This is a genomic window from Streptomyces xingningensis (genome assembly GCF_054957865.1).
This window is the reverse complement of sequence record NZ_JBDJPF010000010.1, coordinates 1-112,075: the sequence shown is the minus strand read 5'-3', so window position 1 is coordinate 112,075 and position 112,075 is coordinate 1. Positions and strand designations below refer to the sequence as shown.

107 protein-coding genes and 3 pseudogenes (1 of these 110 cut by a window edge) are annotated in these 112,075 nt (G+C 72.1%); 44 read left to right on the top strand and 66 right to left on the bottom strand.

The annotated features are described in order from the left end of the window. On the bottom strand, positions 1 to 1,302 hold the 5' end (the start) of the coding sequence (locus ABCR83_RS08250; protein ID WP_462694185.1) for a DEAD/DEAH box helicase. It extends 1,548 nt beyond the left edge of the window; only the first 1,302 of its 2,850 coding nucleotides appear in the window; its start codon is at positions 1,300 to 1,302; its stop codon lies beyond the left edge, outside the window. A 190-nt stretch (positions 1,303 to 1,492) separates the two neighbouring features. On the opposite strand from ABCR83_RS08250, the gene ABCR83_RS08245 reads away from it, so the two are divergent. After that, positions 1,493 to 1,675, top strand: coding sequence for a hypothetical protein (locus ABCR83_RS08245; RefSeq protein ID WP_462694184.1), 183 nt, complete (start codon positions 1,493 to 1,495; stop codon positions 1,673 to 1,675). Positions 1,676 to 1,693: 18 nt separating this feature from the next. Here ABCR83_RS08245 and ABCR83_RS08240 read toward each other — a convergent pair whose 3' ends face one another. The 4 genes from ABCR83_RS08240 to ABCR83_RS08225 form a co-directional block, all read right to left on the bottom strand. Beyond that, positions 1,694 to 2,725 carry a TolB family protein gene (locus ABCR83_RS08240; RefSeq protein WP_462694183.1) on the bottom strand — a complete coding sequence of 344 codons (1,032 nt, stop codon included), beginning with the start codon at positions 2,723 to 2,725 and terminating at the stop codon, positions 1,694 to 1,696. Further along, entirely contained in the window at positions 2,722 to 4,002 is a 1,281-nt protein-coding gene (locus ABCR83_RS08235; RefSeq protein ID WP_462694182.1) for an MFS transporter, read from the bottom strand. Before ABCR83_RS08235 ends, ABCR83_RS08240 begins: the two co-directional genes overlap by 4 nt. A 2-nt stretch (positions 4,003 to 4,004) precedes the next feature. Beyond that, a complete protein-coding gene (locus tag ABCR83_RS08230; RefSeq protein WP_462694181.1) occupies positions 4,005 to 4,898 on the bottom strand; it encodes an alkaline phosphatase family protein in 894 nt (297 codons plus the stop codon). Positions 4,899 to 5,111: 213 nt separating this feature from the next. Then, a complete protein-coding gene (locus ABCR83_RS08225) occupies positions 5,112 to 5,384 on the bottom strand; it encodes a hypothetical protein (RefSeq protein WP_462694180.1) in 273 nt (90 codons plus the stop codon). Positions 5,385 to 5,651: 267 nt separating this feature from the next. On the opposite strand from ABCR83_RS08225, the gene ABCR83_RS08220 reads away from it, so the two are divergent. Beyond that, positions 5,652 to 6,059, top strand: coding sequence for a roadblock/LC7 domain-containing protein (locus ABCR83_RS08220; RefSeq protein ID WP_462694179.1), 408 nt, complete (start codon positions 5,652 to 5,654; stop codon positions 6,057 to 6,059). Positions 6,060 to 6,088: 29 nt separating this feature from the next. On the opposite strand, the gene ABCR83_RS08215 is transcribed toward ABCR83_RS08220, so the two are convergent. The 4 genes from ABCR83_RS08215 to ABCR83_RS08200 all read right to left on the bottom strand — a co-directional run bounded on the left by ABCR83_RS08215 (position 6,089) and on the right by ABCR83_RS08200 (position 9,972). Continuing rightward, entirely contained in the window at positions 6,089 to 8,602 is a 2,514-nt protein-coding gene (locus ABCR83_RS08215) for a DEAD/DEAH box helicase (RefSeq protein ID WP_462694178.1), read from the bottom strand. A gap of 158 nt (positions 8,603 to 8,760) precedes the next feature. Then, positions 8,761 to 9,192: a type II toxin-antitoxin system VapC family toxin gene (locus ABCR83_RS08210; RefSeq protein ID WP_462694177.1), complete on the bottom strand. Its 432-nt coding sequence runs from the start codon at positions 9,190 to 9,192 to the stop codon at positions 8,761 to 8,763. After that, positions 9,189 to 9,419: a FitA-like ribbon-helix-helix domain-containing protein gene (locus ABCR83_RS08205; protein ID WP_462694176.1), complete on the bottom strand. Its 231-nt coding sequence runs from the start codon at positions 9,417 to 9,419 to the stop codon at positions 9,189 to 9,191. Before ABCR83_RS08205 ends, ABCR83_RS08210 begins: the two co-directional genes overlap by 4 nt. A 109-nt stretch (positions 9,420 to 9,528) precedes the next feature. Next, on the bottom strand, positions 9,529 to 9,972 hold the full coding sequence (locus ABCR83_RS08200; RefSeq protein ID WP_462694175.1) for a MarR family winged helix-turn-helix transcriptional regulator: 444 nt from the start codon (positions 9,970 to 9,972) through the stop codon (positions 9,529 to 9,531). 118 nt (positions 9,973 to 10,090) lie between these two features. Between ABCR83_RS08200 and ABCR83_RS08195 the strand changes: the two genes are divergently transcribed. After that, complete coding sequence (locus ABCR83_RS08195; RefSeq protein ID WP_462694202.1) at positions 10,091 to 11,896, top strand: ABC transporter ATP-binding protein; 1,806 nt, start codon at positions 10,091 to 10,093, stop codon at positions 11,894 to 11,896. Here ABCR83_RS08195 and ABCR83_RS08190 read toward each other — a convergent pair. Genes ABCR83_RS08190 through ABCR83_RS08180 form a run of 3 tightly spaced genes read right to left on the bottom strand, consistent with a single transcriptional unit; the run spans position 11,880 to position 14,757 of the window. Beyond that, positions 11,880 to 12,524 (bottom strand): LutC/YkgG family protein, encoded by a 645-nt coding sequence (locus ABCR83_RS08190; protein WP_462694174.1) that lies wholly within the window; start codon positions 12,522 to 12,524, stop codon positions 11,880 to 11,882. The genes ABCR83_RS08195 and ABCR83_RS08190 overlap by 17 nt on opposite strands. Positions 12,525 to 12,562: 38 nt before the next feature. Then, positions 12,563 to 14,011: a lactate utilization protein B gene (locus ABCR83_RS08185; protein ID WP_462694201.1), complete on the bottom strand. Its 1,449-nt coding sequence runs from the start codon at positions 14,009 to 14,011 to the stop codon at positions 12,563 to 12,565. A 23-nt stretch (positions 14,012 to 14,034) separates the two neighbouring features. Continuing rightward, a complete protein-coding gene (locus tag ABCR83_RS08180; RefSeq protein ID WP_462694173.1) occupies positions 14,035 to 14,757 on the bottom strand; it encodes a (Fe-S)-binding protein in 723 nt (240 codons plus the stop codon). Positions 14,758 to 14,837: 80 nt separating this feature from the next. On the opposite strand from ABCR83_RS08180, the gene ABCR83_RS08175 reads away from it, so the two are divergent. After that, positions 14,838 to 15,041, top strand: a complete 204-nt coding sequence (locus ABCR83_RS08175) for a hypothetical protein (RefSeq protein WP_462694172.1) — start codon at positions 14,838 to 14,840, stop codon at positions 15,039 to 15,041. Next, positions 15,038 to 15,460: a YjbQ family protein gene (locus ABCR83_RS08170; protein WP_462694171.1), complete on the top strand. Its 423-nt coding sequence runs from the start codon at positions 15,038 to 15,040 to the stop codon at positions 15,458 to 15,460. Before ABCR83_RS08175 ends, ABCR83_RS08170 begins: the two co-directional genes overlap by 4 nt. A 49-nt stretch (positions 15,461 to 15,509) precedes the next feature. On the opposite strand, the gene ABCR83_RS08165 is transcribed toward ABCR83_RS08170, so the two are convergent. From ABCR83_RS08165 to ABCR83_RS08135, 7 genes are all read right to left on the bottom strand, one after another. Next, positions 15,510 to 16,436 (bottom strand): D-alanyl-D-alanine carboxypeptidase family protein, encoded by a 927-nt coding sequence (locus ABCR83_RS08165; RefSeq protein WP_462694170.1) that lies wholly within the window; start codon positions 16,434 to 16,436, stop codon positions 15,510 to 15,512. A 167-nt stretch (positions 16,437 to 16,603) separates the two neighbouring features. Further along, positions 16,604 to 17,086 (bottom strand): Lrp/AsnC family transcriptional regulator, encoded by a 483-nt coding sequence (locus ABCR83_RS08160; RefSeq protein ID WP_462694169.1) that lies wholly within the window; start codon positions 17,084 to 17,086, stop codon positions 16,604 to 16,606. A gap of 83 nt (positions 17,087 to 17,169) precedes the next feature. Continuing rightward, positions 17,170 to 17,964 (bottom strand): APH(3') family aminoglycoside O-phosphotransferase, encoded by a 795-nt coding sequence (locus ABCR83_RS08155; RefSeq protein ID WP_462694168.1) that lies wholly within the window; start codon positions 17,962 to 17,964, stop codon positions 17,170 to 17,172. 66 nt (positions 17,965 to 18,030) lie between these two features. Next, the gene (locus ABCR83_RS08150) at positions 18,031 to 19,014 is read right to left on the bottom strand and encodes a DUF6545 domain-containing protein (protein ID WP_462694167.1); all 984 of its coding nucleotides are present in this window, start codon (positions 19,012 to 19,014) and stop codon (positions 18,031 to 18,033) included. 167 nt (positions 19,015 to 19,181) lie between these two features. Then, complete coding sequence (locus ABCR83_RS08145) at positions 19,182 to 19,652, bottom strand: hypothetical protein (protein WP_462694166.1); 471 nt, start codon at positions 19,650 to 19,652, stop codon at positions 19,182 to 19,184. Positions 19,653 to 19,717: 65 nt separating this feature from the next. Continuing rightward, positions 19,718 to 23,545 carry a hypothetical protein gene (locus tag ABCR83_RS08140; RefSeq protein ID WP_462694165.1) on the bottom strand — a complete coding sequence of 1,276 codons (3,828 nt, stop codon included), beginning with the start codon at positions 23,543 to 23,545 and terminating at the stop codon, positions 19,718 to 19,720. 79 nt (positions 23,546 to 23,624) lie between these two features. Then, a complete protein-coding gene (locus tag ABCR83_RS08135; protein ID WP_462694164.1) occupies positions 23,625 to 24,875 on the bottom strand; it encodes an aminotransferase class III-fold pyridoxal phosphate-dependent enzyme in 1,251 nt (416 codons plus the stop codon). A 109-nt stretch (positions 24,876 to 24,984) separates the two neighbouring features. On the opposite strand from ABCR83_RS08135, the gene ABCR83_RS08130 reads away from it, so the two are divergent. Beyond that, positions 24,985 to 26,874 (top strand): hypothetical protein, encoded by a 1,890-nt coding sequence (locus ABCR83_RS08130; protein WP_462694163.1) that lies wholly within the window; start codon positions 24,985 to 24,987, stop codon positions 26,872 to 26,874. Here the strand turns inward: ABCR83_RS08130 and ABCR83_RS08125 are convergent. From ABCR83_RS08125 to ABCR83_RS08070, 12 genes are all read right to left on the bottom strand, one after another. Next, on the bottom strand, positions 26,853 to 27,629 hold the full coding sequence (locus tag ABCR83_RS08125) for a PIG-L deacetylase family protein (RefSeq protein ID WP_462694162.1): 777 nt from the start codon (positions 27,627 to 27,629) through the stop codon (positions 26,853 to 26,855). The two genes, ABCR83_RS08130 and ABCR83_RS08125, sit on opposite strands and share 22 nt — an antisense overlap. A 4-nt stretch (positions 27,630 to 27,633) precedes the next feature. Continuing rightward, positions 27,634 to 28,668 (bottom strand): hypothetical protein, encoded by a 1,035-nt coding sequence (locus ABCR83_RS08120; protein WP_462694161.1) that lies wholly within the window; start codon positions 28,666 to 28,668, stop codon positions 27,634 to 27,636. Beyond that, positions 28,661 to 28,882, bottom strand: coding sequence for a DUF6137 domain-containing protein (locus ABCR83_RS08115; RefSeq protein ID WP_462694160.1), 222 nt, complete (start codon positions 28,880 to 28,882; stop codon positions 28,661 to 28,663). The genes ABCR83_RS08120 and ABCR83_RS08115 overlap by 8 nt, the downstream gene beginning before the upstream one ends. Positions 28,883 to 28,887: 5 nt before the next feature. Beyond that, on the bottom strand, positions 28,888 to 29,577 hold the full coding sequence (locus tag ABCR83_RS08110) for a histidine phosphatase family protein (RefSeq protein ID WP_462694159.1): 690 nt from the start codon (positions 29,575 to 29,577) through the stop codon (positions 28,888 to 28,890). Between the two features lie 5 nt (positions 29,578 to 29,582). Further along, on the bottom strand, positions 29,583 to 30,482 hold the full coding sequence (locus ABCR83_RS08105; RefSeq protein ID WP_462694158.1) for a hypothetical protein: 900 nt from the start codon (positions 30,480 to 30,482) through the stop codon (positions 29,583 to 29,585). 27 nt (positions 30,483 to 30,509) lie between these two features. Next, on the bottom strand, positions 30,510 to 32,126 hold the full coding sequence (locus ABCR83_RS08100) for a GMC oxidoreductase (protein WP_462694157.1): 1,617 nt from the start codon (positions 32,124 to 32,126) through the stop codon (positions 30,510 to 30,512). An 84-nt stretch (positions 32,127 to 32,210) separates the two neighbouring features. Then, on the bottom strand, positions 32,211 to 34,028 hold the full coding sequence (locus tag ABCR83_RS08095) for an ABC transporter ATP-binding protein (RefSeq protein ID WP_462694156.1): 1,818 nt from the start codon (positions 34,026 to 34,028) through the stop codon (positions 32,211 to 32,213). After that, on the bottom strand, positions 34,025 to 35,830 hold the full coding sequence (locus tag ABCR83_RS08090; RefSeq protein ID WP_462694155.1) for an ABC transporter ATP-binding protein: 1,806 nt from the start codon (positions 35,828 to 35,830) through the stop codon (positions 34,025 to 34,027). Before ABCR83_RS08090 ends, ABCR83_RS08095 begins: the two co-directional genes overlap by 4 nt. After that, positions 35,827 to 37,080, bottom strand: a complete 1,254-nt coding sequence (locus ABCR83_RS08085) for a glycosyltransferase family 4 protein (protein ID WP_462694153.1) — start codon at positions 37,078 to 37,080, stop codon at positions 35,827 to 35,829. The genes ABCR83_RS08090 and ABCR83_RS08085 overlap by 4 nt, the downstream gene beginning before the upstream one ends. Positions 37,081 to 37,143: 63 nt before the next feature. After that, a complete protein-coding gene (locus ABCR83_RS08080) occupies positions 37,144 to 38,334 on the bottom strand; it encodes a 2-deoxy-scyllo-inosose synthase (RefSeq protein WP_462694152.1) in 1,191 nt (396 codons plus the stop codon). Between the two features lie 27 nt (positions 38,335 to 38,361). Further along, positions 38,362 to 39,636 (bottom strand): DegT/DnrJ/EryC1/StrS family aminotransferase, encoded by a 1,275-nt coding sequence (locus ABCR83_RS08075; protein WP_462694151.1) that lies wholly within the window; start codon positions 39,634 to 39,636, stop codon positions 38,362 to 38,364. A 53-nt stretch (positions 39,637 to 39,689) separates the two neighbouring features. Beyond that, entirely contained in the window at positions 39,690 to 40,700 is a 1,011-nt protein-coding gene (locus ABCR83_RS08070) for a zinc-dependent alcohol dehydrogenase (RefSeq protein ID WP_462694150.1), read from the bottom strand. Positions 40,701 to 41,089: 389 nt separating this feature from the next. Between ABCR83_RS08070 and ABCR83_RS08065 the strand changes: the two genes are divergently transcribed. Beyond that, a complete protein-coding gene (locus ABCR83_RS08065) occupies positions 41,090 to 42,574 on the top strand; it encodes an FUSC family protein (protein WP_462694149.1) in 1,485 nt (494 codons plus the stop codon). An 80-nt stretch (positions 42,575 to 42,654) separates the two neighbouring features. Then, the gene (locus ABCR83_RS08060) at positions 42,655 to 43,695 is read left to right on the top strand and encodes a lactonase family protein (protein WP_462694148.1); all 1,041 of its coding nucleotides are present in this window, start codon (positions 42,655 to 42,657) and stop codon (positions 43,693 to 43,695) included. 60 nt (positions 43,696 to 43,755) lie between these two features. Here the strand turns inward: ABCR83_RS08060 and ABCR83_RS08055 are convergent, their stop codons facing one another. The 6 genes from ABCR83_RS08055 to ABCR83_RS08030 all read right to left on the bottom strand — a co-directional run bounded on the left by ABCR83_RS08055 (position 43,756) and on the right by ABCR83_RS08030 (position 49,535). Continuing rightward, positions 43,756 to 44,700 (bottom strand): sirohydrochlorin chelatase family protein, encoded by a 945-nt coding sequence (locus ABCR83_RS08055; RefSeq protein WP_462694147.1) that lies wholly within the window; start codon positions 44,698 to 44,700, stop codon positions 43,756 to 43,758. A 107-nt stretch (positions 44,701 to 44,807) separates the two neighbouring features. Next, positions 44,808 to 45,809: an N-acetylglucosamine kinase gene (locus ABCR83_RS08050; protein WP_462694146.1), complete on the bottom strand. Its 1,002-nt coding sequence runs from the start codon at positions 45,807 to 45,809 to the stop codon at positions 44,808 to 44,810. 55 nt (positions 45,810 to 45,864) lie between these two features. After that, positions 45,865 to 46,542, bottom strand: coding sequence for a uracil-DNA glycosylase (locus tag ABCR83_RS08045; protein WP_462694145.1), 678 nt, complete (start codon positions 46,540 to 46,542; stop codon positions 45,865 to 45,867). Between the two features lie 57 nt (positions 46,543 to 46,599). Further along, positions 46,600 to 47,949: an FAD-dependent oxidoreductase gene (locus tag ABCR83_RS08040; RefSeq protein WP_462694144.1), complete on the bottom strand. Its 1,350-nt coding sequence runs from the start codon at positions 47,947 to 47,949 to the stop codon at positions 46,600 to 46,602. A 67-nt stretch (positions 47,950 to 48,016) separates the two neighbouring features. Continuing rightward, on the bottom strand, positions 48,017 to 48,634 hold the full coding sequence (locus ABCR83_RS08035; RefSeq protein ID WP_462694143.1) for a TetR/AcrR family transcriptional regulator: 618 nt from the start codon (positions 48,632 to 48,634) through the stop codon (positions 48,017 to 48,019). A 181-nt stretch (positions 48,635 to 48,815) separates the two neighbouring features. After that, positions 48,816 to 49,535, bottom strand: a complete 720-nt coding sequence (locus ABCR83_RS08030) for a TVP38/TMEM64 family protein (protein ID WP_462694142.1) — start codon at positions 49,533 to 49,535, stop codon at positions 48,816 to 48,818. A 394-nt stretch (positions 49,536 to 49,929) separates the two neighbouring features. Between ABCR83_RS08030 and ABCR83_RS08025 the strand changes: the two genes are divergently transcribed. Then, a complete protein-coding gene (locus tag ABCR83_RS08025; protein WP_462694141.1) occupies positions 49,930 to 51,102 on the top strand; it encodes an elongation factor Tu in 1,173 nt (390 codons plus the stop codon). A gap of 29 nt (positions 51,103 to 51,131) precedes the next feature. Beyond that, positions 51,132 to 51,998 carry a spermidine synthase gene (locus tag ABCR83_RS08020; protein ID WP_462694140.1) on the top strand — a complete coding sequence of 289 codons (867 nt, stop codon included), beginning with the start codon at positions 51,132 to 51,134 and terminating at the stop codon, positions 51,996 to 51,998. 19 nt (positions 51,999 to 52,017) lie between these two features. Here ABCR83_RS08020 and ABCR83_RS08015 read toward each other — a convergent pair whose 3' ends face one another. Continuing rightward, positions 52,018 to 53,049: a hypothetical protein gene (locus ABCR83_RS08015; RefSeq protein ID WP_462694139.1), complete on the bottom strand. Its 1,032-nt coding sequence runs from the start codon at positions 53,047 to 53,049 to the stop codon at positions 52,018 to 52,020. 74 nt (positions 53,050 to 53,123) lie between these two features. Between ABCR83_RS08015 and ABCR83_RS08010 the strand changes: the two genes are divergently transcribed. The 12 genes from ABCR83_RS08010 (at position 53,124) to ABCR83_RS07955 (ending at position 59,850) form a co-directional block, all read left to right on the top strand. Further along, on the top strand, positions 53,124 to 53,576 hold the full coding sequence (locus ABCR83_RS08010; RefSeq protein WP_462694138.1) for a DUF4442 domain-containing protein: 453 nt from the start codon (positions 53,124 to 53,126) through the stop codon (positions 53,574 to 53,576). A gap of 115 nt (positions 53,577 to 53,691) precedes the next feature. Further along, positions 53,692 to 54,363: a DedA family protein gene (locus ABCR83_RS08005; protein WP_462694137.1), complete on the top strand. Its 672-nt coding sequence runs from the start codon at positions 53,692 to 53,694 to the stop codon at positions 54,361 to 54,363. Positions 54,364 to 54,425: 62 nt separating this feature from the next. Beyond that, entirely contained in the window at positions 54,426 to 55,115 is a 690-nt protein-coding gene (locus tag ABCR83_RS08000; protein ID WP_462694136.1) for an acyltransferase, read from the top strand. A 42-nt stretch (positions 55,116 to 55,157) separates the two neighbouring features. Then, positions 55,158 to 55,730, top strand: coding sequence for a helix-turn-helix domain-containing protein (locus tag ABCR83_RS07995; RefSeq protein ID WP_462694135.1), 573 nt, complete (start codon positions 55,158 to 55,160; stop codon positions 55,728 to 55,730). Positions 55,731 to 55,778: 48 nt separating this feature from the next. Then, entirely contained in the window at positions 55,779 to 56,336 is a 558-nt protein-coding gene (locus ABCR83_RS07990; protein ID WP_462694134.1) for a YbaK/EbsC family protein, read from the top strand. A 454-nt stretch (positions 56,337 to 56,790) separates the two neighbouring features. After that, a complete protein-coding gene (locus ABCR83_RS07985) occupies positions 56,791 to 57,255 on the top strand; it encodes an RICIN domain-containing protein (RefSeq protein WP_462694133.1) in 465 nt (154 codons plus the stop codon). Between the two features lie 227 nt (positions 57,256 to 57,482). Continuing rightward, positions 57,483 to 57,746 carry a hypothetical protein gene (locus ABCR83_RS07980; protein ID WP_462694132.1) on the top strand — a complete coding sequence of 88 codons (264 nt, stop codon included), beginning with the start codon at positions 57,483 to 57,485 and terminating at the stop codon, positions 57,744 to 57,746. Continuing rightward, positions 57,730 to 58,236: a DUF6879 family protein gene (locus ABCR83_RS07975; protein ID WP_462694131.1), complete on the top strand. Its 507-nt coding sequence runs from the start codon at positions 57,730 to 57,732 to the stop codon at positions 58,234 to 58,236. Before ABCR83_RS07980 ends, ABCR83_RS07975 begins: the two co-directional genes overlap by 17 nt. A gap of 3 nt (positions 58,237 to 58,239) precedes the next feature. Further along, entirely contained in the window at positions 58,240 to 59,088 is an 849-nt protein-coding gene (locus tag ABCR83_RS07970) for a helix-turn-helix domain-containing protein (RefSeq protein WP_462694130.1), read from the top strand. A gap of 62 nt (positions 59,089 to 59,150) precedes the next feature. Further along, complete coding sequence (locus ABCR83_RS07965) at positions 59,151 to 59,447, top strand: hypothetical protein (protein ID WP_462694129.1); 297 nt, start codon at positions 59,151 to 59,153, stop codon at positions 59,445 to 59,447. A 74-nt stretch (positions 59,448 to 59,521) separates the two neighbouring features. Continuing rightward, positions 59,522 to 59,668: a hypothetical protein gene (locus tag ABCR83_RS07960; protein WP_462694128.1), complete on the top strand. Its 147-nt coding sequence runs from the start codon at positions 59,522 to 59,524 to the stop codon at positions 59,666 to 59,668. Further along, entirely contained in the window at positions 59,665 to 59,850 is a 186-nt protein-coding gene (locus tag ABCR83_RS07955; protein WP_462694127.1) for a hypothetical protein, read from the top strand. Before ABCR83_RS07960 ends, ABCR83_RS07955 begins: the two co-directional genes overlap by 4 nt. Positions 59,851 to 59,946: 96 nt before the next feature. On the opposite strand, the gene ABCR83_RS07950 is transcribed toward ABCR83_RS07955, so the two are convergent. Further along, positions 59,947 to 60,357: a CoA-binding protein gene (locus ABCR83_RS07950; protein ID WP_462694126.1), complete on the bottom strand. Its 411-nt coding sequence runs from the start codon at positions 60,355 to 60,357 to the stop codon at positions 59,947 to 59,949. Positions 60,358 to 60,412: 55 nt separating this feature from the next. Between ABCR83_RS07950 and ABCR83_RS07945 the strand changes: the two genes are divergently transcribed. Together ABCR83_RS07945 and ABCR83_RS07940 are read left to right on the top strand one after the other, a co-directional pair. Then, complete coding sequence (locus tag ABCR83_RS07945) at positions 60,413 to 61,036, top strand: YigZ family protein (protein ID WP_462694125.1); 624 nt, start codon at positions 60,413 to 60,415, stop codon at positions 61,034 to 61,036. A gap of 107 nt (positions 61,037 to 61,143) precedes the next feature. Further along, entirely contained in the window at positions 61,144 to 62,400 is a 1,257-nt protein-coding gene (locus tag ABCR83_RS07940; RefSeq protein ID WP_462694124.1) for a glycosyltransferase 87 family protein, read from the top strand. A gap of 16 nt (positions 62,401 to 62,416) precedes the next feature. Here ABCR83_RS07940 and ABCR83_RS07935 read toward each other — a convergent pair whose 3' ends face one another. Continuing rightward, complete coding sequence (locus ABCR83_RS07935; protein WP_462694123.1) at positions 62,417 to 63,079, bottom strand: response regulator transcription factor; 663 nt, start codon at positions 63,077 to 63,079, stop codon at positions 62,417 to 62,419. Next, entirely contained in the window at positions 63,067 to 64,365 is a 1,299-nt protein-coding gene (locus ABCR83_RS07930; RefSeq protein ID WP_462694122.1) for a sensor histidine kinase, read from the bottom strand. The genes ABCR83_RS07935 and ABCR83_RS07930 overlap by 13 nt, the downstream gene beginning before the upstream one ends. 185 nt (positions 64,366 to 64,550) lie before the next feature. Here ABCR83_RS07930 and ABCR83_RS07925 point away from each other — a divergent pair, with 185 nt between their 5' ends. From ABCR83_RS07925 to ABCR83_RS07900, 6 genes are all read left to right on the top strand, one after another. Continuing rightward, the gene (locus ABCR83_RS07925) at positions 64,551 to 65,297 is read left to right on the top strand and encodes an ABC transporter ATP-binding protein (RefSeq protein ID WP_462694121.1); all 747 of its coding nucleotides are present in this window, start codon (positions 64,551 to 64,553) and stop codon (positions 65,295 to 65,297) included. Next, on the top strand, positions 65,294 to 67,276 hold the full coding sequence (locus ABCR83_RS07920) for an FtsX-like permease family protein (protein ID WP_462694200.1): 1,983 nt from the start codon (positions 65,294 to 65,296) through the stop codon (positions 67,274 to 67,276). The genes ABCR83_RS07925 and ABCR83_RS07920 overlap by 4 nt, the downstream gene beginning before the upstream one ends. Positions 67,277 to 67,414: 138 nt before the next feature. After that, entirely contained in the window at positions 67,415 to 68,329 is a 915-nt protein-coding gene (locus ABCR83_RS07915; RefSeq protein ID WP_462694120.1) for an NmrA family NAD(P)-binding protein, read from the top strand. A gap of 497 nt (positions 68,330 to 68,826) precedes the next feature. Continuing rightward, positions 68,827 to 69,813 (top strand): LLM class flavin-dependent oxidoreductase, encoded by a 987-nt coding sequence (locus ABCR83_RS07910; protein ID WP_462694119.1) that lies wholly within the window; start codon positions 68,827 to 68,829, stop codon positions 69,811 to 69,813. 214 nt (positions 69,814 to 70,027) lie between these two features. Next, a complete protein-coding gene (locus tag ABCR83_RS07905) occupies positions 70,028 to 71,188 on the top strand; it encodes an exonuclease SbcCD subunit D (RefSeq protein WP_462694118.1) in 1,161 nt (386 codons plus the stop codon). Then, on the top strand, positions 71,185 to 74,301 hold the full coding sequence (locus ABCR83_RS07900; protein ID WP_462694117.1) for an AAA family ATPase: 3,117 nt from the start codon (positions 71,185 to 71,187) through the stop codon (positions 74,299 to 74,301). Before ABCR83_RS07905 ends, ABCR83_RS07900 begins: the two co-directional genes overlap by 4 nt. Here the strand turns inward: ABCR83_RS07900 and ABCR83_RS07895 are convergent. The 6 genes and pseudogenes from ABCR83_RS07895 to pdxR all read right to left on the bottom strand — a co-directional run. After that, positions 74,243 to 75,103: pseudogene (locus tag ABCR83_RS07895) on the bottom strand (ATP-grasp domain-containing protein); the annotation flags it as partial. The gene ABCR83_RS07900 and the pseudogene ABCR83_RS07895 overlap by 59 nt on opposite strands. Positions 75,104 to 75,125: 22 nt before the next feature. Beyond that, the gene (locus tag ABCR83_RS07890; RefSeq protein WP_462694116.1) at positions 75,126 to 76,811 is read right to left on the bottom strand and encodes a DUF885 domain-containing protein; all 1,686 of its coding nucleotides are present in this window, start codon (positions 76,809 to 76,811) and stop codon (positions 75,126 to 75,128) included. Positions 76,812 to 76,860: 49 nt separating this feature from the next. After that, positions 76,861 to 78,240 carry an N-acetyltransferase family protein gene (locus ABCR83_RS07885; RefSeq protein WP_462694115.1) on the bottom strand — a complete coding sequence of 460 codons (1,380 nt, stop codon included), beginning with the start codon at positions 78,238 to 78,240 and terminating at the stop codon, positions 76,861 to 76,863. Between the two features lie 78 nt (positions 78,241 to 78,318). After that, positions 78,319 to 79,707, bottom strand: coding sequence for a dihydrolipoyl dehydrogenase family protein (locus ABCR83_RS07880; RefSeq protein ID WP_462694114.1), 1,389 nt, complete (start codon positions 79,705 to 79,707; stop codon positions 78,319 to 78,321). Positions 79,708 to 79,778: 71 nt separating this feature from the next. After that, on the bottom strand, positions 79,779 to 81,182 hold the full coding sequence (locus ABCR83_RS07875; protein WP_462694113.1) for a hypothetical protein: 1,404 nt from the start codon (positions 81,180 to 81,182) through the stop codon (positions 79,779 to 79,781). 39 nt (positions 81,183 to 81,221) lie between these two features. Further along, positions 81,222 to 82,697: a MocR-like pyridoxine biosynthesis transcription factor PdxR gene (gene pdxR, locus ABCR83_RS07870; protein WP_462694112.1), complete on the bottom strand. Its 1,476-nt coding sequence runs from the start codon at positions 82,695 to 82,697 to the stop codon at positions 81,222 to 81,224. Between the two features lie 47 nt (positions 82,698 to 82,744). On the opposite strand from pdxR, the pseudogene ABCR83_RS07865 reads away from it, so the two are divergent. Further along, a pseudogene (locus tag ABCR83_RS07865) lies at positions 82,745 to 83,158 on the top strand (EamA family transporter); the annotation flags it as partial. A gap of 444 nt (positions 83,159 to 83,602) precedes the next feature. Here the strand turns inward: ABCR83_RS07865 and ABCR83_RS07860 are convergent. Beyond that, on the bottom strand, positions 83,603 to 84,472 hold the full coding sequence (locus tag ABCR83_RS07860; protein WP_462694111.1) for an alpha/beta fold hydrolase: 870 nt from the start codon (positions 84,470 to 84,472) through the stop codon (positions 83,603 to 83,605). A 220-nt stretch (positions 84,473 to 84,692) separates the two neighbouring features. Here ABCR83_RS07860 and ABCR83_RS07855 point away from each other — a divergent pair, with 220 nt between their 5' ends. After that, on the top strand, positions 84,693 to 85,475 hold the full coding sequence (locus ABCR83_RS07855) for a GntR family transcriptional regulator (protein ID WP_462694110.1): 783 nt from the start codon (positions 84,693 to 84,695) through the stop codon (positions 85,473 to 85,475). Between the two features lie 13 nt (positions 85,476 to 85,488). Here ABCR83_RS07855 and ABCR83_RS07850 read toward each other — a convergent pair whose 3' ends face one another. The 8 genes and pseudogenes from ABCR83_RS07850 to ABCR83_RS07815 form a co-directional block, all read right to left on the bottom strand. Further along, the gene (locus ABCR83_RS07850) at positions 85,489 to 86,655 is read right to left on the bottom strand and encodes an ROK family protein (protein WP_462694109.1); all 1,167 of its coding nucleotides are present in this window, start codon (positions 86,653 to 86,655) and stop codon (positions 85,489 to 85,491) included. A 166-nt stretch (positions 86,656 to 86,821) separates the two neighbouring features. Continuing rightward, positions 86,822 to 88,255 carry an adenylosuccinate lyase gene (gene purB, locus ABCR83_RS07845; RefSeq protein ID WP_462694108.1) on the bottom strand — a complete coding sequence of 478 codons (1,434 nt, stop codon included), beginning with the start codon at positions 88,253 to 88,255 and terminating at the stop codon, positions 86,822 to 86,824. Positions 88,256 to 88,329: 74 nt separating this feature from the next. Next, entirely contained in the window at positions 88,330 to 89,172 is an 843-nt protein-coding gene (locus ABCR83_RS07840; protein ID WP_462694107.1) for an SGNH/GDSL hydrolase family protein, read from the bottom strand. Positions 89,173 to 89,209: 37 nt separating this feature from the next. Then, positions 89,210 to 90,223: a hemolysin family protein gene (locus ABCR83_RS07835; protein ID WP_462694106.1), complete on the bottom strand. Its 1,014-nt coding sequence runs from the start codon at positions 90,221 to 90,223 to the stop codon at positions 89,210 to 89,212. Next, positions 90,220 to 91,566 carry a hemolysin family protein gene (locus tag ABCR83_RS07830; protein ID WP_462694105.1) on the bottom strand — a complete coding sequence of 449 codons (1,347 nt, stop codon included), beginning with the start codon at positions 91,564 to 91,566 and terminating at the stop codon, positions 90,220 to 90,222. The genes ABCR83_RS07835 and ABCR83_RS07830 overlap by 4 nt, the downstream gene beginning before the upstream one ends. 175 nt (positions 91,567 to 91,741) lie before the next feature. Then, positions 91,742 to 92,150, bottom strand: a pseudogene (locus tag ABCR83_RS07825) (GNAT family N-acetyltransferase). 54 nt (positions 92,151 to 92,204) lie between these two features. After that, the gene (locus ABCR83_RS07820; RefSeq protein ID WP_462694104.1) at positions 92,205 to 93,119 is read right to left on the bottom strand and encodes an LLM class F420-dependent oxidoreductase; all 915 of its coding nucleotides are present in this window, start codon (positions 93,117 to 93,119) and stop codon (positions 92,205 to 92,207) included. A gap of 49 nt (positions 93,120 to 93,168) precedes the next feature. After that, complete coding sequence (locus ABCR83_RS07815; protein ID WP_462694103.1) at positions 93,169 to 93,852, bottom strand: class I SAM-dependent methyltransferase; 684 nt, start codon at positions 93,850 to 93,852, stop codon at positions 93,169 to 93,171. 234 nt (positions 93,853 to 94,086) lie between these two features. On the opposite strand from ABCR83_RS07815, the gene ABCR83_RS07810 reads away from it, so the two are divergent. Continuing rightward, positions 94,087 to 94,437 (top strand): hypothetical protein, encoded by a 351-nt coding sequence (locus tag ABCR83_RS07810; protein ID WP_462694102.1) that lies wholly within the window; start codon positions 94,087 to 94,089, stop codon positions 94,435 to 94,437. 35 nt (positions 94,438 to 94,472) lie between these two features. Here the strand turns inward: ABCR83_RS07810 and bioD are convergent, their stop codons facing one another. Genes bioD through bioB form a run of 3 tightly spaced genes read right to left on the bottom strand, consistent with a single transcriptional unit; the run spans position 94,473 to position 97,688 of the window. Continuing rightward, on the bottom strand, positions 94,473 to 95,192 hold the full coding sequence (bioD, locus tag ABCR83_RS07805; RefSeq protein ID WP_462694101.1) for a dethiobiotin synthase: 720 nt from the start codon (positions 95,190 to 95,192) through the stop codon (positions 94,473 to 94,475). A gap of 41 nt (positions 95,193 to 95,233) precedes the next feature. Next, positions 95,234 to 96,538, bottom strand: a complete 1,305-nt coding sequence (locus tag ABCR83_RS07800) for an adenosylmethionine--8-amino-7-oxononanoate transaminase (RefSeq protein WP_462694100.1) — start codon at positions 96,536 to 96,538, stop codon at positions 95,234 to 95,236. After that, entirely contained in the window at positions 96,531 to 97,688 is a 1,158-nt protein-coding gene (gene bioB, locus ABCR83_RS07795; protein WP_462694099.1) for a biotin synthase BioB, read from the bottom strand. The genes ABCR83_RS07800 and bioB overlap by 8 nt, the downstream gene beginning before the upstream one ends. A gap of 190 nt (positions 97,689 to 97,878) precedes the next feature. Here bioB and ABCR83_RS07790 point away from each other — a divergent pair, with 190 nt between their 5' ends. Continuing rightward, positions 97,879 to 99,033, top strand: a complete 1,155-nt coding sequence (locus ABCR83_RS07790; protein ID WP_462694098.1) for an 8-amino-7-oxononanoate synthase — start codon at positions 97,879 to 97,881, stop codon at positions 99,031 to 99,033. On the opposite strand, the gene ABCR83_RS07785 is transcribed toward ABCR83_RS07790, so the two are convergent. Together ABCR83_RS07785 and ABCR83_RS07780 are read right to left on the bottom strand one after the other, a co-directional pair. After that, positions 98,982 to 99,287, bottom strand: coding sequence for a DUF397 domain-containing protein (locus ABCR83_RS07785; protein ID WP_462694097.1), 306 nt, complete (start codon positions 99,285 to 99,287; stop codon positions 98,982 to 98,984). The genes ABCR83_RS07790 and ABCR83_RS07785 overlap by 52 nt on opposite strands. Before the next feature lie 19 nt (positions 99,288 to 99,306). After that, a complete protein-coding gene (locus ABCR83_RS07780) occupies positions 99,307 to 100,188 on the bottom strand; it encodes a helix-turn-helix domain-containing protein (protein WP_462694096.1) in 882 nt (293 codons plus the stop codon). A 231-nt stretch (positions 100,189 to 100,419) separates the two neighbouring features. On the opposite strand from ABCR83_RS07780, the gene ABCR83_RS07775 reads away from it, so the two are divergent. After that, entirely contained in the window at positions 100,420 to 100,848 is a 429-nt protein-coding gene (locus ABCR83_RS07775; RefSeq protein ID WP_462694095.1) for an ATP-binding protein, read from the top strand. Between the two features lie 158 nt (positions 100,849 to 101,006). Here ABCR83_RS07775 and ABCR83_RS07770 read toward each other — a convergent pair whose 3' ends face one another. From ABCR83_RS07770 to ABCR83_RS07760, 3 genes are all read right to left on the bottom strand, one after another. Beyond that, a complete protein-coding gene (locus ABCR83_RS07770; protein WP_462694094.1) occupies positions 101,007 to 101,480 on the bottom strand; it encodes a C40 family peptidase in 474 nt (157 codons plus the stop codon). A gap of 485 nt (positions 101,481 to 101,965) precedes the next feature. Further along, positions 101,966 to 102,274, bottom strand: a complete 309-nt coding sequence (locus ABCR83_RS07765) for a hypothetical protein (RefSeq protein ID WP_462694093.1) — start codon at positions 102,272 to 102,274, stop codon at positions 101,966 to 101,968. Positions 102,275 to 102,279: 5 nt separating this feature from the next. Beyond that, the gene (locus ABCR83_RS07760) at positions 102,280 to 102,915 is read right to left on the bottom strand and encodes an ATP-dependent Clp protease proteolytic subunit (RefSeq protein ID WP_462694092.1); all 636 of its coding nucleotides are present in this window, start codon (positions 102,913 to 102,915) and stop codon (positions 102,280 to 102,282) included. Positions 102,916 to 102,970: 55 nt separating this feature from the next. Here ABCR83_RS07760 and ABCR83_RS07755 point away from each other — a divergent pair, with 55 nt between their 5' ends. The 8 genes from ABCR83_RS07755 to ABCR83_RS07720 all read left to right on the top strand — a co-directional run bounded on the left by ABCR83_RS07755 (position 102,971) and on the right by ABCR83_RS07720 (position 109,954). Next, positions 102,971 to 103,258, top strand: coding sequence for a type II toxin-antitoxin system Phd/YefM family antitoxin (locus tag ABCR83_RS07755; protein WP_462694091.1), 288 nt, complete (start codon positions 102,971 to 102,973; stop codon positions 103,256 to 103,258). Positions 103,259 to 103,437: 179 nt separating this feature from the next. After that, the gene (locus tag ABCR83_RS07750) at positions 103,438 to 103,740 is read left to right on the top strand and encodes an urease subunit gamma (protein WP_462694090.1); all 303 of its coding nucleotides are present in this window, start codon (positions 103,438 to 103,440) and stop codon (positions 103,738 to 103,740) included. A 14-nt stretch (positions 103,741 to 103,754) separates the two neighbouring features. After that, positions 103,755 to 104,066: an urease subunit beta gene (locus tag ABCR83_RS07745; protein WP_462694089.1), complete on the top strand. Its 312-nt coding sequence runs from the start codon at positions 103,755 to 103,757 to the stop codon at positions 104,064 to 104,066. Beyond that, positions 104,059 to 105,798 (top strand): urease subunit alpha, encoded by a 1,740-nt coding sequence (locus tag ABCR83_RS07740; RefSeq protein ID WP_462694088.1) that lies wholly within the window; start codon positions 104,059 to 104,061, stop codon positions 105,796 to 105,798. The genes ABCR83_RS07745 and ABCR83_RS07740 overlap by 8 nt, the downstream gene beginning before the upstream one ends. Continuing rightward, a complete protein-coding gene (locus ABCR83_RS07735; RefSeq protein ID WP_462694087.1) occupies positions 105,798 to 106,478 on the top strand; it encodes an urease accessory protein UreF in 681 nt (226 codons plus the stop codon). The genes ABCR83_RS07740 and ABCR83_RS07735 overlap by 1 nt, the downstream gene beginning before the upstream one ends. 227 nt (positions 106,479 to 106,705) lie before the next feature. After that, complete coding sequence (gene ureG, locus ABCR83_RS07730; RefSeq protein WP_462694086.1) at positions 106,706 to 107,404, top strand: urease accessory protein UreG; 699 nt, start codon at positions 106,706 to 106,708, stop codon at positions 107,402 to 107,404. Beyond that, the gene (locus tag ABCR83_RS07725; protein WP_462694085.1) at positions 107,401 to 108,174 is read left to right on the top strand and encodes an urease accessory protein UreD; all 774 of its coding nucleotides are present in this window, start codon (positions 107,401 to 107,403) and stop codon (positions 108,172 to 108,174) included. The genes ureG and ABCR83_RS07725 overlap by 4 nt, the downstream gene beginning before the upstream one ends. 178 nt (positions 108,175 to 108,352) lie before the next feature. Beyond that, the gene (locus ABCR83_RS07720; protein ID WP_462694084.1) at positions 108,353 to 109,954 is read left to right on the top strand and encodes an alpha/beta hydrolase; all 1,602 of its coding nucleotides are present in this window, start codon (positions 108,353 to 108,355) and stop codon (positions 109,952 to 109,954) included. 163 nt (positions 109,955 to 110,117) lie between these two features. On the opposite strand, the gene ABCR83_RS07715 is transcribed toward ABCR83_RS07720, so the two are convergent. Beyond that, positions 110,118 to 110,738, bottom strand: a complete 621-nt coding sequence (locus tag ABCR83_RS07715; protein ID WP_462694083.1) for a hypothetical protein — start codon at positions 110,736 to 110,738, stop codon at positions 110,118 to 110,120. A gap of 112 nt (positions 110,739 to 110,850) precedes the next feature. Continuing rightward, positions 110,851 to 111,237 carry a nuclear transport factor 2 family protein gene (locus ABCR83_RS07710; RefSeq protein ID WP_462694082.1) on the bottom strand — a complete coding sequence of 129 codons (387 nt, stop codon included), beginning with the start codon at positions 111,235 to 111,237 and terminating at the stop codon, positions 110,851 to 110,853. Positions 111,238 to 111,625: 388 nt separating this feature from the next. Here ABCR83_RS07710 and ABCR83_RS07705 point away from each other — a divergent pair, with 388 nt between their 5' ends. After that, positions 111,626 to 112,024, top strand: coding sequence for an SSI family serine proteinase inhibitor (locus ABCR83_RS07705; protein ID WP_462694081.1), 399 nt, complete (start codon positions 111,626 to 111,628; stop codon positions 112,022 to 112,024). Positions 112,025 to 112,075 lie beyond the last annotated feature (51 nt).

Sequence of the window (112,075 nt, the reverse complement as noted above, 5' to 3'; positions counted from 1 at the left end):
GAGTGCCGCCTGCAGGGCCTCCACCGGGGTGACCTTGCGGTCCTTGCGGTCCCGGGCGCGGCGGAGCGCGGCCGGGTCGATCAGCATCCACTGGTCGCGCAGGCGCACCACGGGGCGGCTGGCTTCGGCCAGCCGGTCCAGCTCCGCCCTGGTCAGCTCCGTCTCGCCGATGGCGAATCGCCAGCCGAAGGTGAGCAGCGCGTCGGCGGTGAGCAGGGACGGCAATCCCGATGTGCGGTCCTGCTGCGGGTCGTCCTCGGGCGGGCCGACGACGGCCCGCGTGGTGAGCCCTCGGGCCAGCTCCTTCGGCCAGTGCACCTCGACTCCCGCCGCGTCCAGGGCCGTTGCCGCCGGGCCGAGCAGTTCGCCGAGCTCCTCGTCGGCGAGGTCGAGGGCGTCCGGGACCGCCACCGAGAGCAGTGGCGAGAGGGCGGGCCAGGCGTGGGCGGCGCGGCGCAGTGCGAGCAGGGCGTTCATCCGGGCGTCCCGGACCGGCCAGTCGGCGCCGGACCACAGCTGTGCGGCGTCCATGACGAGCGCCGGGTCGGCGAGGCTGTGGAGTTGGAGCACGGCGCGAAAGCGCGGGCCGGGCCCGTCCGCGGGTTGCACCGGGCCGAGGGCCTCGACGCGCAGCGACAGCCGTACCCCGGTGTCGTGCCCGGCGGCGAGGCCGGCCGCCCAGGCGCGCTGCTCGGGCAGCCGCCCGGGTTCGTCCGCGGCGAAGGCGCGGCCGCCGGCCGCGAGGGCCGCGGCGGGGGAGCGGGGCAGGCTGTCGGCGACGGCGTCCAGGAAGGCGCGCAGCAGCCGCTCCGGCTCCGGCAGCAGCAGCGGGTCGCCGTCCGGGAGCGGCACGGCGTGTGCGGCGGGTGGCATCGCGTCGGCCAGCTCCCGGATCCGGCGCAGATCGTCGGGGGCCGGCGGGCCGACCCGCCAGCTGTCCTGGTCGGTCGCGGTGAGCGAGGGCAACAGGCGGCCGCGGGCGGCCAGTTGCAGGGCGAGTACCGCCGCGGTGCCCCAGAAGACGGCCGCCTCGTCGGCCCCGGCGGCACGGGCGCGGGTGAGGACGGGCAGGGCCTCCCGGACGGGCAGCACGGTGGCCCTTACGGTCGTGGTGCCGACACCGGTGCCGTCCGCGACGGCGATGGTGAGCTCTTCGACGGTGCCGTGCGGGTCGGGGGCTTCCCCGTCGGGTCGCCAGAAGGCGACGCATCCGGTGCGGGCCGGGTCGCCGGGGAGGAAGGTGGCCGAGGAGTGGGCGAGGTGGGACAGCTGGGAGGGGGTCGCGGCAGGAAGTGGGGTCACGGGCTGCGAATTCCTCAAATTTGACTACCTTGGGTCATGGGCGGCACAGAGTACCCGAGGCGGCCCGGCGGTGTGGACCTCACTTGAGTGAGTCGCATCACGTCGCCGTGGTGGAGACTGGGAACTGGGCACGCTCGCCGGGCGTTGTCGGGGCACGGAGCGGCAGCCGCCGCGCGGAGGAGGCAGGGACATGAGCAACAGGGCCAAGGTCGCCGTCGGCGGTGTGGCGGTGGGAGTGATATTGCTCTGGCTGGTGGGGTTCTGGCCGGCCGTGCTGGTGATGGTGGGAGTGCCGGTCGGCGCGTATCTGCTGCTGGATTCCTCGCAGCGCAAGCGGCTGCGCCGGGTGTCGCGCAAGCAGTTGGGACGCTAGCGCGCCCCGGTAGGGGGCTCAGAGCGTGCCGGGCACGTCTTGAAATGCCGGGGCGAGAGCCGCTTTCAGCAGGCGGCGGGAGCTGCCGGAGCCGTCCGCCGGGACGGTCCACAGATCGGAGCCGTAGTCGCCGGGCAGGGAGTAGACCAGGGTGTGGTCGTCCCGCCAGACGGCCTGATCGTCGACGTTCCGCCGCTCGGCCGTGGCGCTCTCCCGCAGGGTGCGCAGGTCCAGTACGTACAACCGCCAGGGCGCGTCCGAGGAGGAGCCCTGGACCCGCTTCTTGTAGGCCACCCGGGTTCCATCGGGGGAGAGGGAGGGGCATTCCACATTGGCGTGCAGGGAGCGGAGGGTCTGTTCGGTGCGGTCGCCCCGCACCAGATAGGTCTGCCCGCCGGTGGCGACGGTGGCGTAGAAGTGGGTGTCGTCGGCGAAGGTGACACCCCAGATGTTGAGGTCCGCCGCCTTGTGGAGGTGGCCGTCCAGGTAGAAGCGGTAGGTCTCCAGATTGCGGTCCAGCCCGCCGGAGCGGACGTCGAGCACCGAGGTGCGGGTGGAGAAGGCGGCGCCCGCATAGGAGTCACCGCTGACGAAGACCGTCCAGGCGACGCTGTGCCCGCCGGGCGAGACCCGGGCCCGGGTCGGGATGCCCGCCAGGTCGTAGTGGCGCAGCTCGCGCAGGTGCGCGTCCAGCACGATGGCGCGGTAGCCGTCGTGGAGCTTGCCGTGCACCGCCCGCAGGCAGACCCCGGTGCCTCCGGCGGAGTGGAAGCGCAGGCAGCGCACTCCGGAGGCGGTGCGCGGGCCGGTGGGGTCCGCTGTGGCGACGGAGGTGAGCTCATCGCGGTGCGGACCCCAGGCCATGTTCCGGAAGACGCTGCGGCCCGGGGTGTCCAGCACGACCTCGCCCGGTCGTACGTCCGGGCCGCCCGCCTGGACGCGGTCCTTCTCGGCCGCCCGCCCCGCCGCGTGCAGGGTGGCGCCGACCGCGACACCGCCCAGCACCAGGACGGCGGCCAGCAGGATCAGGATGCGGTGGGTGCGGTTCAACGGGCGCCCTCCGGGGCGGTGTTGACGGCCGAGGGGCGCAGCAGCAGTGCGCTGAGGGCGGCGGCGACGGCCAGTGCGGCGGCCGCCGCGCCCAGTGCGGTGCGGTCGCCCCAGGCGGTCCAGGCCGCGCCGAAGGCGATCGAGCAGACGAAGCGGGCGGCCGCCTGGCCCGTCTGCACCACCGCCAGCCCGCTGCCCCGCACCTCCGCCGGCACCGCGTCGGCGGTCGCCGCGGCGAGGACTCCGTCGGTGGCGGCATAGAAGCCGCCGTGCAGGGCGAGCACCACACCGGCCAGCGCGGCGGAGCCCCCGGACGAGGCGAACAGCAGCCCGTACGCACCGAGCAGCGCCAGATGGCCGCAGAGGAACAGCCGGCGGCGGCCGGTCCGGTCGGCGATCACCCCGAGTGGCACCGCCAGCAGCAGAAACGCGGTGGAGGTGCCCAACGGCAGCAGCGGGAACCAGGATTCGGACAGATCCAGGCGGCGCTGCAGGGTGAGGTAGAGGAAGGAGTCGCTGACGGTGGTCAGCCCCAGCAGCATCGCGCACCCGGCCAGCCGGCGCACGGCGGCACGGCGCAGCAGCTCGCGCACGGGGGTGCGCACCGCCGCTCGCCGCCCGGCCGGTTCCCTGCCGGCGCGGCGTCCGGGGGCGAACAGCAGCAGGACCAGCACGCCGAGGGCGGCCACACAGCCGCTGACGGTGAACACGGCGTCATAGCCCCCGGTGGCGATCCGCAGGATCACCAGGGCCGCCACCGGGCCGAGCAGCGCACCGGCGGTGTCCATCGCCCGGTGCACCCCGAACGCCCGCCCCCGGGCGGCCGGTTCACAGGCGAGCGAGATCATGGCGTCGCGCGGCGCCGTGCGCAGCCCCTTGCCGGTCCGGTCGGCGGCGAGCACGGCACCGATCAGCGGCACGGTGTGCACGGCGAGCAACAGGGGCTTGCACAGCGCGGAGAGGCCGTAACCGGCCGCCGCCACGGCCTTGTGGCTGCCGCCGTGGCGGTCGGCGAGCCGGCCGCCGATGAGCCGTACCAGGGTGCTGACCCCGTTGTAGACCCCGTCCAGGAGGCCGAACCCGAGTGGTGACAGGCCGAGTTCGGTGACCAGGTAGAGCGGCAGCACGGCGGTGACCATCTCCGAGGAGATGTCGGTGATCAGACTGACGGTGCCGAGGACCAGCACCGCGCCGGGGACGACGGCGGCCCGGCCGGGACGGCCGTCCCGGCCGGCGGTGCGCGGAGTGTCGGAGGTGCGGCCGTCCGCGAGATACACGGTCAGCTGTTCCAGATGCCGCTGATGTCCTGGCCGTTGGCGGCATTGCCGGCGTGCGGGGTGCCGTACATGTCCTCAAGGGTGCGCAGCACGTCGTAGTGGTTGTAGGTGGTGCCGGAGGTGGAGCCCGCCTTGACCGGCTGTCCGTAGAGGACGGTCGGGATGCGGTTGCCGCTCAGCTTGTTGTCCTCGTCGAAGGTGAGCAGGAGCAGGCTGTTGTTGTTCTTGGCCCAGTCGGCATAGGCCTTGAGGTTGGCCTTGAGCCACTTGTCGCCGGTGGTCACCGAGCAGTCGTGCATGTCATTGCACAGGTTCGGGATCACAAAGGAGACCGTGGGGAGCGTGGAGTAGTCGCCGGGGAAGGCGTCGAAGGTGTGCGCCGTGCTGGTGGGGACGTTGCTGAAGCCGAACCAGGGGTTGTGCTTCTGCGCGTAGTCCCCGCTTCTGCACTCCGTTGAACCCTCGGACGGCAGCGACTCGTTGTAGCTTGCCCAGGTCTTGCCCGCGCCGGTGAGTTCGGAGGCCAGGTTGGGGGCATTGCTGAAGCCGATGTCCACGCAGCTGTCATCGGTGACGCCCTGGGTGTCGCCGGAGAACAGCGCATAGTAGTTCGGCTGGCTGGGGTGGGTCTCGGCGTACGACTGGGTGAGGTTGGCGCCGCCCGCCACCAGCGAGTTGATGTACGGGGCCTTGGAGGAGCCGATGACCTGGTCATAGGCGTGGTTCTCGAAGACCACGACCACGACATGGTCCGGGGTGGGTATCGCCGCGGCGGCCGGGGCGGCCGAGGAGTGCGCGGCCCAGAGGCCGAGCGAGGCGGCGGCGAGGCCGAAGGCCGAGGCCAGTACGCCGAGTTGACGGCGACGGCGCGGTCGGCGGGGGTGCGGGGTTGCCATGGGCACGGATCCTCCGTACGTGGGGGTGGACGGAAGGTGGCGGATGTGCGGATGTGCTGGCAGCGTAGAGCGTGTTTGCTGGCATGTACACGTCTTGGTGATGACGGATGGCCGAGCGTTGGGTGAAGCCCGGCCGGCGGGCAGGCGTCAGGGCGGGTCCTAGGGGGTGTCTGGTGGATCTCCGCGACGCCGCGGAGATCCACCAGACACCCCCTAGGCGGCGGGCAGGCCGAGCAGCCGACGGGTCACCGTCTGCGGGGGTTCGTCGTATTCGCGCGCGAGCGCGATCACCGCACGGCAGGCGAGTTCCTGCACACCGAAGCCGAGCGCCTCCGGCGAGACCCAGCGCGCCGCCTCCGCGCCGCGCTCCTGGTCGTCCTCGGCGCACGCCGCCACATAGACGGCCGCGGCCTCGAAGAGGTTGTGCTGCCGGGCCGTGCGTTGCGGCGGAGGATCCGGTTCGCGCTTGTGGAATCGGTTGAACACGCGGATCACCTGCCCCCGTGAGCGGCCATTCCTGCGGTTGTCCAAGTGTGCCCGGCCATCGTGCAGTTGAATCTCCGGTCACCAAAAGGGGGCAGGCAGGCGCCGGCTCAGAGTTCCCGCGGCGCGGCCGGGCGCCCTGGTGGTCGCCGTCACCGGCCGCCGACTGGCGGACACGCATGGGTAGCCGAGGGGGCCGGGTTGCCGACGGGTTCCGGGTGAGCAAGGCTTGCACGGCAGTTCGGGAACCGTGACACGGGGAGGCGGCGCATGGCGCTCGGCAAGGAACTCGGTTCGATACTCGACGACCTGTCCCAGCGGGTCGAGGGGATACGACATGCGCTGGTGCTGTCCAACGACGGGCTGGTGACCAGCGCGAGCTCCAGCCTGGAGCGGGAGGACGCCGAGCAACTGGCCGCGGTCGCCTCCGGGTTGCACAGCCTCGCCAAGGGTGCCGGGCGCCAGTTCCGGGTGGGGCGGGTGCGGCAGACCATGGTCGAATTCGATGGCGGTGTGCTGTTTGTGACTGCCGCGGGGGAGGGCAGCTGCCTGTGCGTCCTCGGGAGCGAGGGGGCGGATATCGGCCAGGTCGCCTATGAGATGACGCTGTTGGTCGACGGGGTGGGCGAGCGGGTGGACGTCGCGGCCCGGCGGGAGGGCGGCCCGGAGCCGCACTGACCACCGGGCCGTGGCCGGCCGGGCCTGCCCTACAACTGGCCGACGTCCATGACCCGGACCACCGCCCGCCCCTCCTCGTCCGAGGCCGTGAGATCGACCTCCGCCGAGATGCCCCAGTCGTGGTCGCCATTGGGGTCGGCGAAGGTCTGCCGGACCCGCCACAGGCCGTCCTCCGGCCGCTCCTCGATCCGCAGCAGCTTGGGGCCGCGCGCATCGGGGCCGGTGCCCAGCTCGTCGTACTCCTCCCAGTAGGCGTCCAGCGCCCCGGCCCAGCGGTCCTCGTCCCAGCCGGACTCGGCGTCCAGCTCGCCGAGTTCGGCCACCTTGTCGAGGGCGGCCAGCTCGACCCGGCGGAACAGGGCATTGCGCACCAGCACCCGGAAGGCCCGGGCGTTGGCCGTGACCGGCTTGACCTGGTCGGCCTGTTCCTGAGCCTCCTCGGCAGTCTGGACCTCCGGATTCGCCAGCTGTTCCCACTCGTCCAGCAGGCTGGAATCCACCTGGCGGACCATCTCGCCGAGCCAGGCGATCAGGTCCTGGAGGTCCTCGCTCTTCAGATCGTCCGGGATGGTGTGCTCCAGCGCCTTGTACGCGCTCGCCAGATACCGCAGCACGATGCCCTCGGTGCGGGCCAGTTCGTAGAAGGAGGTGAACTCGGTGAAGGACAGCGCCCGTTCATACATGTCACGGATGACCGACTTCGGGGAAACCGGGTGGTCGCCGACCCATGGATGCGACTTCTTGTAGAGGCCGTACGCGTGCCACAGGAGCTCTTCGAGCGGCTTGGGGTAGGTGACATCCTGGAGCCGCTCCATGCGCTCCTCGTACTCGACGCCATCCGCCTTCATCGCGCTCACGGCCTCGCCGCGTGCCTTGTTCTGCTGGGCGGCCAGGATCTGGCGCGGGTCGTCCAAGGTCGATTCGACGACCGAGACCATGTCGAGGGCGTAGGACGGCGACTCCGGATCGAGCAGCTCGAAGGCCGCCAGCGCGAAAGTCGACAGCGGCTGGTTGAGCGCGAAGTCCTGTTGCAGGTCGACGGTCAGGCGGATGATGCGGCCCTCGGCGTCCGGGGTCTTCAGCCGCTCCACCACACCGCCGTCCAGCAGCGAGCGGTAGATGGCGATGGCGCGACGGATGTGCCGCAGCTGGTTCCGGCGCGATTCGTGGTTGTCCTCCAGGAGACGGCGCATCGCCTCAAAGGCGTTGCCCGGCCGGGCGATCACCGAGAGCAGCATGGTGTGGGTGACCCGGAAGCGCGAAGTCAGCGGCTCCGGCTCGGACCCGATCAGCTTCTCGAAGGTGTTCTCCGACCAGGCGACAAAGCCCTCGGGGGCCTTTTTGCGGACCACCTTGCGGCGCTTCTTGGGATCGTCGCCCGCCTTGGCGAGGGCCTTCTCGTTCTCGATGACATGCTCGGGAGCCTGTGCGACCACAAAACCGGCGGTGTCAAAACCGGCCCGGCCCGCCCGGCCGGCGATCTGGTGGAACTCCCGGGCGCGCAGGGTACGCACCCGGTTGCCGTCGTATTTGGTGAGGGCGGTGAACAGCACCGTGCGAATCGGCACATTGACGCCCACCCCCAGCGTGTCCGTACCGCAGATGACCTTCAACAGGCCCGCCTGGGCCAGCTTTTCGACCAGTCGCCGGTACTTGGGCAGCATGCCCGCATGATGCACGCCGATACCATGACGGACGTAACGGGAGAGATTGCGGCCGAACTTGGTGGTGAAGCGGAAGTTGCCGATCAGCTCGGCGATCCTGTCCTTCTCCTCCCGGGTGCACATGTTGATGCTCATCAGCGACTGGGCGCGCTCGACCGCCTGTGCCTGGGTGAAGTGCACGATGTAGACCGGCGACTGCTTGGTCTCCAGCAGCTCGGTCAGGGTCTCGGTGATCGGGGTGGTGACGTACTCGTACGAGAGCGGGACCGGCCGGGTCGCCGAGCGGACGACCGCCGTCTCGCGGCCGGTGCGCCGGGTCAGATCCTTCTCGAACATCGAGACATCGCCGAGTGTCGCGGACATCAGGATGAACTGCGCCTGCGGCAGCTCCAGTAGCGGGATCTGCCACGCCCAGCCCCGGTCCGGCTCCGCATAGAAGTGGAACTCGTCCATCACGACCTGGCCGATGTCGGCGTCCTTGCCGTCCCGCAGCGCGATGGAGGCGAGCACCTCCGCCGTACAGCAGATGACCGGGGCGTCGGCGTTGACCGAGGCGTCGCCGGTGAGCATGCCGACGTTCTCGGTGCCGAACAGCTTGCACAGGTCGAAGAACTTCTCCGAGACCAGTGCCTTGATGGGCGCCGTATAGAACGTCACCTGGTCGTTGGCCAGCGCGGCGAAGTGCGCTCCGGCCGCCACCAGGCTCTTGCCCGAGCCGGTCGGTGTGGACAGGATCACATTCGCCCCGGAGACCACCTCGATCAGTGCCTCCTCCTGAGCGGGGTAGAGCGTGATGCCCCGCCCCTCGGCCCAGGTCGAGAAGGCCTCGAAGAGGGCATCGGGGTCGGCATGGCTCGGCATCTGATCGATAAGGGTCACCCCTCCATACTGCCTGGCCCCGGGCCCGATCAGAGAACCGGCCGGTCGAGCGGTTGATCATCGGGCATGCGAGATCGGCCTGCCCGGCCTGCCGGCCGGCAGCGAAGGTCACATCCGGCTTCCCCGCCCCCAGTTGCCGACAGGAAAGTGGGGTGGCGTCAGTGAACTGTGATGCCGATCTTGCGGCCGTTCCCGGGTGGCTTGGCGTTCTCGTACGAGCTCTTGATCTTGGCGTCGCTGGTCAGCAGATCGCAGTCGAGGGCTTCGCCGAGGGCGACGTACGAAGCGTCATAGACGGAGAGGATCGCCCCCAGGGTGGTCATGCGTGGCCATAGGAGCATGATGTCGTGCCGCACGATGGGGAGTTTGCTGTACTCGGCGGTGGCCTTGGTGAACAGGTCCTTGCCGAGTACGGGTGATTTTCCTCTGGAGCCCCTGGACAGGCGCACCAGGTTGGACAGGATCTCGGTATCCAGCAGGTAGGGGGCGGCCAGGCCGTCCTCCTCTTTGAGACGGGCACGGATGGCGCTGCCCCGGGGTCCGGTATCGGTGAGGGCGTGGACGAGCGCGGCAGCGTCGATGACGATCAACGGCGCTCCCGGCCCTCTTGGGTGAGGGCAGCGATGTCGATGCCGGTGAGGTCCGTGCCGGCGATGGCCTCCATCCGCTCGACCGCTTCGGCGAGGCTTGGAGTGGTCGCCTCCCGGGTGAAGACGTCGATGAGGAATGCCTGAAGGGACTTGCCTGCCTTGGCGGCCTTGAGTTTGAGTCCATCGGCGATGGGGTCGGGCACGTCTTTGACGGTAATCGCAGTCACGCCTGCATTTTACCTACTGAGCCTGCGTTTCGCATGTCCCACCGCGCGCGGTGATCGCGACGTTGGTGGGTGCCGCGGTCCGGACCCGAGATGGCGCTGCCGACCCGCGTCAGCGAGGGTGGACCGGGCCCTCCAGGAGTTCGGCCAGCAGACCGCCCAGCACCTCGCGCTGCTCGGCGGTCAGCGGGGCGAGGAGATCCTCCACCGCCGCCCGCCGGGCCTCGCGCAGCGCCCGCAGCGTCGCCCGGCCCTGGTCGGTGAGCTCGATCCGGATCACCCGGCGGTTCGAGGGATCGGGCACCCGGCGCACCGCGCCGTTCGCCTCCAGGGCGTCGACCAGGGTGGTGACCGCCCGGGGGACCACTTCCAGGCGCTCGGCCAGATCCGCCATCCGCGGGGGGGTCTCATAGTGCGCGACGCCGCGCAGCAGCCGGGACTGGGCGGGTGTGATGCCGATCGGATCCAGATAGCGCTTCTGGGTCCGGTGGAGCCTGCGGGTCAGACGCAACAACTGCTCCGTGAGCAGGCCGGACGAGTCGGGGGCGGCGGTCATCGGCCCAGGCTATCAGGAGAATATTCATAGTGAACATAGGTAACAATGAGCTATGCTCTGCATGGCGCTCGACGATGCGCCTCCCGTGCCGCTGCCCCCCACCTCACTGAAGGAGCCCATGCGCCCCGACGACATCGACCGGACCCCACCACCCCACCACCCCCCCGACCCGGAGCAACCCGCCCAAGTGCGGCGGATTCTCCGGCTGTTCCGTCCCTACCGCGGCCGGCTGGCCTTCGTGGGGCTGCTCGTCGCCGCCTCGTCCCTGGTCACGGTCGCCTCGCCGTTTATGCTGCGCGAGGTCCTGGACGTCGCCATCCCGCAAGGGCGCACCGGCCTGTTGAGCCTGCTGGCCCTGGGGATGATCGCCGCCGCGCTGGTCAACAGCGTCTTCGGCGTGCTGCAGACGCTGATCTCCACCACGGTCGGCCAGCGGGTGATGCACGATCTGCGGGCCGCGGTCTACGCCCGGCTGCAGAGCATGTCCCTGGCCTTCTTCACCCGGACCCGCACCGGAGAGGTGCAGTCCCGCATCGCCAATGACATCGGCGGCATGCAGGCCACCGTCACCTCCACCGCGACGTCCCTGGTCTCCAACCTCACCGCCGTGGTCGCCGCGGTGGTCGCGATGCTGGCCCTGGACTGGCGGCTGACGCTGGTCTCGCTGCTCCTGCTGCCGGTGTTCGGATGGATCAGCCACCGCGTCGGCCGTGAGCGCAAGAAGATCACCTCGCAGCGGCAGCAGCAGATGGCGGCCATGGCCACCATGGTCACCGAGTCGCTGTCGGTCAGCGGCATCCTGCTCGGCCGCACCATGGGCCGGGCGGAATCGCTCACCGAGACGTTCACCAAGGAGTCGGAGCGACTGGTGGGGCTGGAGATCCGGGCCGGCATGGCCGGCCGGTGGCGGATGTCCGTGGTCGGCATCGTGATGGCCGCCCTGCCCGCCCTGCTCTACTGGGCCGCCGGCCTCGCCCGGCAGACGGGCGGCCCGGAGGTCTCCCTGGGCACCCTGGTGGCCTTTGTCTCCCTGCAACAGGGCCTGCTGCGGCCCACGGTCAGCCTGCTGACCACGGGCGTGCAGATACAGACCTCGCTCGCGCTCTTCCAGCGCATCTTCGAATACCTCGACCTGCCTGTGGAGATCACCGAACCGGAGAAGCCGGTGCGGCTGGAGCGGATCCGCGGCGAGGTCCGCTTCGAGGAGGTCGCCTTCTCCTACGATGCGTCGGGCGCCGCGCTCAGCGGCATCGACCTGGTGGTGCCGGCCGGGAGCAGCCTGGCCGTCGTCGGCCCGACCGGGTCCGGCAAGAGCACCCTCAGCCAGCTGGTGCCCCGGCTCTACGACGTCACCGGCGGCCGGGTCCTGATCGACGGAGTGGATGTCCGCGACCTCGACTTCGCCACCCTGTCCCGCGCCATCGGCGTGGTCGCGCAGGAGACCTACCTCTTCCACGCCTCCGTCGCGGACAACCTGCGCTTCGCCAAGCCCGATGCCACCGAGGAGGAGATCCACGCCGCCGCCCGGGCGGCTCAGATCCACGACCACATAACCGCCCTGCCCGATGGCTATGACACCGTGGTCGGTGAGCGCGGCCACCGCTTCTCCGGTGGCGAGAAGCAGCGGCTGGCCATAGCCCGCACCATTCTGCGCGACCCTCCCGTCCTCATCCTGGACGAGGCGACCTCCGCGTTGGACACCCGCACCGAATACGCCGTGCAGCAGGCCATCGACGCACTGTCCGCGGGGCGTACCACGATCACCATCGCGCACCGGCTCTCCACCATCCGTGACGCCGACCAGATCGTCGTCCTCGACGCCGGGCGCATCGCCGAGCGCGGCACCCATCGCGAACTCCTCGCGGACGACGGGCGCTACGCCGCCCTGGTGCGGCGCGATGCCCGGGTCACGGCGCCGGTGTGAGGAGAGGGCGCGGTTCGCCCGACACCAGAATCACCTCCAGGCGGCGCGGCCCATGCACCCCCTCGACCCGGTCCAGTTCGATGTCACTGGTCGCCGAAGGCCCCGAGATCCAGGTCAACGGCCGTGCAGGGGCGAGCCGTTCAAGGGCCTGCGGCACCGAGTCCACGATCTGGTCGGCGATGCGCACCACACACAGATGGTGGTCGGGCACCAGGCTGATACGTCGGCGCCCCTGGTCCGGGCCCCCGTCCAGGACGATGGTTCCGGTCTCGGCGATCGCCAGCGCACAGCCGGTGACCACGGCGTCCATGGCATCCAGTTGATGTGGTGTCAGATCGGGGGAGTCGATGACGAGCTCCACCGCCGCCCGGGCCGGCCAGCCGCCGGGCAGCCCGGCCGGGACGACCACCCGGCGCGCGCCGCGCCGTGCCAGCAGGTCCGCCAGCAGCGCGGGCAGCCGCTCCGCCGTCGAACGGTGCACATCGGCGCGGTAGTCGAGGAGGTTCTCGGCGAGCAGCACGGCCGACTCGGCGGGTGTCCGTCTGCCATGGACGCGCACATAGTCGCGGGCGACCGGGTGGTCGCCGGGCCGCTCATGGGACGGCACATCCGCCAGCGCGCGCCGCACCCGGCCCAGGATCCGCTCCCTGCCGTCCGGCGGGCCGTTTATGAGGCACCGCCCCGGGTGCGGGCCCACCAGTCGCGGAACGATTCGGGCGGCACCTCGGGCAGCGTACGGGTGTCCGACCAGGCCCGGCCGGGTCCCGGTAGCCGCCGGGGGTGGAACCGCCGGGTGCGGGCCGCGAGCCGTTGGCCCCGGCGCAGCACGCCGGGATGGTCCAGCGCCCAGGCCGCGGCCGCCAGCACGGTCCGTTCGGCGGCGTGCCCGCGGGCGGGCTTGATGACGGTGCGGGTGCCGCGGATCGTCACCTCGCCGCCCTCGGCGACCCGCTCGCGCAGCCGGACCAGGACCTCCGGGATGTCGATGGCGACGGGGCACACTTCATAGCAGGCGCCGCACAGCGAGGAGGCGAATGGCAGCGACTCCTCCAACGGGGAGGCGAGTCCGCGCAGTTGCGGGGTGAGGATCGCGCCGATGGGGCCGGGGTAGGGCGAGCCATAGGCATGGCCGCCCGCGCGCTCGTAGACGGGGCAGACATTGAGGCAGGCCGAGCAGCGGATGCAGCGCAGCGTCTGGCGGCCCACCCGGTCGGCCAGGACATCGGTGCGGCCGTTGTCGAGCAGCACCAGGTGGAAGGCGCTCGGCCCGTCGCCGTCGGTGGTGCCCGTCCACATGGAGGTGTAGGGGTTCATCCGCTCCGCGGTGGCGGAGCGGGGCAGCAGCTGGAGGTAGACCTCCAGGTCGCGCCAGGTGGGCACGGTCTTCTCCAGGCCGACCACGGAGATCAGGGTGTCCGGGAGGGTGAGGCACATCCGGCCGTTGCCCTCGGATTCGACCACCACCAGGGTGCCGGTCTCCGCCACCATGAAGTTGGCGCCCGAGACGGCGACCTTGGCCCGCAGGAACTTCTCCCGCAGATGCAGCCGCGCCGCCTCGGCGAGATCGGCGGGCCGGTCGGTCAGCCCTTCGGGAGCCGGGCGGCCCCAAGCCGCCATCCGGTCGCGGAAGATGTCGCGGATCTCCCCGCGTCCACGGTGGATCGCGGGGACCAGGATATGGGACGGCAGATCGTCGCCGAGCTGCACGATCAGCTCGGCGAGGTCGGTCTCGTACGCCCGGATGCCCGCCCGCTCCAGCGCCTCGTTGAGGCCGATCTCCTGGGTCACCATGGACTTGACCTTGACGATCTCGCGCTCGCCGGTGGCCCGTACCAGACCGGTGACGATGCGGTTCGCCTCGGCGGCGTCGGCCGCCCAGTGCACGGTGCCGCCCGCGGCGGTCACCTTCTCCTCCAACTGCAGGAGGTAGTGCTCGAGATGACGGAGCGTCCGGTCCTTGATGGCGGCTCCGGCGGCGCGCAGCTGCCGCCAGTCGTCCAGCTCGGCGACGGCCCGTTCCCGCTTGGCGCGAATGGTGCGGGTGGCGTGGCGGAGGTTGGCGCGCAGCCGTTCGTCCCGGGTCGAGACGGCGGCGGCCCGCGGGAACGAGGGCATCCCCAGCTGGGTGCGGCCGGCCGTCACCAGAGGTCTCCCCGGGTGCTCGCCAGGATCTCCGCGATATGGACGGGCCGCACGGAGGAGCCCTGGCGGGCCAGGGTGCCGCCGATGTGCATCAGACAGGAGTTGTCGACGGCGCACACGGCCCGGGCGCCGGTGGCGGTGATGGCGCGCGCCTTGTCGGCACCCATCGCGGCGGACACTGCGGCGTTCTTGACTGCGAAGGTGCCGCCGAAGCCACAGCACTCCTCGGCCTCGGCGAGCTCCGTCAACTCCAGCCCCCCGACGTGCTCCAGCAGCTTCCGGGGCCGTTCGCCGAGGCCCAGCGCCCGCAGCCCATGACAGGTGGGGTGGTAGGTGACGGGGTAGGGGAAATATGCGCCGACATCCGTCACTCCCAGCACATCGACCAGGAACTCGGTCAGCTCATGGGTCCGGCCCGCCACCTTTGCCACGGCCTGGTCCCCGGCGGCGATCCGGGGGTACTGATCCCGGACCATGGCGGCGCAGGAGCCGGACGGGGTGACGACGTAGTCGTGCTCCCGGAAGGCGGAGACATACCGGCGGACCAGCGGTGTGGTGCGGCGCCGGTGGCCCGTGTTGAAGAACGGCTGGCCGCAACAGCTCTGTGCCATCGGGAAGTCCACCGTCACCCCGAGCCGCTCGAGGAGGGTGACGACGGCCCGTCCGGTGCGGGGATAGAGGATGTCATTGACACAGGTGACAAAGAGCGCGACGCGCATGGGCTCCTCGCGGTGACGGTGATCGTCTGCCGCCTCATACTGCCGCAGCGGCCGACGGTGGGGAAGGACCGTCCACCGATGTGGCCAACAGCGCCCTGATCTCCCGCACCGCCGCGCGTCCGGCCCGGCTGGCGCCGATGGTGCTCGCCGAGGGCCCGTACCCGCCGATCACCTCGGCCGCCGGCCGGGAGTCGTCCGTCCCGGTCAGCGGCATGCCCGGCAGCGCGTGCATGCCGTGCACCCTGCCGTACGTCAGGGTCGGCCATACGAAGATGGACGCATGACCAATGGCTTCCGCACCCAGGTACTCGACCTCACCACCGGCTCCACGGAGACCGTGTACGACCTCACCGGCCACTGCGAGGCGTTCCTGCACGAGGCGGCGGCCGGCCGCGATGGGCTGCTCCATGTTTTTGTCCCGCATGCGACGGCCGGTGTCGCGATCCTGGAGACGGGCGCGGGCAGCGACGACGACCTGCTGGCCGCGCTGCACGACCTGCTGCCGGCCGACGACCGCTGGCGGCACCGCCACGGCAGCCCCGGCCATGGGCGCGACCATGTGCTGCCCGCCCTGGTGCCGCCGCATGCGACCCTGCCGGTCCTCGCCGGACGGCTGGAACTGGGCACCTGGCAGTCCGTGTGCCTGGTCGACACCAATGTCGACAACCCGGACCGCCAGGTACGGCTCACCTTCCTCGGCTGACCTCTCCCGGCCGGGCCGTCAGGTCCGGCCCCGGAGTGTCAGTGGAGTGTCAGTCCCGCTGGGCCAGTGCGGGAAGCTGACGCAGCTTCACCTTGGTGGTGGTGTTGAACGCGTAGTCCAGCATCTTGACCGCGTCCGGGTAGCGCTTGGCCGGGTCATTGAGGATGACACCCACGACCGTGCGCTTGCCGCGCTGTGCGGCGAACACCAGGCACGGCCCGGCGGCGGTGCCGGTGCCGGTCTTGATGCCGATGGCGCCCTGGTAGGAGCCGAGCAGCTTGTTGGTGTTGTACCAGGTGTAGGTGCGGTTGACGTTCGCGGCCTTCTGGCGGGTGCTGGTCGACTTGACGACCGCGCGGAGCGTGCTGCTGCCGAGCGCGTGCTGCCCCAGCTTCGCCAGGTCGCGAGGCGTGCTGTGGTTGTCCCCCTTGTCTGATATGCCGTCGAAGGAGTCGAACTTGGTGTTCTTCAGGCCGAGGGCCGCGGCCCTCTTGTTCATCTGGGAGATGAACGACTTGGTGCGCGCGGCCTCGGTCTTGCCGGTGCCGAAGTTGTCGGCGAGCGCATATGCCGCGTCACATCCGGACGGGAGCATCAGGCCATAGAGAAGCTGACGTACCGTCAACTTGTCACCGGTGCGCAGGTCCGCGGTGCTCGCGCCGTTGCGCTGGACATAGTCGCGGTAGGACTGCTTGATGGTGATCTGCTTGTTGAGATTCACCCCGCGGGTGTCCAGGACCACCACCGCGGTCATGATCTTGGTGGTGCTGGCCATCTGCCGCTTGACGTCGGCGTCCTTGCCCCACAGCTGGCGGTTGGCACCGCTGTCGAGCAGGAAGGCCCCCTTCGCCGCGATGCCCGACGGGCCGCTCGCGGCCTCGGCGGTGGCCGCCGGTATCGCGACCGCGCAGGCGGCGGTCGACGCGGTCAGTGCGACTGCCCACCGGCGGGCCGGTCTTCCCCCATGTCGCTGCATATACATCCCATTTCCATGCTGTTATCTCGTTTGCCGAACGGACCGGCCGATACTCCCACCCGTCGCCCCCCGAAGGGAAACCGGGACCGTCGAGATGCCTCCCCCGCCCGGCCGCGCACCGCAGGACTTTGACGGCTGAACACCTGGCCCACAGGCCGGACCAGGGCTCAGCCACCCGCCCGGCCGGCCCGTCCCACCGACTCCACCAGCGGCACCATCCGGTAGGGCACCCGCTCGCGCAGCACCATTTCGGTGCGGGTGCGCACCACGCCCGGCATCCGCACCAGCAGCTGGATCACGTCCTCCAGATGGGCCGCGTCCCGCGCCACCACGCGCGCCATCAGATCGCCGCCGCCCGTGATCGAGAACGCTTCGATGATCTCCGGCACCTCGGCCAGCGCGTCCGCCACCGGGTCCAGACGGCCCTGGGTGACCTCGATATGGACGAACGCCAGCACCGGATGACCGAGCGCGGCGGCGGAGAGCCGTGGCCCGGTGCCGGTGATCACGCCCGTGCGCTCCAGCCGGTCCAGCCGGGCCTGGAGGGTGCCGCGCGCGATGCCCAGCAGCCGTGCGTACTCGCGGACCGAGGTACGCGGCCGCTCCAGCAGCAGCCTGAGGATCTTTGCGTCCAACGCGTCCACGGCCATGGGTCAACGGCTCCCCTGTGGTCGGCATGTGTGGCCGGTCACTGTACCAATGGCCCAGCTTTCTTCGTGGTGCCGCCAGGGCATCAGAAGCACTCGTCCAGCAGCTGGTAGAAGGCCAGCCGCTCCTTGTCGACCCGGTCTTCCCCATAGCGTTCGACGAAACGTGCCACGCAGGCCGGACCGAACCACGGGTCCTCCTCGCGGCCGAGTTCCCTGATCGCCAGGGCGAGATCGGCATGCCGGTCCGCGCGGCCGAGGCGGCCGACGTCGATGACCCCGGTGAGCCGGCCCGTCCCGGGGTCCAGGAGCACATTGTTGGGGCAGAGGTCGCCATGGCATACGACGAGATCCTCCGTCGCCGGGCGAGTGCGCGCGAGCTCGTCCAGCAGTCGCCGGCCCGACCAGCCCTGCCGCTCGTCCTCGAGGGCTTCCAGATCCACCAGTCCGGCTTCGACGTTGTGGGCCGCCTGCGGCATCGTCACCGCCAGGCTCTGGTCGAACGGGCAGTCGGCGACGGGAAGTTCATGCAGTCGGCGAGCCACTTCGGCCATGACCGCGGCCACCGCCCGCCGTTGGCCCGCGGGCCACTCCGCCGCTGCGGAGACGCCCGGTACGGCTTCGGTGACCAGCCATGACCCGCTGTCGTCGGACCCCAGGTCGACCACCCGCGAGGTGGGAACGCCTCGCTCGGCCAGCCAGCGCAGGCGATCGGCCTCGGCCTTGAGGTCGGGACCGGGAGCCGTCCCGCTCTGCCGGGGCACGACCTTCGCATAGAGCTCGGACGCGCCGGAGAGCCGGTGGACGAAGGCGCCCGAGTCGCCATCGGTGACGGGGGTCCAGAGATGGCCGGGGTAGCGATTCCGTAGTGTGTTGTTCATGGTCACATCTTGGCCGGGTCTCGCCGCGCCGGGAATGGGAATAAGCAATTCCGGCGGTGCCGGGATTCATTCGCCGGGTACGTGTTTCTGCCGTTCCGCATAGCGGTGAAAGCTCCGTACAAAGGGCGAGTCATAGGCGCGGGCCAGGCGTAGGAGAAACTCCCGCTCGTCCCCGAGGGTGTGGCTGTTCACCCGGAACGGGGCGTTCGGCTGGGGCCGTTGGGGGAGCCCGGCGAGTTTGGCGCGGCGGGCCTCGCCGAGCTCGCAGGCCAGGACGGTCACCTCGAGAGACCCTCCGGAGAGGCCCGCGGCGGCCGTGTACCGCCGGGCGAGCCCGGGAACGGACGGGCCCGCGTAGCCGCGCAGGGCGAGGATGGCGTCATGGGTCTCGATGACTTTGCGGTACTCGAACAACTCCCATGGATGGCGCGGCAAGAGGACCTCCCGGATGCGGGACCGCGGTTTCATCAGGGCGACCTGCGGTGCCGCGTCGACCAATTGCCGCCATAGCGGCCACAGCCGCCAGACGGTCCGGAAGCTGGTGGCGGCGCGGACGGTCACTCCGGCAGCCGCCTGAAGCCTGCCCAGTACCCCGTCTGGTTCGTCCCTGCCGCGCCGGTCACCGGCACGTATCAGGCTCGCCAGCATCTCCGCCTCCTGCTCCTGCCGCGTGGTGTAGCTGGTACGTGCCAGGAGGCGCCGGACGACGCCCGGATCGAGGTCGGCGAGGAGGCCCGCCGGGCCCAGGCCGCCGCTCACGGCATGGTGGTCGAAGAGCATATGGCCGATCTCGTGCAGCACGATGTGTTCCTGGTGGAGCCGTGCCGTGTGGTGCTCGAAGAATATGTGGTCGTCACTGGCGGTCGCGAGCCATAAGCCACAGGCTCCGGCCATGGCGGCCTGACGGGGTAATGGGTGCAAGTGCAGTGGTCTGCCGCGCTGTTGGGCAATGCGGCGGCAGAGGGCGTCGATGGAGAAAGGGCGGGGGAGGTCGAACTGGTCCAGTTTTGCCTTGCAGTGGCGGCGCAGTTGGACATACCTGTGTGGCATGGAGGGTCCCTGTCAATCCTTCCTCGGACAGCAATGGTGTGTGCCGGAAGGTCATCGGCCGCACGGCGGCGGGGAGCGGAGCCCGGGGCGTGCCCCATGGATCGGCACCCGCCCCGGTGCCCGCGGCCGTCGGCGTCCTGCCGGTTCACACCCGGCAGGACGGCGGCTCAACCGTTCGCGGCCTCGTCATCCTCTACGGACGAGAGGTTCTGCACCTTGCGGACTTCATTCACCATGGCCAGCAACGCGTCCAGCGCCGCCGGTGACAACCCCTGCGCCCGGAGCGCCAGGTTACGGACCCGGGCGTCACGCAGCGCGGCGGCCAATTTGAGCTGGGAACTGACCCGTTGGGCCACTTCCTCGCTGATGAAGTACTCCGGGGGCACGCCGAAATACTCGGCCAGGACGTCGAGTTGCTCCAGGGTGACGTTGCGCTTCTTCCCGGTGGCCAGCTCCCACAGATAGGTGCCGGAAATCGTGCCACCTGTGGTCTCGCGGATCTCCTTGGCAAGGCGGGCATACCCGGGCCGCCTGCGTTCATCGGGGTGGAGGGCGGCGATCAGTTCATTGAGCCGCTGGTCGAATTTGCGCACCAAGGGACGGTCGGCCCGGTCGGATGCCGATGGGTTGGCATTCATGCGCCGTCCTTACCCCGATGATCTGCGATGGACCGAACACCCGCTCAAGCGGACAGCCTGCGCCGTCAACCACTACCACCAATCAACCCTGTTGACAATCGATCCCCTCGCGGTCGGCGGAACACCTCGTGCGTGTCGTCGACCTTCGACCGGATGCCGGCGCGGAGCCGGCCGCCCGCCTCCTCGACGGCCCGCCGCAGCGCCGCCTCCTGCTCGGCGTCCTGGCCGTGGGGAACGACTTCGAGGTCCGCCACCAGCGGTGCGAGCAGCCCGGCCGCGTCCAGCCGGGTGGCGTACCGGTGGGCCAGGTGCTGTTTGCAGCGGCGGTGCGCCTTGGGTGCCGCCAGCAGCGTCCGCGCGACCTCGACGGCGTTCGCCGCGGTGATCACCAGATGGGGCGCATGCCGCCGGACCAGGCCGGCGAGCGCCTCGTCCGCCGCGACCGCCTCCTCCTCGAGCAACTCCCAGATGTCCGCGCGGGGCAGCAGGGCAACGGCCAGGGCGTCCGCCCAGGGGGCATGCGGGCGGGCGGCGAGTATCCCGGCCGCCGCCCGGGGGTGGCGGGCAGCGAGGAAGAGCGCCAGCTGCCGGACCCTGTTGAACACCTGCGCCCAGCCGGCCGGAGCATGTTGCCCCGCCAGTTCCGCCAGCGAGCATGTGAGGTCGTCCAACTGCTGCACCGCCGCCTCGGCCTCCTTCTCCACCAGGCGCAGCACCGCCTCCCGGGTCCAGGGGTCCGTGCAGAGCATGCCGATGGCCGTGCCCAGCGGGAGGGTCTCCAGGGCCTGGTACTGGGGCGAATCGTCGTACCGGATCCGGTAGTCGAGCAGGGCGGCGAAGACCGGACGCCACCGAGGGTCGCGGAAGACGTCCGCCAGGTCGGCGACTTCCTCGTTCGGCACATAGGAGAAGTCGTAGGAGCCGTCGAAGAGGGTCCGCAACAGGCCGAGAACCAGCCGCATATGGTCGTGGTCGAAGCGGGCCGCCGGGCCGGCCGGCCGGGCCTCGATGCGCAGCGTCCAGGTGCCCGCCGACAGCAGCCGCTCGGTGCGGAAGACGACGCCGGGGAACCAGTGGCCGAAGCGGTCGAGCAGCACCTCGAAGGCCAGCAGCCGGCCGGTTTCCTCCGCGGTGACATCCGGCTGCTCGCTCCACTCGGCCTCGATGCGGTCGGGGGTGAAGAGCAGGCTCGCCTTGTGCAGGGACAGCGGCACATCGAGCTCGAAGGAGTCCCGGGTCAGCCGGAGCAGTTTGTTGCCGCCCGGGCAGAAGCGGTCGGCGATGCGATGGAGCGCGGCGACTCCGCTGGGCGCCCGGTCGACCGGGTAGCGCTCGGTGGTGGCCAGCAGCCACTGGTGAATGGCGTTGTGCAACCGGTGCGGGTTGGCCGGCGGCCGCGGGGTCGTGGTGGCGCGGGCGGCGCCGTCCAGCAGCCGTCGCCAGGAGGCGTTCTCCTCGATGGTGTAGTCGGTGGCGGGCGCGCCGTCCCGCCAGGCCGCGATCCATGAGGCGAAGACCCCCATGGCCCGTGCCTCGTGCGGCGAGGGACCGAACCCGGCGGCCAGTTCCAGCCAGGCGGACAGCACCCCGAGATAGGCCTGGTGGAGTACCGGCCCGGGCCGTTCCACCAGCTCCAGCAGGATCCGCTTGAGGGCGGCGTCATAGCTCTCGATCAGATCGCACCGGGCGAGCCGGAGCAGGAAGCCGTCGTCCCCGTCCAGCAGCGGACCGGCGGTGTACGACCGGTGGGCCACGGCCAGTTCGCCGGCCCGGCGGGGAGCCTCGGCCGGGGCGGCGGCGGCCAGCGCGACCCGGCCGCGCTCCAGGGCGAGATGGCGCTCGGCAAAGCCCTTGTCCCCGGCGGCCGCCGCCACCAGACGGGCCGTCTCGCCCGGCGGCAGGGAGGACCGCCGGGCCAGACCGCAGAGCTCCACCGTCGCGTCCGGGTCGGCCAGCGGCAGGGCGGCCAGCAGCCGCAGCGGGACCTCGGTGCGCTCGCGGGCGGAGTGGACATCCAGCGCCGCCATGGCGTCGGCGAGCGAACGCACCGCCGCCGGCACGGACCGCGCCGCATGGCCGGCGCCGCCGTCCGCCAGCGCGAGGGCCGTCGGCACCAGCCGCCGCAGGACCGCGTCGGAGATGTCCGGCCGCCCGTCGAACCGGGCGAGTTCCACGGCGAGCCGTACATCCGGGACGCCGCCGATCGTCGCGGCCAGCCGCTCCGGGGAGAGCAGGCGGGCACAGCGGGGCAGGACGGCCGCGATCCCGGCGGGATCCGCACTGCGGGCGGAAATCAGGCCGCGGACATAGGTGTTGGCCTCGTCCGGCACCGCGGCCAGCACCAGATCCGGGGCGATGCCCGTCGCCAGGGCGGCCTCGGCCGCCCGGGCCGTGAAGCCGGGCGAGGTCACCTCGGCGCCCTCGCGCAGGTGACACTCGGGGTCGGGCAGGAAACTGCGCTCGACCAGGCGCCGGGCGGCCGCCGGGGACAGATGCGGCAGCGCCCGCAGGCCGCCGAGCCCCGGCATCGCCTCCGGCGTCAACCGCCTGCCATGGGAGATGAGTTCGCCGGCCGCCCGGGCGCCGGACCGGCGGTCGGACAGCAGCCGGCACCCCGCCGGTACGGCGGCGACGCGGCGCGCCTCGGCCTGGACCTCGGGCGGACGGCCGGTGCCGAAGTAGCAGCGTTCCGCCCAGGGGTCCGCCAGCAGGTAGGAGGCCTGCTCCGGGACGTCCTCGGGCCTGCCCCGCAGCACGGCCACGCCGTACTGGCGGAACATCACCGCGGCATGCTCGGCCGGGCTGCCGCGTTCCACCAGGACGTGGCCGGTCGCGGACCGCTGCGCCGGGTCCATCCGCAGATACCGGTCCCAGGCGTCGTCCAGCCGGGTGGCGGTCAGGAAGCCGGTCGCGGTCACGGTGCGCGGCGGGATGAGGATGTCCGCCGGGCGCACCACGCAGTCGCGTTCCCACCGCCGGCGGGCGTCGTCGGTGAGGACGTGGAGCGTGGGCGCGGGGTCGAAGGCGAGCGCGGGCCGGACCTGGACCAGGTGCACGGCGTGGACCCGGGTGGCGCGCAGCGTCTCACCTCGCCACAGGTGGCCGCCAGGGTCGCCGGTGAGCCACACCAGGCTGTTGTCGGCCCGGTCCAGGCGCTGGGCGGAGGCGAACCCGAAGCCGAGGGACAACTGGCCGGTGACCCGGCCGCGGTGGCCGGCCTCGGTGAGGCCGGTGCCGGAGACCGTGCCCGCGTCGGTCTCCAGGACCCACTCGCAGTCGAGCCGTGCCATGCCGAAGTGGCGGTGCACCAGCCCGGTCCAGCGGGCGATCTCCTCGATCGCGGACGCGTCCGGCAGCGGTGTCTCGTCCGCGTCCGGCGGTGTGCCGGTGACGGCGGGGGCGATCAGCGGCTGGACGAAGGCGGCGATGGGGGCGGGCCGGTGGCCCGGTGCGGCGAGGCGCTGCTGAGCGAGGGCGTGGTCCCGGTAGCCGCTCCAGACCACGGCCGACACCGTGGCGAACAGGTCCGCCGGGGCGGAGCAGACCAGACTGTCGTAGCCGCCCGCGTTGATGTTGTGGTCCTGGTCCTCCGCTCCGGAGCTGCGCACGATCCAGGGCGCCGGGCCGCAGCGGGCGGCGACCCGGCCGGGCAGGCCGGGCCTGCGCAGCCGCAGGAACTCCGCATAGCCGGATTCAAGCCCTGCCGTTTCCGTCCTGGCGTCGTCCGGCCGGGTGCTCAGGAATTCTCTGGCGTCAGAGTCGTCCATCGGGAAGACCGGGAGCGCGATGGCCGCCAATTGCGGATGTGCGGAGAGTTGCAGAAGCCGTGCGCATTTGGCGCCGAATTCGCTGTCGGGATCTGCTGCTGGGCCGAGGGCCGATGGAGCGTCCATGGGAGTGTTGCCTGCCCCTTTCCGGTTCCGTTCCTGTTCCGTTGTGCGGTGCGGTGCGGTGCGGTGTAGTGGCGTGGTGTCAGCCGTCCAGGAGCCTGTCGAGCCACGCTCGGGTGGCCCGCGGGTCGCGCTCGGCCTCGCGCAGCCCGTCGATGACATTCCAGGCGGCGCGGTAGCGGGCCTCCTCGCCCACGGGGGTGTCCGAGGCGTATGGCGCGAGCTTGTGGCACACCCGGCCGAACCGCTCTTCCGCCTCGGCCAGGACGTCGGGGCCGAAGGCCGCGGAGACCGCCTGGTTGTCGCCCTCGTAGAAGAGGAGCCCCTCGTCACCGGCCGCCTGCCAGAGGGCGTCCGCCAACTCCTCGGTGGCGGGGACGAATTGGAAGAGGGAACCGTTGCCCGCCAGGTCGATGGGCAGCGAGGCCGCGGCCAGGGACGCACGGACGTGGCCGAGGAAACGGTCCCCCGCCTCCCGCACCGCCCGCTGGGGGCCACCGGTGGCCATCCGGGCCAGGGTGCGTTCGGCCGCGGCCAGCACCGTGGGTTCGAAGAAGGAGGTGTAGGACACCCTGCGCAGCGGCCCGAGCAGGGCACGGGAACCGCCTACGGCGGCCGTCGGGAAGCCGTTGGCCATGCCCTTGGCGACCACCCACACATCCGCGTCGAGCAGTCCCGCGGTGGACAGCCCGGGGCGGTAGCGCAGCCCCACCTTCACCTCGTCCACGATCAACGGGACGTCCGCCGCCGTGAGCAGCGCGCCCAACCGCCCGTACCAGCGCGGCGACAGATGCAGATGGTCGGGGGAGACGACCACCGCCGCGATCCGCTCGCGGTCGCGCAGCAGGCCGGCCAGCAGGTCGAGGTCGTAGAAGAAGTCGACCACGCCGTCCGCGTTGGGCTCCAGCGGTGCCCGGGGCGCGCGCCACATGGGGTCATAGCCGTGGTACCCCGAACTGAGCACCAGCGGGCGGCCGACGGACTCCCGCACCGCGAGCACCGCCGCGCGCACGGCCGCCGTTCCGGTCCGGAACAGACCGACGGTCTCGCCGCCGCACAACTCCAGCAGGCGGGAGGTGACATGGTCCAGCAGCGGGCTCCAGCCGGTGGCCGAGCCGGCCGCGCCGGTGGCCGCCCGGGCGACGGCCTCGGCGACCTCGGGATCCCCATGGCCCAGCAGGACCGAACCGCGGGCGTTGTCGAAGTCGATCCACCGCTTTCCGGTGCTGTCGGTGAGATGGGCGCCGCGGGCCTCGGTGAATATCCGCGGATTTCCCGCCGGATCCCTGGGACAGGTCGGTTTTTCGGCCAGCGCGGAAGGCATTTGCGTCATCGTCGGTCCTTTTTCGGTAGGGACATTGCTGGACGGGGCATGGCGCGCACACAGTCAGGACGGACCGGGAAATACCCCGAAGGGCAAGCGGAAAGGTGAGAGCGGAGACATGCGAACAGGCGAAACCGCGCCGTGCCGTCTTTTTGGCGCCGCCCTGCCCGCACTGCACCGGGCCGTTGCCCGGGCCGCCCGGGACGGCGATGCCGAAGCCCGTTATGCCTGCGCCTGTTTCATCGAGCAGATCCTCGCCGACACCGCCGCCTGCCGGGCCGCACCGGCCTCCGCACACACCCTGCTCGACGAGGTCAGGCAGGCAGGTGCGGCCCTCGCGCGGGACTTCGCGACGGATCGCGGACCGTCTCCGGCCGGCCCCTGGGCGGAGTTCCTCGAGCGCGCCATGACCGCCGCGGTCGCGCACACCGAGGCGCTGTGGCGCTCCGGTGCCGCCCGGGGCGACACCCGGACCGAGGCCCTGCTGCGGCACGCCACCGACTGGAAGACCCCGGAGTGCTACGCCTACGACCTCGCCGACCCCCGGCTGGTCCATGCCCAGGCCACCGGATGGCTCGCGGAACTCGGCCGTCGGACAGCGGTGTTCGTGGTGGGGGTGCGGACCGGCGGCTCCTATCTGGCCCCGCTGTGGGCCGCGGCCGTCGCGGCGGCCGGACGCGAGGCGGCCCCGTGGACCACCGTGCGCCCGCTTCGCCGGGACGGCAAGATCTCGCTGTGCCCGGCCGAGATCGACCGGCTCCCCCCGGCCCTCCCCGAGAACACCGTCATCGTCGCCGTCGACGACCAGCCGGACACCGGGGACACCGCGCGGGCGGTGTGGTCCCTGCTGGCCGGCCGCTTCCCCCGGGTACGCGACATCGTGTTGGTCTCCCCGGGCCGGGCGTACCGGGTGGACGCGGCCCGGGTGGACGCGGCCCGGGTGCGGCCCGTCGTGGCACCGACGCCCAAGGGAACCGGGCCGGTCCGTACGGACGCGGCCAGACTCTGGCAACTGCTCGGCGATCCGGGGCGTCTCATCGCCCGGGCGCGGTCCCGGGGCATCCTCCCGCCCGACGGCCCCGGCTACCGGCTCGCTCCGTTCCGGGGACCCTTTCACCAGACCCATGGCCCGGGCACGGACCCGGCCGGCAGCCCGGCCGGGCCGGGTCCGCACCGCATCAGCCCCCGCTCCAGGCCCTTTTCGCTCCTTCCGGACGACCCGCGGGACGGCCGCGCGCACCACTTCCGGTTCATCGGCACCGGCCCGCACGGCGCGCAGTGCGCCCAAGTCGCCGAAGAGCTGGCCGAGTTCCTGCCGCCCGTACGGCACTATCTCGACGGCTACCTGGTCACCGCCCAGGAGCCGGGGCTCCGCCCGCTCGGTCCCGGGCTGACGGCACTCACCGCCGGGCAGCGCCGGATGGTGTGGAGTGCCGTGGTCCGGTACTGGCGGGGCCTGGAGGCGCTGGGAGATCTGGGCGCGGTCGACCCCGCGGTCGGCTATGACCCGCGCGAACGCCTGGGCTCCGCGCTGGACCGGCTCCGCGGCCGGCTCTCCCGCCCGCTGCCCGTGGACAACGGCTGGCTGGACCGGCAGGTGCCCCGCCGGGCGGCCCTCGGCGGCCGCCGGGGCCGCCTGTTCCGCACCTCGCTGCCGTATGCGCACCAGGGATGGCACTGGCAGGTCCGGATGCCGGGCGGGCCGGACGGACCGCCGGCGGTGCGCCGTTTCGGGCTGGACTGGATCTGGGGCGGGACCGGCTGCCTGGAGTCGGAGATCGCCTCGTTCGTGGTGGAGAACCGCCTGGACGACGGCTGCCTGCGGGAGTTGCGCGCGGCCCTGGACGACGACCCGGTCTTCGACGCCGGACTCGACCTGGCGGGCGAGGCGCTGTACTGGCCCGCCAAGACCTGGCTGCGCCGCTGCCCCGCGCCCGGTGAGGACACCGCCCGGCGCATCACGGCCACGCTCGAGGACCTGGCGCATTACGTCTCCGGCCTGCATTGATCCGGTCGCCGGGCGGCGCCGGGCACCGCCCACACCCGCTCGGCGAGACCGCCCGGCGGGGCGGCCGCCCGGCGCGCGTGCAGCGTCACCTCCTGGACACACTCCTCGTCCGTCTGGCTCCCGTAGATGTACATCCCGCGCACCTTTTCCCGGAACACCGCCGAGATGTCGGCGGTCGCATACGGGGCCAGCCCCCGTTCCCCGGTCAGGAGCTTCTCGACGTCGGCCAGTGCATGCTGGGCGGCATAGGGAAGGTCCTCGTAGTACAGCCGCCGCACGCCGTCGCCCGCCGAGCGCCGGACGGCGTGGTGCACCAGCAGATGGTCGATGTGGCCGCCCACGGCGGCGGGCGCGAGCACCAGTTCGGGTCGCAGCTCTGCGATCGCCGCCGCCACGGCCCGGGTCACCGGCGTGCCCAGCGGATCCGCGGACACCCGCGCCGTCAGCTCGCTGTCGTCGTCGTAGCCCCGCAGGCCGGCATCGTCGAAACCGAGCGGCACATAGCGCTCCAGCCCGCGGGCCCGGCAGTAGCGCAGCTCCTCCTCCCGGCGGCGGGCGCTGATCACCCGCGGCCCGGCGGCCCGCAGCCGCCTGGGCAGCGACCACGCGGACCGGGTGAAGACGGTCAGCAGCACCGCCCGCGCCGAGCCCGCGCACGCCGCCAGCACACCGCCGCAGGAGTAGGCCACATCGTCGGGATGGGGGGAGACCAACAGGGTCCGCGCCGAGCGGAGTTCGGCCGTCAGATCCGCCATCTTCCTACCTCCCCGCGCCGGTTGTGCCCGGCCGGGCGGCGATGACCGCCGCATAGCGTCCGGTGACGTCCCGCCAGCCGGTGCGCGGGCGGGGGCGCGGGGCCACCGCCGCGCCGTGTGCGATGACCAGATCCAGCAGGGCATCCACCGAGGCGGCGCTCAGCGACGCAAAGTCCGTCAGGGCTCCGCAGTCGGCCAGGGTGGCCACCGGCAGCCCGAGCTGGACGGCCTCGGCTGCCGCGAAGTTGAAGGTCTCATGGAAGACGGAGGGCAGCATGAACAGCCGCGCGCCACCGAAGACCCGCTTCCCGTCGGTTCGGATGTCATAGGAATCGATGACCTCGAACGCGCCGGACTCCGCGTGGTCGCGCACCAGTTGCCGGGCCAGCCGGCCCTCCCTCGACCAGGTCGCGAAGATCACCCGGGTGGGCACCCCGGCCTCGCCCAGCCGCGTCAGACACCGCCGCGCGTCCTCGACCGGGGTCTTGCCCAGCTGGATCACCACCGGCCCCCGGGGATCGCGCAGGTCCCCGGGCGGCAGGTGGTCGGCGGCCCAGGGAATGCAGCTGCGCGCGGGGAAGCACCGGGTCCAGGGCAGATCGCGCAGAAAGACCTCGCGCATCGGCCCCTCCGGATGGGCCGCACCGGCCGTACAGCCAGCCGCGGCACCGGTCCGCGCCGCCGCGACGGGGGAGTGCACCGGGCAGGGCGGCGGCGTGCCCAGGCCGGGTGACAGGCGGCTGACGTCGTGCCAGATACGGATCACCCGCCGGTGCAGCCCGGGCCGGCCACGCCACTGGGCACCCTCGAACAGGGCGCTCTCCACCAGGGGAAAGACCGCGTCCACGCGCTCCCGGTCCACCCGCTTCGCGAGCCCGGCGAGGTCCGCCCCCTCCGTGCGGGAGTAGAAGTCCACCCGGATCCGGTGTGCCCGCAGCCCCTCGGTCAGCTGCCACAGGGCGGTCTCCACCCCGCCCCAGGTATCGCAGCCGAACCCTTCGTCATAGATCTCGAACAGTGCCCGGGCGAGCTCAGCCATGGACCGCCCCCTGCCGCCCGGCGGCGATCCGCGCGCAGATCTCCTCGACGACCAGCCGCCGGTTGCCCTCCGCCCGCAGGTCCAGGGTGCAGTCGAAGAACGACTCCAGGCGATTGACGATGCCGGCGTAGTCGCGATCGTCCACATCCAGCCGGCCGACGGCCGCGATGTGATCCGGCTCCTCACCCGTCTCGTCGCTCAGGCACTTGAGCACAAGCATCATGAGATCCGGGCCAGATGCGCCTTCGAATTGGCCACCACCAGGGAGCTGCATGGCTTCTGGGTTCCCTCCGGAGTGCGGTACACGGTCCTGTCCACGATGAAGACGCCGGTGTTGCTGATCTTGAAGCGGGCCGAGAGCAGAAAGGAGTCGTCCAGCCGCAAGAGCTCCATCAGCAGCGCCTGGATCGTCTCCGCATGGGAGACGAGGACGAACCCGGCCGCCCGCCCGTCCCCGCAGCGGTCCCGCAGAAACCGCCGCACCCGTGCGCGCTGCGCCGCCCAGCTCTCCACCCCGGCGATCTCCTCCCCGGTGCGCCGCAGCCTGGCCTCGAGCACGGCGTCCCACTCCCGGACCGTCAGGGGGCGCGGGAACCGCCGGGGGGCCAGCACCTCGGCCAGCAGCGGATCGGGCCGGGCCGTCAGGCCCAGCCGGCCGGCCAGCGGCTCGGCCGTGCGCAGGGCCCGCCGCTGGGGGCTGGTGTAGAGGCGGTAGGACGGCTCGCCGGGCGGGCCCGGCCAGGACGTGCGGTCCCGGGCCAGGTGCCCGGCGAGGGCCCGGGCCTGTTCCTCCCCCAGCGCCGTGAGGCCGGCGTCCGGGTCGTGGCCGGTCATGAGATCGTCGTCGCGCAGGACGTTGACCTCGGCCTGAGCGTGCCGCACCAGCAGGAACCGCTGGGCCGCAGTCATAGCGGTCATACGAGGGGCAGCGGGATCCGGCCCTCGGGCACCCGCATGCGCGGCCGGGAGTTGTTGAACTCCTGGTTGGCGATGCAGGTGCCGCAGGGCCAGTTGTCGAACTCCCGGATGTCGCCGAACTCGTGGTAGAGGTGCTTGGGGACCGAGTAGCAGTCGCACTTGACCATCTCGATCCGGTCGTCGGAGACCGAGTAGGTGTAGCCGTTGGTGATCTGGTCGCAGACCGCGTCGCGCACCCCGGTCTCATGGATGTGGTTCCAGCGGCGGAAGTACTCGGACGGGGCGAGGAATTCGGCGGGGTGCAGGTCCTCGTGGCGCAGATTGACGGTCAGCGGCCGGCCCTTGAAGGCGAGCAGCGGCATGATGTGCAGCAGTCCCCGGTAGCCCCGGGAGGACAGCAGGTCGATGAACTCGTTGACCTCGTCCAGGGTCTGGTCGTGGTAGACCATCTGCAGTTCGGCGCCCAGGCCGACGGCGGCGTCGAGGATGCGGTCCACCTGCCCCTGGTCCAGGCCGCGTTTGGCGTTCATCCGGGCGGTGTGGCCGTCGACGGAGAAGACCCACATCAGGTCCTCCCGCCCCGCCAGGCAGCGCGGCAGCCGGGTGCCGTTGCTCAGCGCCTCGATGTGCAGGCCCTCGGCGGCACACCGCTGGAGGTGGTCCAGGATCCTGGGGTAGAGGGCGATCTCGCCGTTGGACTCCACCCGGAAGAGCGTGTTGTCCGGCTCGTACCTCTCGAAGATCCGGTCCAACGAGGCGATGGTGGCGGCCTGGTCGACCTTGATCTTCTTGACCTCGCAGTAGGTGCAACGGAGGTTGCAGGCACCGTCGATGACGATATTGCGATAGGTGCGGATGCGCCGGGTGCGCGGCGGCCAGTCGGCTGGTGTGTTCATGGTCTGGGTCTCCTCTTCCGTGCCGGGTCACACCCGGGCGGCGTGCAGGACACGCCCCAGGTGGGAAGCGACGGCCCCGCTGGTGCGCAGGGCATGGGCCTGGATGGTCAGCGTGGGGTTGAGGCCACCGGGGTACGGCATAAAGCTGCCGTCCACGATGTAGACGTTGTCCGCGGAGTGCACCCGTCCCCAGGGGTCCACCACGGAACGGGCCGGATCACGGCCCGCGCGGCAGGTGCCGTGCAGATGCGAACTCCCCTGTGCGCAACCGGAGTTGCGGTGCACGGTGGCGCCCGCTCCGGCCGCCCGCAGCAGCCGGTCGCAGCGTCCGGCCAGATAGCGCAGCCGGTCGAGGTCGCGCGGGTCGGGCGTGTAGTCGATGACGACGGCCGGCATGCCGTGTTCATCGAGGTGGCGGGAGAGACGCACCCGGTTGTCCAGACTGGGGTGGTCGGCGAGGATCGTCTCCACCCTGAGCTCCAGGGCGTCGCGTACGATCCGGTGCGCCCGGTCGCGCTTGGACTCGTAGATCAGGCCGCCGACGCCGGTGGGGCAGTCGGCGTCCAGGTAGTGGTCGAGGAATGCCACGGTGGAGAACGGGCCGGTGTTGGTGTGCGGGTCCGCGAGGACCTCGGGCGGGGCCTGGACCGTCCCGCTGACATACCGGCTGAGCTTCATGCACAGCCCCCGCCCGACCATCCCGGAGTGGTTGCCGACGCCCTGCGGCGAGTGGGGCGTACGGGAGCGCAGCAGCAGGGCGGCGGACTGAATGGCGTTGCAGGCCAGTACGAAGACGCGGGCCCGGACCCGGTGCGCCCGGCCGGTGAACCGGTCCAGGCAGCGCAGGGCGGCGGCCTCACCGGCCCGGTCCTGTTCCAGGGCCAGCCCGCGGACGCCGGTGCGCAGGGTGAAGTTGGGGTGACCGGCGAGCGGGGCGAGGAAGACGGAGAGCGCATCGCCCTTGGCGCCGGTGGGGCACTGGTGGCTGATGCACAGCGAGTCCCGCGCACAGGCCGGGCGCCCTCGGTGGGCGGTGCGGTTGACGGCCAGCGGGGTCGGAAAGGGGCGGTAGCCCAGGGATTCGCCCGCGGTGTGCAGCACGCGTCCGGCCGGGGACGGCGGGTGGGCGGGGCCGCGGCCGTGCGGTCCGCCGTCCGCCTCCCCGGGGTGCGGGCCGCCGCACACGCCGAGCCGCCGCTCCAGCACCTCGTAGTAGGGCGCGAGGTCCGCCAGGGTGTAGGGCCAGCGCACCTCGGTGCCGCCGGTGTGGATGAGCTCGCCCGGGTCGAAGTCGAAGGGCTGGTAACGGAACGAGGCACCGCCGTAGAAGACCGTTCCGCCGCCGAGGTTGGAGGTGGTCCATGGCCACCCCTCGTCGGTCCACCGGCCCTCGTCGTCCCGTGCGACGGCCTGCCGGGTGAGGCTCTCGGCCTCGTCCAGCCCCACCCCGGGGGCAAGCCGGAACCCCTCCTCGACCAACAGGACGTCGAGTCCCTGGCGCACCAGGCGGTCCGTGGCCACCGCGCCGCTGGCCCCGCTGCCGATGACGCAGACGTCCCACATCCGGCGCCCGGCCGCCGGTTCCAGGCCGTCGCGGTGGGCGCGGCCGAGTGGTGCCGGGTGGCGGGCACCGGGGTTCTCCATCGGCGAGGGTCCCCGAAGGCGCTCCATGCGATGTGCCTTTCGTCGGCGATTCACAGTGGTTCGGTGGTGCAGCGGTTCGGCGGGTCAGTGGCTCGAGGGGTGCCGGGTGCGCTGGTCGGTGGCCGACAGCCAGCTGCTGTGCAGCCGGGCGAAGGGGCCGTCGGCGGCGGCCAGTTGCCGGGGCGGCCCGTCCTCCACGATGGAGCCGTGCTCCAGGACCAGCACCCGGTCGGCGATGGCGATGGTGGTCAGGCTGTGGGCGATGATCAGTGCGGTGCGGTCGGTGAGGACCCGGCGCAGGGCGGTGTGCACGGCGCGTTCCGAGGGGGCGTCCATGCTGGAGGTGGCCTCGTCGAGGATGAGGACGCGGGGAGCGGCCAGCATCACCCGGGCCAGCGCGATGAGTTGGCGCTGGCCGGCGGACAGGCCGGTGCCGCGCTTGCGCACATCGGTGTGGTAGCCCTCGGGCAGCCGGGCGATGAAGGCGTCCGCTCCGACGGCCCGTGCCGCCTCCCGGATCTCCTCGGGGGTGGCGCCGGGCCGGCCGAGGGCGATGTTGTGCGCCACCGAGCCGGAGAACAGGAAGGGCTCCTGGGTGATCATCGATATGGCGGTGCGGAGTTGGCCGTCGGCGAGGTCGCGCAGGTCGACGCCGTCCAGGGTGATGCGGCCGGCTGCCGGGTCGTACAGCCGGGCCAGGAGTTTGGCGAGGGTCGACTTGCCCGCGCCGGTGGTGCCGACCAGGGCGACCGTCCGGCCGGGGGCGAAGTCCAGGCTCACCCCGTCCAGGACGAGCGGTGACGCGGGGCCGTAGCGGAAGGAGACGTCCTCGAACCGCACCCGGCCCGGGGTGGCGACGGCCGGCAGGGGCAGCGGCCGGTGCGGCCGAGGCAGCGTGTCGGGGGCGTGGCAGAGCACGCCGATCCGCTCCAGACCGGCCGATGCGGCGGAGAACGCATTGGCGAAGGAGGCCAGTTCGTCGATGGGGTCGTACAACCGGTGGACATACAGCAGGAATGCGGTGAGCGTGCCCAGCTCCAGTTGGCCGTGCGCGATGCGGAGGGCGCCGAGGCCCATCAGCAGCGCCAGCGACAGATTGCCGATCAGCTTCACCCCGCCGCTGAACAGTGCGCTGACCCGGCCGGAGGCCGCGCGGGCGGCGGCATAGCCGGCGTTCAGCCGCCCCAGTTCCGCGGCGTTCTCCCGCTCCCGGCGGAAGGCCTGGACGGCCCGGATGCCGTTGTAGGTCTCGCCGGTGTGCTGCACGATCCGCTCGGTGGCCGACCGGGTGCGCCGGTAGGCCGCGCGGGAGCGCAACCGGAACCAGCGGGTGAGCAGGTACAGCGGAAGGAACAGGGCCAGCACCACGGCGGCCATCGGCAGATCGAGCCAGAGCATCACGGCGATGATGCCGATCATGGAGAAGAGGGCGGAGAACAGTCCGTCCAGGCCCATCTCCAGGACCCCCTCCACCGCTTCCACATCGCCGGACAGCCGGGCGACGACGCTGCCGGAGGGCGTGGACTCGTGGAAGGACAGCGGCAGCCGCAGCGCACGGGCGAAGGTTCGGCACCGCAGCCGGAACAGGATGTTCTGGGCGATGGAGCCGGAGTAGCGCAGGAAGCCGTACTTGAGGCCGGCGGTGGCCATGCCGGTCACCAGGGTCAGGGCGGCATAGCCGCCGAGGGGGCCCCAGCGGCCGTCCGTGGCGGCCGGGAGGCCGCGGTCGATGGCGGCGGCGACCAGCAGCGGAGTGGCCAGCGAGCTGAGGTTCTCCAGCAGCGCCAGTCCGGTGGCGAGGGCCAGCCGGCGCCGCTCGGGCCGCAGCAGGGTGCGCAGCAGGCGGTTGCGGTGGTCGCGCAGCAGCTCGTCGGAGCCGGCCGCCACTGCGGGATGCGTCATCGGTCCAGCGCCTTCCGTACGGTGCCGCGCCATGGCCCGCCGGCCGGCTCGGCCGGTCCGGTGGCGTGGACCGGGGATTCCAGCAGGAGGCGGTACTCCTCGCTGGTGGCCATGAGTTCGTCATGGGTGCCGGTGGCGGCCACCCGTCCGCCGGAGAGCAGAGCGACCCGGTCGGCCAGGCGCAGGGTGGCCGGCCGGTGGGCGACGAGCACCGTGGTGACCCCCGCCATCACGGTGCGCAGCGCGGCCTCCACCTCCCGCTCGGTGTGCACATCCAGGGCCGAGAGCGCGTTGTCGAGGACCAGCACCGCGGGGCCCGGCAGCACGGCGCGGGCCAGGGCCAGCCGCTGCCGCTGCCCGCCGGACAGGCCGACGCCCTCCTCGCCCACCGGCGTGGACAGCTGTTCGGGGAGTTCCGCGACAAAGCCGTCGGCGTGGGCCAGCCGCAGGGCGTCGTGGATCCGGTCGTCGTGGTGCTCGTCCGCGGGCAGGCCGAGCGCCACGTTCCGCCGTACCGTCCCGGAGAACAGGATGGGGTCGTCGAAGGCGCAGCAGACCGCCGAGCGCAGCGCGTCGAGGCCGAGGTGACGGAGGTCGGTGCCGTCGAGGGTGATGCGCCCCGCGGTGGGGTCGTCCAGGCGGGTCAGCAGGGAGACCAGGGTGCTCTTGCCGGAGCCGGTGGCACCGACGAGGGCGAGGATGCTGCCGGGGGCCACCGTGAGGTCCACCCCGCGCAGGATCTCCTCGGCCCCCTCGGGGTGGCGGTACCGGACGCCCTCGATCCGCAGTTCGCCGCGCAGCGGACGCGGCAGCTGACGGGGGATGGCCGGATCACCGACCGTCGCCGGGACGTCCCGTACCTGCCAGTACCGGTCGGCCGCGGCGGCGGCCGTGCCGGCGTCGGAGATCAGCCAGCCCAGGGTGTCGGCCGGCCAGCGCAGATAGGTGGCCACGGTGATGGCCGCCATCAGGGTGCCGAGCGTGAGGTCTCCGGTGGCCGCACGGTGGCCTCCGTATCCGATCAGGGCGACGATGCCCAGTTCGGGCAGGGCGGTGATGGTCCACCAGAGGGCCGCGGTCAGGGACAGCTTGCGCAGTTCGGTGCCGCGCAGGGCGCGCGCCTGGGAGGTGAAGGCGCGCACCGTCTCGGGCGCGCGGCCGAAGACCTTGAGCACCCGGATGCCCAGCACCGACTCCTCGACGGTGGTGGTGAGATCGCCGTGCTGCTCCCGCGCGGCGCGGGCGACGGCGCCGAAGCGCCGCTCAAAGACCATGGTGGCGGCCACCATGGGGAGGTAGGTGACCAGCACGACCAGGGCGAGGACGGGTGAGAGCCAGCCGAGCACGGCCAGACCGGCGGCCAGCGCCACCACATTGACCAGCAGGTACACCGCGGAGAAGGCGAAGAATCTGCCGATCTCCGCCACATCCGAGACGGTCCTGGACAGCAACTGTCCTGAACTCCAGTGCGAGTGGAAGGAGGAGGGCAGCCGCTGGACATGACGGAAGAGGTCACCGCGCATGGTGGTTTCCAGGTGCGTCGAGGGACGCACGACCAGCAGCCGCCGGGCGGCCAGCAGCGCGGCCTCCACGGCGCCCAGCACCGCGAATCCGGCGATCAGCCACGGCAGGGTCGCGTTGTCCCGGTGCGCGATGGGTCCGTCCACCAGCCGCTGGAGCACCAGCGGCATGGCCAGGCCGGCCAGCATCGAGCCCAGGGCGGCGGCGCAGGCCCCGGTCATCAGCCAGCCGTGCGGCCTGAGATAGCGGGCCGAGCGCCGCAGCGAGCCGGTGCCGGTCACCGCACGGCTCCCGCCGTGCCCAGCGCATGGCGGTAGAACTCCAGTGCCCGGCCGGTGGCGTTGCCGGCCCCGTACTCGGCCGTCAGGCGGCGCCGGGCGGCGGCGACCAGCCGCCGGGGCCCCTCCGGCCGGGCCACGGCGGTGTGCACCGCCCGGGCGAGGGCGGCCAGGTCCCCGCGCGGTACGAGCAGTTCGGGGGTGACCGCACCCACCGTCTCCCGCAGTCCGCCCACCGCGTACCCGGCGACCGGGGTGCCGCACATCATGGCCTCCAGGGCGCTTCCGCCCAGTTCCTCATGGGCGGACGGCATGACCAGGACGCTCAGCGCGGACATGACGGTGGGGATGTCGCCGTGCGGCAGGAAACCGGTGAAGCGGAACCGGCCGGCGAGTCCCGAGCCGGCGACGGCCCTGCGCATCCGGTCGCCCTGTGGCCCGTCGCCGACCACCAGGAACAGGGCCGGCCGGGACCCGGGCAGCGACTGCCACCGCCGGGCCAGGGCGACAAAGTCCCGCCAGCCCTTCTCATGTGCCACCCGGCCCACATAACCGATCACCGCGACTTTCCCGGGGATCCCCAGTGACCGGAGGAACTCACTTACGGACGCGGCCGGTTGGGGGTGGAGGTCCCCCACGGAGTCCGGGACGACGTCGATCAGGGACGGGTCCATGGGCAGCGAGCGGGCGACGATCGAGGCGGTGCGGGCGGTCAGGGTGGACACCCGCGCCGCGTGGCGGATGACATACCGCTCCACGGCACACACCAGCCGGTGCTGCAGCCGGTCCACCCGGGACATCGGCTCATACACCGCCAGCCGTGAGCAGTGCAGGGTGAGGCAGTAGGGGGCGCCGGTGATCCGGGCCGCCAGCGGGCCGGCCAGCAGCGCCCACACCTGCCCGTCGGCGTGCACATGGACGAGGTCCGGGCGCCGGCGGCCGCGCAGCCCGGCGCAGGCGGTCAAGGCCCCGGCCAGCCAGGCCTGGTTGAGCCCCACCAGGCCGGTCAGTTCCGACCGGAACCGGGGCAGCGGTGCCCGGGTCACCCGCACCACCAGGCCCGGCCGGTCCTGGCGCCGCCGGGGCAGTCCGGGGAAACCCACGGTCAGCACCTGTTGCTCGACGCCCTGCCCGGCCAACTCCCGGGACAGCCGCAGGATCTGTACCTGCATGCCGCCCACCGCGTCATACTCGGCAGGCCAGTCGTCGACCTGATCGTGGTGGAAGAACGGGGTCAGCCGCAGCACACGCACGACAACTCCACGGAGAAAACGGACCGTTGGGGGAAGCGGAGCGGGGCCGCGGCCCGTGGTGAGTCAAGCGGGGGCCGCCGACATGCGCCCGCTCCCGGCGCCGGCCCGCTCCGGGACCGTCATCGCGTCGACCACGTCATGGAGCAGATTCAGCGGGACCGGCAGCAGCGGCAGCCGGCCGGTGCGCAGCGGCCGCCCCGGGGCGGACAGCAGCACCATGGGCGTGGTGCCGGGCTCGCAGTCCAGATAGCCGCGTTTGTTGTCATAGGCCAGCCAGTTCTTGATGCCGGCGCTGTCCGCCGGTGCCGGTATGCTCCGCTCCAGTCCCGCCTGGGCGATCAACTCACGGTGCAGCCCGACCAGTTCGTCACTCCCGTGTCCCAGCCGCCGGGAGACCTCGGCGGCCACGGCCATGCCCATGGCCACCCCGGCGCCGTGTGCGATCCGGCCGCGGGCGGCGTGCTCGATGGCATGGCCGGTGGTGTGCCCGTACTCGAGAATGAGACCGTCCCGGCGTTCGTGTTTGTCCGCCCGGGTCACCTCGGCCTTGGCCGCCACGCTCTCCGCGATGATCCAGCGCATGGCGTCATCGTCATAGTGCGCATCGGGGCGCAGCAGCACCGAAAGCCGGTCGATCATCGACGGGCGGATGGCGATCGCGTTCTTGACCACTTCGCCCATGCCCGAACGCAACTCCCGCTGGGGAAGCGTACGCAGCATCGCCGTGTCGGCGAGCACCTCGGCGGGTGGGTGGAACGTGCCGACGAGGTTCTTGCCGAAACTCGCGTTGACCGCCTGCTTCAGCGAGAGCACGGAATCCAGCATGGCGACCACCGTGGTGGGGATGTGCACCAGGGTGATGCCCCGGAAGAGCAGCGAGGCCAGCAGCCCGGCGATGTTCCCGGTGATGCCCCCGCCGAGGGCCACCACGACGCTGCGCCGGTCCGCTCCGTCCCCCAGGGCCTGTTCGGCCAGCGCGCCGACGGTGCCGAGGCCCTTGTGCGGCTCGCCCGCCCGGTGGGTCAGCAGCACGGCGGGGCCGGCGTCCTTCTCCAGCCGGGTGACCAGGTCGCGTCCGTAGAGCGCGGCCACCGTGGTGTCGCTCACCACGAGGTAGCGGCTGGCCGCCAGTGCACCGAGCCGGGTGACGATGTCCTCGCCGCAATCGGTGCCCAATCGGTAGGGAAAGCCGGCGTCTTCCATGGTGATGACCGTGACGTGCATGTTCACCCCGATTTCTGCGGTGGATCGCATGGCGGTGGCGCCGTTCAGTCGGTCAGTTCAGTCGGTCAGTTCGGCACCGTGGAGCACGACCTTGCGGAATGCCGCCGCGATGTCGTGCACATCGCTCTCGTCACCGAGCAGTGCGGCGTGGTGGATGGTGACGGTGCGCCGGGCGGCCGCCTCGGACACCGGGAGTTCGAACCGCTTGGGGTCGGTCCGGGACTCGTGCCGGACGCCGAGCGCGAAGCGCCGGCGGCTCCTGGGGTCGTACAGCCGGTTGCGGGTGATGGGGGGATAGGACGGCGCCACCGGGAAGCCGAGCTCGGCGGTCAGGGCCGCGGCCACCGTGCCGATCCCCACCCGCCGCAGCTCGCCTTCCGGCAGTCCGGCCGCATAGGTGTAGTAGGTACGGAGACTGGTTCCCTCGGAGGTCTCCTGCGGGTGGTAACCCGCCTCCGAGAGCAGCCGGTCGAGCAGCAGGGCGTTGTGGCGGCGGCGCCGGTTCTGCTCGTCCAGGACTGTCAACTGCTCGCACAGCAGGGCGGCCTGGATTTCGGACAGGCACCGGTTGCTGCCCATCAGCTCACCGGTTTCGACGAGTTCCATCTGCCCGGCCCGCGGGGGCCGCGGGGCCAGGCAGCGGCCGTCGGTGCGCAGATGCTCCACCCGGCGGGCGAACTCGCCGTCCCCGGTGACGACCGCACCGCCCTCGCCCGAGGTGAGCACCTTGCTGTGCTGCATGCTGAAGGTGCCCGCGGTGGCCAGTGCGCCGACCTTGACGCCGCGGTACTCGGCCCCGTGGGCCTGCGCGCAGTCCTCGATGAGCGGGAGCGCATGGCGTCTTGCGAGGGCGGAGAGCGCGTCCATGTCGGCCACCGCGGAGTAGAGGTGGACGACGACGATCGCCTTGGTGTGCTCGGTGATGGCGTCCTCGACGGCGGCCGGGTCCAGACAGAGGGTGCGGGGGTCCACCTCGCAGAAGACCGGCACGGCATTGACGCCCAGGATGGTGGAGCCGGAGGCCACCCAGGACAGTGCGGGCACGATGACCTCGTCGCCGGCGCCGATGCCGCAGGCCTCCAGCGCCAGCATCAGGCCGGCGGTGCCGCTGGCGGCGGGCACACAGTGGGCCACCCCGTGGTACGCCGCGAAGGCCCGGGCGAACCGTTGCTCCTGGGATTCGGCGCCCCGGTAGGGTCCACTGACGGACCAACGGCCGGAGGAGAGCACGCCGTTCACCGCCTCGGCGGCACCGGGCGCCGGCTGCGGCCACCGGGGCCAGGGCCGGGTGCGTACCGGACTGCAGCCGTGCACCGCGAGGGAATGCGTCATCGGGTCGTCCTTCCTGGGGCGTGGACCGGCGGGTGGGGCGGCGAACAGGACGGTCAGGCGCGGAGGTTGAAGAACGAGCGGGTGTTGCCGTCGGTGCGGCGCAGAGCCACGTCCAATGCCCGGTGGTGGTCCTCCAGGGTGAACTCGTGGCTCAGCAGCGCGCGGACGTCGACCGCGCCGGAGGCCAGCAGGCCGAGCGCCTCGCCGAAGCGGTCGCCCGGGCCCATGGACGCCTGGAGGGTCAGCAGCTTGAGCACGATGTGGTGAGGGGCCATCTTCGCGGCCTCCTCGATGCGATAGCCGATGAGCCCGACGCGTCCGCCGGAGCGGACGGCCTCGACGGCCTCCTGCACGGCCGATGGATACCCGGATGCCTCGAGGACGACATCGGGGGTCAGCTCCGGGCGCTTTTCCAGCAGCGCGACGAGATCTCCGGGCGATCCGCCCACGGTGGCCGGCACCCCCAGGGCGGCTGCCGCCGCCCGCCGCTCGGGCACGGGTTCGGCGACCGCGGTGACCTCGCCGCCGCGCTGCCGGACCGCCTGGGCGAGCAACAGCCCGATGCCCCCGGCTCCGGTGATGGCCACTTTGTCCCCCGGCGCCAACGCCAGCCGGTCGACGGCGTTCAGCGCCACCGCGAGCGGTTCGGCCAGACACGCTTCACGCAGGGACAACCCCTTGGGCAACCGGTGCAGATTGGCCGTCGGGATGGTCATGTACTCGGCGCATGCGCCGTTCCTGGTGAACCCGAGCTCCTGGAGGTCGCCGCAGAGGGTCGGCTTTCCCTCCGCACAGTGCCGGCAGCCTCCGCAGGAACAGGTGAGATCGCCGACCACATCGGCTCCCAGCAGGCCGTGGCCGGGGCCGTTGACGTCCACCACCGTCCCGCTCCACTCGTGCCCCGGCACGACCGGATAGCTGAAGCCGTGCCAGACACCCCGGTAGAAGGACAGGTCGCTGCCGCACACGGAGTTGTAAGCGAGGTGTATCAGCGCTTCGCCGGGGGCCGGCTCCGGCGTCGCGTGCTCGGTGAGCACGGCCCGCTCGGGAGCTTCGAACGACAAGGCTTTCATCGTGCTGGACCTCCGTGTCCTTGGACCGGGCAGGGTGTCGAGCATCACGATTCTGTCCGCTGTTGCGGATGCCGAGCCTGGTGAGCGTACGCCATAGCAAGGGTGACTTGTCAATTGCCGTATATGCCAAGGGAAATGACGATGCGTCGGATCCGGCCGCTTCGCGCGCCCGGCGGAGATGGCGCTCGATCGTGCCCATGCAGGACCCTGCCATTGGCCCGCTTATGGCACAGTCTCCAGAGAGATAGCTGTACCAATGGCACAGTTACACAGGTCTCTCTTGAACCAACAGCCGATGCAATGGTGTGATGGGGGCATCGATGGCGCTGCGGACTCCGTGGCGCCTTTTTTATGCCGGGAACGTCGAAGGGGCGGGAAGCGTGCTGAAAAGGGTGTTCGTGGCACCGGACCCGGGGTTGCTGCGGTTGCGCGGTGCCGCCCGGGCCGTCCTCGGCATCGGCCTGGCGGTGACCGCCTGTGGTCTCGTCGGTCACTCGCTCGTCGCGGCCATCGCCGGTGGACTCGCCGCGCTTCTCGCCCTTTTCACCGTCACCGACGCAACGGTCCGCGGCCAGGCGGTCACCACGGCCCTGCTGCCGGTGGCCGGCTTCCCCGTGCTGGCCGCCGCGGCGGCCCTGCACGAACATCCGGTCACCCGGGACCTGGCCTTCCTGGCCGTTGTGGGGCTGGGCGTCCATGCCCGACGGTGGGGGCCGCGCGGCCATGCCCTCGGGGTGTTCGCGTTCATGGCGTTCTTCGAGGCGCAGTTCCTGCATACGACCGCCGGGCAGCTGCCCGCCCTGTACGCGGCCGTGGCGCTCGCGCTGCTGGTCTCCGCGGCCGTTCGCTTCGGCCTCTGGTGCTATGAGCGGCGGCTGCCACCGGCCGCCGCGCCGGTTCCGCCCGATGGCGCGGGACTGGCCCGCCCGACCACTCGCCAGGCGGTCCAGGCCGTCGTCGGCGCCGCCTTCGCCCTCACGGTGGGGCAGTCGCTGTCCGATCAGCGCTGGTACTGGGCCGTGGGCGCCACCTGGTGGATCTTTGTGAACACCGCCTCGCGCGGGGAGACCCTGGTACGTGGCTTCCGGCGGACCCTCGGCACGATGATCGGGATCGCCATCGGATGGGCCGTGGCCATTCCGCTGCACGGAAGTGCCGTTCCCTCCGCGCTGCTCATCGCGCTGTGCGTCTTCGGCATCTTCTACACCGCCGCCGTCTCCTACACCTGGATGATGCTCGCCGTGACCGTACTGGCCGGACTGCTCTATGGGCTCCTCGGAGTCCTGGACGCGGATCTGCTCACCCTCCGCCTGGCCCAGACCGGCGTCGGGGCGGCCGGCGCGGCCTTGGCCGTCCTGCTGGTGCTCCCCGTCACCACGCACGCCGCCACCGACGCCCGGATCCGGCACGCGCTGCTGGCCGTGCGGCGCTGCACCGCACAGTCCGCGCGGCGGCTCGCGGGAGACACCTCGGCCGACCCCGGCCCCCAGGTCGCCGAGCTCGAACTCCTCCTGGGCCGGGTGCGGGTCTCCCTCGCGCCGCTGCTGCACCCGCTCAACCCCCTGCGGGCCCGCCGCGAACGCGCCCGCGCGGTGCTGGCGCACCTCGACGACTGCGCCCGGCAGGTGAGCGGCCTGGCGGCGGTCGCCGGCGATCCGGAGGCTTCGCACGACGCCCGGCTCACCGCCGCCTGCCACCGGGTGGAACGGGCGCTGCACGAGCTGGCGCCGGACGGCGAGGCACCGCCGGCCGCCCGGGAACCGGGGGCGACCCCGCACCACCATCCCGGCGCCGAACGGGCCCTCGCCCACCTGAACGGCCTCGAGTCGGCCCTCGGCGGGCTTGTGGCCCCGCTGCGGGCCTGAGCCCCCGGCCGCCCGGCCGCAGGAGGGCCGGCGGTGCGGTGTAGCGTCGGGCCGACACCAGTACGTGCAGGGGAGGCGGCGTGGGACAGGGGCGACGGGCCTATATCGGATCGTTCACCAAGGCGGGCGGCCGCGGTCTCACCGTCGCGGAAGTCGACGGCGAGACGGGCGCGTTGACCCCCGGGTACTCGACGGACGCCGTGGTGAACCCGTCGTTCCTCACCCTGGCGCCCGACGGCCGGGTGCTCTACGCGGTGAGCGAGACCGAACAGGGCGCGGCTGCCGCCTTCTCCCTCGCCGACCCCGCCCGGCCCGAGCCGCTCGGCTCACCCGTGCCCGTGCACGGCGGCGCTCCCACCCATCTGGCGCTCGCCGGAGGGCAGTTGTACACCGCCAACTACGGCTCGGGCAGCGTCAGTGCGCTCCCGGTCGGCAGGGGCGGCACGCTCGGCGCGCCCTCGGCCGTGCTCCGGCACCACGGCAGTGGCCCGGTGTCCCACCGGCAGGCGGGGCCGCATGCGCACGCCGTGCTGCCCGATCCCTCCGGGCGCTGGCTGCTGGCCGTCGACCTCGGCACCGACTCGGTGTGGAGCTCCGCGCTCGACCCGGTCACCGGAGTGCCGAGCCCGCACCGCGAGACTCCGCTGCGGCCGGGCACGGGACCCCGGCACCTCGTCTTCCACCCGCGCGGCGACCGGGCCTATGTCCTCAATGAGCTGGAGCCGAGCGTCACCGTCTGCCGGTGGGACGCGGACTCGGGGATCCTGGAACCGGTGGGGGAGACGTCCATCGTGCCGCCCGGCGCCGAGGGGCCGCACTCCCCGTCGGAGCCCGTGATCTCCGCCGACGGCAGGTTCCTGTGGGCAGCCGACCGGGGCCCCGACACCATCGCCACCCTCGCCGTCGACGCCTCGGGCGACGGCCTGGTGCTGCGCGACACCGTCGACTGCGGCGGCCACTGGCCCAGAGACCTGACCCTGCACCCGGGCGGCCGGACGCTGTATGCCGCCAATGAACGTTCCGGTGACATCACCTGGTTCACCATCGACCCCGGCACGGGCGTACCACGGCGTGCGGGATCGGTCGCGATGCCCGCCGCATCCTGCGTGATCTTCGACTGACGGCCGGGGGCCTCCTGGGAGGCCCCCACGGCGATCCGTCGGAAGCGCCCTGGTGCCGCGTCAGCGGACCGGCGCGCCCTGGAGCGGGGACTGCGGCGAAATACCCAGCACGGCCGCGTATTTGGCCAGGACCAGCTTGCCGATCGCGGGGTAGGCGCCCAGCGGCTCGGCCGCCGCGCAGCCTGCCTCCTTGGCGGCGATGGCCGGCAGCGCCTCGTCGGCCTCCGGTCCGATGAGACAGGGCGCGAGCGCCAGATTGCGGGAGCCGGAGCCACGCAGCTGCTCGGCGGCCTGGGCCACCGCGCCATCCTCGTCCAGCGCCGCCGCCAGCACCGGTACCGCCAACCGCGCGGCGAGCAGCATTCCGGTGATGCCCGCCGCCCGGGTCGCCTCCGCACCGCCGACCGTGGCCAGCACAATGCCATCCGCAGCAGTTGCAACTGTGAACAGCCGTGCTCGGTCGGCGCGGGCCAGACCGGCCTCCGAGAGGCGTACGTGCAGGGCCTCGGCGAGCAATGGGTGCGGGCCGAGCGCATCGGTGAGTTCAAACGCCGAGCCGCTGCTCACCACCGACTGGCGTATCCGGCGCAGCACCGCGTTGTCGGGCCCCGCCAGCAGCGGCACCACGACGGCCGCGGGCCCCTGGGCCCAGCGCGCCGCGGCCGTCTCCCCGGCGGCCTCCTGCGCGGCCGCGGCGGTGCGGGCGGTGTGCCGGGCGGCGGCGTGGCCGAGGACGGCGTCCAGCGCCGGGTGTCCGTCCGTCTCCCCCTGGGCGTCCACATGGCCGATGCGTGCGTCGAGCCCGGGCAGCTCGGAGCGGGCGATGCTGAGGATCTCCTCGGCGAGATGGCGCGCGGCGGGTCCGGGTGCGCCGGGCACCGCCAGAACGAGCGGGGGCGCGCCCGCCGGCGCGGTCACGGGCTCCGGCCTCCGGTGCCGTCCCGGCTGACGGGGGCGGGGCATTCGTACAGGCAGGCCGGAGGCGGGTCCAGTGGGGGAGCTCATGGCGCCGCATGTTAGTCGCTCAAGAGACTCGGCCGTTCGGGTGGGGGTTCCCGGACGGCGTCTGTCCGAATTTATTCGGTGGTTTATACGACGACCAGAGAGTGTGTTCAGTCGATGACGCGCAGCAGCTCCGGGTGGACGGGCAGCAGCAGACTGTCCGTCAGCAGTGCCGCCGCCACCCGCAGGGCCCCGTCCAGCGGTCCGCCCGAGGCGTCGACCAGCCGTGCATCAGGCAGTTGCTTTTGCAATTCCGTATGCAGGGGCTCCAGCAAGGGCGGGCCCAGCTCGAACAGCCCTCCGGTGAGCGCCACTTCGCCGGCCGGGCCCGCCGCGGAGCCCCGTGCCGGGCGGGGGCAGACCGCCGCCGCGGCCTCGGCGATATGCCGGGCCGCCGCCCGGAGCACCCCCGCGGCGACCGGGCAGACCGCGGCGCAGTGGCCGACCTCGGGCGCGAAGGAGGCCAGCCAGGCGGGCCGGTCCGGGCGGGGATACAGCTTGCCGGGCAGTTCCGCCGCCGGCCCGAAGAGGGCCTCCAGGCGGGTCAGCAGCGCGGCCGAACCACCGGAGCGCCCGTCGTGTGCGCGCAGCGCCGCCTCGAGCCCGGCGCGGCCGATCCAGGCGCCGCTGCCACAGTCGCCGAGCAGATGCCCCCAGCCGTCGGCGCGCCGCCAGCCGCCGCCCGGGGTCAGGTCCGTGCCCAGGGCCACCAGCCCGGTGCCGCCCGCGACCACCGCACCCGGGCGCTGGCCGAGCGCACCCGCATAGGCCGTCACCGCGTCGGAGGCCAACGCGAGCCGCCGGGCTCCGAGTTCCGCGCGCAGCGCGGCCGGCAGCACGGCGCGCAGGTCGTCGCCGAGCGTGGCCATTCCGGTGGCGCCCACACAGACGGCCGCGCAGTGCTCGGCGCCGGCCTGCCGGAGCAGCCGGTGGGCGGCGGGCAGCACCCGGTCGAGCAGGCTGTGCGCATCGATGCCCCGGTCGCCGGTGACGGCGGGGGAGCGCAAGGACCACCTCAGCACGGGTCCGCCGCCGTCGGCGGGGGCCAGGGCGACCCGGATCCCCGAGCCGCCGGAGTCCACCCCCAGTACCTGACTGGATGTCAGATCCATGGCTCTGCAGACATGTCCGTACCGACCGCCATGGCGGGCACCCTACCACCGGCGGCTACGGCAGCCGCCAGTCCACCGGGGCCGAACCCTGCCCCACGAGCAGGTCGTTGGCCCGGCTGAACGGCCGGGAGCCGAAGAATCCCCGGTCGGCCGACATGGGCGACGGGTGGGCGGATTCCACACAGGGCACCGCGCCCAGCAGCGGGCGCAGATTGCGCGCGTCCCGTCCCCACAGGATCGCGACCAGCGGCCGCCCCCGCGCGACCAGCGCCCGGATCGCCTGCTCGGTGACCTCCTCCCAGCCTTTTCCCCGGTGCGCGGCGGGCTTGCGCGGAGCGGTGGTCAGCGCCCTGTTGAGCAGCAGAACCCCCTGCTGCGTCCAGGGAGTCAGATCCCCGTTGGACGGCCGGGGCAGCCCCAGGTCGGTGTGCAGCTCGCGGTATATGTTCTCCAGGCTGCCGGGCAGCGGCCGTACCTCCGGTGCGACCGAGAAGCTCAGGCCCACCGCATGACCGGGGGTGGGATAGGGATCCTGGCCCACGATCAGCACCCTCACCTCGTCGAACGGCTGCTGGAAAGCACGCAGCACATTCGCTCCCGAGGGAAGGTAGGTACGGCCTGCCGCGATCTCGGCGCGCAGGAAGTCGCCCATGGAGGCGATCCGCTCGGCCACCGGCTCAAGCGCCTTGGCCCAGCCCGGTTCGACGATTTCATGCAAAGGACGTCCAGCCACGGGGCGTCACTCTAGTGGCTCAGAGCACGTCCGCACGAACCGCGGGCCGACGGGACCTCAGCCAACGGCACGCGCCGCGGTCAGCAGCCCCTCCCAGTCCGGGATCTTCACCCGGCCGCGCCCCAGCCGCCGCCCGAGCGCGGCCTCCGCCGCCTCGATCCCCAGCCAGCCGGGCCACTCCACCGGCTCCAGGCCCGAGGACCGCAGGGCTGCGACCGGATCTCCCGCCGGTGCTCTCGCCAGCAACGGCCCGGCGTCGGCGAGCAGGGAGAGAGCGGTCTCCTTGGCGCACGGCCGGTTGGTGCCGATCACCCCGGTCGGCCCGCGCTTGATCCAGCCCGCCACATACTCGCCGGGCGAGGGCACACCGTCGCGCAGCACGCGCCCCGCCGCGTTGGGGACCGTCCCGTGCTCGGTGTCGAACGGCAACCCGGGAATCGGCACGCCGTGGTACCCCACCGAGCGCAGCACCAGCTGGGCCTCGATCTCCTCGAACCGTCCCGTGCCGGTCACGCCGCCGTCGGCGTCCACCGCGGTCCGTTCGAAGCGCACCGCACGTACCGCGTCGTCCCCGAGGAGCGCCACCGGGCGCAGGAAGAACCGCAGATGGATGCGGCGCCCGCGGCCCCGGGGCGGCCGCTGGGCCCAGCCCCGCAGCACCTCCACATTGCGCCGGCCGGCCGCCGGGAGCCCCGCCGGGTCCGCCCAGGCCGGGTCGAGCGCCGCCTCCTCGGCCCGCACCAGGGCCTCCGCGCCCGGCAGCGAGCCCAGTTCACGCAGCTCCTTGGTGGTGAACTTGGCCTGCGCCGGGCCTCGTCGGCCCACCATGTGAATGTCCGTCACCCGGCTGTCGGCGAGGGCCGCCAGGGCCGCGTGCGGCACATCGGTGGGTCTGAGCTCCTCCGCGCCGCGCGCCAGCACCCGGGCCACATCGACCGCCACATTGCCGACCCCGATGACCACGGCGGAGCGCGCGGGGAGTGCGAAATCGTCCGGCGCGGTGTCCGGGTGGGCGCTGTACCAGGAGACGAAGTCCGTGGCCGAGCAGCTGCCCGGCAGATCCTCGCCGGGGATGCCGAGCCGCCGGGCGGACGCCGCCCCCACGCAGTAGACCACCGCGTGATACAGCTCCAGCAGCCGTGCGGGGGCGACTTCGCATGGCCCGTCCCCCACCCGGACATTGCCGAGGAAGGTGATCCCGGGATGCTCCAGGGCCGTTCGCAGGTGCTGCTGCAGCGACTTGATCTTCTCATGGTCGGGGGCGACGCCATAGCGCACCAGCCCATAGGGGCAGGGCAGCCGGTCCAGCACGTCCACCCGCATTTCGGGGACGCCTTCCTGCCCGACCAGGGCCTGGGCGGTGTAGACACCGCTCGGCCCCGATCCCACGACTGCGACGCGAAGCACGGAGGATCTCCTTCCGGCAGTTGCGTCCAGCATCCCACCACAACCGTGCAACGGCAGCGCCATGGTTTCAGACGCCGGGCGGCGGCGGTTCGTGCCCCGGCGGAGCACCGAGCTCCCACGCCAGCCCATACCGCTGGAACAACTCGGCCCGCAGCCGCTCCATGGGCATCGGCGCCCCCGGCAGCAGCACCGCCACCACCGAGCCCATCAGCAGGGCCCGTAGCAGGCGGTAGTCGGTCTCCGGATCGGCGGAGCCGTAGCGCGCCACCGTGTCCCGGAGCAGAAACGCCAGCCGCTGCTGCTCCGGGCACTGGATGAATCCCTCCGCCTGCAGGATCCCCGCCATATGGATGCGCATCAGCCGGGGGCGCTCCCGGGCGAGCCCCAGGATCGCGTCTATCGCCCGCGCCATCAGCTCGTGGCCGTCCTGCGAGGCGGGTTCGCGGTTCAGCCCGGCGGCCAGCTCCAGATGCATCAGACGGTGCACGGCGGACTGCAGTAACTGCCGCTTTCCGGGGAAGTAGTAGGAGACCAGGCCGCGGGCCGCACCGGCCCGGTCGGCGATGTCCGCGAGGGTCGTCGCCTCGTATCCCCGCTCGCCCACCAGCTCAACGGTCGCCTGCAGGAGCCGCTCGCGTGACCTGCGGCGCAACTCCTCATTGACCGACGCGCTGCGCGGGGACATGCTGTAACTCCTGCGTTGACTGGCTCCGAGCCAATATACTCAGCAGGGTGCTGGTTGTCCCGCCCACTGAGCAGGGCGGCATCCGGTATGTCCGCTGGTTTCGGGCGGCGCGGGGGACCGTCCGAAACCGGCGGGCTTTTCTGTGCCCGCACCGGCGACCGCCGTTTCGCACCGCAGGCGCTCAGGAGGCGCGCTGCCGGTGGGGCAGCAGGGTACGCCCCCGTTTGCGCCAGGCCACCACCACGGCCGCGAGCCCGGTGACCGCCAGGAACGCCATGGCGGCCACAAAGGCGGGCGAGGTGGGGGACGACGCATGGCTGCCGGCGATCACATAGGCCAGGGTGTTGGGCGCGCTGCCCAGCGCGGTGGCCAGGAGAAAAGGCGCCCAGCCCATCCGGGTGACCGCTGCGCAGTAGTTCGCGGCCGCGAAGGGAACTCCGGGGAACAGGCGCAGTGCCAGCATCGAGCGGAAACCATGCCGGCTCAGCTGGCGGTCGGCCGCGGCGAGCCACCGCCCGCGCAGCAGCGGGCGCAGGGCAGCCTGCCCCAACAGCCGCCCCAGCCCGAAGGAGGCGGCCGAACCCAGCACCGTGCCCACAAGTGCCACCGCCGTGCCGGCCTGGGTGCCATAGAGGGTGCCCGCCGCAAGGCTGATGACGGGGCGCGGTACAAATGCCGCCGTACATAGGCCATATGCGATCGCGAACAGCAGCAGAGAGAAGGCCCCCGGCGTCCGGGCGTGCATGCCCTCGGTGAGCAGCCGCTCGGGATGACAGGCCAGTACGGTCGTCACCGCCGCCGCGAGCAGCACGACCAGCAGCCCCAGACGGGACCACGGGGACCGCAGGGCACGGGCACAGCGCTTGCTGAGGCCGGGGGAGGGCACTGCGGAATCGAGCACCGAAGGAGCGTAACCGACCGGGCGAACCTACGGTGTGATCTTTGGATCAGGTGATGGGACGCGCCGATGCGCCGCACGTCCCACGAGGTGGCCCGGCCCCGATCCCCGCGCCTCGGCCGGCGGCCGTCCGCGCACCCGTGACCCGCGAAAACCATTCGACGCGCCCCTCGCGCTGAGCGAGCATCAACACCATGTGCCGGCCCGTCCCTTGCCCCCCGATGCCCGCCGCCGTGGGCGCCCCTGGGCCTGCCGTGCACCCTGATGCCGCCTTCTCGGTCCATCGACGCTGACCCTTCCCGGATACGCCCGGCGGCCCCGTACGGGGAGGGTCGTCAGGCGGCGGGGCCGTGCGTCCGCATCGATTCACCGCACCGGAGAAACCGGAGAGGCAGCCATGCCCCAGCAGCCCTACACCCGCACCAAACCACATCTCAACATCGGCACCATGGGCCACGTCGGTCACGGCAAGACGACGCTCACCTCCGCCATCACCAAGGTCCTCAGCACCCATGGCACGGGCACCTTCGTACCCTTCGACCACCTCGACCGAGCACCCGAGGAGGTCGTACGGGGCGTCACCGTCAACAGCGCGCACCTCGAGTACGAGACCGACACCCGCCACTACGCCCATGCCGACCTGCCCGGGCACGCCGACTTCATCAAGAACATGATCACGGGTGCGGCCCGGCTCGACGGGGCGGTCCTGGTCGTCTCCGCGCTCGACGGAGTCATGCCGCAGACCGCCGAGCATGTGCTCCTGGCCCGCCGGCTGGGCGTCGAACACTTTGTCGTCGCCCTCAACAAGGCCGAGGCGGGCGACCCGGAACGCATGGACCTCATCGAGCTGGAGGTACGCGACCTGCTCTCCCGCCACGGCTGCCCAGGCGGACTGATCCCGGTGGTGCGCGTCTCCGCACGGCGCGCGCTCGAGGGCGACCCGCGGTGGACCGGCGCGGTCGAGGCGCTGCTGGACGCCGTCGACACCTATGTGCCCACCCCGGTGCGGTACACCGACGCACCCCTGCTGCTGCCGGTGGAGAACGTCCTGACCGTCCCCCGCCGCGGCACGGTCGTCACCGGCGCCATCGAGCGCGGCACGGTGCACCTCCATGAGCGCGTGGACGTCGCGGGAGTACTGCGGAACATCGTGGTCACCGGGCTGGAGACCTTCGGCAAACCCATGGCGAGCGCCCAGGCCGGCGACAGCGTGGCGCTGCTGCTGCGCGGGGTGCACCGGCACCAGGTACGGCGCGGGGATGTCGTCGCCGCACCTGGCAGCGTCCTGCCGGGACGGCGCTTCATCGCCCGGGTACGGGTACTGCCGGCGGCCGAGGGCGGCCGCCGACGGCCCGTCGCCACCGGTTACCGGCCGCAGTTCCACCTGCGTACGGCCGATGTGCCCGGCGAGATCGACCTCGGCCCGCACGGCCCGGCCCGCCCCGGCGAGACCGTGACGATGACCGTAGGGCTGGACCGCGGCACCCCGCTCGAGGCGGGCCAGGGCTTCGCGATCCGCGAGGGCGGCCGCACGGTCGGCGCGGGCACCGTGGTCTCGGTGCTGGAGTGAGCCACCGGGGCCCCCGGCACAATGAGGGAGTGGACGAACACCATGAGGGAGCGGACGAACCGATACCCGTGACCCGGGACGTGGACCAGGGCACCGCCAAGCTGCTGCCCGACCTGGACCGGGTCCGGGCCTGGCTGCTGACGGTGGACGGCGCGCCCCAGTCCTATGTGGACCTGGACGACCCCACGCACCTCGAGTTCGAGTACGCGCGGCGGATCGGGCACATCCTGGACACCGTCGCCGAGCCGCGGCGGCCGCTCGATGTGCTGCACCTGGGCGGCGGTGCGCTGACCCTGCCCCGCTACACCGCCGCCACCCGCCCCGGCTCGCGCCAGCTGGTCATCGAGGCGGACCGGGGGCTGGCCGAGCTCATCGGCCGGCACCTGCCCCCGCCGCCCGGGTCGGGCATCGAGGTGCGGACGGCCGACGCCCGCGCCGCCCTGGAGGCCGCCCCCGAGGCCTCGGCCGACGTGATCATCGCGGATGTCTTCGGCGGCTCCCGGGTGCCCGCGCACCTCACCTCGCTGGAGTACGCGCGCTCCGCCGCGCGCGTACTGCGGCCGGACGGCCACTATGTGGCAAACCTCGCCGACGGCGCGCCCTTTGACTTCCTCCGCGGCCAACTCGCCACCTTCGCCGCCGTCTTCGGGCACCTGTGCCTGATCGCGGAGGCCCCGATGCTGCGCGGCCGCCGCTTCGGCAACGCGGTGCTCCTCGCCTCGCACACCGAACCGCCGGTCACCGCGCTGGCCCGGCGCGCCGCCGCCGACGCCTTCCCGGCCCGGGTCGAACACGGGCCCGCGCTGGCCCGGTTCACCGCCGGGGCCGGGCCGGTCGGCGATGCGGAGGCGGTCGGCTCGCCGGAGCCGCCGGGCGGCTCCTTCAGCGTCGGGTGATCACTTCAGCGTCGGGTGATCAGGAGGGCTGCACCGGGCGGAGGGTGCTCATGATCTTCTTGATGGTGTCCTCCGGCACCTCGTCCTTGTCCCCCTTGACGCTGTAGAGCACCCAGGTCGCATAGTCACCGGTGACGTCCTTGTAGGTGACGGTGACGGCCTTGCCGTCGGTGGTGCACTCGCCGGTCTTCTTGACCCCGGTGACGGTGGCCGAGGCGGTCTGGCCGGTCAGCCCGTAGTCGCTCTTGAACGGCTTGCCCTTGATGCTCTCGAACTTGCCGGTCTTCTTCTGGTCGAAGGCGGCCCACACCCAGGTCAGCGCCTCGTTCTCGGCACCCTGGGCCGCGTCCTTGAGCCCCTGTGCGCCCTTGGTGCCGGTGGCGGCCTTGCTGCTGTACTTCTTGCACTCGCCGTTCTTGTAGGTGGCGGGTGCCGTCATGGACTCAAGGCCCTTGGGAAACATGGACTTCTTGTCGGACTCGTCGGTGAGGACCTCCATCACATCCGGTGAACTGACCTTCCACTCCGGCGGAACGTCAAAGGCGTTGTGCCGCTTGGGATTGACCACGACCTTCCAGCCGTTGATCACCGGCTTGGGCACGCCGCCCCCGGCCCGCGGGTTGTCCTCGGGAGCGGCGCTCTGGCTCGGCGAGGCGGAGCCGGCCGCGGAGGCCGAGACCGACGACTTGGGGTCGTCCTTCGCGGAGGTCTTCTTGTCGTCGTCCTTCAGCACCACCACCCCGGTGATCACCGCCGCGGCCACCACCGCCAGCGCCGCGCCGATGGCGATCACCGTGGTGCGCTTGTTGCGCCCGCCCCCCGGAGGCTGCTCCCCGCCGCCCGAAGCTCCGAGGGTGGTCCACTGCGGTCCGCCGGGCTCGCCCGGCTGCGGTCCGCCGGGTTGGGGTCCGCCCGGCTGGGCGTAGGGATTGGGCTGCTGATAGCCCGGTTGCTGATACGGGTTGGGCTGGTGGTAACCCGGTTGCTGATACGGATTGGGTTGCTGAGGGTTCTGCTCGCCCCCGTTGGCGGGCTGCTGTCCTGGCCACATGGGCGACAACCCTAAGGGGCGCCGCTGACGGCAGCCCTTCCCGGTCCTGGCTACCGGCTGGTAACTTGCCGCTCATGTCTGAGACCCAGCCGTCGATCGGCGCCACTCTCGCGGCCACCGTGCCCATGGTCCGTACGCTCAACCTGGTATTCGAGGAGACCACTCCGCAGCGAGCCGTGGTCCGTCTGCCCGATCAGCCCGACTACCACAACCATGTGGGCGGCCCCCATGCCGGCGCGATGTTCACCCTCGCCGAATCGGCGAGTGGTGCGATCGTGCTGGCCGCGTTCGGTGACCAGCTCTCGCGGGCCGTGCCGCTGGCCGTACGGGCCGAGATCGGTTACAAGAAGCTCGCCATGGGACCGGTGACCGCCACCGCCCAACTCGGCCGTCCGGCCGCGGAGGTCATCGCCGAGCTGGACGCGGGGGAGCGCCCGGAGTTCCCGGTGCGGGTGTCGATCACTCGCGAGGACGGCAAGGAAACGGGCGAAATGACCGTTGTATGGACTTTGCGGCCGAACAAGTAGTCACCTCCGCTCAACCGACGATGCCTGGGGAGAGTCTTTACTCACGTAGGCTTCCCGGCGTGCGCCCCCCTGGGCGCACGCCGGGAACAGGTCGTCAACCGGGGAGGAACCGGCGTTGCACATCCAGGAGTGGCTCGAATCGGTACCGGCGGTCGCCATCTACCTGTTGGTGGGCGGGGTCATCGGGCTGGAGAGCCTGGGCATCCCGCTTCCCGGTGAGATCGTCCTGGTCAGCGCCACGCTGCTGGCGGCCTCCCAGGACCACATCAACCCGTACATCCTGGCCGTCTGTGCCATCGCGGGTGCCATCGTCGGCGACTCGATCGGCTATCTGATCGGCCGCAAGGGCGGCAAGCCACTGCTCGCCTGGCTCGGTCGCAAGTTCCCCAAGCACTTCGGATCCCACCATGTGGCCACCGCCGAGCGCTCGTTCCAGAAGTGGGGCATGTGGGCCGTCTTCGTCGGCCGCTTCATCGCACTGCTGCGGATCTTCGCCGGCCCGCTCGCGGGTGTACTGAAGATGCCGTACTGGAAGTTCCTCATCGCCAATGTGCTCGGCGGCATCGTCTGGGCCGGCGGTACGGTCACGCTGATCTACTCCGTGGGCAAGGTCGCCGAGAAGTGGATCGGGAAGATCTCCTGGATCGGCCTGGTCGCCGCCGTGCTCTTCGGGGTGGGCTCGTTCGTGGTGATGCGCATCAAGGCCAAGAAGGCCGCGGCGAAGGCCGAGCAGCAGCCCGGCCCACAGGCCGAGACCGAGACCGAGGCCGCGGTCGCCGCGGAGTGACGGGGCGAAGATCACAGCGCACCGCCCCGCCCGTCCCGCACACCGCTGAGTACGGTGAGCGGGTGCCGAAGTACCGAAACACGCTCCTGTCCGACACCGCTTCGGCCTTCCGGGCCTGGCGGCACCGGACCGCTTCGCGCGTCGTCCACCGCGGCTGGCGCTGGATCCAGCACACCGGGGCGGTCACCGCGGAACGCCCCGGCCCCTACCGCTTCGCCAGGATGGGCACCGGCACCCGGCTCGCCTTCCCGCTCGGGACCGTGTTCGGCGAGCCCTGGATCGAGCTCGGCGACCACTGCGTCATCGGCGAACAGGTCACCCTGACCGCCGGCCTGGTGCCGGACCTCGACCTCGGCCCGGACCCGGTGCTGCGCCTGGGCAATGGCGTGGTGCTCGGCCGCGGCAGCCATGTGGTCGCCTCCCAGCCGGTGACCTTCGGCGATGACGTCTTCTGCGGCCCCTATGTCTATGTCACCAGTGACAACCACTCCTACGACGACCCCGGCCGGCCCATAGGCAGGCAGTGGCCGCGCAGCGCGCCCGTCACGATCGGTACGGGAAGCTGGCTGGGAGCCGGAGCGGTGATCCTGCCCGGTGCCCGGCTGGGGCGCAATGTTGTGGTGGCGGCGGGCGCGGTGGTACGCGGTGAGGTGCCCGACCACACGGTGGTGGCCGGAGTTCCCGCCAGGGCCGTACGGCGCTGGGACGCGGCCGAGGGCTGGGTGCCGCCGCTCAACCGGGCAGTACAGTAGTGCAGCCTGCTTGACCGCATCATCAAATATCCTGGACGGCTTGTGACGGACCTCGACCAGCTCACGCAGTCGCTTGCCCGCAACCTCAGACACTGGCGCACCGAGCGTCACTTCACCCTCGACGCCCTCGCGGCCCGCTCGGGGGTCAGCCGTGGCATGATCATCCAGATTGAGCAGGCCCGCACGAACCCCAGCGTCGGCACCACGGTCAAGCTCGCCGACGCCCTCGGTATCAGCGTCACCACCCTCCTCGACCAAGAGCGCGGGGCGGGCGTCCGGCTGGTGCCCGAGGCGCAGGCGGTACGCCTGTGGTCCACCGAGGCCGGAAGTCACAGCACCCTCCTGGTGGGAGCGGACGCACCGGGGCCACTGGAGCTCTGGAACTGGCGGATCGAGCCCGGCGAGGGCCTCGCCTCCGAGCCGCACCCGCCGGGCACCAGGGAGCTCCTGCGGGTCACGGCCGGAGAGCTCACCCTCGTCGTGGACGGCGAGGAACACCGCGTACCCGCCGGTACCGCCGCGTCCTTCGAGGCGAACGCCCCGCACGGCTATCGCAACGACGGGGACCGGGCCGTGGAGTTGACCATGGTGGTGGCCGTGCCGCCGGTGCGCTGAGCCGCGGGTCCGGAGTGGCCCCCGGGGAGGCGCAGTAACCTTGCGATCATGAGTAGGACGCCGCTGGACGCCTTCGCCGACGTCCGCCTCGCCGTGGAACGCCTGGATCTGCTGGTGCCGCCCGTCGCCGAGGCGATCCGCGGCTGGCAAGGCGCGGTCCCCGTCGAGGAGTTGCGGCATGTCGACACCCCGCCGGAGAAAGCCGATACCGCCGTCCTGGTCGAGCACTACGGGCGGTGGCTGCTGGAGCAGTCCGCCAACTGCGTGATCATCGCGGCCAGGCGCGGCGAGACCACCACCCTCGCCGCCTGCCTCGCCCCCGGCCACACCCGGGTGGACGTCAACGGCGTGGTACGACGCCATTTCGGCGCGCGCAAGGCCTCGTTCGCGCCGATGGACACCGCTCTGGCCGAGACCGGCATGGAGTTCGGCGGCATCACCCCCATCGGTCTGCCCGCCGGCTGGCCGCTGTTGGTGGACGCCGCGGTCGCCCAGAGCTCCTACGTCCTGATCGGCAGCGGCAGCCGGCGCGGCAAGCTCATCGTGCCCGGCAAGGCACTGGCCGAACTGCCCGGCGCCACCGTGGTGGACGGCCTCGCCGCCTGAACTCAGGCCGAGCGGGCTCGCGGCGACACATCGAGCGACAGGGCGAGCGAGTGCCGCCCTCCTCGGCGGAGCGCTCCCAATCTCGGGGTGAGTCATGGCCGTTCATGGCGGGGAACACCTGGCGGCGCAGCCGGCGATTTCGGGTGCCTCCTCGGGGTGGGCGAAGCGTGTTGTGATCATGAACCGACGGTGGCGTCCGCGCGCTCCCGGAAGAACCCCCGGCGCCGGTTCGAGCGCGCAGTATGCCCAGGAGTCGATCATGACAACCGTCGAGATGGGTAGCTTGATGTAGACAACATCAAGTGTCTGGATACCGCCTCTTGCCAGGCTGAAAGTCGCCTGTCGGAGGCGTTTGAACGGCGGATAGCGTGCGTTCTGCTTGATCCAACTTCCGTTAAATTTTTGCCAATTGCCTCTTGGGTAAGAGTCAAATTCCAGAACCTGGTGGTTGCTTGTGAAGAAGTCGATGGTTGCTCGTTTTCTTGTTGCCGCGGTAACCCTTCCTGCCATAGGGCTGAGCGTGGCAAGCCCGGCGTCTGCCGATGGTTACATCCAGTGGAAGCAGAAGAGCAGCGGGAAGTGCCTCTCGTACGCGCGTGACGACGGCTACGTCACCATAGAATCCTGCGACAACAAGAACACCACGCGGTGGTTCGATTCCCAGGGGTCGGACACCAACTATGCTGAGTTCGCTGTGGGTCGGGGCTCCCAGTGTCTTGACAGCAACACCAGTGGGAGCGTGTACCTCAGCGGTTGTGAGTCGGGCAACAACTACCAGAGCTGGTCCGAGGAGAAGTGGAACGGCGGCTGGGTGCTGAAGAACGTCGCCACCGGCAGATGCCTGGGCGCGAAGGACTACGACGACCACAGGGCTTTTACTGGTGACTGCAGCGCAAACTTCGGCAAGTACTGGGAGTAAGCCGCTACTTGCTTGATTCACCGCCCCGACCGGCCCCTATCGGTGTTGACCGATAGGGGCCGGTCCCCGTGCGCTGCCAAGGCCCCAGTCGGCTGCGGGTGCAGGCCATGCGTCGCAAGGCAGGTGGGCCCCTTCGGGTCGCAGGCGCGCACGCCCCCTTGCGCTGCCTGCCCGTAGGGGCGATGGTCGTGCAAACGAGCGCAATCGGTTCGACGCAGGGAGTGGACATGAGGTTGCGTTTCCTGGGGATCATCCCGAACACGCCCGGCAACGAGTCTCCGACAGTATGGCTGGATGAGGACAGCGGGGACCTGCTGATCCAGTCCTACAAGGCCACCGAGGCGGAAGTGAAGGCGTGCCAGGAGATCGGCTCCATCCCCGGTCACGGGACTGACGTTCCTGACCACGAGACGATCATCCGCCTGCCCAAGGTCATGTTGCAGTACATCCCCCGGCCAGACGGCGAGGAGAGCAGTGCCCACGTCGCTTGAGGAAGAGTGGTCCGGCGTCACCCGGAGCGCTGTCCATCTGGAGATGAGAGACAGCTACATCCGGGACGATCCGGGGTTCATCGCGTGGCAGCAAGGGCGGACCGCCGAAGCGGTGGTCAAGTACCGGGGGTGGACTGAGCTGATGAAGCAGGCGACAGCACGAGGGGTGGTGGTGCGTCGCGCTCGTATCGTGAGCGAACCTCTGTCGGACTATTGCCGGTTTGAGTACGACGTGACCGGCCCGGTGAACCTCGCTGGTGGTGAACAGGTGCGCTGGCTGCCCCGCCGTCTCGCCTCTGACATTGCTCTGCCCGGCAACGACTTCTGGGTGTTCGACGGCGCGCACGGCAAGTTCAATCACTTCACGGGTGAGGGTTCATCTGCTGGTCCAGAACCCTTCGATGACTCCCGCGTGGTGAAGCTGTGCGCTGACGCGTTTGAAGCCGTGTGGGAGCGGGCTACTCCGCATGAGGGGTATCGGCCCGTCTGAGTCATGGCAGCTTCGTCATCGTCCAGCGTTCAGGCGGCCCGGCAGGCTCTTGCGGATCGTCTTCGCGAGCTATGCCGGGACGCCGGGATGGAGGGCAAACAGCTTGCAGCGGCGTGCGGTTGGCACCCTTCCAAGGTGTCTCGGATCTCGACAGCGAAGACCACGCCGTCCGCCGATGACATTCGGGTGTGGTGTCAGGCCTGCGGTCGCGAGGACCAGGCAGACGACCTGATTGCCTCTCTCCGCGCCGTCGAGGGCATGTGGGTTCAATGGCACCGCATGGAGCGTTCGGGGCTGCGACGCGCTCAGGAGTCCGTTCTTCCGCTGTATGAGCGCACCACCCGATTCCGCGCCTACTCGCCAAACTTCGTGCCGGGTCTGATCCAGACGTATGGCTACACGGAAGATGTGTTGCGTGCTGTCCAGCGGAGACGGGTTGCAGTCGATGACGTGGCCGACGCCGTGGCCGCTCGCATGGAGCGTCAGCGCGTGATCCACGAGGGGCACCGGCGCTTCGCCTTCCTGGTGGAGGAATCCGTCTTGAACAACGGGCTCGGTGACGCCGACACACAGGCGGAGCAGCTTGACCACCTGCTGACGGTCGGAGCACTGCCTAACGTCAGCGTTGGTGTGATCCCGAACCGTCTCGGCCGCGTGAGGATGCCAGTAGAGGGCTTCTGGATCTACGACACGGCACAGGTCAACGTGGAGCTTGTCTCCGGGTACCTAACGCTGACGCAGCCCAGTGAAGTGAAGGCGTACGCCGACACGTTCGCCACGCTGGCCGACATGGCCGTCTACGGGCCGAAGGCCCGTGCGCTGATCACGGCGGCCATGAACAGGCTCCGCTGATTGGCGCGCAATCACGCGCAATCGGATAGCCGCCGACGTTCCACAGTCCCTAGCGTCTCCTCATGACCCCGGACATCGAAGCAGCCGCACAGCAAGCCGACGCGTTCATGGCAGGGAAGAAGAAAGCCGACGACACGGCGTTCATGCTGGGGCGCGTGCTGGCCGAGATGGGCCTCCGGGTCGGTGACAGGGACTCGTGGCCGCAGCTGACGGGTCGCGCTTCCCTTGGCGGTGAGCCGTATGTGTACCTGGGAACGGTGCCGCTGGCCACCGCACGCAAGCTGATCGACGCCCTGATCTACGCGGAGTCGGTGCAGCGGGACGCGCCTCACCTGCGCCACCCCGGCCACAACGCCTAGCAGGGCTGCACCGCCGCACGACGGCACAGGGGCCGTCCCTGTGCACGCGTTGGGCAGGAAGGAGTGCCCCCAGAATGGGTAAGAAGGACTTCGAGAATGCCGGGGAGCCCTGGGGCCCGCAGGCCAACCAGGATCAGGCGACCGACCCGGACACCCGCGTCTCTCAGAACGGCGACGTCCACAGCGGGATGGCCGACGACAAGGACCGGGAAGGCAAATGAGGCGTGGCGAGGACCTGATTCAGGACCTGAGAGAACAGGGCTTCATGCGGTGTGAGACCACCAAGGACGGCCAAGCCGTGATCATGCGCAAGGGCCGCCGCTGGACCGTCGTGCCACTGCGGTGGCTCAACGATGAAGCCGTGGACACCATCAAGACTCAGGCCGGGATCAGCCTTGTCTGACCCATCCCACCGTGGCCCCACCCGTGCGCTCCTCCCCCGAGGCGTGCGGGTGGGGGTTCTCGCTGCCGGCACCCAAGACCGCAGATGAAGAGCGGTTCAGTAGCCCAGGGAATGGAGTTCGATCGCCGGGCACCGGTCCATCACCATCGACAACCCCGCCGCGCGGGTCCGCTCGTACGCCTCCTCGTCGATGACGCCCAGCTGGAACCAGACCGCCTTCGAGCCGATCGCGACGGCCTGGTCGGCGATGGGCCCGGCGAGTTCGGATCTGACGAAGACATCGACCACATCAACGGGGAAGGGGATCTCGGCCAGCGAGGCGTACCCCTGCTCGCCGTGCACCGTCTCGGCCTTCGGGTGCACCGGCACGATGCGCTTGCCGTGGCGCTGCAGCACATCGGCCACGCCAAAGGCCGCGCGGCGGTCGTTGGCGGACAGGCCGACGATCGCCCAGGTGTCGCCGGCCGCTTCGATGATCTTCCGGATGGTCCCCGGTTCCGCGTACATGCCCGCTCAACGAGCGGCCCCACCGGAGCATTCCCGCGGCACATAGGCTTGCGGGATGCAGGACGAGTACCGCACGGTCGCACGCGAGGGCGTGCATGAGATCGAGATCAGCAAGTCGCGCTTCATCTGCGCGCTCGCGCCCGCCGCGAGCGAGGAGGAGGCGCAGGCCTTTGTCGCGCGCATCCGCAAGGAGCACCCCACTGCCCGGCACCACTGTTTCGCCTATGTGCTGGGCGCCGACGGCTCCGTCCAGAAGGCGAGCGACGACGGTGAGCCCGGCGGGACGGCGGGGGTGCCGATGCTGCAGATGCTGGTGCGTCGCGAGGTGCGGTATGTCGTCGCGGTGGTCACCCGCTACTTTGGCGGCGTCAAGCTCGGTGCGGGCGGACTCATCCGTGCCTATGGAGGGGTTGTCGGCGAGGCACTGGACACGCTCGGCACGGTGACCCGGCGGCGCTTCCGGCTGGCCACGGTCACCGTCGACCACCAGCGGGCCGGAAAGCTCGAGAACGAGCTGAGGGCCGGCGGGCGCACGGTGCGCGAGGTGAACTACGGGGCGGGCGTGCGGATCGAGATCGGTTTGCCGGACGCGGACATCGAGGCATTCCGGGCCTGGCTCGCGGATGCCACGGCGGGCACGGCGGGGCTGGAGCTGGGCGGCGAGGCATACGAGGCGTAGGGCGTGCCCAACGGCGTGGCAGGCAACGGCAGGTAGGGGAAACCCGACCCTCACGTCTCGACCTGGCCGTCATGACCGTGCCCTGCCCGGCCGACTGCAATGGCCGGGTGAGGATTCAAGGTGCCGAGCAGACGACCGCCGAGCCGGGCCCCCGGTGGGAGCGCAGACCGTATTGGATCGCGGGCTGGCTGCTCGCCGCGGCGTGGGCCGCGGCGTTCCCGGCGTTCTCCGCGCTGGAGACACACCGGATATGGGGGAGCGCCGCCGCGGCGGGCTATCTGGGTGCGGCGCTCGCGGCATGCGGGCTGCCGCGCCCGGGGGCCCGGACCGCGTCGGTGGCGGTCGCCCTGGCCGGGGCAGTCGTACTGCCCCTGTTGTATCTGGTGCTGACGGGACGGGCCCAGAGCGAGGTCGAGGTGATCGAGCGCTCCGGCCGCCTGCTGCTCGAGCAGGGAACTCCCTATCTGGCGCACCCACGCAACGTCGGGGACTACACGCCGTACCTGCCCGGCATGGCGCTGCTGGGGATCCCCCGGGCGCTGCTCGGTGAACACGGCTGGGCCGCCAGGCTGTTGGGCGACGCCCGGGTCTGGTGTGCGGCGGTGCTCCTCGGCTGCCTGTGGCACGGACGGGCCGTGCTGCGGGCAGCCCGCGCACCGTTCGGGACGGTCATGGCGGTGCTGGTCGCCTCTCCGGTGGTGGCGCTGCCGCTGTGCGTCAGCGGGGTGGACCTTCCGCTGACCGGCCTGTGCTGCCTGGCGCTCGCCCTGGCGGCCCGCGGACGTCCGGTGGCGGCGGGGCTGGCGCTGGCCGTCGTGTGCTCCCTCAAGTGGACCGCCTGGCCCGCGATACCGGTGGCCGTCGCCCTGCTCGCCCGCGGCCCCGGCGCACGGGCGGCCCTACGGTGCGCGGGCATCGCGATGGCCGGTGCGATCGTGCTGGTCCTGCCGGGCGCGTTGCTCTCGCCCGGTGCCATGGTCCGGCAGGTGCTGGCCTTTCCCGCCGGGCGGGGTGAGGTGGCCACCCCCGCCGACAGCCCGTTGCCGGGCCGGCTGCTCGCGGACCAGGGCGCGGCCGGCTGGTACGCGGCGGTCAGCTTGCTGGTCTGTGGAGCGCTGGCGGTCGGCGTCTCTCTCGTACTGCGGAAGCCGGCCGGGGTGGTGGCCGCCGCCGACCGGCTCGCGATCGGCCTGTGCCTGGCCTTCCTGCTGGCTCCCGCCGGCCGGTTCGGCTATCTCGCGCTGCCCGTGGTGCTGGCGACCTGGGCCCGGGCGGCCGTCGGCCGCCACCGGACACCGCCGGTGCCCGGCTCCGCACGGACGGCCGCCACTCGGGCGCCGGTGCCCGTGGGCGGCATCCGGTGACCGTACGGCCCGGACCTCAGCCGGTATCGCCCCGCAGATGCGCCAGCACGGCGAGCACCCGCCGGTTGCCCTCGGCCGGGTCGAGATCCAGCTTCATGAAGATGTTGCCGGAGTGCTTGACCACCGACGCCTCGGTGACGCTGAGCCGCCGGGCGATCGACTGGTTGTTGAGCCCCTCCGCCATCAGCGCCAGGACCTCCCGCTCCCGGGGCGTGAGCCGGCCCAGCGGCTGGTGCTCCGCCTGCTGGACGAGCAGCACCCGGACCACCTCGGGGTCGATGACGGTCTGGCCGTCCGCGACCCGGCGCAGTGTGTCCAGGAACTCGGCGACCTCGCCGACCCGGTCCTTGAGGAGATAGCCGAGCCCGGCCGCCTCCGGGCCGGCACCGCTGAGCAGCTGGGTCGCATAGGCGGTGGCCACATACTGGGACAGTACGAGCACCGGCAGCCGGTCATGGCGGGCGCGCAGCTCCAGGGCGGCCCGCAGCCCCTCGTCGTGGAAGCCGGGCGGCATCCGGACATCGGTGATCACCACATCGGGACGGTCCTCGTCCACCGCCCGCGCCAGCGCCTCGGCGTCCCCGACCGCGGCGGTCACCTGATGGCCGCCGCGGGTGAGCAGCTCCACGAGCCCGGCCCGCAGCAGCACCGAATCCTCGGCCAGAACTATCCGGAGCACGGCACCTCCACCTGGAGCCGGGTCGGACCGCCGACGGGACTGACCACCATGAGCCTGCCTTTCAAAATCGCCAATCGGTCCGCCAATCCTTGCAGGCCCGCCCCGGCCGAGGGATCCGCCCCGCCCCGCCCGTCATCGGTGACCGACAGGGCCAGCCGGTCCTCGTCGAGCCTGCCGAAGACGGTGATCCGGGAAGCACCGCTGTGCTTGCACGCGTTGGCCAACGCCTCGGTGACCGTGAAGTACGCCATTGTCTCGACCGCACCGGGCAGCCGGTGCGGCAGATCGATGTCGACGGTGACCGGTATCGGATTGCGCAGGGCGACCTCCGCCACGGCGGCGGCCAGGCCGTGGTCGGTCAGCACCTGCGGGTGGATGCCCCGCACCAGATCGCGCAACTGGTCCAGTGCCAGGCGGGCTTCGCCGCGGGCCCGGGAGACCAGCGCGGCGGCGGGCGCGTCCTGGCCGCGCAGCTCCAGCTCGGCGAGCCCCAACGTCATGGTGAGCGCGACCAGTTGCTGCTGGGCGCCATCGTGCAGATCGCGTTCGATGCGCCGCCGCTCCGCCTCGAAGGCATCGGCCAGCCGGGCCCGGGAGCGGGTGAGTTCCACGACCCGGCTGCCGAGGTCCTCGTCACGGGCCGACAGCAGCAGCCGCGCCAGTTGCACCTGCGCGGCGGACACCAGCCCCGCCGCGTACGCCGACCCGGCCAGGCCGACCAGCCCGACGGCGGTGGCCGGCAGCGCCGCCGGCGGGTTCGGGACCGGCGTACCCGGGATGAGCATCACCGTGTCGGGAGCAACCGCCCAGACGATCAGCGGCGCGGCCACCAGCGCGGCCGAGAACAACAGCAGTGCCACCACCCCGGCGCCGACGACGGCGAAGACCAGCCCGAACACCACCGTGTAGCCGAGCTCACGCCAGGTGGCCCGCTCCCGCAGCCTGGTGCGCAGCCAGGTCATCACCCCGGCGGCGGCCGGCGCGTCATGCGGGCCGGGCACCGGCACCGGCTCGACCAGCCGCAGCCGCCGCCGCTCCAGGGCGCCGACCGGGATGCCGGACAGCGCGGCCACCGTCAGCACCGCCAGGCCCACCCCGACCACCGAGAGCCCCACCCCGGCGACCAGCAGCGCGCCGAAGACGAGCAGCGCGGCGCAGCCGGCCACCGTCCCGCTGAGCAGATATGCCCAGCAGCGCCAGGGCCAGCCGGAGACGAGAAAACGCAGCGGACGCCGCCGCAACGCCTCCCACACGGCGATGCCCGGCGCCGGTGGCGATGACCGCATGTGCACACCTTTCGGTCGATCGCGTCACTTCGGGCTCCGACCCGACTCTAAGCCATGTCCCAGGGGCGGCGATGGTAGGGAAAACCCATCCATGAGAACTCCCCGCAGGCCCACTGCCCATCTCGGCTCACCGTGCTGAACTGGGGTTTCACCACTACTACCACCCTTGCCGAGGACACCGCGACATGTCACTGCGCACCGACACCCACCGACCGGCCACCGACCTGGTGGCCGTGTCCAAGAGCTATCCGGGTGCCTCGGGGCCGGTGCCGGTACTGCACGAGGTCACCCTCGGGTTCCCGCGGCAGGCCCTGACCGCGGTCATGGGCCCGTCGGGCTCGGGCAAGACGACGCTGCTGCACTGCGCCGCGGGGCTCGAACGACCCACCGGCGGGCAGGTGTTCCTGGGCGACACCGACCTGGGAGCCTGCGACGAACGACAGCTCACCACGATCCGGCGGAGCCGGATCGGGTTTGTCTTCCAGCAGTTCAACCTGCTGCCCATGCTCACGGCGTATGAGAACGTCGCCCTGCCGCTGCGGCTGACCGGGCGCAAGCCCCGGCGTGCGATCGTCCTGGAGGCGCTGCGCCAAGTGGGGCTGGAGGACAAGGCGGGGCGGCGCCCCGCCCAGCTCTCCGGCGGCCAGCAGCAACGCGTCGCCATCGCCCGGACCCTGGTGGCCGAACCCGAGATCGTCTTCGCCGACGAGCCGACCGGGTCGCTCGACCGGTCGGCCGGCCGGCAGGTCATGGGCCTGCTGCGGCAGGTCGTGGACCAGGCGGGCCGAACCGTGGTGATGGTGACCCACGACCCGGCGGCGGCCGGATGCGCGGACCGGGTGGTCTTCCTCTCCGACGGCCGGGTCGTCGGCAGGCTCGACCACCCCACGGCCGACGAGATCACCACCCACCTCGGCCGGTGGGAGCGATGATGTGGCGGCTCTCGCTCCGGTCGGTGCGCCACTACCGGGCGCTGTACGCCGGAACCTTTGTCGCGCTGGCGCTCGGTGTGGCACTGATCGGTGTCTGCGCGGCGGCGCTGTCCGCCACCTGGAACGTACGGCAGCCGTCCGGCGCACCGTCGGTGACCCTCAAGGACGGCTCGGGCACCAGCCATGTCCTCGCCGACGGCGCCTATGACCTGGGCGGTGTGCAGAGCGTGCTGGCCATGGCCGGTGTGGTCTGCGCCCTGGTGACGGTCTTCGTCATCGCCGGGACCTGTGCGTTCAGCGTCGCGCTGCGACGCCGCGACATGGGCCTGCTGCGACTGGTCGGCGCGGGTGGCCCGCAGGTGCGCCGTATGGTGATCGGGGAGTCCGTGGCGGTGGCGGTGCCGGCCGCACTCGTGGGCTGTGTGCTGGCGGCCGTGGCCACCCCGTGGGCGGTGCGCGGCCTCGACGGGACGGGCCTGTCGCCCGTCGGGCTGCGGCCCGGACCGCTCGGCGGACCGCTGCTGTTCGCCGCGGGCAGTGGGCTCGTCATCGCGGTGCTGGGGGCGCTGGCCGCGTCCGGGCGAGCCGCCCGAGCGCGGCCCGTCGAGGCGCTGCGCGAGGCCGAACTGGACTCCCGGGTGATGACTCCCGGGCGCCTGACCACCGGCACCCTGCTGCTGATCACCGGAGCCGCCATGGTCGGGTGGGCCCCGAAAGCCGGTGCGGAGGCGGCAACTCCGCTGGCGCTCTTCGGGGCGATCGCGCTGACCCTGGCCGCGACCTCGCTCGGCCCGCTGTATCTGCCATGGCTGCTGCGGCTGTTGACCGCGCCGTTGAAGTGGACGGGATCCGTCTCCGGCCGGCTGGCGGCGGAGGCGGCGAGCACCTCCCGGCGCAGGACCGCTTCGCTGGCGGGGCCGGTTCTCGCCGTCGTCGCCGTCGTCGGCACCTTCACCTCGGTGCTGGCCACCACGGGCGCCGCCGCCGATGCCGACGAACGGCAGCGGACCGTCGCACAGCTGGTGGTCGAGCCGGTCACGGACACCGGCCTCAGCCCGCGCGATCTGGCGAAGCTGCGGGACGACCCGCGGATACGCGCGGTATCGGCGCCCGCCCCGGTCGACGTCGCGGTGGCCGGGCCGGACTCCGTGTGGAAGGAACAGGCCGCCGTGGCCGATGTGCCGGCCCTGGCCCGGACCCACCGGATCACCGTGGTCGAGGGCAATGTGAGGCAACTCGCCCCGGACACGGTCGCGGTCTCCAAGGAGTTCGCCGGCTGGTACGGCTACCACGCGGGCAGCCGCATCACCTATGGGCTCTTCGGAGGCGAGCCCGTCACCGCCCGGGTGGTGGCCGTGCTGGACGGCGGGGCCGCCGTCCCGTCCCTGGTGCTTCCGGCGGCTGCGGCGCGCGGAGCCGCGGCGCCCGAGCGGGCGGCGGTGCTGCTCGACGACGCATCGGCGCGTTCCGCCGACGCGGTGGCGGAGCGGCTGACTGCCGCCCTGGGCGCCGACCGGGTGGTGGCGACACCCACCGGACGCTGGTTCGACCGGTCCCACGGCGACCAGGACCGGCTCAACCGCCTGGTGCTGCTGGTGCTGACCGGACCCGCTTCGGCCTACGCGCTGATAGCGGTGGCGAGCACGCTCGTCATGTCCTACAGCCGACGCGGCCGCGACATCGCCGGGATGCGGATGGTCGGTGTCAGCCCGGCGCAGCTGCTGCGGATGGCCCTGTGGGAGACGCTCAGCACCGTCCTCGCCGGAGCAGGAGTCGCCGCCACGGTGATCGCCGTCGCGGTCTCGGCCCAGCGGGGAGCCCTGCGGGTGTTCCAAGGAGCGGTCCCGCTCGACGTGCCATGGACGGTCCTCCTCGGACTCGTGGCCGGGTGCCTGGCGGTCGCGGTCGCCGTGAGCCTGATCGCGACGCGGCGCCTGCTCCGGCACGGCGGCAGCACGGAGATCAATGCCCGCCGGTGACCGGGCTCCGCGCCCGGCCCGGGGCACGGACGCCGATGCGGCCGCCCTGCCGGCGTCAAGGCCCCACAGAACCTTCCCCGGCGTGGGAGGGTTCGCAGTGGACCGGATGTCCCGGTCCATAGGCAGGAGGCAATCGCCGTGCCCGTTGAACCTGTCCTTGTCACCGGCGCCGGCGGCGGCGTCGGCGGCGCCGGACGAAGGATCCTGGAACGGTTGCGGGCACGGAACGTGCCCGTCAGAGCCCTCGTACACCACGACGATGAACGCGCCTCGGACCTGAGGACGATGGGCGGCGTGGAGGTGATGGTCGGTGACCTCACCCGTGGTGCGGACGTGGTCAAGGCGCTGGCCGGCTGCCACCGGGCCTACTTCGGAATGAGCGTGTCGCCCGCCTACCTGGAGGCCGCGGCGACGGTGGCAGCCGTCGCCAGGGAAAGCGTCGGCCTGGAACTGCTGGTGAGCATCTCGCAGATGACCGTCTCGCAGATGGACCTCACCAGCGACGCCGAGTCCCGGCAGCAGCGACTGCACTACCTTGCCGAACACATCCTCGACTGGTCCGGGGCACCGGTCGTCCACGTCCGGCCCACCGTGTTCATGGAGAATCCGCTCTTCGCCAGGGTGGCGGCCGCTTCGATCCGGCGGGACGGCACGATCCGCCTCCCCTTCGGCCCGGCCCGAACCTCACCGGTCGCCGCCGCCGACGTGGCCGAGGTCATCACGGCACTCCTGCTCGACCCTGCCCCCCGGACCCACCGCAGCTACGAACTGACCGGGGCTCGATCCCGCGACATGACCGCCATCGCGGCCGAGTTCTCCGCTGCCCTGGGCCGCGACGTGACCTACGTCGATGTGCCCTACCAGGAGTGGCTGGAGCACCACCTCAAGAACCAAGGCCTGCCGGACCACGTGTTCGAGCACATCGCCACAATGGCCAGGCTGCATGGCGAGAACCGATACGACCGGGCGACGAACGACGTCGCCGAACTTCTTGGTCGCCCCCCACTGGGGTTCGACACCGTGATCAAGGACCTGCTCGCCCGGCAACCATGACCGGAGGGATCCGGTGCCGCTGCTGGGCCGGCATGAGCGCCTTGCGTACCGCACGACCCGTGCGCCCATCCGGCCCGGGCGGTTGCACGGCCGGCCAACGTCGTCGATCAGGCTGCACATCATCAGAGGGGTTGGCAACTGCTCGTCGAGGAGCGCATATGAGGTCGTCTTAGCTCGATGGTGTGATGGCCGGCTTCCGGGCTTGCGGTGCCCTGGGTCATCCGGGTTAGCGTGGCGGCGCGATCTGGGACGCCGGGTGCGGTGTCGGCGTGCGGGGCCCCTGCTCCACCGGAGCGATGGTTCAGGGCCTCCCCGTCGCCTCTGGCCGTATCCATATGGCCAGGTCGCGTAGGGAACCGGCCTCCCGGGACCGGACCACGCACAGGATGCGTGTCGCCGCCTCGGGGTCGAGTACGCCGGGGAACCAGTGCGCCCAAGACCGTTCGGGGCGTGCGGCTGACCGGGCTCACTCCTGCTCAGTCCGTAGGAACGGTACCGTGAAGATCTCCAGTGCATTTGCCTCCTCCTTGGACGCACCCGCTCACATCGCCGTCGCCGAGCGGCTCGGCTACGAGCGTGCGTGGCTCTACGACACTCCCCACCAGAGCCCCGATGTGTGGATGCTGCTGGCTCTCGCCGCGGAGCGCACCGAGCGCATCGGCCTCGGGCCGGGAGTGCTGGTGCCGACTCTCCGTCACCCCATGGTCAACGCGGCCGGAGCCGCCGGTCTGGCCGCCCTCGCCCCGGGAAGAGCCGCTGTCGCCTTCGGAACCGGTTTCACCAGCGCACGCGCCATGGGAGCCAAACCCGCCACGTGGGCATATCTCCGTGAATACCTCACCGCGTTCCGAGGCCTGCTCGCAGGAGAGACCGTGCAATGGCACGGCGCCCGCCTCCGCATGATGCATCCGGCCGGCCATGCCCCGGAGCGCCCGATCGACATCCCGGTCGCCATCTCGGCCACGGGGCCCAAGGGGCTCGCCATCGCCCGTGAGCTGGGCGACGGGCTCTTCTCCGTCAACGAGGAAACGTCGGGCGCCCGGGACTTCTCCTGGGCGGCGCTGACCGTCCACGGCACGGTACTGGCCGAGGGCGAAGCGCTGAACTCGCCGCATGTGAGGGCCGCGGCGGGCCCGGGGAACGCGCTGGCCTACCACTTCCTGCACGAAGCCGGCCAGGACGTGCGCAACCTGCCCGGCGGCGAGCAGTGGCTGAAGTCGATCGGGCACACCGATCCGCGGGACAGCCATCTGGCCATCCACGAACAGCACTTGGTCGGACTGAACGAGGCCGACCGCGCCGCCTGGCAGGCCGGAAGCTGGGAGGCGGTTCCGCGCACGACGTTCACGGGAACCCGCGAAGAGGTTCGGCAGCGTCTCGCCGAGGTCGCCGAAGCAGGCGTGACCGAGCTGATCTACCAGCCCAGCGGCCCCGACATCCCCGCCGAGCTCGAGACATTCCTCGAGGCCGCGACGGGGCTCTGACCACGGCCCGGCCGTTCGGCCGGGCCGGCACCAAGGGCCCCCGCCCGCGGACCGAGCATCGAAGTCCGGGGACGAGCACCCGGTTCGCTCATCGATGCCGCGCGCCGCAGGGGCTGATGTGGCTGGTGCCGACATCGAGTACCGTGCTGGGTCGGTGTCGGCTGAGCACGCGGAGCACGCGGAGGAGTGGAAACATGCAGGTCGGAGTCCCGTCTTGAGGATTCTGCACACCTCGGACTGGCACCTCGGACGGTCCTTCCACCGAGTGAGCCTCCTCGGAGCCCAGCGCGACTTCCTCGACCACCTCGTCCGCACCGTGCGGGAGCGGCACATCGACGCCGTACTGGTCGCCGGGGACATCCACGACCGGGCGGTGCCGCCGCTGTCCGCCGTCGAGCTGTTCGACGAGGCGCTGCACCGGCTCGCCGCGCTCGGAGTGCCGACCGTCATGATCTCCGGCAACCATGACTCCCCGCGCCGGCTCGGCGTGGGCGCCGGACTCATCGAACGGGCCGGAATACACCTGCGCACCGACCCGGCGGGCTGCGCCCGGCCCGTCGTCCTCGCCGACGCGCACGGAGACATCGCGTTCTACGGGCTGCCCTACCTCGAACCCGCCCTGGTACGCGAAGAGTTGGGTGCCCGGGCGGCGAGCCATCCGGCGGTCCTGGCGGCGGCCATGGACCGGGTGCGGGCCGACCTCGCGGCCCGGCCCGCCGGGACCCGGTCCGTCGTCCTCGCCCATGCCTTCGTCACCGGAGGCGCGCCCAGCGACAGCGAGCGCGACATCACCGTCGGCGGTGTCGACTCCGTATCCCCCGAGATCTTCCACGGGGTGCACTACACGGCCCTCGGGCACCTGCACGGCTGCCAGACGATCAGCGAACGCATCCGCTACTCCGGCTCCCCGCTCGCCTACTCCTTCTCCGAGGCCGGCCACCGCAAGACCATGTGGCTGATCGACCTCGACGCCGACGGCACGGTGACCGCCGAGCGGCTCGACTGCCCGGTGCCCCGCCCGCTCGCCCGGCTGCGCGGCCGCCTCGACGACCTCCTGACGGACCCGGACCTCGACCGCCATGAGGAGTCCTGGGTCGAGGCCACCCTCACCGACCCGGTCCGCCCCCGGGAACCGATGGCCCGGCTCGCCCGCCGCTTCCCCCAGGTGCTGAGCCTCGTCTTCGAGCCCGACCGCGGCCGCGAGGACCCGCTCGCCTCCTACGCCCGGCGGCTGCGCGGCCGCACCGACGGACAGATCACCGAGGACTTCGTGGCCCATGTGCGCGGCGGCCGGGGCCCGGACGAGGCCGAGCGCGCCGTGCTCACCGCTGCCCTCGACGAGGCGCGGATCGCCGGGAACGAGGCGGGCGCATGAGACTGCACCGGCTCGGGATCACCGCCTTCGGCCCCTTCGGCGGCGCACACCAGGTCGACTTCGACGAACTGTCGGCCGCCGGGCTCTTCCTGCTGCACGGCCCCACCGGAGCGGGCAAGACCTCCGTGCTGGACGCGGTCTGCTACGCCCTCTACGGTGGCGTGCCCGGCGCCCGCCAGGGCGGTGGGCACACCCTGCGCAGCGACCACGCGGCGGCGGACACCCGCACCGAGGTGGTGCTCGAACTGACCGTGGGAGAACGCCGGTTGGAGATCACCCGGCGCCCCGAGCAGCTCCGCCCCAAGAAACGGGGCACCGGCTTCACCCGCGAACGGGCCCACAGTGCCCTGCGCGAGCGGACCGCCGACGGGCAGTGGCGCGGGCTCAGCCGCTCCCACCAGGAGATCGGCGAGGAGCTCAGGCAGCTGCTCGGCATGAGCCAGGAACAGTTCTGCCAGGTCGTCCTGTTGCCCCAGGGCGACTTCGCCCGCTTCCTGCGGGCCGAGGACACCGCCCGCGGCAGGCTGCTCGGCAAACTCTTCGAAACGGGGCGCTTCGCCGCACTGGAGACCCGCCTGGCGGAGCTGCGCCGCGCCGCGGAAGCCCAGGTGCGCACGGGCGACGAGCGGCTGCTGGCGCTCGGCCACCGGATGGGGCAGGCGGCGGCCGACCCGTCGCTGCCGGAGGTGGGCACCCCCGGGCCGGCCACGGCCGCCGCCGGGCCGCCGCTCGGCCCCGGCGACGCGGGACTGGCCGAGGCGGTGCTGGAATGGGCGGCCCTGGCCCGTACCGGCGCCCGGGAACGCCGTGACATCGCCGAGGCCGCGACCCGCGCGGCCGAGCGGGCCCATGACACCGCCCGGCACCACGCCGACGAGGTGAGGGAACTGGCGCGGCTCCAGCACCGGCACGCCGAGGCCGGGCGGCGCGCCGCCGCCCTCGAGGAACAACGCGGGGAGCGGGAGCGGGCGGGGGACCTGCTGGAACGGGCGCTGGCCGCGGACACCGTCGCCCCCGCCCTGGAACTGCGCGACGAGGCCGAACGCGCCCACCGCGCGGCGAGCGCCGCCGAACAGCAGGCCCGCGCCCACCTGCCCGCCGGGCACCGGGACGCGAGCGGCGAACAACTGGCCGCCCTGGAACGGGCGTTGCGCGAGGACCTCGGCTCGCTCTCGGCCGCCCGCCGCGCCGAGTCGCGGGCCGCCGGCATCGCCGCCGAACTCGCCGCCCTGGAACGCGAGGCACACGCCGACGACGACGCCCTCACCGACGACGCCGACTGGCTGGCCGGCTGGGAGACCACACGCCAGGCCCGCCGGCAGCGCCTGGCGCGGGCGCAGGAGGCCGCCACCCGGGCCGAACAGCTCGGCTCCCGGGCCGAGGCCGACCGGCAGCGGCTGGAGGCCGCCCGGCACCGCGACCTCCTCGCCCGCGAGAGCGGCGAAGCGGAAGCCGCTCGGCTGCGCGCCCGCGAAGAGGCGGCGACCGCCCGCGAACACTGGCTGGGCCTCAAGGAACGCCGCCTGCGCGGCATCGCCGCCGAACTGGCCGCCGGACTGCGGCCGGGCGTGCCATGTGCCGTCTGCGGCGCCACCGAACACCCCGCCCCGGCCCGCGCGGGCGCCGGACAGGTGGACGGCGCCGCCGAAGAGGCCGCGCTGGAGGCCTCCCGGCAAGCCGAGGCGGCATATGACGAGGCCACCCGCCGGCTGCAGTCGGTGCGCGAAGCCCTGGCCGCCGCCACGGCGGGCGCGGGCCCGGCCGCGGTCGCCGAACTGGCCGAACTCGCCGAGGCGTCACACCGGTCCTGCACCGAGGCGCGCCGGGCCGCCGCCGACATCCACGCCGCCGCCGAGGCGCTGGACGCGGCCGAGCGCGAGTACGAGCGGCGGCGCGGCGGGCAGCAGGCGGCCCAGCTGCGGATCGCCGCCCGGACCTCCAGCCGGGAAAACCTCGAGCGCGAACTGGGCGTGATCGAAGGAGAGTTGGCCCGGACCCGCGGGGAGGCCGAGACTGTGTCCGGCCGGGCGGCACTGCTGGAGAGCCGGGCGGCCCTGCTGACCGCGGCCGCCGAGGCGGTGCGGGAGGCCGGGACCGCGGCGGCCCGGCTGAAGGACGCCGACGCCCGGCTCGCCGATGTCTCCTACCGGGCCGGTTTCGCCACCCCCCGGCTGACGGTGGACGCCCTGCTGGACGCGGCCGCACAGCGGGAGCTGCGGCAGCGCCTCGACCGGTGGCGGAGCGAGGCGGCCGCCGTCGCCGCCGAGCTGGCCGACCCCGCGGTGGCCGGTGCAGCCGAGCAGCCCCCGGCCGGCCCCGAGGCCGCCCGGGCGGCGGCCGACGCCGCCACCCGAGCGCTGCGCGACGCCTCGGCCGGGGAGGCCGCCGCCCGGGAGCGCTGCGCGGAACTCGACCGGCTGTCCCGCGAGGCATCGGCCGACGCCCGGCGGCTCGCCCCGCTGCGCGAGGAGTACCACCGGGTGGCCGGGCTCGCCATGCTGGCCGCCGGCACCTCCCCGGACAACGAGCGGAAGATGCCCCTGGAGTCCTATGTGCTGGCCGCCCGGCTGGAACAGGTCGCCGCCGCGGCGACCGCCCGGCTGCGGTACATGTCCTCCGGCCGCTACACCCTGGTGCACTCCGACGCCCGCTCCGGCGGGCGGGCCCGCTCCGGCCTGGGCCTGCATGTCATCGACGCCTGGACCGGCAGCGAGCGCGACACCGCGACGCTCTCCGGCGGGGAGACCTTCTTCGCGTCGCTCGCCCTCGCCCTCGGCCTGGCCGATGTGGTCACCGAGGAGGCGGGCGGCAACCGGCTGGACACACTCTTCGTCGACGAGGGCTTCGGCAGCCTGGACGAACAGACCCTCGACGAGGTCCTGGACGTGTTGGACTCGCTGCGCGAACGCGACCGGACGGTGGGCATCGTCAGCCATGTCGCCGACCTCCGGCGGCGCATCCCCGCCCAGCTCCAGGTCGTCAAGGAGCGCTCCGGGTCGACCCTGCGGCACCGGACGGCGGGGACTGCGGCTGCTGAAAAGCGGATGCGCGCCCCGCTCCCGCCAACGCCCGCAGCAGCGGCCGCGGATCGGCGCCCCGCGGCAGGTCGCTGACCTGGCCGTCGCCGACCTCCACCACCCGCCAGGCCCCGTCCGCCCGGAGGGCGAGGTCGGTGGTGACGAACCGGCAGCCCAGCGCCCGGACATGCCGGGCCACTTCCCCGAGCGGAGGCTCGGGGAGACGGTCCGGGCTGTCGGGGTGGGCGGTGATCAGGGCCGGGGCCCCGTCCACCCACCACACGCGGGCCTCGCCCGCGTCCGAGAATCGCTCAAAGGTGCGGATCACCACACCACCGGCCAGGAAGTCCTCCTGGAGTTCCACCAGGCGGCCGACCACGGCCGCCAGCCGGTCCGTGTCGGCGAGCTCGGGCACGTAACACGCCTCGTGCCACTCGTGCTTGCGGGACTTGACGAAGTCCTTCACGATCCCCGGGCCGCCGCCCAGCGGTGCCGCGGCGGCGGCCAGCTCCGCCCCGGCCGGCGCGATACCCGGCGCGGCCGGGAGCCAGACGCTGCGCGGGGTGAGCGGCGCGAACGCGGCGTACCAGCCGGGCAGTTCATGAGCGCGGCGGTAGTCGTGCGCCGAGGCCAGCAGCGGTACGCCGCGGGCGGCGAGCGCCTCGGCCAGGGCGGCGTACCGGGGCGAGGGCACCATCCAGCCCCGGTACCATGCCGCCCCCGCGTCGCGCGGCACACCGGTGACCGCGCCCGCCGGATCCCCGGCGAGCAGCGCGTCATGGTCGAGCAGCACGACCCGCAGCCCCAGCTCGCGGGCGGCCCGCGCCTCCCCGGCGAAGTGCGGGTCGGTGCGGCGGGGGTGCAGCGGGTCGCGGCAGAAGAGGATCAACGGTTCCATGCCGGAGGACCCTACGCGGGCGTCACAGCACCGACAGCTCCGCCACCAGATCGTCGAGGCCCAGCGAACCCTGCGAAAGCGCCGCCATGTGCCATGCCTTGGGGTCGAAGGCAGCGCCGTGCGCGGTGCGGGCCGCCTCCCGCCCGGTCAGCCAGGCACGCTCGCCGAGCTTGTATCCGATCGCCTGCCCCGGCATGCCCAGGTAGCGGACCAGCTCGCTCTCCACGAAATCCGCCGGGCGGCTGCTGTGCCGGCCGAAGAACTCCTGCGCCAGCTCCGGGGTCCAGCGCTCACCGGGGTGGAAGGGGGAATCCGCGGGGATCTCCAGCTCCAGATGCATGCCGATATCGATGATCACGCGCACCGAACGCATCATCTGCGCATCCAGATAGCCCAGCCGGCGCTCGGGGTCGGTCAGGAAGCCCAGCTCGTCCATCAGCCGCTCCGCATACAGCGCCCAGCCCTCGGCATTCGCGCTGACCATGCCCACCGTGGCCTGGTAGCGGGAGAGCCGGTCCGCCACATGGGCCCACTGCGCGAGCTGGAGGTGATGGCCGGGCACGCCCTCGTGGTACCAGGTCGACACCAGGTCGTACACCGCGAAGCGGGTCTGGCCCATGGTCGGCAGCCAGGTGCGCCCGGGACGGGAGAAGTCCTCGGACGGCGCACTGTAGTAGGGTGCGGCCGCGCTGCCGGGCGGGGCGATCCGGGACTCCACGCGCTTGACCCGCTCGGCCAGCTCGAAGTGGGTGCCGTCCAGCTTCTCGATGGCCTCGTCCATCAGCTGCTGCAGCCAGACCCGGACCTCCTCGACGCCCTCGATGTGGGTGCCGTGCTCGTCGAGGTGCGCCAGTGCCTCCCAGGGAGTGCGGGCCCCCGGCAGGATCTTCTCGGCCTCCGTGCGCATCTCGCCCAGGATGCGGTGGAATTCGGACCAGCCGTAGGCGTAGGCCTCCGTCAGATCCAGATCCGTGCCGTTCCAGTAGCGCGCCCAGCGGGCGTACCGCTCGGACCCGACCACCTCCGGGGCGCCCGCGACCGCCGGGGTGTAGACGTCGCGCAGCCAGTCGCGCACCACGACCAGCGCCCCGGTGGCGGCGGCGGCGGCCTCGTCCAGCTCGCCGCGCAGCTCCTTGGGTCCCTCGGCGGTGAAGTCGGCGAACCAGCCGCCGTCGGTGCCGATCCACTCGCCCAACTGTCCGATGACGGTATCCACTTGACGGGGGCCGCCGAGCAGCCCCCGCTCCACGCCCAGGGCCAGGGAGGCCCGCCAGCCCTCCAGAGACGCCGGGACCGCGCGCAGCCGCTCGGCGATCGCCGCCCAGTCCTCGGTGGTCCCGGTCGGCGTCAGGGTGAAGACCTCCCGCACCGAGTGCAGCGGCGAGTGCAGATTGCTGATCGCGCGCAGTGGCTCCCCCGCCTCGTGCACCGCCAGCTCCGCGGTCAGCCGCTCGCGCAACAGCCGTGCGCAGCGCCGCTCGATGCCGCTGTCCGCGCCCGGCCGCTCCTCGGCCTCGGCCAGCCGCTCCAGGGTGGTGCGCGCCAGCCCGGCCAGCGCCTCCTGGCCCGCGGGCGAGAAGTCCGGCAGCCGGGAGGAGCTCGCCGGCGCCCCCAGGTAGGTTCCGGTGATGGGGTCGAGTTCGATGAGCGCGTCGACATAGGCGTCGGCGACCTGACGGGGCAGTGGTGCACTGGTGGTGTTCGGCATGTGCCCATCCTCGTATGAGACGGGCCGCCGCGTCATCGGGGTTTGTCCCTTAACTGCCCCGGACGCCCGACCCGGAGGCCGCCCGGACCGGCGCCAGCCGCGCCGTGATCACCAGCGTCCCCTCCTCGACCTGGTAGTCGAGTGGCAGGTCCAGCGCGCGCATTGCCGCGACCATGCCGGTGTTGGAGGCCCCGGTGACGGCGTAGACGCTGGCACAGCCCGCCTCGCCAGCCAGCGCCACCAGCCGCGTCAGCAGCTCCCGGCCGACCCCGCGTCGCTGCCAGGCGTCCTCGACGAGCAGCGCGACCTCGGTCTCCTCGCCGTCCCACAGCAGATGGCCGAGGCCCACCAGACGGCCGGAGGGCGTGTGGGCGGCCAGGGTGCGGCCGAAGCGCGGGCTGAGCAGATGCCCGAGATAGCGGTCGGCGGCCCGGACGTCCCTGACCGGGCCGTGATAGCGCAGCGCGAGCGTGGCCGGGGTGCACCGCTCGTGCATCTCGCGGGCCGCCGGCAGATCGCCGCTGTCGGCCCGGCGGACGGTGAGTTCATGGCCCTCGGGCAGCGTCAGCACATCGCTGCGCCGGGGCATCCGGGGGCCCAGCCGGGCGTCCAGCTCCACCAGCGCCCGGGCGCGGGCGAACTCGGCCGGGGTGAACGGCAGATGGGGGCGCTCGACGGTGATCGAGCCGCCGGACGGGTCGGGCAGCCGCATCACGGTCTCCTCCCAGCCCTCCTCCGGTGGCACGGCCCCGGTGGCCCGGCCGTCGTCCGGGGCCCGCTCCGGCGTCGAGCGGATGGTGCAGCGGCCCAGCAACTGCCGTAGGGCGAGCGGCAGTTCGGCGGTGTCCAGGGCGGTGCGGGTGGCGAGGTTCAGCATCCGGGTGGGGGCGTCCACCAGGTCGTGGGCGTCCGCCCGCTCCAGCCAGCTCCCGCTGCCGCCCCCGCCGGCGGCGGCCCGGGTCAGCTCGGCCGGGGTCAGCCCGGCCGGGGCGCGCAGCAGCAGCTCGTCCACGGTGCCCTCGGCCAGCGGGTGGGTCTGCAGGGCGAGGATGTCGACGCGGTGCTCCGCCAGGGCCAGACACAGGGCGGCCAGGCTGCCCGGCTCGTCCCGTACGGTCGTCCGCATCCGCCACAGCGCCGTGCCGAGCGCCTCGCCCGAAGGCTTGGCAGACTCGGCAGACTTGGCGGGCTCGGCGGGGGAGTCGGCCGGCCGGCCCGGGCGCCGCGCCCACCAGGTGTGGAACCCGACCGTGGCCAGCAGCGCCGCGGCCGAGCCGACGAGCAGCACCGGGCCGTGCGGACCGTGGGCGACCGTGTCGGCCACACAGTCGGCGGCGGCCACGGCGGTGAACAGGGCGGCCACTTCGGTCAGATCCCGCCGCCAGCGGTGCGGGCGGCGGGAGCTCTTCGCCGGGGTCTCGTCGGTCATGACGTCCACCCTGACGAAGGGGTGTTGCGCGATCACGAACGTTCTGTGTCCGATGGGTAAAGGAGGCTTCCCCGCTGGTCAGCGCTGTTCGCCCGGCGTATGGACGGTCTGTCCGAGAGCGCGGAGAGCGTCCTCCACGCCCCGGTGGAAGGTCGGGTAGGCGTAGATCATATGCCGCAGGGTGTCGACCGGCACCTCGGCCTGTACCGCCACCGCCAGCCCATAGAGCACCTCACCACCCGTCGGACCCACCGTGGTGGCCCCGACGAGCACCCCGCGCTCCGCGTCCGCGACCAGCTTGACCAGGCCCTCGTTGCCCGCCTTGTGGATCCAGCCGCGGGTGGTGGACGGCACCCGGGAGAGGCCGGTGCGCACCGTCAACCCCCGCTCCCCGGCCTGGCGTTCGGTCAGGCCCACCGCGCCGATCTCCGGGTCGGTGAAGGTCACCCGGGGCAGGGCCCGGTAGTCGGCGTCCGGTCCGGGCTCGCCGAGCACGGCCCGGATCACGATCTCCGCCTCATACATGGCGACATGGGTGAACGCCCCGTGTCCGGTCACATCCCCCACGCCCCACAGGGCCGGGGCGGCCAGCAGTTGGCCGTCCGTCCGCAGTGCCCTGGCCTGTGGGTCGAGGCCCACGGTGTCCAGGCCCAGCCCGGTGAGGTCGGCCCGGCGGCCGGTGGCGACCAGGAGTTGATCACCCGTCAGCTCCTCGCCGTCCGCCAGCGTCAGCGTGAACGCGGCGCCATCGTGCCCGACCCGGGCCGCCCGGGCCCCCGTTCGCAGGGTCAGGCCCTCCCCGGTCAGCACCTCGGCCAGCAGCTCACCGGCCTCCGGCTCCTCGACCGGGACCAGCCCGTCCAGCGCCTCCACGATGGTGACGGCGGTGCCGAACCGGGCGTATACCTGGGCGAGTTCCACGCCGATCGAGCCACCGCCGAGCACCAGCAGCGAGCGGGGCGGCTCCTTGGCGGCGATGGCGTCCCGGTTCGTCCAGTACGGCACTTCGGTGAGGCCGGGCACCGGGGGGACCTGCGGCCGGGCGCCGGTCGCGATCACGATGCCGCACCGGACCTCGAAGACCTCGTCCCCGACCGCCACCCGGCCCGGCCCGGCGAGCCGGCCCCGTCCGCGCACCAGCCGGCCGCCCTTGCCGGTGAAGCGGTCGGCGGCGACCCGGTCGTTCCAGTCGTCGGTGGCCTCGTCCCGGATCCGGGCGGCGAGCGGCGCCCAGTCCGGGGTGACCTGTGCCGTGCCCGCCATGCCGGGCACCCGCCGGGCCTCCGCCAGCAGATTCCCGGCCCGGATCATCATTTTGCTCGGGATGCACCCCCAGTACGGGCACTCGCCGCCGACCAGCTCGGCCTCCACGCCCACCACGCTCAGTCCGGCCTCCGCCAGCCGCCCCGCCACGTGCTCGCCGCCCGGGCCCATGCCGATGACGACGACATCCACCTGCTCGGTCATGACACCGCACCTCCGTCGAGGTTGCCTCCGGGTGCCCACTCTGCCAGGATGCGCCGCCCGGCGGGTGTCGGCTACCGGACCGGGAAGACGAAGACGCCCTGGTCGATCGCGATGGCGGCATGGCCGTCGGTGCTGAAGACCGGGATGTGCTCCTTGTCGACGTCCTTGTCCAGCACCTTCTTGGTCCTGAGGTCGACCGCGATGGGGCTGGAGTAGTTTGAGGCGTTCCGGTCGGTGTAGCCGTAGAGCACGCCGTTTCCGGCGGTCAGCGGCAGGAAGGGCTTCTCGTCCTTGTCCTGTGCCCACAGCCGCTTGCCGCTGTTGACGTCCCAGACCGTGGTCGACTGCTGGTAGGACTGTTTTCCGGCGGTGGCGATGAGCCCCGAGGACGGGTCATAGGTCACATAGAAGAAGGGGTCGCTGTCGGCGTTCTCGTCCCGCGCAAAGTTCGAGGCGTCGGACTGGACGACCGGTCCGGTGGTGAGCAGGCGCCCGGTCCTGAGGTCGTTCACCGACATGATCCAGGGCTCCTCGTAGTCGTGCTCGCCCCCCTTGGTCTGCCAGGCGAGGACGATCTTGTCGCCGATCACGGTGAGCGGCAGGACATTGGTGGCATGGGACTTCTCCTCCGGCAGGGCCTGGCCCGGCCTGCCCGCCTCGGAGGAGGTCCAGGCCTTCTTCCCGGTGCTCAGCTCGCTGACGACCAGCCGCTTGGGGTGGTTGAAGAGGCCGCGCTCCACCTCCTCGAAGGAGAAGCCGTACCCGCCCGCGAACGTACGGCGGGCACCCAGGGTCTCCTCGACCGGACCCCGCAGGTTCGCGAACGGGCCGGACCCGTCGACCTGTTGCTCCGGACCGCCCTCGGCCGGGGCGACCGAGCGCTCCGTGCCGCCGCGGACCCAGCCGTCCGAGAGCCAGTGGGACTCGTCGCGCGGCACCCTGCCCAGCTTCCTGCCCCGGGCGTCGTACACCTCGGACACGGTGGTGCTCTTGTCGGAGGTCATCCCGTCCGAGGCGGTTCTGGTGGTGACGTTCACCCGCAGCGCGGGCCTGCCGTGCCAGGTGTCCGCGGACACCGAGGCGTCGTCGGCCCGGACCGTCTGCCGCACCGTCCCGGTCCCGGCGTCCCGGAACTCGATCACCTTGGGCCCCTCGCGCAGCGCCGTGGGCGTCTCGGCGTCCTTGCCCCCGGACGGCGGCTCGGTCGCCCGGGGCCCGCCGGTGACCACGGCGAAGGCGTCGCCCACCGCGATCACAGAGGCGCCGCCGGGGCGTCCGGGCAGGGTCCAGGCCGGGGTCCGGGGCAACCCCGGCAGCTGCTTCCCGTCGTACATCATGGCCCTGGGCCGGTTGGCCCCCGCGGCCTTGGCGGGGGCGGCCGCCTTGTCGGACTCGCCCCCACAGGCGGTCAGGCCGGTGACCAGGGTCATGACCGTGACGGCCGGAACGAGAATGGTGCGTGCGGTGGAAGCCACTGCGGAAGTCCCCCAAGATCGAACGTGCAGACCCAGGGATTATGACTCAAGGGCATTACCGCCCTGCCCGGTGGCCGCCCGTCGCAGCAGGTCCACGGCCCGCCCGAGCTCGGCGGGCGCCAGCCGGGCGTAGCCGAGCACCAGGCGCACACAACCGTCGTCGGGCACCGGTGCGCCGAAGCCGGACAGGGGGCGCAGCGCGATCCCGTGCCCGGCCGCGCGGGCCAGGAAGTCCGGCTCCGGCCCGTAGGCGCGCGGCAGGCACACCACGGCGTGCAGGCCGGCCGCGATGCCCGTGACCTCGGCGCCGGGGAAGTGCCGGGCCAGTTCGGCCAGCAAGGTGTCACGTCGCTCGCGGTAGGCGCGCTGGCAGCGGCGCAGCTGGCGGTCGTGGTCGCCGCGCCTGATGAACTCGGCCAGCAGGGCCTGGTCGAGCACCGGATTGCCCAGGTCCATGGTGCGCTTGCGGGTCGCCACCTCGTCGGCGAACGCCTCGGGCACCACCAGCCAGCCCAGCCGCAGGCCGGGCGCGAGTGACTTGCTGACCGAACCCGTATAGGCGACCCGGTCGGGGTCGAGGCCCTGCAGGGCGCCGATGGGCAGCCGGTCGTAGCGGAAGTCGCCGTCGTAGTCGTCCTCGACGAGCAGGCCGCCGGTGTCGTGGGCCCAGCCGAGGAGTTCCGAGCGGCGACGCGCGGAATAGGCGATTCCGGTGGGGAACTGATGGGCCGGGGTGAGGACGGCCGCTCCCGCTCCGGAGGCCGCCAGGGCGGCCGGGTCGATTCCCTCCGCGTCCATCGGCACCCGCACCACCGCGCTGCCCGCCGCCGCGAACAGCTGCTCGTGCTCCGCGCTGCTCGGATTCTCCACCGCCACCACCGGCCGTCCCCGCCCGGCCAGGGCGAAGCCGATCAGCGTCATGGCCTGGGACACGCCCGAACACACCACGATCCGCTCCGGATCGGCGACCACCCCGCGCCGCCGGGCGAGCAACCCGGCCAGCTCGGTGCGCAGTTCGGGCAGGCCGCGCGGGTCGGGATAGCCGAGCGCCTGGTCCGGGAGGCGGGCCAGCACCCGGCGGTGGGCCGCGGACCAGGCGGCGCGCGGGAACAGCGCGAGGTCGGGGGTGCCGGGACGGAAGTCGACGGCCGGCCGGCCGGCGGCCGGGGGCTCCGCGCGGCCGGCCGGGGCGGCGGCCTGTACGGCACCCCCGACCCAGGTCCCCGAACCCCGGCCGCTCCTGAGGTACCCCTCGGCGGCGAGCTGTTCATAGGCGCCGGTGACCAGCCCCCGTGACACCCCCAGATCACGGGCGAGTTCACGGCTGGACGGCAGCCGGGTGCCCGGCGCGAGCCGCCCGGACCGCACCGCCTCCCGCAGCGCGGAGCGCAGCATCCGGCCGCGCCGGCGCACCGGGGTCGCGGTGACGGGCAGCAGCAACTCCCAGGCGGCGGCCCAGGCTTCGGCCTCCGGCGGCTCGGCCGGTGGCGGTGAAGTGGTCCTCGTAACGGCCATGGAATTGGACCTTACCGGGGACCGCCCGGCTTCCTAGTGTCGGGTCCATGAACCGTGCCCCCCTCCCCGTCTCCGGGACGCTCCAGGCCGCCGTCGCCTGCACGCTCGTCGGCGGGTCCTTCACCGTCAACTCCCTGCTCCCCGACTACCCGTACGCGGGCGGGCAGGCGCTGCGCTACGGCCTGGCGGGGCTGCTGCTGCTCCCGTTGGCGGCGCGGTCCGGACTGGCCCCGCTGCGCGGGCTGACCCGGCGTCAGTGGGGGCGGGTGGCGGTGCTCGCGGCGCTGGGCATGGTCGGGTTCAACTTCGCGGTGCTGTCGGCCGAGCGGACCGCGGAGCCCGCCGTGCCCGGGGTGCTGGTCGGGTGCGCGCCGGTGGCGGTGGCCGTGCTGCTGCCCGTGGCCCGGGGGCGGCGGCCCGGGGTGCCGGTGATCCTGGGGGCGCTGCTGGTCGCCGCGGGCGCGAGCGTGGTCCAGGGATGGGGGCGGACGGACGCCGTCGGGCTGCTGTGGTCGGTCGGCGCGCTCGGCGGCGAGGTCGGCTTCGCCGTGCTGGCCGGGCCGGTGCTGCGGCCCCTGGGGCCGGGCCTGCTGACCGTCGCCACCTGCGGCGTCGCGGCGGTCGAGGCGCTGGTGCTGGGCTGGGCGACGGACGGCGGCGGTGCGCTGCGGGTGCCGACGGCGCTGGAGGCCGGCGCCCTCGGCTGGCAGGCGGTGGTGAGCACCGCCGTCGGATTCCTCCTGTGGTACCGGGGGATGGCACGGATCGGGGCGGAGCGGGTGACGCTCTGCTCCGGCATGATCCCCGTCGCGGCCGCGGCGACCGCCCCGCTCGCCGGGGCGGGCGACTTCGGCGGCGCCCAGGCCGCGGGGGCCCTGCTGGTCGGCTCGGGGGTGGCGCTGGGGTCAGGCGTGCTCGGTGCGTTCGGTGTGTTCGGCGGCCGCCGGGCGGGCGGTGTCGAGGATGACGCGGGCGACCAGCGCCGGGTCGTCGCTCATCGGGACGTGCCCGCAACCGGGCAGCCGGACCAGCCGGGCGCCGGGGATCACCCGCTTGGCACGGATCCCCTGCCGGCGCAGCAGCACCCGGTCCTTGGTGCCCCAGCCGATGGTGACGGGCACCTCGGCCACATCGTGGGTGAACAGCAGGGAACGTCCGGCGTCGAGGGTGGCCTCGAACCCGGTCGCCTCGCGCAGCGCCCGGGACTCGGCGGTCACGGCGTCGGGTGACCGCCGGCCGGGCCGGGCGTAGACGGCGCCGGTCATCACCGCGCGGCCGGCGGAGGTACGGGCCAGCCGGGTGGCGGCCTCCGGGGGCATCAGCAGGGCGCCCCGGCGCAGGCCGCGGAGCACCGCGAAGGCGTAGCGGCGCTCGGCCTCGGTCCAGAACCCGGCCGGGGAGAGCGCGGTGACGGACCGGACGAGCTTGGCCTGTCCGAGGTCCAGGGCCAGCAGCCCGCCGAGTGAGTTGCCCGCGACATGCGGGCGGTCCACACCGAGCGCCTCGAAGAGCGAGCGCAGCGCGGACTGCACTCCCGCGAGGTCATAGGCGACGCCGTCGGGGAGCGCGGGGGAGAGGCCGAAACCGGGCAAGTCGACGGCGATGACGTCGTGTTCGGCCGCGAGTATCCCGATGACCGGGTCCCAGACCTGGAGGTGGTGGCCGATGCCGTGCAGCAGGACCAATGGTTCGCCGCCACCGAGCCGCTCGTAGACCGCCTCGGTCGTCCGGGGTCCGAAGCGGGTGTCGACGGTGAAGGTGATCTTCTCGGCCATGGGGGAACTCCCGATAGTCCGCGGCTGGCTTGAGCTTGCCTAGACAGAATGTCAGCAACGGTTACCGATGGGTAGACCTCTCTATGGGCGGGCGCAGTCGGGCCGGAGGCTTCCTGATTGCATTGGTCTTGACCAAGTTCGCACACCGTCCTATGGTCACAGGCATACTGCAACAACCTTTAATAAAGAAGCGCGTGAAAAGCCTTTGCGGAGGATCAGGGTGGGGACCACGCAGTCGGAAGCGGTGGCGGAACCGAAGTACTGGCACCTGAAGACCGTGCTCAGCGACGCGCTCGACGGCGAGTTCACGGTCGGCGAGATCCTGCCCAACGAGCGTGAGCTCGCGGCCCGGTTCGGCGTCGCCCGGGCCACCCTCCGGCAGGCCCTCGAACAGCTCGAGCTGGAAGGCCGGCTGCAGCGCCGCCGTGGCGTCGGCACCACCGTGGCCCCGCCCCGCATGGGCGTGGCCGTCGGCGACGCCGAACACGCCTGGCCCGGCACGGCGGCGGATGCCTGGCAGCCCGTCGACAGCACCGAGGCGATCCCGCCCGCCCCGGCCGCCCGGCTCCTCGGCCTGGAGCAGGGCGAGGCCGTGCACATCGTGCGCCGCAGCCGCAAGACCCACGGCCAGCCGGTGGCCGCCGAGTTGCTGTATGTACCGGCGGACAGCGTGCCCGCGCTCGCCACCCTCGGCGCGCTCCCCGGAGCGGCGCGCGCCCGCGCCGTGCTGCGAGAGCTGCAGCGCCTTCAACTGGAGGGCCAGGACCGGGCGGTGGAGCTCGGCTCGGCCCGGGCCGATGACGCCAAGCAGCTCGACCGGCTGCCCGGCGCGCCCATACTGCTCGTCACCACCCGGTACTTCGCGGGCGGCCGCACCGCGGCCGTCGCCCTGGCCACCTACCGGGCCGACACCTGCCGCCTCACCTTCGGCGGCGGGGGCACCTCCGCTGCGCTCGAGGCGACGGGGGAGGGCGGCGCGGCCGTCCGGCTGCTGGCCGGCTGACCCCGGCCCCCGGTCAGCGGCGCGCCGTCACCGTGCTCTCGACCGCGAAGAGTTCCTCGTCCACATGGTCGAGAGCCAGCCGCAGCGCGCCCGTTGCCACCGCGGAATCACCCAGCAGCGACTGCGCCACCCGCGGCGGCCGCAGACAGTAGCGGGCCAGCTCGGCGCGCAGCGGATCCAGCAGACCGTGCAGCCCCGCCGCCCAGCCGCCCACCACCACCAGCTCCGGATCGAGCGCCAGCACCAGTGCCGCCACATCGTGCACCAGCCGCCGCAGATACCGGTCCACGGCGGCCCGGGCCCGTTCATCGCCCGCCCCGGCCAGCGTGAACACCCGCGCCACCTGCGCCTCGTCCAGCGGGTGGAGCGGCTCTCCGGTGGTCGACAGCACCTCCTCCGGCGTAGCCTCGCGGCCCAGCAGATGCAGGGCGCCGATCTCCCCGGCCGCCCCGCCGTACCCCCGGTGCAGCCGCCCGCCGATCAGGGATCCGGCCCCCGGGCTCAACCCCGTCAGGACGAACACCACATCGTCGGAGTCGACGGCCGCGCCCTTCCAATGCTCGGCCACGGCGGCCGCGTTGGCGTCGTTCTCCACCAGCACCGGACACCGGAACGAACGCCGCAGCCGCTCACCCAGCGGCAGCCCCGTCCAGCCGGGCAGCGCCGTACCGAGCCGTACCGTCCCGCCCGCCTCCACGATGCCGGGGGTGGCCACGCCCACCGCCCGCAGCGATCCCCGCGCCACCTGAGCGCGCCGCAGCAGATCGGCGACGGCGGTCCGCACCCGCTCCAGCCGCTCGTCCGCCGATGCCGTCTCGGCGACCGTCACCGACTCCGCGCCCGTCACCCGCCCGCTCAGATCGGCCAGCAGTACGGCGATCCGGTGCGGCCCGATCTCGATGCCCAGCAGCTGCCCGGCCTCCACCCGGAACCGGAACCGCCGCGCCGGGCGGCCCTGGCGGCGGGCGCCGCCCTCCTCGGCGGCCGCCTCGGCGACCAGGCCGGTGGTGAGCAGGCCCTCGACGACGCCCTCCACGGTGGGGCGGGACAGGCCCGTCACCTTGACCAGTTCACTGAGGGTGGGGGAGGCCGAAGACCCCGCGGCGCGCAGTGCATGCAGCACGACGGCCGAATTGATCCGTCGCAGCAGGGACGGGTCCCCTCCGGTGAGCCGCCCCACGTCGCCTCCTCGGTCTTTGCGGGCCCTTTGCCCACCGGATGGTAGCCGCTCACGGGCCGGAGGGCGCGCCCGGCCGAACGCCGACTCCCGCGGTCGTCCGGACTCCTCGGCCACGGCCGCCGGCGCCCAAGGGGCGTTCAGGCCACCGGGATTGGGCAGCCCCGGATCAGAGGATCGCCCCCGGCGCATAGCCGGCCGCCTCCGGGTACCGCTTGGCGATCTCCTCGATGCGGGAGACCACGGCGGCCACCTGGCCGGCCGCGGCGCCGGTGAAGGACAGCTTGTCGGCCATCAGCGCGTCCAGGGCGGCGCGGTCCAGCGGAATGCGCTCATCGGCGGCCAGCCGGTCCAGCAGCTCATTGCGCTCGGCGCCCCGCTCGCGCATGGCCAGCGCGGAGGCGACCGCATGCTCCTTGATCACCTCATGGGCCACCTCGCGGCCCACCCCGGCCCGCACCGCACCCATCAGCACCTTGGTGGTGGCCAGGAAGGGAAGGTAGCGGTCCAGCTCACGGGCGATGACGGCGGGGAACGCACCGAACTCGTCGAGCACCGTCAGGAAGGTCTCCAGCAGACCGTCGAGCGCGAAGAAGGCGTCCGGCAGTGCCACCCGGCGGACCACGGAGCAGGAGACATCGCCCTCGTTCCACTGGTCGCCCGCCAGCTCGCCGGTCATCGACGCATAACCGCGCAGGATGACCATCAGGCCGTTGACCCGCTCGCACGAGCGGGTGTTCATCTTGTGCGGCATCGCGGACGAGCCGACCTGGCCGGGCTTGAAACCCTCGGTCACCAGCTCGTGCCCGGCCATCAGCCGGATCGTCCTGGCGAGCGAGGACGGTGCGGCGGCCAGCTGCACCAGCGCGGTGACCACCTCGTAGTCCAGCGAACGCGGGTAGACCTGGCCGACCGAGGTGAAGGCGTGGCCGAAACCGAGGTGCCCGGCGATGCGCCGCTCCAGCTCGGCCAGTTTCACGGCGTCGCCCCCGAGCAGGTCCAGCATGTCCTGGGCGGTGCCCACCGGGCCCTTGATCCCGCGCAGCGGGTAGCGGCCGAGCAGCTCCTCCAGCCGCCCGAAGGCCACCAGCAGTTCATCGGCGGTGGTCGCGAAGCGCTTGCCCAGCGTGGTGGCCTGGGCGGCCACATTGTGCGAGCGGCCCGCCATGACCAGTTCCGCATGACCGGCCGCCAGCTTCCCCAGCCGGGCCAGGACGGCGACCACGCGGTCGCGCATCAGCTCCAGGGAGAGCCGGATCTGCAGCTGCTCGACATTCTCCGTGAGGTCACGGGAGGTCATGCCCTTGTGCACCTGCTCATGCCCGGCGAGCGCATTGAACTCCTCGATGCGCGCCTTCACATCGTGCCGGGTGACCTTCTCGCGCTCCGCGACCGAGGCCAGGTCGACCTGGTCGAGCACCCGCTGGTAGTCGGCGAGCGCGGTGTCCGGCACCTCGATCCCCAGATCCTTCTGGGCACGGAGCACGGCGAGCCACAGCCGCCGCTCCAGCGTCACCTTGTACTCGGGGGACCACAGGACGGCGAGTTCGGCGGAGGCATAGCGGCCGGCCAGGACGTTGGGGATGCGGGGCTTTGCAGTCACGTGGCGAAAGTCTACTGGCCGGGGGGCCGGGGGTGGTTCCCCGGGATGACCTGTGCCGACCCACCGGACACCCCCTAGGAGACCGGCCGCCACCCGGAGACCGGGCCGATCGCGCCCGCCGGGCCGGTGCCGTCGGGGGTGACCCAGAACGCCCGCCCCAGCCCGGCGTCGAAGTGCGCACCCCACCGTCCGTCCCCCGAGGACCTGCCGGTGAGCCGCCGACCGATCCACGGCATCAGGTGTTCCCGGGCGAAACGCAGGTCGGCGCCGCGCCGCGTGGCCCAGCCGGGCCGTGCGGACGGCGGCAGGGGCGCGCGCCAGTCCGATTCCGGTGGGAGCCCGAGGGCCTGCCAGACGGCCTCCGCCACCCGCCGGTGCCCCTCGGCGTTCAGGTGGAGACGGTCCTCGGCCCACAGCCGCGGATCACCCAGCACCCCGGCGCCGAAGAGGTCGACGACCACCGCGCCGTGCCGCCCGGCAAGCTCGTCGACAAAGCCGAACAGCCGCTCCATCCGGGGCCGGAACCGCTCCAGCACCGGCCCCTGCCGCCCCGGACTGCGCATCAGCACCAACTGTCGGCAGCCGGGCGCCAGCCGCTCCACCGCCTCCGCCAGCCGCGCGCACACCGCGTCCACGTCGCACTTGGGGCGCAGCACATCATTGAGCCCGCCGACCAGTGTCACCAGGTCGGCGCCCAGCGCGGCGGCGGGCGCCGACTGCTCCTCCGCGATCTGGCCGATGAGCTTGCCGCGCACCGCGAGGTTGGCGTACCGGAACCCGGGGGCACGGGCCGCCAGCCGCGCGGCGAGCAGGTCGGCCCAGCCGCGGTAGGAGCCGTCCGGCAGCTCGTCGGACATGCCCTCGGTGAAGGAGTCGCCGACCGCGACAAAGCTGGTGTACGTGGCGTTCATCCGCATGACGCGGGGATCCTACGCCCCGGCCGCCCCGGCCCGTTCACGGCCGCCGGTCCACCAGCTCGCGCAGTACGTCCTCCAGCGTCACCAGCCCGGTGAGCCGGTCGTCCTCGCCGATCACGGCGGCCAGATGGGCGCCGGTGCCGCTCATCGCCGTGATCACATCGTCGAGCGGGGTGTCCGCCCGCACCCGGGCGATCGGCCGCATCCGCTGCCGGGGGAACGGCACATCCCGCGGCTTGGCGTCCAGCGCGTCCTTCACATGCAGATAGCCGAGGATGCGGTCCGAGGTGTCGACCACCGGGAACCGGGAGAAACCGGACTCGGCGGCCAGCCGCTCCAACCCCTCGGGAGTCACCCCCAACCGGGCGGAGACGACGTCCTCGAGCGGCATCACCACATCCTCGACCGGGCGCTTGCCCAGTTCCAGGGCGTCCCGGAGCCGCTCGGTGGCTCGTTCGTCCAACAGCCCCGCCTGACTGGAGTCGGCGACCATCCGGGCCAGCTGGTCGTCCGAGAAGACCGCCGCCACCTCGTCCTTGGGCTCCACCCGCAACAGCTTCAGCAGGGCGTTCGCCAGCTGGTTGATGGTGAACACCACCGGGCGCAGCGCTCGTGCCAGCGTCACCAGCGGCGGGCCCAGCAGCAGTGCGGTGCGCACCGGTTCGGCGAGCGCGATGTTCTTGGGCACCATCTCGCCGAACAGCATGTGCAGATAGGTCGCCACCGCCAGCGCGATGACGAACGAGACCACATGGACCAGCCCCTGCGGCATCCCTACCGCGTGGAAGACCGGCTCCAGCACACTGGCCACCGCCGGTTCGGCGACCACACCCAGCACCAGGGTGCACAGGGTGATGCCGAGCTGGGCCGCCGCCAGCAGTGCCGAGATGTGCCGCAGCCCCCACAGCACACTGCGGGCCCGCCGGTCGCCCCGCTCGGCGCGCGGCTCGATCTGGCCGCGGCGCACCGAGATCAGCGCGAACTCGGCGCCCACGAAGAAGGCGTTGACGACCAGGGTCGCCAGGCCGATGAGCAACTGGACGAAGGTCATCGGCCCGCCTCCCCGTCCCGCTCCCCGGCGGCCCGGGACGGCGGCGCCGTCAGCCGTACGCGCGCCGCACGCCGGCCGGAGGCGTCGGTCACCTCGATCCGCCAGCCCGCCACCTCGAGCGTGTCACCCGTGACCGGGATGCGGCCGAGCTCGGTCGCGATCAGCCCGGCCAGGGTCTCGTAGGGCCCCTCCGGCACCCGCAGCCCGATGGTCTCCAGCTGGTCGTCGGTCCGGGCGGCCCCGTCCGCGTCGTAGCGCAGCCGCCCCCGCGCGTCCGCCCCGGCCGGAGCCAGGTCGGGCAGCTCGTCGCGGTCGTGCTCGTCCCGGACCTCGCCGACGACCTCCTCGACGATGTCCTCAAAGGTGACGACACCGGCCGTACCGCCGTACTCGTCGATGACGACGGCCATGCTGCGCTTGGCCGAGAGCCGGTCCAGCAGCCGGTCGACGGTCAGTGAATCCGGCACCAGCAGCGGCTCGCGCAGGAAGGCCGTGACCGGGCGCAGCGGCCGCTGTTCGGCGGGTATGGCCAGGACGTCCTTGATGTGGGCGATGCCCACGACGGTGTCCAGGCCGCCCTGGTAGACGGGGAAGCGGGACAGGCCGGTGGCCCGGGTGGCGTCCGCGACATCCTCGGCCGTGGCCCGCGAGTCGAGCGCGGTGACCTGGACCCGAGGGGTCATCACGTTCTCCGCCGTCAGGTCGGCCAGGTTCAGCGTCCGTACGAACAACTCGGCGGTGTCGGCCTCCAGCGCGCCCTCCTTGGCGGAGTGGCGGGCCAGCGCGATCAGCTCCTGCGGGCCGCGCGCGGTGGCCAGTTCCTCGGCGGGCTCCACGCCCATCCGGCGCAGCGAGCGGTTCGCGGTGTTGTTGAGGTGGCGGATCAGCGGGCGGAAGGCGGCGGAGAACGCGCGCTGCGGCCCGGCGACCCTCTTCGCCACCGGCAGCGGCCGGGAGATCGCCCAGTTCTTGGGCACCAGCTCGCCGACGACCATCAGCACCACCGTGGAGATCACGGTGCCCAGGGCCAGCGCGGTGGCGGACGCCGCCCCGGCGGACAGGCCGAGCGCCGCCACCGGGCCGGTGAGCAGCACGGCGATGGAGGGCTTGGCGAGCATGCCGATGACCAGGCCGGTGACGGTGATGCCGAGCTGCGCGCCGGACAGCTGGAAGGTGAGGCCGCGGACGGCCTTGAGCGCGCTCTGCGCACCCCGGTCACCGCTCTCGGCGGCCCGCTCCAGCTCGCCGCGCTCGACGGTGGTGAGGGAGAACTCGGCGGCGACGAACACGGCACAGGCGACCGTCAGGAGCAGGGCGAGCACCAGGAGGAGCACTTCGGTCATCGGGTCACCTCCGTCCCATGCTGTGTCCCATGCTGGGGCAGGGGACAGTGGAGCGCGCGATGTCGGTGCTGCGGACTACTGGGGGGCTCGCCCATGGGCGGACGCTCACGCCTTTCGCTGGTCGGTGGGGACGGAGACCCTCCATGGTAAAGGAAGCGCAAAGCGGTGCGGGAGTCTACAGCGCCTTGACCCATCGGCTCCACCGCGGCTCGGGTACGTAGCCCGCCGCGCTCCAGGCGTGGTGGGCGGCGTCGTTGTCGTCCAGCACCATCGCGTCGCCCCGCCGCCCGCCGAGCGCGGCGAAGCGCTCCTCGGCGGCCGCCGGCAGCGCCCCGGCGACGGTGGTCCGGATGGACCGCGAGCCGTTAGAGATGACACCGACACCCGTCGAATCCGGCGATGACGGTGCCCGCGAGCTCGTCGGCACGCTCGGCCGGCAGCAGGGCCCCGGGGTCGCGGGTCACCAGCCGCGCGATGCCGTCGGGGTCGTCGCTGATGCTGGTGCCCTCGGCGGCCTCCTTCCAGAAGGCCAGTACGGCATCCAGGTCCGCGGGCCCGGCGGCCCGTATTCGAAGATCACTCATGGTGGTATCCGATCACCGGCCGGGCGTGGGGTCGAGTCGTTTTCCGGATCGTGGTCAGCTGCCCCGCAGTTCCTCGAGCACCGGGGCGAACGCATCGGCGCTGGGCTCCAGAACGGTGAAGTAGCTGAAGCCGAACCGCTCCCGGTGCGCGCGCAGTTGCTCCGCCATCTCCCTGGCCGAGCCCAGCAGCAGGGCCGGGTGCCGCAGCAGCTCGTCCTCGGGGAGGTCCGGTGCGTACGCGGCCAGCTCACGGGCCTTGGCACGCCGGTCGGCGGTGGCCGACACCACCTGCACCAGGTAGTTGAGCTCCGCGAGCGTCTCGCGGTGCGCCGCGAAGTCCCGGTAGCGCGTGACGCGCTCCTCCAGCGCGGTGGGGCTGATGAGACTCAGCACGCCGTCGGCGTCGGCGGTCGCCCCGGTGAAGGCCGCGATGTCCGCATGGCGCGCGGCCAGCCGCAGCACGCGGTCGCCGTTCCCGCCGAGCAGCAGCGGGGGCCGCGGGGTCTGCGCGGTGCCCGGCCGGTGCCCGGGGTCGCCCAGCAGCCGGTCCAGTTCGGTGACGGTGTGTTCCAGGTGGTCCACCCGCTCGCGGGGCGAACCGAAGGGCAGCCCGGCGCTTTGGTGCTCGGCCCGCACATAGCCCGTACCGAGCCCCAACTCGAGCCTGCCGCCGGTGAGCTGGTCGGCGGTGGCCACCTCGCGGGCGAGCAGCGCGGGGTTCCAGAACCCCGCGTTGAGGACGAAGGTGCCCACCCGGGGCCGCTCGGTCGCCTCCGCGGCGGCGACCAGCGAGGAGAACGGGGCCGGTATGCCCAGGTGGTCGGCCACCAGCAGGACGTCATAGCCCTGTGCCTCGGCCCTGCGGCATTTCTCCCGCCACTCGGCGGCCGAGCCGCCCTGGACCATATTGACGGCGAACCGGAACGGGCGTGACGACAACGGCTGTGACGACAACGGCTGTGACGACAAGGAACCTCCTCGGGCCTCGGGCAGGTCGCTGCGGCCCGGCCCGGCAAGGTCACCCGGCGCCGGTCTCGGGCGGTCGCACGGCCGCTCCCAGCACACAGGACGAAGCCGGCAGCGGCACACTGGTGTTCGGCATGCGCAGCCTACGATAGGCGCCAAGTGTGAAGCCCGCCGCCTCGATCGCCCCGAGGACATCGCGCGAGGTGTGACAGCCGCCGAACAACAGTGGCCACACCGTGTGGTCCAGCGCCCGCTGAGCTGCCGCCAACGCCCGCCCCTCCGCGATCCCGTGCTCGAAGAACCGCAGCTCGCCGCCCGGCCGCAGCACCCGCCGCAACTCCGCGAGCGACCGTCGCATATCCCGCACCGAACACAGCACCAGCGATGCCACCGCGGCGTCGAACGCCTCGCTCTTGACGGGCAGCGCCTCCGCCGCCCCCGGCACCACATCCACCGGCACCCCGGCCCGCACCGCGGCTTCCGCCGCCAGCCTGCGCAGCCGCCGCTCCGGCTCGATCGCCACCACCTCCGAGACGGCGGCCGGGTAATGGGCGAAGTTCAGGCCGTTCCCGGCACCGATCTCGATCACCCGGCCGGACAGCCCGGCCAGCAACTCGCGCCGGCGCTCCGCCATCCCGGCCCGCTCGTCCATGACCGGGCTGAGCGTGGCGTAGAACCGTGCGAAGACCGGATGATGCACGGCGTCGTGCGGCGTTCTGGTGTTGCGGAGCGGCATGGCACACCTCTTCCCGGAGGTACGACGGCTACCGCGATTCTTCCCCGGGCACCAGGGGCGGCACCGTCGCCGCGCCGCGATGTGAGGGTGGGCGCCGGGCAGTTGAGCGCCTCGCCCTGGCGTCGAGTTCGCTATAGTCCCTCACTCTTGTGAGTGATTGCGGTAACCGTCCCACGATCAGACGATTTACCACAGATCGCACGCACCCGGCTGCGACCGCATCTGGAGGCCACCATGCCATCCCTGCCCTGGCTCGCCCGCACCAGCAGTGCCATCGGATCACTCGGACTGGCGCTCGTCCTCGCAACCGCCGCCTCGGCGGCCCCGCTGAGCCCGTGCTCGCTTCAGGTCACGCACAGCGACGGCAGTGTCAGCACGCGCCCGGCGGCCACCGGGCAATGCATCAACAACTCGGTCACCACGGACGTCACTCAAATCGCGGTGGGGAACGCCACGAGCCAAGGCAGCTTGACCGCCTTCCAGTTCGGCAACTGCACGGGCAACATCGTCGGGCAGGGCCAGAGCCCCGTCTTCTTCAACCCGCCCGCCACCGTCGGCTCGGTCCGCATCGACTCCTGCCCCTGACACCGGCGACCCACCGGACTCACTCGCCACGCCCGTTAGGACGTGCCACCGTCCGCCGCGAACCGGGCCGCGTCCCAGTGGCCACCGAGCCCCGGGGCGAGCCATTCGCCCGCCCCGGCGCGGAACTCCTCCGGGGACAGCGCACCCGCCCCCTCGGGGATCGCCCCCACCAGCGGGGCGTCCGCCGACTCCGGGAAGTCGGCCAGGTTGCAGCGCATGGCGAGATCCGGCGCGGCCGGCCAACTGCCGATGACCACACCCGCGCAGCGCAGCCCCCGCGCCCGCAGTGCCTCCGCGGTGAGCGCGGTGGCGTTGAGTGTGCCCAGGCCCGCCGTGGCGACGACCAGGACGGGGGCGTCCAGCAGTTGGGCCGCGTCCGCGAGTGTGCCGCCCGCGTCGTCCAGCCGCACCAGCAGCCCGCCCGCTCCCTCGACCAGGACCAGGTCGTGGTCCTTGGCGAGCCGCGCCGCCGCCCGCTCGATCTCCCGGGGCCGCACCGGCGCCCGGCCCGCCCGCCGGGCGGCCGTACCAGGCGCCAACGGCTCGGGAAAACGGGCGAGTTCGACGCCCGTCACCCGGCCCGCCAGTCGCTCCACCTCCGCGATGTCGCCCGGCTCATCGGCCGAGACCCCCGTCTGGGCGGGCTTGAGCACGGCCACCGAACGGCCCCGGGCCAGCGCCACCGCCGCCACCGCCGCGGTGGTCACCGTCTTGCCGATCTCCGTGCCCGTCCCCGAGACGATCAGCACCGACACTGCTACTCCCCTTCCCTCGGCTTCCCCTGGCCCCGTTGAACTCAGCCCTGTTGAGCGGCGGCGCGCACGGCCGCGCAGATCCGCGCCAGATCGGTGTCCCCGGTGACATACGGCGGCATGGTGTAGACGAGGTCGCCGAACGGCCGCAGCCATACCCCCTCGCGCACCGCGGCGCGGGTCGCCGCCGTCATGTCGACCTGGTGATCGAGCTGTACGACCCCGATGGCACCGAGCACCCGTACGTCCCGCACGCCCGGCAGCCCGCGGGCGCCCGACAGGCCCTCCCACAGCCCGGCCTCGATCCGCTTGACCTCCGCCTGCCAGTCCTGGCCCAGCAGCAGATCGACGGATGCGCAGGCGACGGCAGCCGCCAGCGGGTTGCCCATGAACGTCGGCCCGTGGGCGAGCACCGGCACCTCGCCCCGCGAGATGCCCCCGGCGACCCGTGCCGTGCACAGGGTCGCGGCCATTGTCAGATAGCCGCCCGTCAACGCCTTGCCCAGGCACAGCACATCCGGGGTGACCCCGGCGTGGTCCGCCGCGAAGAGCGCTCCGGTACGGCCGAAACCGGTGGCGATCTCGTCGAACACCAGCAGCACATCGTGCTCGTCGCACAGCCTGCGCAGCACCCGCAGATAGCCGGGGGAGTGGAAGCGCATGCCTCCGGCGTTCTGCACCACCGGCTCCACGATCACCGCGGCCACCTCATGGGCGTGACGCTCCATCAACTCCCGTAGGTGGGCCTCATATGCCGCGTCCACCCCGGCGTCGAAGCCGGTGGGCGGGGCATCCGCGAACACCTGCTCGGGCAGCACCCCCGACCACAGGGTATGCATGCCGCCGTCCGGGTCGCAGACCGACATCGGCTGCCAGGTGTCCCCGTGGTAGCCGCCGCGCCAGGTCAGCAGCCGCCGCTTCTCCGGCCGCCCGGTCGAGCACCAGTACTGCAGGCACATCTTCACGGCCACCTCGACCGACACCGAACCGGAGTCGGAGAGGAAGACATGCTCAAGCCCCTCGGGAGTGATCTCCACCAGCTTGGCGGCCAGCCGGACGGCGGGCTCATGGGTGAGCCCGCCGAACATCACATGACTCATCCGCTCCAGCTGTGTCCGCGCGGCCTCGTTCAGCACCGGGTGGTTGTAGCCGTGCAGGGCCGACCACCACGAGGCCATCCCGTCCACCAACTCATGGGATCCATGGGCGGGTTCGGCCAGCCGCAGCCGTACCCCGGACGCGGACTCGACGACCAGCGGCTGCTGCCGCCCGGGCATCGGGCCATAGGGGTGCCAGACATGCTGCCGGTCGAGGGCCAGCAGCTCGGCGGGGGTGAGGGGCTCAGGCATTGGGCGGCAGGTCCGTTCCCGCGCCCCGGCGGCGCACGGCGACCAGGTCCGGCCGGGCCGCACCGGGCGCCTCCTCCACCGCCTCGGGCTCCGCGCCGCCCCCGCACGGCCCGCAACCGCCGCCGCTCGCGCAGCCCGCGGCGTCCGCCCGGTGCGCGGGCAGGGTCGTGCTGCCCATGCCCTCCACCTCGAAGCCCGCATCCTCGATCATCGCCAGGTCGGCCCTGCCCTCCTGGCCCTCGCTGGTCAGATAGTCGCCCAGGAAGATCGAGTTGGCCAGGTGCAGTGCCAGCGGCTGCAGCGAGCGCAGATGGATCTCCCGCCCGCCCGCCAGGCGCACCTCCACATCCGGGTGGACGAACCGCACCATCGCCAGGATCCGCAGCGCACGCTGCGGAGTGAGGTTCCACTCCGCCGCCAGCGGTGTGCCCTCGAACGGGATGAGGAAGTTGACCGGCACCGAGTCGACGTCCAGCTCGCGCAGCGCGAAGACCACGTCGACCAGGTCCTCGTCGCTCTCGCCCATGCCGGAGATCAACCCGGAACAGGCGGACATGCCCGCCGTCTGCGTCTTGCGCACGGTATCGACCCGGTCGGCGTAGGTGTGCGTGGTGGTGATGTCGGCGTAGGTGGCCTCCGAGGTGTTGAGGTTGTTGCTGTACGCGTAGACGCCCGCCTCGCGCAGCCGCTCCGCCTGGCCCTCGGAGAGCAGCCCCAGGCAGGCGCACACCTCGACGTCCTCGCTCTGCTCCTTGATCGCCTCGATGGTCTTGGACACCCGGTCGATGTCCCGGTCCGTCGGCCCGCGCCCGCTGGCGACCAGACAGACCCGCTTGGCACCGCCGGCCACTCCCGCGGCCGCCGCCTTGGCGGCGTCCTCGGGCTTCAGCCAGGTGTACTTGAGGATCCCGGTCTCGGAGCCGAGCCGCTGTGAGCAGTATGAGCAGTCCTCCGGGCAGAGCCCGGACTTGAGGTTGACCAGATAGTTGAGCTTGACCCGCCGCCCGAACCACCGGCGCCGCACCCGGCCCGCCGCGGCCACCACATCGAGCAGGTCGTCATCGGAGGTCGCCAGCACGGCGAGCGCCTCATCCCGGGTCGGCAGCTCGCGCCGCAACCCCTTGTCCACCAGCGTGTTCAGCAGGTCCATGGCGGTGATCCTCGCCTACACCCCCGCCCCTGGCCAAGGTAGAGATCGCACAACACCGAGCGTTTCAGGTGTGTGGATCACCACACCCTGACCAGCCGTGATGACGGCTAGGTTGGGGAGCCGTTCCCCGTGTTCCCGCACACGGTTTTATACGAATCCCACAGAAGTCATAAGAAGCCGAGGACAATCCATGGCCGGCACCGATGTGTTCGACTGGATCGACGAACAGCATGAGCGCCGACGAGCCGCCGGGCTCGTCCGCACCCTGCGGCCCCGCCCCGCGGACTCGGACCTGACCGACCTGGCGGGCAATGACTACCTGGGCCTCGCCCGCCACCCCGAGGTCACCGGGGCCGCCGCCGCGGCGGCCCGCCGCTGGGGCGCTGGCGCCACCGGCTCCCGCCTGGTCACCGGCAGCACCGAGCTGCACGCCCGGCTGGAGCGGGAGCTCGCCGAGTTCTGCGGCTTCGAGGCGGCCCTGGTCTTCTCCTCCGGATACGCCGCCAACCTCGCCGCGGTGACGGCCCTTTCGGCGGCCCCCGCCGGGGACACCCTGCTGGTCTCGGACGAGGGCAACCACGCCTCGCTGATCGACGGCTGCCGGCTCGCGCGGGCCCGCAGGGCCGTCGTCGCGCATGCCGACCCCGACGCGGTCCGCAAGGAACTGGCCGGACACCGGGGGCACGCACTGGTGATCACCGACTCGGTCTTCTCCGTCGACGGTGACGCGGCTCCGCTGTCCGCCCTCGCCGGGGAATGCCGGACGGGCGGCGCGGCGCTGCTGGTGGACGACGCGCATGGGCTGGGGGTGCTCGGTGACGGCGGCCGGGGAGCGCCGCGGGCGGCCGGGCTGGCGGGGGGGCCGGACGTGGTGGTCACGGCCACCCTCTCGAAGTCGCTCGGCAGCCAGGGCGGCGTGGTGCTCGGCCCCGCGCGGGTGATCAGGCACCTGATCAGTGCCGCCCGCACCTTTGTCTTCGACACCGGCCTGGCACCGGCGGCGGCCGGCGCGGCCCTCGCCGCCCTGGAGTTGCTGCGCCGCGAGCCGTGGCGCCCGGCGCGGACCCGGGCGGTCGCCGCCGGACTCCACCGCCGGGTGACCGAGGCAGGGCTCACCGCGGTACGCCCCGACGCGGCGGTGGTCTCGGTACGGGCCCCCTCGCCCGGGGCGGCGGTGCGGTGGGCGGCCGACTGCCGGGAAGCGGGGCTCGCGGTGGGCTGTTTCCGTCCGCCGTCGGTGCCCGACGGCGTCTCCCGGCTGCGGCTGACCGCCCGCGCCGATCTGTCGGACCGTCAGATCGCGGTGGCGGCCGACGTGATCGTACGGACCGCGCCGGCCGCCTGAGCGCTCAGGGGGTGTCCGTTGCGGCCCGGGCCGAAGTTCTCCTGGTGCACTCCCCTGAGGAACGGGGCCCAGGCGGCGGGGGAGAGCAACAGGGTGGGGCCGGTGGCGTGTTTTGAGTCGCGCACGGCGAGCAGTTCCGGCGCGATCCTGGCCATCTCGACGCAGTTGTTCATTCCGGTGCTGTGGCTGCTGCGGTGCCAGACGGCGCCGCCCGGAGCCGAATGAGAAGGTACGTACCGCGTGACTACGGGCATTGTGCCTCCCTGCGCATGCCTACCTGCCGTCGTTGATCCCGGCAATGAAATCCAGCGAGTTCTCATGGGAAAGGGCGTGCGCCCGGAGCGTGCTGAACGCGGCGCCATACGCCCGGAGGTCTTCTTTCCGCTCCAAGTAGAGGCTACTCGTCAAGTGGTCGAGAACAACCACGTCCAGATCGGCAATGCGCGGAAAGGAGAAGATAACGAACGGGCCGGTGATGCCGATGTGATTGCCCTGAGAGAAAGGGAGAACATAAAGCTGCACATGTGACAGGGAACCCGTTTCCACCAGGTGCCGCAGCTGCCTCGACATCACCTCGGGGCCGCCCACTTCATGCCGCAGGACGGCCTCGTCCAGCACCGCGCACAGCTCCAGCGGCCGGTCTCCGTGCAGCACCGACTGACGGGCCAGCCGCACCCGCACCAGCTCGTCGACCAGCTGTGCGGGCGGGTCGTCCAGGGCCGCGCGGGTCACCGCCCGGGCGTACTCCGGGGTCTGCAACAGGCCGGGGACCACGGTGGTTTCGAGGGTGCGCGAGCGGCACGCCTCCGACTCCAGGCTGATGAAGTCGAGATAGGCGGGCGGCAGCAGATCGCGGTAGGCGTACCACCAGCCGCGCCGCGAGGGGGACTTGGCGTCCTTCGGGTCCGTCCGGTCCGCGCCGCACAGCGCCCCCAGCAGCGCACGCAGCTCAGGGTCCGACACCCGGTAGGCGTCCAGCAGCCGGGCCACGTCCGACGGTTTCGCGCCACTGCTGCCCGTCTCGATCCGGCTCACCTTCGACTGGTGCCAGCCGACCACCTCCGCGGCCTGGCGGCTGGTCATTCCGGTCAGCTCGCGCTGGCGGCGCAGCTCCGCGCCGAGCTTGCGGCGGCGCACCGCGGGTCCGTACCGCATCTGTCACCCCTCCTTTCCGGTGTCCCGCTGTTCCCGCTCGTCGGGTTCCCCATTCAACACGTCAGAGTCAATAGACCATGTCGGCTTCCAAATCCGGTCTCTCGTGGCAGAGTTCACCGCTTTGAGCGACAGATATATGCATATCTCGGTGGATCGCACCCATCCCGGTCGTTATCAGTGGCACTCTGTCGCGAAGAGCCGTAACGGTCTCGGCGGGAAAGGGACAGTGCCATGGCAGATCACCGGGAAGCGACCCTCACCCTGCCCAGCGTCCCCGCCTCGGTCTCCGCGGCCCGGCGCCATGTCATGCGCGTCCTCGCGGAATGGGGACTGCCGGACGGCTGCGAGGCCGCCGACACGGTGCGGCTGATCGTCTCGGAGCTGACCACCAACGCCGTGCAGCACACCCGGGGCCAGTCGCCGACCTTCACCGTCGACGTCCGCCTCGACCGGGACGAGCAGCTGCGCATCGGGGTCACGGACAGTCACCCGCGTTATCCGCGGCGGCTGCCCGCCGCCGTACAGCAGGACAACGGGCGCGGCATGGCCATCGTCCGCTGCCTCACCGCCGAGCGCGGTGGCAGGGTCACCGTGACCCCGACCGCCGAGGGCGGCAAGACCGTGTGGATCCGTCTGCCGTGGACCCTGCCCGTGCGCTGACCGCGCGGAGCGGTGTGCCGGGTGGCGGGCCGGCCGGATGAGGGCCGAGCTGTCCGCCACCCGGCCGGCGCGCTCGTGGCGCGCCCACAGGGATGGGCCGGTGGTGCCGGCCGGTCATCGGGCGGCAGTTGGTGTGGCGCCGCCGGGTGAGGGGGAACTCAGTCGGTCACCCGCCCGTACCAGACGCTGCGGGACCAGATCCGCTCCAGGCGGACGGCCGCGCCGGTCTTGGGCGCATGCCACATCTTGCCGTTCCCGGCGTATATGCCCACGTGGTAGACCGTGCCCCCGGCGTGGAAGAACACCAGATCCCCGCGCTCGCGAGCCGAACGGGGAATGTGCAGGGTGCGGTTGTACTGGGCCTCTGCGGTGCGGGGCAGCTTCTTGCCGGCCCGCTTGAAGGAGTAGAGGGTGAGCCCGGAGCAGTCGAATCGGTAGGGGCCCGTCGCGCCCCACTGATAGGGCGAGCCCTGCTTGGACGCCGCGATCTGGAGCGCCCTGGTGGGGATGGAGACGGCCTCGGCCTTGGACGTGCCACCCGGTGCCAGCACCGTGGCGCTGACGGCGGCGAGGGTCAGGGCCGATGCGGCCTTGGCCTTGGACAGCCTTGCTGGACGTTTGTGCTTGCCCATGCGCGAACCCTTCGTCAGTCGCCTGTGAAGGATGACCTGTCGGGTTCGGGCAGGCGAAGAATGCCCGGCCGCTTGGGCGGCTTCACCCCAAGGGGCGCTCATGGCCGTGATCGCCCCGTCGTGCTCGGGTCCTCCATCCCTGCCGGTGCACTCCCGTCGACCCATAACCCGGGCGGCGGCAGGGTTCGGCGTCCGCCCGGACCGCCCCGCCGTGTGGCGGGGTCTTGTCGTCCCGAGGATCTTGGCGCAGCCGCGGCACCGATTCCGAGCGGAACCAGCGATATGTGAGCCTCGTCACCTGTGGGCAATTCCGGTGGACGCGAGGGCATTTGGGACTTTGAGCTCCGGGCTGCTGAGTCCGCCACCTGGGCGGGATACGGATCACCCGAGCGCGGCGTGCGCGCCTCGCTCAAGGTGATCACTGCGTGGTGTCTACGCTTGCCTCCAACGTCTGAAGGAGACTTGTTGAAAAGCGTTTCCGCTTCTCAACCGGCCGACTGCGGCGGCAACATCACCCGCCCGGCTCGCCGCTCGCCGTCCAGGACGCGCATCGCGCGTGCCAACGTGCTCGCGTACACCTCCCGTTCACCTCGCTCGAACATGACCGTCAACGCCTCCCGCAGCCCGGTGGCCGCGACCACCAGGGCCTGCGCCGCTCGTAGCCCGCTGTACGTGTCATGCGCGCGAGCGGGGTTGATCCGGCCCAGCAGATCCAGTACTTCCAGATAGCGGTCCACCAGTTCGCCCTCCGCCCGGGTCAGCGCGGGCAGTGGCGGCAACGGGGGCGGCAGCATCCCGCTCACCTTCCGGTGGCCGGGGCCGGGTCCTGCCCGCGGCTGGTGATCACCAGATCGGCCAGTCCATAGGCCACCGCCGCAGCGGCGTCGAGGAAGGTGTCGCGCTCGGTGTCCGCCGCGATCCGCTCCCGGTCCTGCCCGGTGTGCCGGGCCAGCAGCTCCGTCTGGCTGTCCCGGACCCGCAGCAACTCCTTGGCCTGCAGGGCCAGATCGGAGGGCTGGCCCTGCACGGGCTCGGCGAGGAAGGGCTGGTGGATCAGGGCCCGCGCATGCGGCAGCATGGCCCGCTTGCCCGGTGTCCCGGCCGCGAGCAGCACGGCGGCCGCCGAGGCGGCCTGGCCCAGACAGACCGTCTCGATGTCGCAGCCGATGAAGCGCATCGTGTCGTAGACGGCGCACATGGCGGAGAAGGAGCCGCCGGGGGAGTTGATGTAGAGCGAGATGTCCTGGTCGGGCCCGGCGTGCTCCAAGTGCATCAGCTGCGCGATCAGATCGGCCGCCGCGGTGTCGTCGATCGGCGTCCCGAGCATGACGATCCGCCCGGACAGCAGCTTTGAGTAGGGGTCCATGGTGCGGGTCCCATAGCTGGTGCGCTCGGTGAATTCCGGCAGGACATGGCGGGCCATGGGCTGGTTCATCGCCGCTCCTCACTGTAGAAAATGTACAGGACGTACATCCCGTTAGAATGGGAGCATGGCCTACGAGATTCCCGTGACGCAAGCCCGAGCCGAGCTGGCCGAGTTGATCAACCGTGTTGTCTATGGCGGCGAGCGGGTGGTCGTCACCCGCCACGGCAAGCCGCTCGTCGCCCTGGTGTCCGCCGCTGACCTGCAGCGACTCGAAGACGGTGGAGCCGGCGCGGAGGAGCAGGTGATCAGCACGGTGTCCGGTGTGCGTCCGCTGTCGTCCGCTCCCGGCGAACGCCGCCGGTTCGGGATCGCCGCCGAGCATCGCGACCCCGGCGGTCCCGCGCAGCACTAGGGGGTGTCTGCCGGCCGGCGGGAGGACCTTGGCCATGACCTGGCAAAGCATCAGTTAACGCAGTGGAAAAGCTTGCGCACTAACGTGCAATCACTGCTTCCCGGCGGAGACTTCCAAGGTCAACACTGTGTTGAACTCGGCTACCGTCCCGCCGGGTCCGATGACAGTGAGGTGGGACCGTGCAACTGACCCCGCACGAACAGGAGCGCCTGCTCGTCCATGTGGCCGCCGATGTCGCCGAGAAGCGCCGGAGCCGCGGGGTGCTCCTCAACCACCCCGAGGCAGTGGCCCTGATCACCGCCCACATCCTGGAGGGCGCCCGCGATGGACGCACCGTCGCCGAACTCATGTCCTCCGGGCGCAAGGTGCTCACCCGCGACCAGGTGATGTCCGGCATCCCGGAGATGATCCGCGACGTCCAGGTCGAGGCCACCTTCCCGGACGGGACCAAGCTCGTCACCGTCCACGAGCCCATCGCCTGACGGGGGAGACACCGGTGATACCCGGAGAGATTCTTTACGCCGACGGGCCCGTGCGGCTCAACCAGGGCCTGCACCGCACCCGGCTGACCGTGCTCAACATCGCCGACCGGCCCGTACAGGTGGGTTCGCACTACCACTTCGCCGAGGCCAACCCCGGCCTGGAGTTCGACCGTACGGCCGCCCACGGCAAGCGCCTGGACATCGCGGCGGGCACCGCCGTGCGCTTTGAACCGGGCATCCCCGCCGAGGTGGACCTCGTTCCCATCGGCGGCAAAAGGATCGTCGAGGGGTTGCGCGGCGAGTGCGGAGGCCCGCTCGATGTCTGAACCCTCCCCCACCGCACAGCTGGGCCGCGCCGGCTATGCCGACCTCTACGGCCCCACCACCGGCGACCGCATCCGCCTCGCCGACACCGACCTCCTGATCGAGGTCGAGGAGGACCGCTCCGGCGGCCCGGGCCACGCGGGCGACGAGGCGGTCTTCGGCGGCGGCAAGGTCATCCGCGAGTCCATGGGCCAGTCCCGGGCCACCCGCGCCGAGGGCACCCCCGACACCGTGATCACCGGCGCGGTCGTCCTCGACCACTGGGGCATCGTCAAGGCCGACATCGGACTGCGCGACGGCCGGATCACCGGCATCGGCAAGGCGGGCAACCCCGACACCATGGACGGGGTCCACCCCGACCTGGTCATCGGCCCCGAGACCGAGATCATCTCCGGCAACGGCCGGATCCTCACCGCCGGGGCCATCGACGCCCATGTGCACTTCATCTGCCCCCAGGCCGCCGACACCGCCCTCGCCTCCGGCGTCACCACCCTCCTCGGCGGCGGCACCGGCCCCGCCGAGGGCAGCAAGGCCACCACCATCACCCCCGGCTCCTGGCACCTTGCCCGGATGTTCGAGGCGATGGAGGCCTATCCCGTCAACATCGGCCTGCTGGGCAAGGGCAACACCGTCTCCCGTGACGCGATGCGCGCCCAACTGCGCGCCGGAGCCGTCGGATTCAAGATCCACGAGGACTGGGGTGCGACCCCCGCCGCCATCGACGCCTGCCTGGCCGTCTGCGAGGAGAGCGGCGCCCAGCTGGCCATCCACACCGATACGCTCAACGAGGCGGGCTTCGTCGGCGACACCCTCGCCGCCGTCGCCGGACGCTCCATCCACGCCTACCACACCGAGGGCGCGGGCGGCGGGCACGCACCCGACATCATCACCGTCGTCTCCCAGGCCAACGTCCTGCCCAGCTCCACCAACCCCACCCGCCCGCACACCGTCAACACCGTCGAGGAGCACCTCGACATGCTGATGGTCTGCCACCACCTCAACCCCACGGTCCCCGAGGACCTCGCCTTCGCCGAATCCCGCATCAGACCCGGCACCATCGCCGCCGAGGACATCCTGCACGACCTCGGCGCCATCTCGATCATCTCCTCCGACTCCCAGGCCATGGGACGCATCGGCGAGATCGTGCTGCGCACCTGGCAGACCGCCCATGTGATGAAGCGGCGGCGCGGCCCGCTGCCCGGCGACGGCTCGGCCGACAACCAGCGGGCCCGCCGCTATGTCGCCAAATACACCATCAACCCGGCCGTGGCCCAGGGCCTCGACCATGAAATCGGCTCCGTCGAAGAGGGCAAACTCGCCGACCTGGTCCTGTGGGAACCGGCGTTCTTCGGCGTCAAACCGCTGCTCGTCATCAAGGGCGGACAGATCGCCTACGCACAGATGGGCGACGCCAACGCCTCCATCCCCACCCCCCAGCCGATCCTGCCCCGCCCCATGTTCGGTGCCCTCGGCCGGGCACCGGCCGCCAACTCCCTCAACTTCACCACCTCATGGGCCCTGGACGACGGCCTCCCCGAACGCCTCGGCCTCGGCAAGCGCTTCGTCCCCATCCTCAGCACCCGCGGCGTCACCAAGGCGGACATGCGCAACAACGACGCCCGCCCGCGGGTGGAGGTCGACCCGGACACCTTCACCGTCACCATCGACGGCGAACCGGTCGAGCCGGACCCGGTGGACGAACTGCCCATGACCCAGCGGTACTTCCTCTTCTGATGTCCCCTCGGCTCGCGGCCCTGCTCGTCCTCGCCGACGGACGCTTCCCCGCCGGAGGACACGCGCACTCCGGCGGCGTGGAGGCGGCGGTCAAGGCCGGGCGGATCCAGGACGCCGCCACCCTCGAGGAGTTCTGCCGAGGCCGTCTGCACACCGCCGGACTGACCGCCGCCGGACTCGCCGCCGCGGCCGCCGCCGGACTCGACCCCCTCGACCTCGACGCGGCCGCGGACGCCCGCACCCCCTCGCCCGCACTGCGCGCGGCCGCCCGGCGCCTCGGCCGGCAGCTGATGCGCGCCGCCCGCGCCGCCTGGCCGTCACCCGCGCTGGACGACCTCGCCGCCGCCCGGCCGCGCGGCGCCCACCAGCCCATCGTCCTCGGGCTCACCGCGCGGTCCGCCGGACTCGGGCCGCTCGACGCCGCGTACGCCTCCGGGTACGAAGCGGTGAGCGGACCCGCGACGGCCGCCGTACGGCTGCTGAGCCTCGACCCATTCGACGCGACCGCCGTACTGGCCCGCCTCGCGCCCGAGCTCGACCACGTCGCCGAGACCGCCGCCGGGGCCGCGACCCGCGCGATGTACGACGGCATCCACGCCCTGCCCGCCGCGTCCGCACCGCTGCTGGACATCACCGCCGAACAGCACGCGGCCTGGCCCGTGCGGCTCTTCGCCTCCTAGGGGGTGTCCGATGGGTCGGCACGAGCCCTGCGGTGTCTGGCACGGCACCTCGCCGCGTTGTCGCATCACCCGAGTACGGCCCAGTACGCGGGTAATGCTCCGCCTTGCGATGCACCGCGCCAGACACCGCAGGGCCCGCACCGACCCATCGGACACCCCCTGGACCCGGACCCGCCCCAGGGGACACCGCCGACCTCGCATCCACCACCTCAACTCCCGGAGGGACCATGCACCTTGAGCACTCCGACGACACCTACCCCCACCGCCACACCTACAGCGCCACCCCACCCCTGCGCCCGGACGGGACCCGCCGCGCCCTGCGCATAGGCCTCGGCGGCCCCGTCGGCTCGGGGAAGACCGCGACCGTCGCCGCCCTGTGCCGGGAGCTCCGTGACGAGTTGTCCATCGCCGTCGTCACCAATGACATCTACACCCGCGAGGACGCCGAATTCCTGCTGCGCAACGCCGTGTTGCCGCCCGAGCGCATCACGGCCGTGGAGACCGGCGCCTGCCCGCACACCGCGATCCGCGACGACATCTCCGCCAACCTGGAAGCCGTCGAGGACCTCGAGGACGCGGTCGGCCCGCTGGACCTCGTCCTCGTCGAGTCCGGCGGCGACAACCTCACCGCCACCTTCTCCAAGGGCCTTGTCGACGCGCAGATCTTCGTCATCGACGTGGCCGGCGGCGAAGACATCCCCCGCAAGGGCGGCCCCGGCATCACCACCGCGGACCTCCTGGTCGTCAACAAGACCGACCTCGCCCCGTATGTCGGCGTCGACCTGGCGGGCATGGCCCGCGACGCCAAGTCCCAACGGGGCGACCTGCCCGTCGCCTTCACCTCGCTGACCACCGAGGGCGGTGCCGCGCCCGTGCGCGAGTGGGTGCGCGAGCGGCTCGCCGCCTGGAACATCCCCACCCCATGACGACCACCGCCGTGCGGGCCCTCGCCCGGATCGTCGCCACCCCCGACGGCCGGGGCGGCACCGCGCTGCCCGTACTCGACGGCGAGGGCCCGTTCGCCGTGCGCCGGCTGCGCCCCGAGGCGGGCGAGGCCCGGGTCTGCCTGGTCGGTGCCATGAGCGCGCCGCTCGGCGGCGACCTCCTCGGCCTCACCGCGCGGATCGAGGACGGCGCCCGGCTGCGCTTCACCACCACGGCCGCCACCCTCGCGCTGCCCGGCCGCACCGGGGCCCCGGCCGCCTATGACACCCGGATCACCGTCGGCGACGGGTCCACCCTGCGCTGGCTCCCCGAACCGCTGATCTCCGCCCGGGGCAGCGATCTGCGGATCACCACCCGGATCGACCTGGCACCCACCGCCCGGCTGGTGCTGCGCGAGGAACAGGTCCTCGGCCGCGCGGGCGAGCGGCCCGGGCGGCTCACCGCCCGGCTGACTGTCCGCCGCGCCGGACAGCCGCTGTACGACCAGGAGTTGAGCTACGGTCCCGGGGCACCCGGCTGGGACGGCGGGGCTGTGCTGGGCGGCCACCGGGCCGTGGGGCAACTCCTGGTCGTCGACCCGGCCTTCGCGGAGCACCCGCCCCGGGCGTACTCACCCGGCCCGACGGTGGCGGTCACGCCGTTGGCCGGCCCGGCCGTCCTGGTGACCGCCGTGGCACCGGATGCGCTGAGCCTGCGAAGGCTCCTTGATCCAGGGAGATTTGAGACGGATGTAGTGGTAAGGGAAGGCTGAGGCGTATGTGACGCGTGCTAATCCTCGCGTCATCGGGCATGTCGTCATCCTTACGAATTAATAAAGAAACACTCGGACAGCCTGTGCACCGGGGCGGCGGAGACGGAAGGATCCTCCCAGCAGCTCCGTGATCATCGCCGCCCTCCCGGGGCGGCGTACCCAGCAGGGGGATTCCTACGTGAGACCTAAAGCGATATTCGGCGCGGCCGGCACCGTGCTGACCGGTGCGCTCGTCGCCGGATTCCTGGCCGCTCCGACGGCCGGCGCGGCCGGCGCGGCCGGTAGGGCCGATCGGGTACCGGGTGGCGCGGCCGAGGCCAAGGGCGTGGCCATCGCCGCAGAGCAGGCGGCGAAGAAGGGCATCAAGTGGCAGGACTGCCCTGCGGCTTGGGGCCTGGAGAAGCCCATCCAGTGCGGCTTTGTCACGGTTCCCATCGACTACGCCAAGCCTCATGGCAAGACCATCAAGATCGCGGTGGACCGGGTGCACTCCACCGGGACCGCGAAGGAGCGCCAGGGCTCCCTCGTCTACAACCCGGGCGGCCCGGGCGGCTCCGGCCTGAAGTTCCCGCGCAAGGTCACGACCAAGAACCCGATCTACACGAAGATCGCGAAGGCGTATGACTTCGTCGGGTTCGACCCGCGCGGCGTGGGCAAGTCCGCCCCGATCTCCTGTGTCGACCCCAAGGAGTTCGTCAAGGCCCCCAAGGCCGACCCGGTGCCCGGCAGCGAGGCCGACAAGCGCGCCCAGCGCAAGCTGGCCAGGCAGTACGCGGACGGCTGCGCCGAGCGCAGCGGCGCGCTGCTGCCGTACCTCACCACGCCGAACACCGCCCGCGACATCGACGTCGTCCGTGCCGCGCTCGGCGAGAAGAAGCTCAACTACCTGGGCGTCTCCTACGGCACCTACCTGGGCGCCGTCTACGGCACCCTCTTCCCGACCCATGTCCGCCGCCTGATCGTGGACAGCGTCGTCAACCCGGCGCCCGGCAACATCTGGTACCAGGCCAACCTGGAGCAGGACGTCGCCTTCGAGTCCCGCTTCAGGGACTGGGAGAACTGGGTCGCCAAGCACGACGCCGTCTTCCACATCGGCAACACCCAGGCCAAGGTTCACCAGCAGTGGCTGAAGCTGCGGGCCACCGCCAAGAAGAAGCCCGTCGGCGGACTCGTCGGCCCGGCCGAGCTGATCAACTACTTCCAGAGCGCCGCCTACTACGACTCCTCGTGGATCCCGGTCGCCGAGACCTGGAAGAAGTACCGCGCCGGTGACCAGAAGGCGCTCGTCGACGCCGCAGGCCCGGACCTGGCCGGTGCCACCACCGCCGAGAACGGCAACGCGGTCTACACCGCCGTCGAGTGCGCCGACGCCAAGTGGCCCACCAGCTGGGCCAAGTGGGACCGGGACAACACCCGCATCCACCGCAGCAACCCGTTTATGACCTGGGCCAACGCCTGGATGAACCTGCCCTGCGCCACCTGGAAGACCAAGCAGCAGACCCCGCTCGACGTCCAGTCCCACAAGGGTCTGCCGCAGACCCTCATCATCCAGTCCACCCGTGACGCCGCCACGCCGTACGCCGGCGCGGTCGAGCTCCACAAGCGCTTCCAGGGCTCCCGCCTGATCACCGAGAAGGGCGCCGGCTCACACGGCGTCACCGGCCTGGTCAACCCCTGCATCAACGACCGGGTCGACAGCTACCTCCTCACCGGCAAGGTCGACCCCAAGGACGTGACCTGCACGCCGCACGCCGTCCCGGAACCGAGGGCCGCCCACTGACCCGCAGATAGCCTGGTCCACGCAGGTCGGCGCCCCGGAGCAAGTAGCTCCGGGGCGCTGGCGCGTTGGCCCCTCGGCACGCTGAAACGCAGTACGGATCGGCGCGGCTCACTTCGCCGGCCCGGACTGCGCATTGGCGTGAACTGGCGAGGCGTGCAGAGTTTCAGCCCTGGAAGTCCACCAGTGGGACGCCTATGTTCAGGTCTTCGCCGAGCTTGGTGATCAAGGCCGGGGCCAGCGCGGGCGCATGGTGGTGAGCCCATTGTCCGGCGAGGGCGAGGAACCCGTTGAGCTGGTCGTGTACGGCTCGGAGAAGGGTTGGCAGCTCGACCAGGGGAATCTCGATGGGGATGTGCGTCGGCGGGTCCGTATCGGGCCACACTTGAACGAGGGTTCCAAGGTGCTCGACGCGTGTGGCGGTGCCGTGCCCGAGCCAGAGCTCTTCGGAGTTCAAGAGATCGAACCAGTCCCGCCAGTTCTCCAGGCCGAAGCAGCATCCGGGGGCGATCGCGATACCCGTCGCGGTGTCCTTCAGGAGAATGCCGCCTGGCGCCGTCACGAGATCGACGCTCAGCAGCTCCTGGATGGATCGGATACCGGCCTCGGTATCCGGGACCGGATGGTCGGAGTCCTCGGGGTGGCAGCCGGCCAAAACCGCCATCGCCGTGCCGACTTCTTCCGGTGACATCCGACCGGAGAGGGGCAGGAGGCGGTCTGTGCGAGGGGCGGCGGCAGGCCACAGGGTGAAGCCCACAGCGTCATGGGTCTCCACGACGGCACCCATGATCAACACAGCTCCATTGTTGCTGTCCGCAGATGCGGGTGCCTCTTATTTTGCCGGTGGGAGCGTGATCAGCCCTCGTCGTACGGACCATGGAACCAGTCCATCAGGTCGATCAGGTACGTTTCTGCACTGCCCCGAGATCGAAGTAGTCCCGCCACGCCGCGATCAGCCCATCACGGATCTCGAAGACCCCCACCACGCGCACGGTGATGACCTCCCCGGAGCGAAGCGTCATGGTGTCGGTGCGCTCATTGAACACGACCCCCACCTCGGCGGCATCCGAGACCGCTTGGTGGTGGACGGTGAAGCACGCGACGCTGAACCGGCCCAAGAAGCCCTCGAAATAGGAGCGAATCCGGTCACGCCCGACAACCGGCTCCAGCGGCATGCTGTGATAGACGCCGTCTTCTGCGAAGAACCCCGCGAGTTCGGCCGCGTCCAGTCTGTCCCAAGCCGCGAAGAACCGTGCGACCACTTCCTCGTACTCTGCACCAGACATAAGCAATCCTCCCTGACCGACGAGTATCCCAGTGGCCCGAGAGGCGCGAGCGGGCGGGCCGTCTTCAGCCTCGGGCATGAGCCCGCTGCACGAGCAGCCCCGCCCGACAAACGCCGAGCACGCCCGGAATGGGCGCGGACCTGTGCCATGACGGCGGGCGCGGGTTCTCCGATCCGGCCGACGATGAACGGGCTCTGCTGGACGCCACGCGCTCGCTGAGCCCCGGGCGCCCCGCCGACCCGTGGTGAAGGGCTTTCCGCAGGTCAGCGCAGCCAACCGGGTGGCCAAACGCGGCCACACGGGCGACCGGCCGGTGCGGCCCCTTGCCGCGCCGAGGGCCCGCGCGGTGCCCTGACGCGGGCACCCACGCGCCCCAGGAGGCACCTCGATGTCCGTACGCAGTACCGTGACCGCGGCGGCGACCGCCACCGCCCTGCTCGCCCTGACCCCGGCCCCGGCCGCCGCCCGAGAGCAGGAGCAGGAACGGCTCTTCCTCACCGTCTCGGGCGCTCGGCACACCTGGATCCGCGGTGTGCAGCTGATCTGCCGTCCTGCCCCCGGCCCGCGCCCCCACCATCCGCACGCCACCGAGGCATGCGCAAGCCTCGCCGGAGTCCAGGGCCGGCCGGACGCGCTGGCCGGCGACCACCACCTGTGCACCCGCGACTACGACCCGGTCACGGCCGCCGCCGACGGAGACTGGCACGGAGCGCCCGTCCACTGGCGGAAGGACTTCCCCAACCCCTGCGAACTCGACGCGGCGACCGGCCCCGTCTTCCGCTTCTAGATGACTGATGCCAAGGGCTTGCTGGCGCGCATGAGATGAAGCGAGGGAGCC

Excerpts from the sequence above, each read along its gene's own strand:
- ABCR83_RS08245 (WP_462694184.1), top strand. The coding sequence starts at position 1,493 with ATGAGCAACAGGGCCAAGGTCGCCGTCGGCGGTGTGGCGGTGGGAGTG.
- ABCR83_RS08230 (WP_462694181.1), bottom strand. The coding sequence starts at position 4,898 with ATGGCAACCCCGCACCCCCGCCGACCGCGCCGTCGCCGTCAACTCGGC.
- ABCR83_RS08220 (WP_462694179.1), top strand. The coding sequence starts at position 5,652 with ATGGCGCTCGGCAAGGAACTCGGTTCGATACTCGACGACCTGTCCCAG.
- ABCR83_RS08200 (WP_462694175.1), bottom strand. The coding sequence starts at position 9,972 with ATGACCGCCGCCCCCGACTCGTCCGGCCTGCTCACGGAGCAGTTGTTG.
- ABCR83_RS08195 (WP_462694202.1), top strand. The coding sequence starts at position 10,091 with ATGCGCCCCGACGACATCGACCGGACCCCACCACCCCACCACCCCCCC.
- ABCR83_RS08185 (WP_462694201.1), bottom strand. The coding sequence starts at position 14,011 with ATGCCCTCGTTCCCGCGGGCCGCCGCCGTCTCGACCCGGGACGAACGG.
- ABCR83_RS08180 (WP_462694173.1), bottom strand. The coding sequence starts at position 14,757 with ATGCGCGTCGCGCTCTTTGTCACCTGTGTCAATGACATCCTCTATCCC.
- ABCR83_RS08170 (WP_462694171.1), top strand. The coding sequence starts at position 15,038 with ATGACCAATGGCTTCCGCACCCAGGTACTCGACCTCACCACCGGCTCC.
- ABCR83_RS08165 (WP_462694170.1), bottom strand. The coding sequence starts at position 16,436 with ATGCAGCGACATGGGGGAAGACCGGCCCGCCGGTGGGCAGTCGCACTG.
- ABCR83_RS08160 (WP_462694169.1), bottom strand. The coding sequence starts at position 17,086 with ATGGCCGTGGACGCGTTGGACGCAAAGATCCTCAGGCTGCTGCTGGAG.
- ABCR83_RS08155 (WP_462694168.1), bottom strand. The coding sequence starts at position 17,964 with ATGAACAACACACTACGGAATCGCTACCCCGGCCATCTCTGGACCCCC.
- ABCR83_RS08150 (WP_462694167.1), bottom strand. The coding sequence starts at position 19,014 with ATGCCACACAGGTATGTCCAACTGCGCCGCCACTGCAAGGCAAAACTG.
- ABCR83_RS08145 (WP_462694166.1), bottom strand. The coding sequence starts at position 19,652 with ATGAATGCCAACCCATCGGCATCCGACCGGGCCGACCGTCCCTTGGTG.
- ABCR83_RS08140 (WP_462694165.1), bottom strand. The coding sequence starts at position 23,545 with ATGGACGCTCCATCGGCCCTCGGCCCAGCAGCAGATCCCGACAGCGAA.
- ABCR83_RS08135 (WP_462694164.1), bottom strand. The coding sequence starts at position 24,875 with ATGACGCAAATGCCTTCCGCGCTGGCCGAAAAACCGACCTGTCCCAGG.
- ABCR83_RS08130 (WP_462694163.1), top strand. The coding sequence starts at position 24,985 with ATGCGAACAGGCGAAACCGCGCCGTGCCGTCTTTTTGGCGCCGCCCTG.
- ABCR83_RS08125 (WP_462694162.1), bottom strand. The coding sequence starts at position 27,629 with ATGGCGGATCTGACGGCCGAACTCCGCTCGGCGCGGACCCTGTTGGTC.
- ABCR83_RS08120 (WP_462694161.1), bottom strand. The coding sequence starts at position 28,668 with ATGGCTGAGCTCGCCCGGGCACTGTTCGAGATCTATGACGAAGGGTTC.
- ABCR83_RS08110 (WP_462694159.1), bottom strand. The coding sequence starts at position 29,577 with ATGACTGCGGCCCAGCGGTTCCTGCTGGTGCGGCACGCTCAGGCCGAG.
- ABCR83_RS08105 (WP_462694158.1), bottom strand. The coding sequence starts at position 30,482 with ATGAACACACCAGCCGACTGGCCGCCGCGCACCCGGCGCATCCGCACC.
- ABCR83_RS08100 (WP_462694157.1), bottom strand. The coding sequence starts at position 32,126 with ATGGAGAACCCCGGTGCCCGCCACCCGGCACCACTCGGCCGCGCCCAC.
- ABCR83_RS08095 (WP_462694156.1), bottom strand. The coding sequence starts at position 34,028 with ATGACGCATCCCGCAGTGGCGGCCGGCTCCGACGAGCTGCTGCGCGAC.
- ABCR83_RS08080 (WP_462694152.1), bottom strand. The coding sequence starts at position 38,334 with ATGCGATCCACCGCAGAAATCGGGGTGAACATGCACGTCACGGTCATC.
- ABCR83_RS08075 (WP_462694151.1), bottom strand. The coding sequence starts at position 39,636 with ATGACGCATTCCCTCGCGGTGCACGGCTGCAGTCCGGTACGCACCCGG.
- ABCR83_RS08055 (WP_462694147.1), bottom strand. The coding sequence starts at position 44,700 with ATGAGCTCCCCCACTGGACCCGCCTCCGGCCTGCCTGTACGAATGCCC.
- ABCR83_RS08050 (WP_462694146.1), bottom strand. The coding sequence starts at position 45,809 with ATGGATCTGACATCCAGTCAGGTACTGGGGGTGGACTCCGGCGGCTCG.
- ABCR83_RS08035 (WP_462694143.1), bottom strand. The coding sequence starts at position 48,634 with ATGTCCCCGCGCAGCGCGTCGGTCAATGAGGAGTTGCGCCGCAGGTCA.
- ABCR83_RS08025 (WP_462694141.1), top strand. The coding sequence starts at position 49,930 with ATGCCCCAGCAGCCCTACACCCGCACCAAACCACATCTCAACATCGGC.
- ABCR83_RS08015 (WP_462694139.1), bottom strand. The coding sequence starts at position 53,049 with ATGTGGCCAGGACAGCAGCCCGCCAACGGGGGCGAGCAGAACCCTCAG.
- ABCR83_RS08010 (WP_462694138.1), top strand. The coding sequence starts at position 53,124 with ATGTCTGAGACCCAGCCGTCGATCGGCGCCACTCTCGCGGCCACCGTG.
- ABCR83_RS07990 (WP_462694134.1), top strand. The coding sequence starts at position 55,779 with ATGAGTAGGACGCCGCTGGACGCCTTCGCCGACGTCCGCCTCGCCGTG.
- ABCR83_RS07980 (WP_462694132.1), top strand. The coding sequence starts at position 57,483 with ATGAGGTTGCGTTTCCTGGGGATCATCCCGAACACGCCCGGCAACGAG.
- ABCR83_RS07970 (WP_462694130.1), top strand. The coding sequence starts at position 58,240 with ATGGCAGCTTCGTCATCGTCCAGCGTTCAGGCGGCCCGGCAGGCTCTT.
- ABCR83_RS07965 (WP_462694129.1), top strand. The coding sequence starts at position 59,151 with ATGACCCCGGACATCGAAGCAGCCGCACAGCAAGCCGACGCGTTCATG.
- ABCR83_RS07960 (WP_462694128.1), top strand. The coding sequence starts at position 59,522 with ATGGGTAAGAAGGACTTCGAGAATGCCGGGGAGCCCTGGGGCCCGCAG.
- ABCR83_RS07955 (WP_462694127.1), top strand. The coding sequence starts at position 59,665 with ATGAGGCGTGGCGAGGACCTGATTCAGGACCTGAGAGAACAGGGCTTC.
- ABCR83_RS07950 (WP_462694126.1), bottom strand. The coding sequence starts at position 60,357 with ATGTACGCGGAACCGGGGACCATCCGGAAGATCATCGAAGCGGCCGGC.
- ABCR83_RS07945 (WP_462694125.1), top strand. The coding sequence starts at position 60,413 with ATGCAGGACGAGTACCGCACGGTCGCACGCGAGGGCGTGCATGAGATC.
- ABCR83_RS07930 (WP_462694122.1), bottom strand. The coding sequence starts at position 64,365 with ATGCGGTCATCGCCACCGGCGCCGGGCATCGCCGTGTGGGAGGCGTTG.
- ABCR83_RS07925 (WP_462694121.1), top strand. The coding sequence starts at position 64,551 with ATGTCACTGCGCACCGACACCCACCGACCGGCCACCGACCTGGTGGCC.
- ABCR83_RS07920 (WP_462694200.1), top strand. The coding sequence starts at position 65,294 with ATGATGTGGCGGCTCTCGCTCCGGTCGGTGCGCCACTACCGGGCGCTG.
- ABCR83_RS07900 (WP_462694117.1), top strand. The coding sequence starts at position 71,185 with ATGAGACTGCACCGGCTCGGGATCACCGCCTTCGGCCCCTTCGGCGGC.
- ABCR83_RS07890 (WP_462694116.1), bottom strand. The coding sequence starts at position 76,811 with ATGCCGAACACCACCAGTGCACCACTGCCCCGTCAGGTCGCCGACGCC.
- ABCR83_RS07885 (WP_462694115.1), bottom strand. The coding sequence starts at position 78,240 with ATGACCGACGAGACCCCGGCGAAGAGCTCCCGCCGCCCGCACCGCTGG.
- ABCR83_RS07880 (WP_462694114.1), bottom strand. The coding sequence starts at position 79,707 with ATGACCGAGCAGGTGGATGTCGTCGTCATCGGCATGGGCCCGGGCGGC.
- pdxR (WP_462694112.1), bottom strand. The coding sequence starts at position 82,697 with ATGGCCGTTACGAGGACCACTTCACCGCCACCGGCCGAGCCGCCGGAG.
- ABCR83_RS07860 (WP_462694111.1), bottom strand. The coding sequence starts at position 84,472 with ATGGCCGAGAAGATCACCTTCACCGTCGACACCCGCTTCGGACCCCGG.
- ABCR83_RS07840 (WP_462694107.1), bottom strand. The coding sequence starts at position 89,172 with ATGCGGATGAACGCCACGTACACCAGCTTTGTCGCGGTCGGCGACTCC.
- ABCR83_RS07835 (WP_462694106.1), bottom strand. The coding sequence starts at position 90,223 with ATGACCTTCGTCCAGTTGCTCATCGGCCTGGCGACCCTGGTCGTCAAC.
- ABCR83_RS07830 (WP_462694105.1), bottom strand. The coding sequence starts at position 91,566 with ATGACCGAAGTGCTCCTCCTGGTGCTCGCCCTGCTCCTGACGGTCGCC.
- ABCR83_RS07815 (WP_462694103.1), bottom strand. The coding sequence starts at position 93,852 with ATGCCGCTCCGCAACACCAGAACGCCGCACGACGCCGTGCATCATCCG.
- ABCR83_RS07810 (WP_462694102.1), top strand. The coding sequence starts at position 94,087 with ATGCCATCCCTGCCCTGGCTCGCCCGCACCAGCAGTGCCATCGGATCA.
- ABCR83_RS07800 (WP_462694100.1), bottom strand. The coding sequence starts at position 96,538 with ATGCCTGAGCCCCTCACCCCCGCCGAGCTGCTGGCCCTCGACCGGCAG.
- bioB (WP_462694099.1), bottom strand. The coding sequence starts at position 97,688 with ATGGACCTGCTGAACACGCTGGTGGACAAGGGGTTGCGGCGCGAGCTG.
- ABCR83_RS07790 (WP_462694098.1), top strand. The coding sequence starts at position 97,879 with ATGGCCGGCACCGATGTGTTCGACTGGATCGACGAACAGCATGAGCGC.
- ABCR83_RS07785 (WP_462694097.1), bottom strand. The coding sequence starts at position 99,287 with ATGCCCGTAGTCACGCGGTACGTACCTTCTCATTCGGCTCCGGGCGGC.
- ABCR83_RS07780 (WP_462694096.1), bottom strand. The coding sequence starts at position 100,188 with ATGCGGTACGGACCCGCGGTGCGCCGCCGCAAGCTCGGCGCGGAGCTG.
- ABCR83_RS07775 (WP_462694095.1), top strand. The coding sequence starts at position 100,420 with ATGGCAGATCACCGGGAAGCGACCCTCACCCTGCCCAGCGTCCCCGCC.
- ABCR83_RS07770 (WP_462694094.1), bottom strand. The coding sequence starts at position 101,480 with ATGGGCAAGCACAAACGTCCAGCAAGGCTGTCCAAGGCCAAGGCCGCA.
- ABCR83_RS07765 (WP_462694093.1), bottom strand. The coding sequence starts at position 102,274 with ATGCTGCCGCCCCCGTTGCCGCCACTGCCCGCGCTGACCCGGGCGGAG.
- ABCR83_RS07760 (WP_462694092.1), bottom strand. The coding sequence starts at position 102,915 with ATGAACCAGCCCATGGCCCGCCATGTCCTGCCGGAATTCACCGAGCGC.
- ABCR83_RS07755 (WP_462694091.1), top strand. The coding sequence starts at position 102,971 with ATGGCCTACGAGATTCCCGTGACGCAAGCCCGAGCCGAGCTGGCCGAG.
- ABCR83_RS07740 (WP_462694088.1), top strand. The coding sequence starts at position 104,059 with ATGTCTGAACCCTCCCCCACCGCACAGCTGGGCCGCGCCGGCTATGCC.
- ABCR83_RS07735 (WP_462694087.1), top strand. The coding sequence starts at position 105,798 with ATGTCCCCTCGGCTCGCGGCCCTGCTCGTCCTCGCCGACGGACGCTTC.
- ureG (WP_462694086.1), top strand. The coding sequence starts at position 106,706 with ATGCACCTTGAGCACTCCGACGACACCTACCCCCACCGCCACACCTAC.
- ABCR83_RS07725 (WP_462694085.1), top strand. The coding sequence starts at position 107,401 with ATGACGACCACCGCCGTGCGGGCCCTCGCCCGGATCGTCGCCACCCCC.
- ABCR83_RS07715 (WP_462694083.1), bottom strand. The coding sequence starts at position 110,738 with ATGGGTGCCGTCGTGGAGACCCATGACGCTGTGGGCTTCACCCTGTGG.
- ABCR83_RS07710 (WP_462694082.1), bottom strand. The coding sequence starts at position 111,237 with ATGTCTGGTGCAGAGTACGAGGAAGTGGTCGCACGGTTCTTCGCGGCT.
- ABCR83_RS07705 (WP_462694081.1), top strand. The coding sequence starts at position 111,626 with ATGTCCGTACGCAGTACCGTGACCGCGGCGGCGACCGCCACCGCCCTG.